At 66.5% G+C, this 113,975-nt stretch carries 103 protein-coding genes and 1 tRNA gene (2 of these 104 only partly in view); 68 read left to right on the forward strand and 36 right to left on the reverse strand.

Annotation, left to right across the window (positions count from 1 at the left end; translation table 11 throughout):
* The 5 genes from QW887_RS14140 to QW887_RS14160 form a co-directional block, all read left to right on the forward strand.
* A protein-coding gene (locus QW887_RS14140) for a hypothetical protein (RefSeq protein ID WP_316166336.1) crosses the window boundary here: on the forward strand, nt 1-213 show its end. 1,929 nt of this gene lie to the left of the window's left edge; only the last 213 of its 2,142 coding nucleotides appear in the window; its start codon lies beyond the left edge, outside the window; the stop codon is at nt 211-213.
* Between the two features lie 282 nt (nt 214-495).
* Nucleotides 496-2,931: a DNA topoisomerase (ATP-hydrolyzing) subunit B gene (gyrB, locus tag QW887_RS14145; RefSeq protein ID WP_315751813.1), complete on the forward strand. Its 2,436-nt coding sequence runs from the start codon at nt 496-498 to the stop codon at nt 2,929-2,931.
* Between the two features lie 173 nt (nt 2,932-3,104).
* On the forward strand, nt 3,105-4,400 hold the full coding sequence (murA, locus tag QW887_RS14150) for a UDP-N-acetylglucosamine 1-carboxyvinyltransferase (protein WP_315715017.1): 1,296 nt from the start codon (nt 3,105-3,107) through the stop codon (nt 4,398-4,400).
* Between the two features lie 145 nt (nt 4,401-4,545).
* Nucleotides 4,546-5,025: a DUF2867 domain-containing protein gene (locus QW887_RS14155; protein WP_316166337.1), complete on the forward strand. Its 480-nt coding sequence runs from the start codon at nt 4,546-4,548 to the stop codon at nt 5,023-5,025.
* Between the two features lie 769 nt (nt 5,026-5,794).
* Nucleotides 5,795-7,180 carry an MATE family efflux transporter gene (locus QW887_RS14160; protein ID WP_316166338.1) on the forward strand — a complete coding sequence of 462 codons (1,386 nt, stop codon included), beginning with the start codon at nt 5,795-5,797 and terminating at the stop codon, nt 7,178-7,180.
* A 5-nt stretch (nt 7,181-7,185) separates the two neighbouring features.
* Here QW887_RS14160 and QW887_RS14165 read toward each other — a convergent pair whose 3' ends face one another.
* Nucleotides 7,186-8,328, reverse strand: coding sequence for an FUSC family protein (locus QW887_RS14165; RefSeq protein ID WP_316166340.1), 1,143 nt, complete (start codon nt 8,326-8,328; stop codon nt 7,186-7,188).
* 121 nt (nt 8,329-8,449) lie between these two features.
* Here QW887_RS14165 and QW887_RS14170 point away from each other — a divergent pair, with 121 nt between their 5' ends.
* Nucleotides 8,450-9,820, forward strand: coding sequence for an MmgE/PrpD family protein (locus QW887_RS14170; RefSeq protein WP_315825638.1), 1,371 nt, complete (start codon nt 8,450-8,452; stop codon nt 9,818-9,820).
* Nucleotides 9,821-9,828: 8 nt separating this feature from the next.
* Here the strand turns inward: QW887_RS14170 and QW887_RS14175 are convergent, their stop codons facing one another.
* A complete protein-coding gene (locus QW887_RS14175; RefSeq protein ID WP_316166342.1) occupies nt 9,829-11,235 on the reverse strand; it encodes a serine hydrolase in 1,407 nt (468 codons plus the stop codon).
* Between the two features lie 141 nt (nt 11,236-11,376).
* The gene (locus QW887_RS14180; RefSeq protein WP_316194636.1) at nt 11,377-12,429 is read right to left on the reverse strand and encodes a helix-turn-helix domain-containing protein; all 1,053 of its coding nucleotides are present in this window, start codon (nt 12,427-12,429) and stop codon (nt 11,377-11,379) included.
* A gap of 140 nt (nt 12,430-12,569) precedes the next feature.
* Between QW887_RS14180 and QW887_RS14185 the strand changes: the two genes are divergently transcribed.
* From QW887_RS14185 to QW887_RS14195, 3 genes are all read left to right on the forward strand, one after another.
* Nucleotides 12,570-13,487 (forward strand): pirin family protein, encoded by a 918-nt coding sequence (locus QW887_RS14185; RefSeq protein ID WP_315715008.1) that lies wholly within the window; start codon nt 12,570-12,572, stop codon nt 13,485-13,487.
* Nucleotides 13,488-13,529: 42 nt separating this feature from the next.
* Nucleotides 13,530-14,444 carry a phosphoribosylaminoimidazolesuccinocarboxamide synthase gene (locus tag QW887_RS14190; protein WP_315715007.1) on the forward strand — a complete coding sequence of 305 codons (915 nt, stop codon included), beginning with the start codon at nt 13,530-13,532 and terminating at the stop codon, nt 14,442-14,444.
* 953 nt (nt 14,445-15,397) lie between these two features.
* Nucleotides 15,398-16,096: an alpha/beta fold hydrolase gene (locus QW887_RS14195; RefSeq protein WP_316194637.1), complete on the forward strand. Its 699-nt coding sequence runs from the start codon at nt 15,398-15,400 to the stop codon at nt 16,094-16,096.
* On the opposite strand, the gene QW887_RS14200 is transcribed toward QW887_RS14195, so the two are convergent.
* From QW887_RS14200 to QW887_RS14215, 4 genes are all read right to left on the reverse strand, one after another.
* Nucleotides 16,093-16,770, reverse strand: coding sequence for a nitroreductase (locus QW887_RS14200; protein WP_316194638.1), 678 nt, complete (start codon nt 16,768-16,770; stop codon nt 16,093-16,095). The genes QW887_RS14195 and QW887_RS14200 overlap by 4 nt on opposite strands.
* 121 nt (nt 16,771-16,891) lie before the next feature.
* Nucleotides 16,892-17,560, reverse strand: coding sequence for an HAD hydrolase-like protein (locus QW887_RS14205; protein WP_316194684.1), 669 nt, complete (start codon nt 17,558-17,560; stop codon nt 16,892-16,894).
* 4 nt (nt 17,561-17,564) lie between these two features.
* Nucleotides 17,565-18,194 carry a glutathione S-transferase gene (locus QW887_RS14210; RefSeq protein ID WP_316194639.1) on the reverse strand — a complete coding sequence of 210 codons (630 nt, stop codon included), beginning with the start codon at nt 18,192-18,194 and terminating at the stop codon, nt 17,565-17,567.
* 58 nt (nt 18,195-18,252) lie between these two features.
* On the reverse strand, nt 18,253-18,936 hold the full coding sequence (locus QW887_RS14215) for a phytanoyl-CoA dioxygenase family protein (protein ID WP_316194640.1): 684 nt from the start codon (nt 18,934-18,936) through the stop codon (nt 18,253-18,255).
* A gap of 299 nt (nt 18,937-19,235) precedes the next feature.
* Here QW887_RS14215 and QW887_RS14220 point away from each other — a divergent pair, with 299 nt between their 5' ends.
* Nucleotides 19,236-19,838 (forward strand): hypothetical protein, encoded by a 603-nt coding sequence (locus QW887_RS14220; protein WP_315716947.1) that lies wholly within the window; start codon nt 19,236-19,238, stop codon nt 19,836-19,838.
* 17 nt (nt 19,839-19,855) lie between these two features.
* On the opposite strand, the gene QW887_RS14225 is transcribed toward QW887_RS14220, so the two are convergent.
* Nucleotides 19,856-21,349, reverse strand: coding sequence for an NAD-dependent succinate-semialdehyde dehydrogenase (locus QW887_RS14225; RefSeq protein WP_316194641.1), 1,494 nt, complete (start codon nt 21,347-21,349; stop codon nt 19,856-19,858).
* A gap of 152 nt (nt 21,350-21,501) precedes the next feature.
* On the reverse strand, nt 21,502-21,822 hold the full coding sequence (locus tag QW887_RS14230; protein WP_011942561.1) for a hypothetical protein: 321 nt from the start codon (nt 21,820-21,822) through the stop codon (nt 21,502-21,504).
* Nucleotides 21,823-22,164: 342 nt separating this feature from the next.
* Between QW887_RS14230 and QW887_RS14235 the strand changes: the two genes are divergently transcribed.
* Nucleotides 22,165-23,358: a serine hydrolase domain-containing protein gene (locus tag QW887_RS14235; RefSeq protein WP_315716945.1), complete on the forward strand. Its 1,194-nt coding sequence runs from the start codon at nt 22,165-22,167 to the stop codon at nt 23,356-23,358.
* A 210-nt stretch (nt 23,359-23,568) separates the two neighbouring features.
* Here the strand turns inward: QW887_RS14235 and QW887_RS14240 are convergent, their stop codons facing one another.
* Nucleotides 23,569-24,570 carry an adenosine kinase gene (locus QW887_RS14240; RefSeq protein WP_315716944.1) on the reverse strand — a complete coding sequence of 334 codons (1,002 nt, stop codon included), beginning with the start codon at nt 24,568-24,570 and terminating at the stop codon, nt 23,569-23,571.
* Nucleotides 24,571-24,640: 70 nt separating this feature from the next.
* Between QW887_RS14240 and murJ the strand changes: the two genes are divergently transcribed.
* The 16 genes from murJ to QW887_RS14320 all read left to right on the forward strand — a co-directional run bounded on the left by murJ (nt 24,641) and on the right by QW887_RS14320 (nt 40,316).
* On the forward strand, nt 24,641-26,200 hold the full coding sequence (murJ, locus tag QW887_RS14245; RefSeq protein WP_316194642.1) for a murein biosynthesis integral membrane protein MurJ: 1,560 nt from the start codon (nt 24,641-24,643) through the stop codon (nt 26,198-26,200).
* Between the two features lie 49 nt (nt 26,201-26,249).
* A complete protein-coding gene (gene trpS / locus QW887_RS14250) occupies nt 26,250-27,302 on the forward strand; it encodes a tryptophan--tRNA ligase (RefSeq protein ID WP_316166346.1) in 1,053 nt (350 codons plus the stop codon).
* Nucleotides 27,303-27,497: 195 nt separating this feature from the next.
* Nucleotides 27,498-27,992 (forward strand): universal stress protein, encoded by a 495-nt coding sequence (locus QW887_RS14255; protein ID WP_315716941.1) that lies wholly within the window; start codon nt 27,498-27,500, stop codon nt 27,990-27,992.
* Between the two features lie 108 nt (nt 27,993-28,100).
* Entirely contained in the window at nt 28,101-28,670 is a 570-nt protein-coding gene (locus QW887_RS14260) for a NifU family protein (protein ID WP_315716940.1), read from the forward strand.
* A gap of 575 nt (nt 28,671-29,245) precedes the next feature.
* Nucleotides 29,246-29,947 (forward strand): tRNA (adenosine(37)-N6)-threonylcarbamoyltransferase complex dimerization subunit type 1 TsaB, encoded by a 702-nt coding sequence (gene tsaB / locus QW887_RS14265; protein WP_316166349.1) that lies wholly within the window; start codon nt 29,246-29,248, stop codon nt 29,945-29,947.
* Nucleotides 29,944-30,426, forward strand: coding sequence for a ribosomal protein S18-alanine N-acetyltransferase (gene rimI, locus QW887_RS14270; RefSeq protein ID WP_316166350.1), 483 nt, complete (start codon nt 29,944-29,946; stop codon nt 30,424-30,426). The genes tsaB and rimI overlap by 4 nt, the downstream gene beginning before the upstream one ends.
* Before the next feature lie 43 nt (nt 30,427-30,469).
* Nucleotides 30,470-30,922, forward strand: a complete 453-nt coding sequence (locus tag QW887_RS14275) for a Fur family transcriptional regulator (protein ID WP_315716937.1) — start codon at nt 30,470-30,472, stop codon at nt 30,920-30,922.
* A complete protein-coding gene (locus tag QW887_RS14280; protein ID WP_316194643.1) occupies nt 30,915-31,634 on the forward strand; it encodes an HAD family hydrolase in 720 nt (239 codons plus the stop codon). The genes QW887_RS14275 and QW887_RS14280 overlap by 8 nt, the downstream gene beginning before the upstream one ends.
* Nucleotides 31,635-31,690: 56 nt before the next feature.
* A complete protein-coding gene (gene miaB / locus QW887_RS14285) occupies nt 31,691-33,088 on the forward strand; it encodes a tRNA (N6-isopentenyl adenosine(37)-C2)-methylthiotransferase MiaB (RefSeq protein ID WP_315751787.1) in 1,398 nt (465 codons plus the stop codon).
* A gap of 64 nt (nt 33,089-33,152) precedes the next feature.
* Nucleotides 33,153-34,130, forward strand: a complete 978-nt coding sequence (locus QW887_RS14290; protein ID WP_315716934.1) for a PhoH family protein — start codon at nt 33,153-33,155, stop codon at nt 34,128-34,130.
* 63 nt (nt 34,131-34,193) lie between these two features.
* Nucleotides 34,194-34,703, forward strand: a complete 510-nt coding sequence (gene ybeY / locus QW887_RS14295; protein ID WP_315825647.1) for an rRNA maturation RNase YbeY — start codon at nt 34,194-34,196, stop codon at nt 34,701-34,703.
* Nucleotides 34,704-34,705: 2 nt separating this feature from the next.
* The gene (locus QW887_RS14300; protein ID WP_316173542.1) at nt 34,706-35,875 is read left to right on the forward strand and encodes a hemolysin family protein; all 1,170 of its coding nucleotides are present in this window, start codon (nt 34,706-34,708) and stop codon (nt 35,873-35,875) included.
* Nucleotides 35,872-37,482 carry an apolipoprotein N-acyltransferase gene (lnt, locus tag QW887_RS14305; protein WP_316191496.1) on the forward strand — a complete coding sequence of 537 codons (1,611 nt, stop codon included), beginning with the start codon at nt 35,872-35,874 and terminating at the stop codon, nt 37,480-37,482. Before QW887_RS14300 ends, lnt begins: the two co-directional genes overlap by 4 nt.
* 232 nt (nt 37,483-37,714) lie before the next feature.
* Nucleotides 37,715-38,131, forward strand: coding sequence for a helix-turn-helix domain-containing protein (locus tag QW887_RS14310; RefSeq protein WP_006615449.1), 417 nt, complete (start codon nt 37,715-37,717; stop codon nt 38,129-38,131).
* Between the two features lie 323 nt (nt 38,132-38,454).
* A complete protein-coding gene (locus tag QW887_RS14315) occupies nt 38,455-39,585 on the forward strand; it encodes a M20 family metallopeptidase (protein WP_316173539.1) in 1,131 nt (376 codons plus the stop codon).
* On the forward strand, nt 39,582-40,316 hold the full coding sequence (locus QW887_RS14320) for a tRNA (guanine(46)-N(7))-methyltransferase TrmB (protein ID WP_315716929.1): 735 nt from the start codon (nt 39,582-39,584) through the stop codon (nt 40,314-40,316). The genes QW887_RS14315 and QW887_RS14320 overlap by 4 nt, the downstream gene beginning before the upstream one ends.
* 21 nt (nt 40,317-40,337) lie before the next feature.
* Here QW887_RS14320 and QW887_RS14325 read toward each other — a convergent pair whose 3' ends face one another.
* Nucleotides 40,338-41,414, reverse strand: a complete 1,077-nt coding sequence (locus QW887_RS14325; protein WP_315716928.1) for a DUF2336 domain-containing protein — start codon at nt 41,412-41,414, stop codon at nt 40,338-40,340.
* A 425-nt stretch (nt 41,415-41,839) separates the two neighbouring features.
* Here QW887_RS14325 and rimP point away from each other — a divergent pair, with 425 nt between their 5' ends.
* The 11 genes from rimP to QW887_RS14380 all read left to right on the forward strand — a co-directional run bounded on the left by rimP (nt 41,840) and on the right by QW887_RS14380 (nt 54,820).
* Entirely contained in the window at nt 41,840-42,607 is a 768-nt protein-coding gene (gene rimP / locus QW887_RS14330; protein WP_315716927.1) for a ribosome maturation factor RimP, read from the forward strand.
* Nucleotides 42,608-42,621: 14 nt separating this feature from the next.
* The gene (gene nusA, locus QW887_RS14335; protein ID WP_316194644.1) at nt 42,622-44,244 is read left to right on the forward strand and encodes a transcription termination factor NusA; all 1,623 of its coding nucleotides are present in this window, start codon (nt 42,622-42,624) and stop codon (nt 44,242-44,244) included.
* Between the two features lie 80 nt (nt 44,245-44,324).
* Complete coding sequence (locus QW887_RS14340; RefSeq protein WP_316194645.1) at nt 44,325-45,038, forward strand: RNA-binding protein; 714 nt, start codon at nt 44,325-44,327, stop codon at nt 45,036-45,038.
* A gap of 94 nt (nt 45,039-45,132) precedes the next feature.
* Nucleotides 45,133-47,892, forward strand: coding sequence for a translation initiation factor IF-2 (gene infB, locus QW887_RS14345; protein WP_315751780.1), 2,760 nt, complete (start codon nt 45,133-45,135; stop codon nt 47,890-47,892).
* Nucleotides 47,893-48,052: 160 nt separating this feature from the next.
* Nucleotides 48,053-48,469 (forward strand): 30S ribosome-binding factor RbfA, encoded by a 417-nt coding sequence (gene rbfA, locus QW887_RS14350; RefSeq protein ID WP_315716923.1) that lies wholly within the window; start codon nt 48,053-48,055, stop codon nt 48,467-48,469.
* The gene (truB, locus tag QW887_RS14355) at nt 48,469-49,575 is read left to right on the forward strand and encodes a tRNA pseudouridine(55) synthase TruB (protein ID WP_316194646.1); all 1,107 of its coding nucleotides are present in this window, start codon (nt 48,469-48,471) and stop codon (nt 49,573-49,575) included. The genes rbfA and truB overlap by 1 nt, the downstream gene beginning before the upstream one ends.
* A 2-nt stretch (nt 49,576-49,577) precedes the next feature.
* Nucleotides 49,578-49,847 (forward strand): 30S ribosomal protein S15, encoded by a 270-nt coding sequence (gene rpsO / locus QW887_RS14360; protein WP_009025947.1) that lies wholly within the window; start codon nt 49,578-49,580, stop codon nt 49,845-49,847.
* A gap of 362 nt (nt 49,848-50,209) precedes the next feature.
* Nucleotides 50,210-52,366 carry a polyribonucleotide nucleotidyltransferase gene (pnp, locus tag QW887_RS14365; RefSeq protein ID WP_315716921.1) on the forward strand — a complete coding sequence of 719 codons (2,157 nt, stop codon included), beginning with the start codon at nt 50,210-50,212 and terminating at the stop codon, nt 52,364-52,366.
* 140 nt (nt 52,367-52,506) lie between these two features.
* A complete protein-coding gene (locus QW887_RS14370; protein WP_315716920.1) occupies nt 52,507-52,977 on the forward strand; it encodes a GNAT family N-acetyltransferase in 471 nt (156 codons plus the stop codon).
* 261 nt (nt 52,978-53,238) lie between these two features.
* The gene (locus QW887_RS14375) at nt 53,239-53,928 is read left to right on the forward strand and encodes a hypothetical protein (RefSeq protein ID WP_315825653.1); all 690 of its coding nucleotides are present in this window, start codon (nt 53,239-53,241) and stop codon (nt 53,926-53,928) included.
* 76 nt (nt 53,929-54,004) lie between these two features.
* Nucleotides 54,005-54,820 carry a hypothetical protein gene (locus tag QW887_RS14380; protein WP_316159330.1) on the forward strand — a complete coding sequence of 272 codons (816 nt, stop codon included), beginning with the start codon at nt 54,005-54,007 and terminating at the stop codon, nt 54,818-54,820.
* 18 nt (nt 54,821-54,838) lie between these two features.
* Here QW887_RS14380 and QW887_RS14385 read toward each other — a convergent pair whose 3' ends face one another.
* The 4 genes from QW887_RS14385 to fabA all read right to left on the reverse strand — a co-directional run bounded on the left by QW887_RS14385 (nt 54,839) and on the right by fabA (nt 59,818).
* Nucleotides 54,839-56,824, reverse strand: coding sequence for an autotransporter outer membrane beta-barrel domain-containing protein (locus tag QW887_RS14385; RefSeq protein ID WP_315716917.1), 1,986 nt, complete (start codon nt 56,822-56,824; stop codon nt 54,839-54,841).
* A 224-nt stretch (nt 56,825-57,048) separates the two neighbouring features.
* A complete protein-coding gene (gene fabI / locus QW887_RS14390) occupies nt 57,049-57,849 on the reverse strand; it encodes an enoyl-ACP reductase FabI (protein WP_315716916.1) in 801 nt (266 codons plus the stop codon).
* Between the two features lie 147 nt (nt 57,850-57,996).
* Entirely contained in the window at nt 57,997-59,220 is a 1,224-nt protein-coding gene (gene fabB / locus QW887_RS14395; RefSeq protein ID WP_315716915.1) for a beta-ketoacyl-ACP synthase I, read from the reverse strand.
* Nucleotides 59,221-59,296: 76 nt separating this feature from the next.
* The gene (gene fabA / locus QW887_RS14400; RefSeq protein ID WP_315716914.1) at nt 59,297-59,818 is read right to left on the reverse strand and encodes a 3-hydroxyacyl-[acyl-carrier-protein] dehydratase FabA; all 522 of its coding nucleotides are present in this window, start codon (nt 59,816-59,818) and stop codon (nt 59,297-59,299) included.
* A 456-nt stretch (nt 59,819-60,274) separates the two neighbouring features.
* Between fabA and irrA the strand changes: the two genes are divergently transcribed.
* Nucleotides 60,275-60,745, forward strand: coding sequence for an iron response transcriptional regulator IrrA (irrA, locus tag QW887_RS14405; RefSeq protein ID WP_315716966.1), 471 nt, complete (start codon nt 60,275-60,277; stop codon nt 60,743-60,745).
* A 107-nt stretch (nt 60,746-60,852) separates the two neighbouring features.
* Here the strand turns inward: irrA and QW887_RS14410 are convergent, their stop codons facing one another.
* Complete coding sequence (locus QW887_RS14410; RefSeq protein WP_409977910.1) at nt 60,853-61,338, reverse strand: SH3 domain-containing protein; 486 nt, start codon at nt 61,336-61,338, stop codon at nt 60,853-60,855.
* Between the two features lie 413 nt (nt 61,339-61,751).
* On the opposite strand from QW887_RS14410, the gene QW887_RS14415 reads away from it, so the two are divergent.
* A complete protein-coding gene (locus QW887_RS14415; RefSeq protein WP_315716913.1) occupies nt 61,752-62,753 on the forward strand; it encodes a D-glycerate dehydrogenase in 1,002 nt (333 codons plus the stop codon).
* Between the two features lie 111 nt (nt 62,754-62,864).
* Here QW887_RS14415 and QW887_RS14420 read toward each other — a convergent pair whose 3' ends face one another.
* Nucleotides 62,865-63,809 (reverse strand): LysR family transcriptional regulator, encoded by a 945-nt coding sequence (locus QW887_RS14420; protein WP_316173523.1) that lies wholly within the window; start codon nt 63,807-63,809, stop codon nt 62,865-62,867.
* Between the two features lie 122 nt (nt 63,810-63,931).
* Between QW887_RS14420 and QW887_RS14425 the strand changes: the two genes are divergently transcribed.
* The gene (locus QW887_RS14425) at nt 63,932-64,936 is read left to right on the forward strand and encodes an aldo/keto reductase (RefSeq protein WP_315716911.1); all 1,005 of its coding nucleotides are present in this window, start codon (nt 63,932-63,934) and stop codon (nt 64,934-64,936) included.
* A 219-nt stretch (nt 64,937-65,155) separates the two neighbouring features.
* Here QW887_RS14425 and QW887_RS14430 read toward each other — a convergent pair whose 3' ends face one another.
* Nucleotides 65,156-65,959, reverse strand: coding sequence for a molybdopterin-synthase adenylyltransferase MoeB (locus QW887_RS14430; protein ID WP_315716910.1), 804 nt, complete (start codon nt 65,957-65,959; stop codon nt 65,156-65,158).
* Nucleotides 65,960-66,110: 151 nt separating this feature from the next.
* On the opposite strand from QW887_RS14430, the gene QW887_RS14435 reads away from it, so the two are divergent.
* Together QW887_RS14435 and QW887_RS14440 are read left to right on the forward strand one after the other, a co-directional pair.
* Nucleotides 66,111-67,469, forward strand: coding sequence for a peptidoglycan-binding protein (locus QW887_RS14435; RefSeq protein WP_316173522.1), 1,359 nt, complete (start codon nt 66,111-66,113; stop codon nt 67,467-67,469).
* A gap of 451 nt (nt 67,470-67,920) precedes the next feature.
* A complete protein-coding gene (locus tag QW887_RS14440; RefSeq protein ID WP_316173521.1) occupies nt 67,921-68,724 on the forward strand; it encodes a ParA family protein in 804 nt (267 codons plus the stop codon).
* A 122-nt stretch (nt 68,725-68,846) separates the two neighbouring features.
* Here the strand turns inward: QW887_RS14440 and QW887_RS14445 are convergent, their stop codons facing one another.
* Both QW887_RS14445 and mutM read right to left on the reverse strand, forming a co-directional pair.
* Nucleotides 68,847-69,329 carry a cyclic nucleotide-binding domain-containing protein gene (locus QW887_RS14445; RefSeq protein WP_315716907.1) on the reverse strand — a complete coding sequence of 161 codons (483 nt, stop codon included), beginning with the start codon at nt 69,327-69,329 and terminating at the stop codon, nt 68,847-68,849.
* Between the two features lie 78 nt (nt 69,330-69,407).
* Nucleotides 69,408-70,289 carry a bifunctional DNA-formamidopyrimidine glycosylase/DNA-(apurinic or apyrimidinic site) lyase gene (gene mutM / locus QW887_RS14450; protein WP_316170033.1) on the reverse strand — a complete coding sequence of 294 codons (882 nt, stop codon included), beginning with the start codon at nt 70,287-70,289 and terminating at the stop codon, nt 69,408-69,410.
* Nucleotides 70,290-70,394: 105 nt separating this feature from the next.
* Here mutM and ubiE point away from each other — a divergent pair, with 105 nt between their 5' ends.
* From ubiE to QW887_RS14510, 12 genes are all read left to right on the forward strand, one after another.
* Nucleotides 70,395-71,156 (forward strand): bifunctional demethylmenaquinone methyltransferase/2-methoxy-6-polyprenyl-1,4-benzoquinol methylase UbiE, encoded by a 762-nt coding sequence (gene ubiE, locus QW887_RS14455; protein WP_315716905.1) that lies wholly within the window; start codon nt 70,395-70,397, stop codon nt 71,154-71,156.
* On the forward strand, nt 71,153-72,727 hold the full coding sequence (gene ubiB / locus QW887_RS14460; protein WP_316170032.1) for a 2-polyprenylphenol 6-hydroxylase: 1,575 nt from the start codon (nt 71,153-71,155) through the stop codon (nt 72,725-72,727). Before ubiE ends, ubiB begins: the two co-directional genes overlap by 4 nt.
* Before the next feature lie 180 nt (nt 72,728-72,907).
* The gene (gene coaBC / locus QW887_RS14465) at nt 72,908-74,335 is read left to right on the forward strand and encodes a bifunctional phosphopantothenoylcysteine decarboxylase/phosphopantothenate--cysteine ligase CoaBC (RefSeq protein ID WP_316194647.1); all 1,428 of its coding nucleotides are present in this window, start codon (nt 72,908-72,910) and stop codon (nt 74,333-74,335) included.
* Nucleotides 74,332-74,790, forward strand: coding sequence for a dUTP diphosphatase (gene dut / locus QW887_RS14470; RefSeq protein WP_316194648.1), 459 nt, complete (start codon nt 74,332-74,334; stop codon nt 74,788-74,790). Before coaBC ends, dut begins: the two co-directional genes overlap by 4 nt.
* Nucleotides 74,791-74,979: 189 nt before the next feature.
* Nucleotides 74,980-77,487 carry a sensor histidine kinase gene (locus QW887_RS14475; protein WP_316194649.1) on the forward strand — a complete coding sequence of 836 codons (2,508 nt, stop codon included), beginning with the start codon at nt 74,980-74,982 and terminating at the stop codon, nt 77,485-77,487.
* Entirely contained in the window at nt 77,484-79,037 is a 1,554-nt protein-coding gene (gene tsaE, locus QW887_RS14480) for a tRNA (adenosine(37)-N6)-threonylcarbamoyltransferase complex ATPase subunit type 1 TsaE (protein ID WP_316194650.1), read from the forward strand. The genes QW887_RS14475 and tsaE overlap by 4 nt, the downstream gene beginning before the upstream one ends.
* A gap of 184 nt (nt 79,038-79,221) precedes the next feature.
* Nucleotides 79,222-79,527: a PilZ domain-containing protein gene (locus QW887_RS14485; RefSeq protein ID WP_315751762.1), complete on the forward strand. Its 306-nt coding sequence runs from the start codon at nt 79,222-79,224 to the stop codon at nt 79,525-79,527.
* Between the two features lie 150 nt (nt 79,528-79,677).
* Nucleotides 79,678-80,400: a nucleotidyltransferase family protein gene (locus tag QW887_RS14490; protein ID WP_315751761.1), complete on the forward strand. Its 723-nt coding sequence runs from the start codon at nt 79,678-79,680 to the stop codon at nt 80,398-80,400.
* A gap of 968 nt (nt 80,401-81,368) precedes the next feature.
* Complete coding sequence (gene addB, locus QW887_RS14495) at nt 81,369-84,515, forward strand: double-strand break repair protein AddB (RefSeq protein ID WP_316194651.1); 3,147 nt, start codon at nt 81,369-81,371, stop codon at nt 84,513-84,515.
* Nucleotides 84,509-87,982 carry a double-strand break repair helicase AddA gene (gene addA / locus QW887_RS14500; RefSeq protein WP_316194652.1) on the forward strand — a complete coding sequence of 1,158 codons (3,474 nt, stop codon included), beginning with the start codon at nt 84,509-84,511 and terminating at the stop codon, nt 87,980-87,982. Before addB ends, addA begins: the two co-directional genes overlap by 7 nt.
* Before the next feature lie 99 nt (nt 87,983-88,081).
* A complete protein-coding gene (gene trxA / locus QW887_RS14505) occupies nt 88,082-88,402 on the forward strand; it encodes a thioredoxin (protein ID WP_015663255.1) in 321 nt (106 codons plus the stop codon).
* A 142-nt stretch (nt 88,403-88,544) separates the two neighbouring features.
* On the forward strand, nt 88,545-89,555 hold the full coding sequence (locus QW887_RS14510; protein ID WP_316194685.1) for an ATP-dependent DNA ligase: 1,011 nt from the start codon (nt 88,545-88,547) through the stop codon (nt 89,553-89,555).
* A gap of 2 nt (nt 89,556-89,557) precedes the next feature.
* On the opposite strand, the gene QW887_RS14515 is transcribed toward QW887_RS14510, so the two are convergent.
* The 12 genes from QW887_RS14515 to aroA all read right to left on the reverse strand — a co-directional run bounded on the left by QW887_RS14515 (nt 89,558) and on the right by aroA (nt 101,548).
* Entirely contained in the window at nt 89,558-90,298 is a 741-nt protein-coding gene (locus QW887_RS14515) for a metallophosphoesterase family protein (protein ID WP_316194653.1), read from the reverse strand.
* A gap of 12 nt (nt 90,299-90,310) precedes the next feature.
* Nucleotides 90,311-91,654: a folylpolyglutamate synthase/dihydrofolate synthase family protein gene (locus QW887_RS14520; protein ID WP_315716894.1), complete on the reverse strand. Its 1,344-nt coding sequence runs from the start codon at nt 91,652-91,654 to the stop codon at nt 90,311-90,313.
* Nucleotides 91,651-92,589, reverse strand: coding sequence for an acetyl-CoA carboxylase, carboxyltransferase subunit beta (gene accD, locus QW887_RS14525; RefSeq protein ID WP_315716893.1), 939 nt, complete (start codon nt 92,587-92,589; stop codon nt 91,651-91,653). The genes QW887_RS14520 and accD overlap by 4 nt, the downstream gene beginning before the upstream one ends.
* 94 nt (nt 92,590-92,683) lie before the next feature.
* Nucleotides 92,684-93,520 carry a tryptophan synthase subunit alpha gene (trpA, locus tag QW887_RS14530; RefSeq protein WP_315716892.1) on the reverse strand — a complete coding sequence of 279 codons (837 nt, stop codon included), beginning with the start codon at nt 93,518-93,520 and terminating at the stop codon, nt 92,684-92,686.
* The gene (gene trpB, locus QW887_RS14535) at nt 93,517-94,740 is read right to left on the reverse strand and encodes a tryptophan synthase subunit beta (protein ID WP_315716891.1); all 1,224 of its coding nucleotides are present in this window, start codon (nt 94,738-94,740) and stop codon (nt 93,517-93,519) included. Before trpB ends, trpA begins: the two co-directional genes overlap by 4 nt.
* Complete coding sequence (locus QW887_RS14540) at nt 94,737-95,396, reverse strand: phosphoribosylanthranilate isomerase (RefSeq protein ID WP_316170024.1); 660 nt, start codon at nt 95,394-95,396, stop codon at nt 94,737-94,739. The genes trpB and QW887_RS14540 overlap by 4 nt, the downstream gene beginning before the upstream one ends.
* A gap of 77 nt (nt 95,397-95,473) precedes the next feature.
* On the reverse strand, nt 95,474-95,866 hold the full coding sequence (locus QW887_RS14545; RefSeq protein WP_315716889.1) for a lipopolysaccharide assembly protein LapA domain-containing protein: 393 nt from the start codon (nt 95,864-95,866) through the stop codon (nt 95,474-95,476).
* A 77-nt stretch (nt 95,867-95,943) separates the two neighbouring features.
* A complete protein-coding gene (locus tag QW887_RS14550; protein WP_315716888.1) occupies nt 95,944-96,261 on the reverse strand; it encodes an integration host factor subunit beta in 318 nt (105 codons plus the stop codon).
* 169 nt (nt 96,262-96,430) lie between these two features.
* Entirely contained in the window at nt 96,431-97,411 is a 981-nt protein-coding gene (sppA, locus tag QW887_RS14555; protein WP_315825664.1) for a signal peptide peptidase SppA, read from the reverse strand.
* A gap of 206 nt (nt 97,412-97,617) precedes the next feature.
* Nucleotides 97,618-99,327: a 30S ribosomal protein S1 gene (gene rpsA, locus QW887_RS14560; RefSeq protein WP_315716886.1), complete on the reverse strand. Its 1,710-nt coding sequence runs from the start codon at nt 99,325-99,327 to the stop codon at nt 97,618-97,620.
* Nucleotides 99,328-99,575: 248 nt separating this feature from the next.
* Nucleotides 99,576-100,214, reverse strand: a complete 639-nt coding sequence (gene cmk / locus QW887_RS14565; protein ID WP_315716885.1) for a (d)CMP kinase — start codon at nt 100,212-100,214, stop codon at nt 99,576-99,578.
* Nucleotides 100,211-101,548 (reverse strand): 3-phosphoshikimate 1-carboxyvinyltransferase, encoded by a 1,338-nt coding sequence (aroA, locus tag QW887_RS14570; protein WP_315716884.1) that lies wholly within the window; start codon nt 101,546-101,548, stop codon nt 100,211-100,213. Before aroA ends, cmk begins: the two co-directional genes overlap by 4 nt.
* 151 nt (nt 101,549-101,699) lie before the next feature.
* Here aroA and QW887_RS14575 point away from each other — a divergent pair, with 151 nt between their 5' ends.
* From QW887_RS14575 to QW887_RS14585, 3 genes are all read left to right on the forward strand, one after another.
* Nucleotides 101,700-102,104, forward strand: coding sequence for a TIGR02300 family protein (locus tag QW887_RS14575; protein ID WP_315716883.1), 405 nt, complete (start codon nt 101,700-101,702; stop codon nt 102,102-102,104).
* An 81-nt stretch (nt 102,105-102,185) separates the two neighbouring features.
* A tRNA-Ala gene (locus QW887_RS14580) sits at nt 102,186-102,261 on the forward strand.
* Nucleotides 102,262-102,676: 415 nt separating this feature from the next.
* On the forward strand, nt 102,677-102,913 hold the full coding sequence (locus tag QW887_RS14585) for a GIY-YIG nuclease family protein (protein ID WP_315716882.1): 237 nt from the start codon (nt 102,677-102,679) through the stop codon (nt 102,911-102,913).
* Between the two features lie 7 nt (nt 102,914-102,920).
* On the opposite strand, the gene QW887_RS14590 is transcribed toward QW887_RS14585, so the two are convergent.
* Nucleotides 102,921-103,382 (reverse strand): MarR family transcriptional regulator, encoded by a 462-nt coding sequence (locus QW887_RS14590; RefSeq protein WP_315716963.1) that lies wholly within the window; start codon nt 103,380-103,382, stop codon nt 102,921-102,923.
* A gap of 169 nt (nt 103,383-103,551) precedes the next feature.
* Between QW887_RS14590 and QW887_RS14595 the strand changes: the two genes are divergently transcribed.
* The 10 genes from QW887_RS14595 to QW887_RS14640 all read left to right on the forward strand — a co-directional run bounded on the left by QW887_RS14595 (nt 103,552) and on the right by QW887_RS14640 (nt 112,543).
* On the forward strand, nt 103,552-103,977 hold the full coding sequence (locus QW887_RS14595) for an organic hydroperoxide resistance protein (RefSeq protein WP_009026309.1): 426 nt from the start codon (nt 103,552-103,554) through the stop codon (nt 103,975-103,977).
* A gap of 121 nt (nt 103,978-104,098) precedes the next feature.
* Nucleotides 104,099-105,301 carry a CaiB/BaiF CoA-transferase family protein gene (locus QW887_RS14600; RefSeq protein WP_315825665.1) on the forward strand — a complete coding sequence of 401 codons (1,203 nt, stop codon included), beginning with the start codon at nt 104,099-104,101 and terminating at the stop codon, nt 105,299-105,301.
* 202 nt (nt 105,302-105,503) lie between these two features.
* A complete protein-coding gene (ugpB, locus tag QW887_RS14605) occupies nt 105,504-106,823 on the forward strand; it encodes a sn-glycerol-3-phosphate ABC transporter substrate-binding protein UgpB (protein ID WP_315716880.1) in 1,320 nt (439 codons plus the stop codon).
* A 50-nt stretch (nt 106,824-106,873) separates the two neighbouring features.
* Nucleotides 106,874-107,755: a sn-glycerol-3-phosphate ABC transporter permease UgpA gene (gene ugpA, locus QW887_RS14610; RefSeq protein WP_315716879.1), complete on the forward strand. Its 882-nt coding sequence runs from the start codon at nt 106,874-106,876 to the stop codon at nt 107,753-107,755.
* On the forward strand, nt 107,755-108,603 hold the full coding sequence (gene ugpE / locus QW887_RS14615) for a sn-glycerol-3-phosphate ABC transporter permease UgpE (protein ID WP_315825666.1): 849 nt from the start codon (nt 107,755-107,757) through the stop codon (nt 108,601-108,603). Before ugpA ends, ugpE begins: the two co-directional genes overlap by 1 nt.
* A gap of 129 nt (nt 108,604-108,732) precedes the next feature.
* Nucleotides 108,733-109,812, forward strand: coding sequence for a sn-glycerol-3-phosphate import ATP-binding protein UgpC (locus tag QW887_RS14620; RefSeq protein ID WP_315825667.1), 1,080 nt, complete (start codon nt 108,733-108,735; stop codon nt 109,810-109,812).
* A gap of 134 nt (nt 109,813-109,946) precedes the next feature.
* Nucleotides 109,947-110,372, forward strand: coding sequence for an Hsp20 family protein (locus tag QW887_RS14625; RefSeq protein WP_006613108.1), 426 nt, complete (start codon nt 109,947-109,949; stop codon nt 110,370-110,372).
* Nucleotides 110,373-110,429: 57 nt separating this feature from the next.
* Entirely contained in the window at nt 110,430-110,693 is a 264-nt protein-coding gene (locus QW887_RS14630) for a DUF1150 family protein (RefSeq protein ID WP_009026315.1), read from the forward strand.
* A gap of 161 nt (nt 110,694-110,854) precedes the next feature.
* On the forward strand, nt 110,855-111,358 hold the full coding sequence (locus tag QW887_RS14635) for a GNAT family N-acetyltransferase (protein ID WP_315825668.1): 504 nt from the start codon (nt 110,855-110,857) through the stop codon (nt 111,356-111,358).
* Between the two features lie 312 nt (nt 111,359-111,670).
* Complete coding sequence (locus QW887_RS14640; RefSeq protein WP_315729361.1) at nt 111,671-112,543, forward strand: hypothetical protein; 873 nt, start codon at nt 111,671-111,673, stop codon at nt 112,541-112,543.
* On the opposite strand, the gene ptsN is transcribed toward QW887_RS14640, so the two are convergent.
* The 3 genes from ptsN to rpoN all read right to left on the reverse strand — a co-directional run.
* On the reverse strand, nt 112,504-112,965 hold the full coding sequence (ptsN, locus tag QW887_RS14645) for a PTS IIA-like nitrogen regulatory protein PtsN (RefSeq protein ID WP_315716874.1): 462 nt from the start codon (nt 112,963-112,965) through the stop codon (nt 112,504-112,506). The genes QW887_RS14640 and ptsN overlap by 40 nt on opposite strands.
* 327 nt (nt 112,966-113,292) lie before the next feature.
* Nucleotides 113,293-113,895 (reverse strand): ribosome hibernation-promoting factor, HPF/YfiA family, encoded by a 603-nt coding sequence (gene hpf, locus QW887_RS14650; protein WP_315741249.1) that lies wholly within the window; start codon nt 113,893-113,895, stop codon nt 113,293-113,295.
* A gap of 72 nt (nt 113,896-113,967) precedes the next feature.
* Nucleotides 113,968-113,975 carry the 3' portion of an RNA polymerase factor sigma-54 gene (gene rpoN / locus QW887_RS14655; protein WP_315825669.1) on the reverse strand. The gene runs 1,630 nt beyond the window's last position, so only the last 8 of its 1,638 coding nucleotides appear in the window; its start codon lies beyond the right edge, outside the window — the gene reads right to left on this strand; its stop codon occupies nt 113,968-113,970.

Genomic DNA, 113,975 nt, shown 5'->3' on the forward strand with positions numbered 1-113,975 from the left:
ATCAACGGGCAGACGATCGGGATCGCGGCCGGCACCGGCAGCCCGCAATCGCCCAACGGCCCGCTGCTCGACCTGCCGCCAGGCAAGCACCGCTACGAGCTGAAGATCGCCCGCCGGCCCGCCGTGATCGACACGCTGGAGCTCGCCGCCGGCGATGCCTGGGGCCTCATGGTTGGCCCGGGTGGCACCGCCCTGCCGCTCCCGCTCTACTGAGGCGGCACCTGCCGCGTCACGCGTGACTCGTGCCCTGAATCGCACGCGAAAGCGCCCCGCCGCACGCCTCAAAACCAGCCACGGGAATGGCCTGAATCCGGCTTTCGGAGGGGACGAAAACGACCCTCGCCAGGCCTTGAAAAACCGTTAAAAAGCGCTATCTCTTCAATGTCTTACGACGGGCCACTTTGCGCTAGGCGCGTGGCTCCTTTCGTGAGAGAAAGAGCGCTCTCGGCATGCGATCTGCAATGCCGATTCGACCACCCCTTCCGAAGGCCCCACATGACCGAACCCGCCCGGCAAACCATCGCCGACAACGAGCCTGCAACCGCGAACGAATACGGCGCAGAATCGATCCGGGTGTTGAAGGGCCTGGATGCCGTGCGCAAGCGCCCGGGCATGTATATCGGCGATACCGATGACGGCTCCGGCCTGCATCACATGGTCTACGAAGTCGTCGACAACGCGATCGACGAGGCGCTGGCTGGTCACGCCACTGCGGTCGAGGTGGTGCTCAATCCGGACAATTCGGTCACCGTGCGCGACGACGGCCGCGGCATTCCCGTGGACATTCACAAGGGCGAAGGTGTGTCCGCCGCCGAGGTCATCATGACCCAGCTGCACGCCGGCGGAAAGTTCGACCAGAACTCCTACAAGGTGTCCGGCGGACTGCACGGCGTCGGCGTCTCGGTCGTCAACGCGCTGTCGAGCAAGCTGCAGCTTCGGGTCTGGCGCGACGACAAGGAGCATCTCATCGAGTTCGCCCATGGCGACGCGATTGCGCCGCTGAAAGTGGTTGGCGAGGCCAAGGGCAAGCGCGGCACCGAGGTGACGTTCCTGGCCTCGACGGAGACCTTCAAGAACGTCGAATACGACTACGCGACGCTCGAGCATCGCCTGCGCGAGCTCGCCTTCCTCAATTCCGGCGTCAACATCGTGCTCTCCGACATGCGCCACGCGGTCGAGAAGCGCGAGGAGATGCATTACGACGGCGGCGTCGAGGAGTTCGTCAAATATCTCGACCGCAACAAGAAGGCGATCGTTCCGGCGCCGATCATGGTGCGCTCGGAGGTCAACGGCATCACGGTGGAAGCTGCGCTGTGGTGGAACGACAGCTATCATGAGAACGTGCTGTGCTTCACCAACAACATCCCGCAGCGTGACGGCGGCACCCATCTCGCCGGCTTCCGCGGCGCGCTGACGCGCCAGGTCAACGGTTACGCCGAGGCCAATGCGAAGAAGGAGAAGATCGCGCTGACCGGCGACGACTGTCGCGAGGGTCTCACCGCCGTTCTTTCCGTGAAGGTGCCGGATCCGAAATTCTCGTCGCAGACCAAGGACAAGCTGGTGTCCTCGGAAGTGCGTCCCGTGGTCGAGAACGTTCTGAACGAGGCGCTCGCGGCCTGGTTCGAGGAGCATCCGGGCGAGGCCAAGACCATCGTCGGCAAGGTGATCCAGGCCGCGGCGGCACGCGAGGCCGCGCGCAAGGCGCGCGAGCTGACCCGCAAGAGCCCGCTCAGCGTCTCCTCGCTGCCCGGCAAGCTCGCCGACTGCCAGGAGAAGGATCCGGCCAAGTCCGAGCTCTTCATCGTCGAGGGTGACTCGGCCGGCGGCAGCGCCAAGCAGGGCCGCAACCGCGAGTTCCAGGCGGTGCTGCCGCTGCGCGGCAAGATCCTCAACGTCGAGCGCGTGCGCCCCGACAAGATGCTGTCGAGCGAGCAGATCGGCACCCTGATCACCGCGCTCGGCACCGGCATCAGCGACGAGTTCTCGATCGACAAGCTGCGCTATCACAAGATCATCGTGATGACGGACGCCGACGTCGACGGCGCCCACATCCGCACTCTGCTGCTGACCTTCTTCTACCGGCAGATGCGCGAGATCATCGATCGCGGCCACCTCTACATCGCCCAGCCGCCGCTCTACAAAGTCACGCGCGGCAAGTCCGAGCAGTATTTGAAGGACGAGCGCGCGCTCGAGGACTATTTGATCGGCACCGGCCTCGACGATTGCGTGTTCAAGACGGCGGAAGGCGAGGAGCGCAAGGGGCGTGACCTCCTGGCGCTGGTCGAGGAAGCGCGTCTCGTCCGCAACATCCTGCGCAACCTGCACACGCGCTACGACCGCAAGGTCGTCGAGCAGGCCGCGATCGCCGGCGTGCTGCGCCCGGACATCACCCGCGACATCCCGACGGCGGACGCCGCGGCCGCCTACATCGCAAAACGGCTCGACGTGCTGGCCGACGAGGTCGAGCGCGGCTGGATCGGCCACTTCGTCGAGGGCCAGGGCTTCACCTTCGAGCGCACCGTGCGGGGCGTCAAGGACGTCGCCGTCATCGACGACGCATTGCTCGCGTCCGTCGATGCCCGCAAGCTGGACGAATATGCGGCCCGCCTGCAAGAGGCCTATGCGAAGCCCGGCGCCTTGCGCCGTGGCGACGTCCAGACCGTGATCCATGGCCCGGTCGATTTGTTCGAGGCGGTCACCGATGCCGGCCGCAAGGGCATCAACATGCAGCGTTACAAAGGCCTCGGCGAGATGAACCCGCAACAGCTCTGGGAGACCACGCTCGACACCGAGGCCCGTACGCTGCTCCAGGTGAAGGTCAAGGAGGTCGACGAGGCCGACGACATCTTCACCAAGCTGATGGGTGACGTGGTCGAGCCGCGCCGCGAGTTCATCCAGGACAACTCGCTGTCGGCCAACGTGGACGTGTAGTCGCGACGTCCAGCCCGAGGATACTCCGCACTGGCGCGATAGACGACCAGGCGCACCCTGAGTCTGCGGAGCAGTGGCCTGCCCGTCCCTTCCGTGTTAATTCCGTTGAAGATCGATGTTCCGCTTTCGCCGGTCCCCGGGCGAATCACCATCTCAGAACGGACTTTTCGCGCATGGCGCCCATTCAATACATCGTCGAGGGGGGTCACCGGCTCAAGGGCGCGATCGAGCCGTCCGGCAACAAGAACGCCGCGCTGCCGATCATCGCCGCCGCGCTGCTGACCGAGCATCCGGTCACGCTCGACAACGTGCCGCGCATCCGCGACACCGAGACGCTGGTCGAGCTGGTGCGCTCGGTCGGCGCCTCCGCCGAATGGCGCGGCCGGAACAGGCTCACGATCCATGCCAAGGAGATCCGCGCCGCGGACCTCGATCCGGACCTCTGCGCGCGCATCCGCGCGTCGATCCTGCTGGCAGGGCCCCTGCTCGCCCGCTGCGGCGAAGTGGCGCTGCCGCCGCCAGGCGGCGACGTCATCGGCCGCCGCCGCCTCGACACGCATTTCCTCGCCTTCGAGCAGCTCGGCGCCACCGTCACCGCAACCGACAAGATCGAGCTGCGCGCCTCCGGCCTCAAGGGCGCCGACGTCTTCCTGGACGAGCCCAGTGTCACCGCGACCGAGAACGCGCTGGTGGCCGCGGTGGCCGCCCACGGCACGACTTACTTGCGCAACGCCGCCTCCGAGCCGCACGTGCAGGACCTCGCGCATTTCCTGGTGGCGCTCGGGGCCAACATCGAGGGCATCGGCACCAACACGATGGTGATCCATGGCGCCAGCACGCTGGGCCAGGCGAGCTACTCGATCCAGCCCGATCACATCGAGGTCGGCTCGCTGATCGGCCTTGCCGCCGTGACTCGCTCTCCCTTACGCATCGTGCGCGCCGGCACCGAGCATCTCCGCTCGATCCGCATGGGCTTCGAGCGGCTCGGCATCGTCTGCGAGGTTGCCGGCGACGATCTCATCGTGCCCTCGGAGCAGACGCTGCGGATCAAGGACGATTTCGGCGGCCACGTGCCGAAGCTGGAGGACCAGCCCTGGCCGGCCTTTCCCGCCGACCTGATGTCGATCGCGCTCGTCACCGCCACGCAATGCGAGGGCGTGATCCTGATGTTCGAGAAGATGTTCGAGTCGCGGATGTTCTTCGTCGACAAGCTGATCTCGATGGGCGCGCGCATCGTGCTGTGCGACCCGCACCGCGCCATCGTCGCCGGCCCGAGCCGCCTGCGCGGCGCCCGCGTCGTGTCGCCCGACATCCGCGCCGGCATGGCCATGCTGCTGGCCGCGCTGTGCGCCGAGGGGACCTCGTATATCGACAACGCCGACCAGATCGAACGCGGCTACGAACGCATCGACGAGCGGCTGAATGCGCTGGGCGCCAAGATCACGCGCGTGCCGGAACGCGGACGGTAGCGCTATTCACGCCCATCTCCCCTCCGTCATTGCGAGCGAAGCGAAGCAATCCAGAGTCCTTGCCCGCCGCTGGATTGCTTCGCTCCGCTCGCAATAACGCGCTGATGGACCGAGGACCAAACACGACACGCGAGGCTCAGGGCACATGACAATCAGCGAGATCACTCCAGATGTCGACCGTGACCGATGGCTCGCCGGTGCTGACTTCGCCGATGCCTTCCGCATCACGATCGACGGCGCGGTCCTCGATGCCCGCACCGCGGCCGAACGCATGCTCGGCCATACGCCTTGGTGGATGGCCGCTCTCCTGAAACTCCGCAATGGGCTGGTCCGGCCGTTCGGCTTGAAGACCTCGGGCGCGGACGCACGCCGTCCGAGCCCCATGATCGGGATTTTCCCGGTGATCAACGAAACGCCAAAGCAACTCGTGCTCGGCTTCGACGACAAGCATCTGGATTTTCGTGTCCTGGTCGACGTGGTCTCTCATCGCGCGACCACGCAAGTAACAGCGAGCACCCTGGTGCAGACCCACAACGCTCTCGGCCGCGTCTATCTCGCCGTGATAAAGCCGTTTCACCGCCTCGTCGTGAAGGCGATGCTCCGGCAGGTCGCAACGGCCGCCTGATTCCGCGCAAGTCTTCGACCCGCTGCCGCGCCGGCTCTCCGTCCCCAGATTGAATACTCCGCAAGCAATGACGGAGAACGCATCGGACCGCGCGGCAGCCCAGCCGAGCCACCACGTTGCGTTTTGCCGGTTTTCAGAATTTTTCGCTTGCTTCTATTTCGAAAATCAGAAACAATGCACCCGTCCCGTCCTCATGAGAGGGGCGCTTCGCGATCGTCACGGACCGTTGAGGGTGGGATGCGATGGATGCGGCGGCTCACAGCGCGCACTCAGGTTCTCTTGAGGCTGGCGCGTGGACGAAGGGGCTGTCGCATACGGCGAAATCGTATGGTCCTGGCCTCCCGATGCTGAGGTCAAGCCGGCGGGCGATCCGCAGGTGACGGGGGCAAACAAGCCCGGTCCCCGGGGAGAGTACGTATAAGCCGTTCCAACCATGGCGCAGGGAAGGCCGGATGTGCGGCCCACCTGTGGTGACTGCCGCCTGCTACTTCTTTTGCAGGCGGGCCATGGGTGTGGTCAAGCACCCGGCCTTCCCTGCCCCTCTTCCTGTTCGAGGGGAGCAAATCGAGCCTCACCCGGGCACGCCGTGTCGCGGGAACGTGTGTGGCCGTCCGATCCGATCTGGTTCGGCACGAGAGCAGTCCGCGATGGCCGACGTCGCGAACCCAAGCTCCAACGGTGATGTTGCCGCGACGCTCGCATCTCGCACGGCCCATGACGACGACGGCGTGATGTGCACGACACTGCGGGGACTGCTATAGCCTCGATCATGACCTCCACAACCGGAACCGACCACGCGCCGCCGCCGGCGGCGCCGACACCTTCTCTCGCGCTCGAACTCTGGGAGACGGTCCGCCTGGCCGCGCCGATGGCGCTGACGCAGCTGTCGCAGATCGCGATGATGTCGACCGATCTCGCCTTCATCGGCCGGCTCGGCGGCGATGCCGTTGCAGCGGCGGCGTTAGCGGGCACCGTCTACTTCGTCGGCTCGACCTTCGGCATGGGTCTGATGTCCGCGGTGGCGCCGCTCGCCGCGCAGGCGTTCGGCGCGGCCGATGCCGGGCTGGTCCGGCGCGCGCTGCTTGTCGGGCTGTGGGCCGGGCTGTTCATCGCGTTGCCGATCATGCTGATCGCGCTGAACGGCGAGATCATCCTGCTCGCACTCGGACAGGCGCCGGACGTGGCGCATCTCGCGCAGGACTATCTCGCCGGTCTCGCCTGGGGGATCGCACCGATGCTGTGGTTCCTGGCGCTGCGCAGCTTCATGGGCGCCGTCAACCGCCCCGAGCCGGTGCTTTGGATCACCTTGGCCGCGATCCCGCTCAACGCGCTGCTGGTCTATCCGCTGCTCTACGGCCACTGGGGTTTTCCGCAGCTCGGCCTGACCGGCGTCGGCCTCGCCACCTCGACCGTCAACCTCGGAACGTTTCTTGCCGGTCTGTGGTTCGCCGCGTTGCGCCCGCCGTTCCGCGACTATCATGTCCTGGCTCGGCTCGGGCGCATCGACTGGCGGCTGATGCGGCAGCTCCTGATCATCGGCGCGCCGATCTCGCTGTCGTTCCTGCTCGAATATGGCCTGTTCTCGGCGGCGGCGATCCTGATGGGGCTGATCAGCACGGCCGCTCTCGCCGCGCATCAGATCGCGCTGCAGATCACGGCGATCCTGTTCATGGTGCCGTTCGGCATCAGCATGGCTGCGACCGTACGCGTCGGCCACGCCGTTGGACGTAACGATGCGGCCGGTGTCCGTCGCGCCGGACTGATGGCAATGTCGCTCGGCCTAGGTCTCGCAATGCTGTTCACGCTCGGCATCGTCATTGCCCGCTATGACATCGTGCAGCTGTTCCTCGGCGCCGGCCTCGCCGATGCGGAAGCGACGGCGGCGCTCGCCGCGATGCTGCTTCTGATCGGCACGACCTTCTTCATCACCGATGCGCTGCAAACCATCGCGGTCGGCGCGCTGCGCGGCATCAAGGACACGCGCATCCCGCTGCTGCTCGCCGTGCTCGGCTACTGGCTGATCGGCTTTCCCGCCTCCTATGCACTCGCCTTCCACACCGCGCTCGGCGCGACCGGGATCTGGATCGGCCTGTCGATCGGCACCGCCATCTATGCAGCCCTGCTGGTGCTGCGCTTCCTGCGGTTGTCGCGATGAGGAGATCAGGCGCCCGCTGTATCCGGCGTCTCGTCGCGCTCCGGTGGATGCGGTTTCCCGGTCGAAGCGCCCGCCCATTCGGCAACGACGCGCTCGAGGTCGATCAGGTTCTGACGCATCTGCTCCAGCGAGAAGCCGAGCGCGAAGAAGCGCTCGGCGGCGTCACCCGGCAGGCCCCGCGTGAGACGGTCGCTGCGGACGGCGGCGACCTCTTCCGCATAGGCCTTCACCGCGACGTGGATCGGCCAGATCGCCGGCGGGCCGGAACCGTTGCGGATGGCCGCGGCACAGCCGCGCAGATAGCTCGCGATGGCATCGCTGACGCGCGCCACCGGTCCCGACAAGCGCGCCTGCAGCTCGGATGGCAGCGGCACTACGCTGGCACGGCCGATCATCACGACGTCGTGGCGCAGGCGCAGGATCGTCCGCAGCAGCGGGCCGGTATCGGCGCCGGAGGACAGCCGCGCCGAGCGCTCCCGCTCGGCCTCCGCTCCTGTCGCATTCAATTCGGTGAGCGCGGTACCGATGCCGTCCTGGATCCGATGCAACGCGTCGTTGTCGCGGCCGCGCGACAGGCCGGCCAGCAGCTCGGTGAAGGCGGCTGCGATCAGCTCGAGCAGACGCCCCGCCGCGCTACGCATCTGCACATGCGCGCGCGACGGCAGCACGATGAACGAAACGGCGAGGCCGGTCAGCGCGCCGACCGCGACCTCGAACACACGGTCGATCGCCGATCCCAGCGGATCGAGATGGCCCATCGTGGGCACCAGCAGCACGATCACGGCCGTCACCGTCGCCGCGTTGAGACTTGGATTGATCGCGGCGATGAAGGCGAGCGGCGTCACCGCCAGGATCAGCATGCCGAGCAGTTGCAGTTCGCCCGAATGCGGGATGAAGACCGTGATGGCGCCGCCATAGATCGCACCGCCGATGGTACCGAACATGTAGTCGCGCGTTGCCTTCAGCGAGCGCCCGACGCTGCCTTGCGTCACGATCAGCGAGGTCAGCACCGCCCACAGCGGCAGCTTCAGGTGGAAGGCCGTGGCGATCGCGAAGGCAAGCGTCGCCGCCACCGTGCCGCGGACCGCCAGCGACATCGGCGCCTTGCGGGCGCGCAACCGGCCGAACAGCCGTTTCAAGGACACCATCAGTCGCTCACCTCGAAAAGCACCAGCGCGATCGCGGCATGGCAGCTCCCCACCGGGCCGAACCGGCTTGAAAGGCGGAATCGGCTTGCCTACGGTCATTGCAACGATGCGAGGAAACACGATGGCCCAGGAAACCGCAACGCTCGCCGCCTATGTCGCGGAGCTGAAATATGACGATATCCCGCCCGAGGTGCTCGACCGCGCCAAGGTGCTGACGCTCGACTTCCTCGGCAGCGCCATCCGGGCCCGGCGCGAGGCGGAATCGACGCCGTCGGTGGTGAAGATGCTGGCGGCGCTGAAGCTCGATGCAGCGGGCGAGGCGACCGTATTCGGCGACGACAGAACCTGGACGCCGGCGGTGGCGGCGCTGCTCAACGGAACGATGGGCCATTCGCTCGATTTCGACGATACCCACGCCGATTCCTCGCTGCACCCGAGCGCGCCGGTGGTGCCGGCCGCCTTCGCCGTCGGCGAGATGGTCGGCGCCTCGGGCCGCGAGGTGCTGACCGCGATCGTCGCCGGTTACGAGGTGTGCTGCCGGCTCGGCAACGCGCTCGATCCGACCTCGCATTATGCCCGCGGCTTCCACCCGACCGCGACCGCCGGCACCTATGGCGCGGCGGCCGCGGCCGGCAAGCTGTTCGGCCTGTCGGAGCAGCAGTTGATCTACGCCTTCGGCGTGTCCGGCAGCCAGGCCGCGGGCTCGCTGCAGTTTCTCGTCAACGGCGCCTGGAACAAGCGCTATCAGGTCGGGGCGTCGGCGATGAACGGCGTGATCGCGGCGACGCTCGCCAAGAACGACTTCGTCGGCGCGATCGAATCCGTCGAGGGCAAGCACGGCCTCCTCGTCGGCTACACCGACACGCCGCATCACGACAAGGCGGTCGCAGGGCTCGGCTCCACCTACGAGACAATGAAGATCGGCGTGAAGCCGTATCCGAGCTGCCGCTATACCCATGCTGCGATCGACGCCATCATCGCCCTGCGCCGCGAGCACAATCTGACGCCGGACCAGGTCAAGCGCGTCGAGATCGGCCTGCATCGCAACGGCATCACCCTGACGGGCGATGCCGCCACCAAGCGCCATCCGACCTCGATCGTCGGCGGCCAGTTCTCGATGTTCTTCACCGGCGCGCTCGCGCTCGACCAGGGCCGCTTCGGCTGGGACGACTACACGCGCCTTGGCGACGCCGCGATCAATGCGCTGGCCGACAAGTTCGACGTCGTGCAGGACGACAAATTGGAGATCGGCCGCAGCCATCCGTTCGGCGCGCGCGTCACCATCACCACCGCGGATGGCGTGCACGAGCGGCTGCACGACGATCCCTCCGGCGAGCCGACCTCGTTCCCGACAGCACAGGCGATGAGCGACAAGTTTCTGACGCTGGCGCGGCCAGTGCTGAGCAGCCGGGCACAGAGCTTCGCCGACGCGATCCTGTCGCTGGAGCGATTCGAACGTGTCGAGCAGGCCACCGCTTTGGGAAGAGCGTAACGCATGCGTCATTCTCCCTGCGTCGCCGCGATCACGTCGCTCACGAGCTGCGCCACGCCATCGGCCTCCGGCGGCCAGTTCACGGTGCGGCCGAAACGCGTGATGACGAGACGCTCCGACGGGACGACGATGACATATTGGCCGAGCGTGCCCTTGGCGAAGAACGCGTCGCGCGGCCAGCCATGGGAGGTGCGGTAGTTGGCGCCAAAGCTGTCGCCACTGTTGGTCCAGAAGCCGGCGCCGAGGCCGACGAACGCGCCGGGCGTCGGCGCGCTGGCATACGCGACCCAGCCGGCGGGCAGGATGCGGCGGCCAGCCACGACGCCGTCGTCGAGATACAGCTGGCCGAGTCGCGCCCAGTCGCGCGCCGAGGCCAGCATCTGGCTCGATCCCTCCGGTGTGCCGGCGGCATCGAATTCGAGGGTGACGCTGGTCATGCCGAGCGGATCGAACAGCTCGCGATGCGCAAAACGCAGCACATCCGCAGCGCTGCCGCCGACGGCGTCGCGGATGAGATGAGAGAGGATGACGGTGTTGCCGTCGTGATAATTGCTGACCGCGCCCGGCGTGGTTTCGAGCGGCATGGTTTCGGCGAAGGCGGCGCGGTCCGTTTCGACGAATTTCATGCGGTTGACAGGCTCGAGCACAGAGAACAGCGAGGCCTGCAGCGAGCTGCCGAGCGCGAGGCCTGCGGTGTGGCGCAAGAGGTGATCGACGGTGATGGCGTGGCGCGGATCTTTGTCGTCCCGCCACGCCGCGATGGGCGCGGGCGTATGCAGCGCGAGCTTGCCCTGGCGGACGAGAATGCCGATCAAGGTCGCGGTCATCGACTTGGTCGCAGAGAAGCCGAGCAGCGGCGTGTCGAGCGTGAAGCCCTGGGCGTAGCGCTCGGCGATCACCTTGCCGTCCTTCATCACCAGGACAGCATGGGTATGCCGGAACGGCGGCGAGTCCGGCTCGGCAAAGGCGCGATCCAGCGCTGCCGCGAGGGCCGGAGTGACCGGCGCGACGACGCGTGGCGGAGCGATGTCGGGCAGCAAAGCGGGGGTTGGCGCAGCGGGCCGGATGGCCGGCCAATCCGCCGCTTCGCCATGGTCCATGTGGCAGCCGAGCCCGTCGCGATACACGGCCCGGCTCTGCCCGATCCCGAGCAGCGTCACGGTGACGTCCTTGGCGGCGCGATCGACGCGGACGTCCATCGCCCAGCTCAGCAGGCCGGCGCCGGGCATCGCGGCCCGGGTCTCGGAGAGCGTGCGGTCCGGGTCGAGACCGGAGACGAAGGTCTCCGAGCACAGGAGGCTGGCGATGAAGCCGGTTGCCACCTTCGGCACATCGCGGGCGCGGGCGCCGCCGACCGCCAGGGCGGTCAGCGCGGTGGTGGCAACGAGGGCAAGCAGCAGGCGGCGTCTGGTCATGAGGAGCTCCGGCAGTTGGATCTGCCGGACCAGACTGCGGCTGCGGCCCGGACGCTCGCCGATTTCGGAAATCATCCCAGCCGAGAATCGCCGGGATCTCGCCGATTCTGGAATTCCTCTGCAGTTTCAAGGCTGAACAGATCACGCCGCCGACAGCCTCATGCGCCGGTATTCGGTCGGCGTCACCCCGGTCACCGCCTTGAAGGCGCGGTTGAAGGGCCCAAGCGACTGGAACCCAGCGTCCATCGCGATGGTGATCACGGGCACCTCGGCCTGGGCGGGATCGGCGAGCGCGGCCTTGGCCTCCTCGATGCGGTGGGCGTTGAGGAAGGTGTTGAAGTTGCGGTAGCCGAGCTCGCCATTGATCAGCCGCCGCAGCCGGTATTCAGGAATGGAGAGCTTCGTCGCCAGCATGCCGATCGTGACGTTCTCCTGACGATAGACTCGCTCGTCCGCCATCAGCCGCATCAGCGAATCGACCAGCCTGCGGTCGGCGGCTTTCGGAGCCACCGCTTCGAGCGCCGCAGCCGGTGGCGCCTCCGGCGCGAGCACATCGCCGGCACCGACCTTGAGCAGCATCAGCGCAACGGCCCCGACCACGACCAAGAACATCGCCGCATTGACCACATTGGCAAGCTCGGACGGGCCGCTGCCGGCGGACGCCATCTGCAGCAGCGCATTGACGCCACCGTAGGACAGCGCCGCGATCACGACGAAGGCGCGGATGCGCCGCCGTCCCTCGACGAGATCCGCCGCCCAGGAACGGATGGTCTGCGCCAAGGTCAGGCCGAGGAAGCCGAGAGCCAGCACATTATTGGCGACGATCACGAGCCGTCCATGTCCGGCAGGCCCCAGCACGAGACAGCTCAGCAGGCTGAAGCCGAACACCGCGAGCCAGATCAGGCCGTGCAGCCAACGCAACGCAAAGCCGTCGTCGAACAGCGCGCGGCAGAACAGCCAGAGCACGACGATATCGGCGGTCGCCACCGCAATCAGCGGCGCGGAAGCGAGCGATGGCGCGGCCGTGCCGCCGATGTTGAAGGTCGCGGCATGCGCGGCCGAGCCCAGCGCCAGCGCGATCGCGAGCCGGCCGCGCCATTGCCTGCCGAGATCGCGTCCCAGCGCGACGGCGAGCTCGGCCAGCAGCGCGATGGCGGCGGCGCGAAGCGCGAGATCGAGGCTTTCGAGCGTCATCGTCACGGGTCCGTTGTCAGCGCCGGAACTCTAGGCCGGAGCTTCGCTTCGTTCAAATCAAGCAAACGCGGCGACCTCCTGCCCTGCCGTCGCCTCGGCAAAGCTGCTAAGCTCGCGCGACCACATTGCAGGAGCGCCCCATGAGCTGGCAGCCATCGATCGATCCCGAGTTCGGCGATCCCACATCCTGCGACGCGCTGGAGCACGTCATCGTGCCGCGCACCCGCGATCTCGGCGACGGTTTTGCGGTGCGCCGCGCGCTGCCGCACGGCCGACGCCAGATGGTCGGCCCGTTCATCTTCTTCGATCATTTCGGCCCGGTGCAGTTCATGTCCGGCAAGGGCATGGACGTGCGGCCGCATCCGCATATCGGGCTTGCCACCGTCACCTATCTGTTCGACGGCGCCATCATGCATCGCGACAGCGAGGGCAACGTGCGGGAGATCCAGCCCGGCGCGATGAACCTGATGACGGCGGGCCGCGGCATCGCCCATTCCGAGCGCACGCCCGACCTGCAGCGGCAGAACGGGCAGAAGATGCTGGGCCTGCAGAGCTGGATCGCTCTGCCGGTCGAATCGGAAGAGATCGCGCCGAGCTTCCAGCACTACGCGGCGGACGCGCTGCCGACGGTCAGCGACACCGGCTTCTCCGCGCGCGTCATTGCCGGCAAGGCGTTCGGCGCGGCCTCGCCGGTGACGATGGTCTCGCCCTGGTTCTATGTCGAGGTCACGGCGCAGGCCGGCACGGTGGTGCCGCTCGATCCCGATCACGAGGAGCGCGCCATCTACATCGTCGATGGCGAGGTCGAGATCGCGCGCGAGCGGCACGAGGGCCCGCGGCTCCTGATCTTCCGCCCGGGCGACGCCATCAGCGTGCGCACGGTGAAGCCGACCCGGATGATGTTCCTTGGCGGCGACGCCCTGGAAGGGCCGCGGCACGTGTGGTGGAATTTCGTCTCCTCCAGCAAGGAGCGCATCGAGCAGGCCAAGCAGGACTGGAAAACCGGCCGCTTCGCCGCCGTTCCGCAGGAGCACGAGTTCATTCCGCTGCCGGAATAGGCTATTGCGGTCGCAACGCTCCCGTTTCGAAGGCTCTGCACGATGACCACGCTTCTCGCCAGCAATCTGCCGCTCCCGAAGATCGGCCGCGGCAAGGTCCGCGACATCTATGCCGTCGGCGACGACCGCGTGCTGCTGCTGACCACCGACCGCATCTCGGCCTTCGACGTCGTGATGAACGAAACCATCCCGATGAAGGGCGCGGTGCTGACGCAGATCTCGGCCTACTGGTTCAACGCGCTCGAAGGCGTGGTGCATCACCACATGATCTCGGCCGACACCGACACGATCATCGCGGAGGTGCCAGCGCTGGCGCCGCATCGCGACGAGATTCTTGGGCGCGCGATGCTGTGCAAGCGCACCACCGTGTTCCCGATCGAATGCGTCATCCGCGGCTATCTCTCCGGCTCGGCCTGGAAGGAATATGCGGCCCATGGCACGCTGGCCGGCGAGCAGCTTCCCGCCGGCCTCGTCGAGAGCCAGAAGCTCGACCCCGCGATCTTCAGCCCCGCGACCAAGGCCGAGACCGGCCATGACGAGAACATCACCATTGCGCGAATGCGCGAGGTGGTCGGCGACGACACCGCGTACACGCTGGAGAGCATGACGCGCGCGGTCTACACGCTGGGTGAAAAGCTGGCGCGCGAGCAGGGCATCATCATCGCCGACACCAAGTTCGAGTTCGGCCGCGACAAGGACGGTCACATCATCCTGATCGACGAGGTGATGACGCCCGACTCGTCGCGCTTCTGGGCGGTCGACGCCTATCAGCCGGGCCAGCCGCAGCCGAGCTTCGACAAGCAGCCGCTGCGCGACTATCTCGATGCCGAGCGCCGTGCCGGCCGCTGGAACGGCGACGCCCCCCCGCCGCCCTTGCCGCAGAGCGTGGTGGATGCGACCAGCCAGCGCTATCTGGAGGCGTTCCGGCGGGTGACGGGCAGCGAGCTGAAGATCTGAGCACTGCACGTCTCTCGCCGCGATGACGGAGCCGAAGGCAGTGTTTTCTTCGGAGTGGGAGTCGAACTGGTACCGTATCGGCGGTGCGCTCCCTCGCCCCGCTTGCGGGGAGAGGGCTGGGGTGAGGGGGGCTCTCCATGCACACCAGACTCGCGGAGAGCCCCCCTCACCCGGATTGCATCTTCGATGCAATCCGACCTCTCCCCGCAAGCGGGGCGAGGTGAGAACTGATCGTTCTGCGAGGCGCGTGCTCACATCAGCCAAGGCATCGTTGATCATCGGAGAGTTACTGACGAGACGCGCTGCGTCGATCTCGCGGCCATGCTTGCCCGAGCTATGCTGATCGATCTCGCCCTCTTAAAATGCGAGAGCGCAGGGAAGGCCGGGAGCTGGCCGCCCCCATGGCCCGCGTGCGAAAAAAAATGCACGCGGCGGTCACCACAGGTTCAGCCGAGACATCCCGGCCCTCCCTGCGCGATGGGTTTAACGGCTGCTCCGTACTCTCCCCGGGGACCGGCTTGTTTGCCCCCGTCGCCCGCCACGACGCACGCACGTCATCGCGAGCTTGGCGCCAGCATCGGGGCGCCAGGACCATACGGCTTGACCGTCCGCGCGCTGCCGTTCGTCAGCGCAAGAGCGCCTGACAGGCACGCGGCAACCGCTCCCCGCCTCTACGTATCGTGACGACGCGTACGCCCCTCTGCATGAGGACGGGATGCGCGGATAAGAACATGATTTCGGAAATAACGCAAGTCCAAAATTGATTGGTGACAGAGTAGCCCGACGGCCGGGGCCGTAAGGAGGGCAAAGGCGCAGCTATGCTGTCTCTCCGAACGTGATCGCGGTGGCGCCGTGCCCACCAAGTCGCTGATCGAGGGTGGGCACGCTGCCGCCCCACCGTACCGGCCGACCCATCCCGCGATGGTCACGATTAGGATGTGCTACAACATCATATGACGCCGACTACGACCATCGCCATCATCCTGCTGCCAGGAATGGACGGAACCGGAGAGCTCCTGAAGCCGCTTGCCGAGCGCCTGTCCGCGAACCGGCCGACGCAGATCATCGCCTACCCTCTCGATCGACCGCTCGATTACGACCAGCTCGCGACCTTCGTCAGTGAGCGGTTGCCGAGAGATCCCTTCGTCATTCTCGGCGAGTCGTTCTCCGGACCGATCGCCATCGAGATTGCAGCGACTGACGCGCGAGTCGCAGGGCTCATCCTTGCATCGAGCTTCGCGCGCCATCCGTTACCGGCCTGGCTTTCGCACGTCGCGTCGCTGCTCGATCTAAGATGGCTTCCATCAAACCTCTTCGCCGCGATGATCATGGGACGGATGGCGAAACCGGAGCTCAGGCTGCAGCTGAAGGACGTCTTGAGATCGCTTCCTGCGGCAGTTCTTCAAGCACGTGCCAGGGACGCCCTTCGAGTCGACAAGCGCGACAGGCTGGCCGAGACCACGTGTCCGGCGCTTTGTGTGCATGGCAGCTCGGATTGGCTCGTCGGCCGGAGGCAAATCGCTGAGATCCTTGCGGCACGACCCGACTGTGAGCGATGCGAGCTGGACGCACCGCACATGCTGCTGGCAACCCATGCCGAGGCCGCGGCGGCGGTGATCGACGATTTCTGCCGGCGCTTGGAGTGCAACTAGTCCTCGAACCCCACGAACACCGTCGCCTCCCTCACCGGCTTCCGCTCCGACACCACGGCATTGGCGGGGAAATCGTGATCGGGCCAGCCCAGCGCGATGCTCTTCATGATGACCTGGTCGTCGGCGATGCCGGCGTGCTCGCGGACCACGGGCGATTGCATGATGCCCTGGCTGTTGATGACGGCGCCGAGGCCGCGCGACCAGGCGGCGTTGACCAGCGCATTGGTGACGGCGCCGCAGTCGAACGGCGTGTCGTCGCTGCCGTCGAGCGCACGATCATAGGTCACGATGATGCAGACCGGTGCGTCGAACTGGCGGAAGCCGCGCAGCACCCAGTCCTGTCGCTTGTCCTTGTCGTCGCGCGCGATGCCCATGGCGGAGAACAACTGCTTGGCGACCTGCACCTGGCGCTCGCGATGCGCGCCCGCGAAGGGCTGGCCGATACGGAATTCACGCGACTGCGGGACGCCGGCGACCATCCGCTCGGTATTGCCGGCGCGGATGCGGTTCAGCGGCTCGCCGGTGATGACGTAGAAATTCCAGGGCTGGCTGTTCATCGACGACGGCGCGCGCATCGCAAGCCCGATGATCTCCTCGATCAGCGCCCGCGGCACCGGATCGGGCTTGTAGCCGCGGATGCTGCGGCGGCCGAGGATGACGTCGTCGAACTGCATGTGTGTGATAGTCCCGTGATGACAGCTGATCTGCCGGGAATATTCGCGGCTTTCCGGTTCCGGTGCAAGGTTGACGCGTGAACCGATCGGGGTGTCGCGAACACAGGAGGTTGTGATCGAGCTAGACCTTCAGCATCGACAGCACGGCGCGCGCGAGATCGGCCGGACATTCCACGAGGCGGTCGGCGCCGGCCATCTCGAGTTCGTCGCGGCTGCCATAGCCCCAGAGCACGCCGAGGCTGCGCATCCTGACGGCATGGGCGCCGGCAATGTCGTGGCGGCGGTCACCGACCATGATCGCGTCGGAGGGTGCGATATTCCGCTCGGTGAGAATATGCGCGAGCAGCTCCGGCTTGTGGTCCAGCAGACCTGACGGCACCGAGCCGTGGATGGCGTCGAACAGCGACGCGAGATCGAGATGCTCGAGGATGCGGCGCGCAAACACCTCCCGTTTGGATGTCGCGAGATAGAGCCGCACCCCCGCGCCATGCATCTCGTGCAGCGCGTCCCGGATGCCGGCATAGAGTTCACTGCCGAACAGTCCGCTCTCGCCGTAATGCTGGCGATAGGCGGTCACCGCTTCGTCGACCCGATCGTCGTCATACGCCTGCAGCAGCGCCCGCAACATGTCCTGCAGCGGCGGCCCGATGACACTGCGGATATCGAGCGTGTCGTCCGGTGCATGCCCGAGCGCGCGCAACGCCGCTAGGGCGCTCGCGGCGATGCCGGGCTGGGAGTCGATGAGAGTGCCGTCGAGGTCGAGCAGGACGGAGTGACGACCGAGGCTCATCATATCAAGCCTTCGCACTGGGACGGCTCGAAACTACACCATACCACCGCGCGAGATGGTGGAGGTGATCCGGTGGATCGAGCTTGGCGCGGACCGCGAAATCCACCGTCACCATGGCGCTGATGTCGACAATGGTGAAGTCGGGTCCGCAGACGAAGGCGTGGTCGGCGAGCCGCGCGTCGAGCCAGGCGAAGTAGTGCGCGACGCGCAGACGTCCCCGCTCCGCGAGCGCGGCAATCTGCTCGAGCGGCAACGGGCCGGGCAGAGCGCGGCTCTCCAACCCTGGCGCACTGTTCCGGAACGCTTCCTGGATGGCGTAGATGCCATCCCATTCGATCCGCCGCACCCAGCATTCGATGACGGCGCGCTCCTCCGCGCTGCGCCCCATCAGGGCCGGCTCGGGATGCAGCTCCTCGAGGTAGCGGCAGATCGCGATGATGTCGGTGATCGCAGCGCCGCTGTCGAGCTCCAGGACCGGCACCGTGCATTGCGGGTTCAGCGCGCGAAATTCCGGCCGGAACTGCTCGCCGGCGCGCAGGTCGAGCTGAACGGTGGGAATCGTGAGGCCCTTCTCGCTGAGGAAGATGCGCACGCGGCGCGGGCTTGGCGCGGTCGCGGAATCGTACAGCCTCATGAGCGTCCTCTCTGCGGGATGTGGGCTGGAAGCTTGGCAGCTTCGGCGGATGGCGCAGCTACTCCGCGCCGAAGATTTCGTCCTGGTCCATGCGCACCGCGCGCAAGGCGCGGGTCCGTCGCCACGCGTCCAGCTGCACCGAGGTGGCGTAGGTGATCAGCAGCGAGCGACGGCGGGCGCCGCTGCGGTTGCGGGTCGCGCCGTGCAGCAGGTTGACGTCGAACAGCAGGATGTCGCCGGCTTCGCCTGCCGTGACGAACGGGGCGGCCTGCGCATCATCCGTGTCGCGGCGATGCGTGCCCGGCGCCACCTGCGTCGCGCCGTTGTCGGGGCCGAACGGATCGAGGAAGGCGAGCGCCGAGACGGCGTCGGTACGGAACCGGTCGACGCCGTCGCGATGCAACGGCTGCTGGCCGCCATCGGCGAGCGGCTCGCGGCCCTCGACTTGGCCGAGGAAGAACGGCGCCTTGAGAATGTGAGACACGGCCGCGAGCATCACCGGCAGCCGGCAGGCGCGCTGCACCGTGGCATCGAGATCGACCATCGCGTGGCGCCAGTCGCGGCCGCGCGGCACCGGCCATTGCTCGGATGGCAGCGTGCCCGCCTCGAACGCATCGCGCAGCGGCGGAAGCCAGTCCGCCGGAATCGCGCCGCGCAGCAGCAGATAACCGTCCGCCTCGAGGCGGCGCGCATCCGCGTCCGGAAGCTGGCCGACACCGACGCGCGTGAAGGCTGCGGTCATGGTGAGCTCGCACATTGAGAGGTCGTGGTTCGCCGCGTCATGGTCGACGATCCGGCGCGTCTGGGCAAGCGGCTCGCTTACGCCCGTGCAGCCCGGTGGCGCTTCGCGCCGTCGCATTCATCCGGTGGTGATGTCCATCGCCGCAGAAGACGCTGAGACGATGGGCCGCACTGCGGAACGGGCGGCTCGCAGCCGCAGTTCACCGTTCGTTAACCCTCTCGACCTACGCCTCGTTAGCAACACTCTGCAACGATCCGACATACGGGGTAAACGAGCAGTCGAGCTCCTTGGAAACACACATGGTCGCCATCCAAAGCACCAACCAGATCTCGCCCGCCAACGAGCGGGTCTATCGCCAGAGCAACCTGCTGGGCGAGTGGAAGGGCAGTTGGACGGCCAACGGCCAGGCCGTGAGCTTCAAGGTCGTCAACATCAGAGGCGCCGCCGCGACGGTGGAGTACACCCATAACGGCCGCACCGAACGCGGCATCGGCCAGGTCAACGGCTCGACCATCGACTTCGGCGCGGTCACGCTCGGCACCAAGAACGGCAAGAACGCCGTGCTGCTGTTTTCGGCCGGCGGCGGCAAGGCCACCGCGATGCTGGAGAAACAGGCGCCTCCCGCCGACGAGAGCAATCTGGTCGGCAGCTGGGCCGGCTACTCCGGCGAAAACGGCCAGAGCGCGAGCTTTCGCGTGCTGTCCGTCAGCGGCAAGGAGGCCCAGGTCAGCGTGACGACCAACGGCGTCACGCGCCAGGGCACGGGGATCGTCTACAACAACGTCATCATGTTCGGTCAGTCGCAGATCTCGACGACCGACGGCAAGAGCGGCAAGGTCATCTTCCAGGTCGGCAACAAGTCCTACCTGGTGCCGGTGGACAAGCTGCCGAAGACGGCCTGAGCCCAGGCGTCCAGAGCTCAGACGCCCGCCATCATCACGTACTTGATCTCGAGATATTCCTCGATGCCGTGATGCGAGCCTTCGCGCCCGAGGCCGCTCTCCTTCACGCCGCCGAACGGCGCGACCTCGGTGGTGATCAGACCGGTGTTGACGCCGACCATGCCTGATTCCAGCGCCTCCGCGACGCGCCAGACCCGGCCGAGATCGCGGGCATAGAAGTAGGAGGCGAGGCCGAACGGCGAGGCGTTGCACATCGCGATGACATCGGCCTCGTCCTTGAAGCGAATGACGGGCGCGAGCGGGCCGAACGTCTCCTCATGCGCGACCAGCGCGTCGGCCTTGACGTCCCGAAGTACGGTCGGCTCGAAGAAGGTGCGGCCGAGCGCATGGCGCTTGCCGCCGGTCACGACCTTCGCCCCGCCTTTGACCGCATCGGCGATGTGGCGTTCGACCTTCTCAACCGCCTCTTCGTTGATCAGCGGCCCCTGGGTCACGCCGGCCTCGGTGCCCTCGCCAATCTTCATCGCCGCGACCTTGGCGGCGAGCTTCGCGACGAAGGCGTCGTAGATGCCATCCTGCGCATAGAGGCGATTGGCGCAGACGCAGGTCTGGCCCATGTTGCGATATTTCGAGACCATGGCGCCTTCGACAGCCGCATCGACATCGGCATCGTCGAACACCACGAACGGCGCGTTGCCACCGAGCTCGAGCCCGAGCTTCTTCACCGTGCCGGCCGACTGGCGATAGAGAATCTTGCCGACCTCGGTCGAGCCGGTGAAGCCTATGAAGCGCACCGACGGATGCTCGCACAGCACTTTGCCGATCGGCGGCGCGTCGCCGGTGACGATGTTGAGCGCGCCCGCAGGAATCCCGGCGCGTTCGGCCAGCACGGCGAGCGCCAGCGCCGACAGCGGCGTCTCGTTGGCCGGCTTCAGCACCACGGTGCAGCCGGCGGCGAGCGCGGGCGACACCTTGCGGGTGATCATCGAGTTCGGGAAATTCCATGGCGTGATGGCGCCGCAGACGCCGATCGGCTGCTTCAGCGCCAGCAGGCGCGCATCCGGCTTCTGGGTCGGGATGGTCTCGCCATAGACGCGACGCGCCTCCTCGGCGAAGAACTCGATATAGGCGGCGCCGATATCGACCTCACCGAGCGCCTCCGTCAGCGGCTTGCCCTGCTCGGAGGTGAGGATCAGCGCGAGGTCCTCGCGGTTGGCCGTGATCAGCTCGAACCATTTGCGCAAGGTATTGGAGCGCTGCTTGGCGGTCAGCCGGGCCCAGGACGGGAACGCGCGCGCGGCGGCCTCGACGGCTTGCGTGGTCTCCGCCGCACCGAGCTGCGCGACCTTGGCGAGCTCGGCGCCGGTGGCCGGATTGTTGACCGGGAGCACCGGCGTACCGACCCACGCACCATCGATGTAGCACTGCTCGCGCAACAGCGACGGATCCTTCAGGCGGTCACGCAGGCTCGGGGCGGCAGTGGAGGCACGGGCGGCGGCGGGCGGTGTCATCGGGCTACTCCTCGAAAGCGAGCGATCGTCCCCGAATATAGCCACGCCCCGGTGGCAGCGCACGGCGCGTGCGCCTCCTCAACGGTACATTCGATCCGGCGATCCGTGCCTGTACGGCACCAAATGCTGAATGCTGACGAGCCGACCCGGGATCAGGCCGCGCCGCTCATATAGGTCTCGCGCCGGCCGATCATGCGCTCCGCCGCCGCCTTGGCGTCGGCCTTGGTCGAGGTCGCGCAGGTGCGGTATTCCAGGTCCGGCAAGGCGGCGGGATCACGGCGGCCGAACCATGATTTCTGCCCCACGGGCAGCAGCGCCAGGGCCTGCGCCACATTGTCGACCGCGCCGAACGCATACAGCGCCCCGGTCGCCGCGATGCGCACTTCGTAGATGCCGGGCGTGATCGGCGCCTCGATATTGTCGCCGCGCCCCGGGCGGGGATACCGCTTCCACTCGCTCCACGTTGAAATCATATCGCCCCCAACGGCGGACATTGCCGCCAAAGCCATGCCATCGGCTCGAAAAAGCCGGTTCTTGAACCCTTTAATGCAAAAATGGTTGCAACTCACAACAGTCGCAAGGCCGTGGTGGGAACATGGCCCCCATGTGTCGGACTCGCGACTGAGTGGAACTAATCATGATTCTGGCGAGAAATTGAAGCGCTGTGGCCTCCGCAGCGCTGTTGTCCCCCGCCTGCTTCGTTCGCGCCGCATCATCACGAGATCGCGACCGGCCGTAAGACCGGCGGTCCTTGCTGCCCAGGCCGGCCCGAGAAACAATCGCCTACCGTCATCAAGAACGGAACGGAGGAGACCATGCAGAACAAGACCGACATCGACGGCGTGCTGCGGCAGAAGGCGGAGGCGGGAGAGATTCCCGGCGTCGTCGCTATCGCCGCTGACAGCAACGGCATCATCTACGAAGGCGCCTTCGGCAAGCGCGACCTCGGCCGCGACGACCCGATGACCACCGACAGCGTGTTCTGGATCGCCTCGATGACCAAGGCCATCACCTGCGCGGCCGGGATGCAGCTGGTCGAGCAGGGCCGGCTGTCACTGGATGCGCCGATCGGCACGGTGCTGCCGGACCTCGCCGCGCCCAAGGTGCTCGACGGTTTCGACGCCAATGGCGAGCCGATCCTGCGGCCGGCGAAGACCGCGATCACGCTGCGCCATCTGATGACCCACACCGCCGGCTTCTGCTACGACATGTGGAACGGCGATATGGCCACCTATGTGCAGAAGGCCGGAACGCCCGGCATCATCACCTGCAAGAACGACGCTCTCAAATTGCCGCTCGCCTCCGATCCCGGCACGCGCTGGGAATACGGCATCAACATCGATTTCGTCGGCAAGGCGGTCGAGGCCGCCAGCGGCCAGAAGCTCGACGCGTACTTGCGCGACCATCTGTTCGCACCGCTCGGCATGGACGATACCGGCTTCAAGCTCGGCCCGTCGCAGCGCGCGCGTCTGGTCGGCATGCATGCCCGCGGCGAGGACGGCAGCCTGGCGCCGATCCCGTTCGAGCTCGAGCAGGAGCCGGAATTCCACATGGGCGGCGGCGGGCTCTACGGCACGGCCGGCGACTACATCCGCTTCACCCGGATGATCCTCAACAATGGCCGCGGCAACGGCAACCAGGTGCTCAAGCCCGAGACGGTCGCGGCGATGCGCGACAACCATATCGGCGAGCTCGAGATGACGAAGATGGCCGCGGCGGTGCCCGGCGTGACCAACGACGTCGATCTCTATCCCGACATCGTCAAGAAATGGGGCTTGAGCTTCATGATCACGACGGCGCAGACCCCGGAGGGCCGCAGTGCCGGCAGCCTCGCCTGGGCCGGCCTCGCCAACACCTACTACTGGATCGATCCTGCGCGCGACGTCACCGGCGTGATCCTGATGCAGCTCCTGCCGTTCGCCGACCGGCTGTGCCTGGAGACCTTTGCCGGCTTCGAACGCGGGGTCTATGCCGGGCTCGATGCCGCGGGCGGACAGAAGGCGGCGTGATCAGATTGATAGCTCGGTCCCGCTCCGAGCGGACTCGTTGTTAGTTCGACGTCATGTCCGGGCTCGGCCAGGGCATCCTCGTCTTTCACGACGACAACTCAAGAAGCGTGCATGGCCGGGTCAATCCCGGCCATGACGGTGCAGAGATATCACGGTGCAGAGAGTGGTGTCGGAAGCGCAAGAGAACGGCTGCGTGACCACAGCTTCGACCTACACCTTCAGTCCGTTCTGAGCCGCCAAGTCCTTCAGCGACACCTGCGGCCTCGCGCCGATATGCTGGATCACTTCGGCCGCGGCGAGGCCGCCGAGGCGGCCGGCCATCTCATAGCCGGTCTTGCGCACCAGCCCGAACAGGAAGCCGGCGGCGAACAGATCGCCCGCGCCGGTGGTATCGACCAGGCTCTCGATCGGATGCGCCGGCACCGAGATCACGCCGTCATTCGACACCACGACGCAGCCTTGTTCGCTGCGGGTGACGATGCCGAGCGTGGCGTCCTCACGCAGCTGCTTCAGCGCGCCGTCGAAATCCGAGGTCTGGTACAGCGAATGCAGCTCGGCCTCGTTGGCGAAGACGAGATCGACGGTGCCGCCGCGCATCAGGTCGAGAAACTCCTCGCGATAGCGATCGACGCAGAACGAATCCGACAAGGTCAGCGCGACCTCACGTCCGGCGTCATGCGCGATCGCCGCCGCCTTCACGAACGCATCCTTGGCGTCCTTCGGGTCCCACAGATAACCTTCGAGATAGATGATGCGCGCCGCCGCAATCTGCGCGGGATCGATGTCCGCGGCGGTGAGATTTTGCGCGGCGCCGAGATAGGTGTTCATGGTGCGCTCGCCGTCCGGCGTCACCAGGATGTAACAGCAGCCGGTCGCCGGGCCGTCGGCAGCGGGCACGGTGTCGAAGGTGACGCCGGCGGCGCGGATATCATGCCGGTACATCCGGCCGATCTGGTCGTCCTTGACCTTGCCCACGTAAGCGGCACGCGCGCCCAGGCTGGCGAGGCCGGCGATGGTGTTGGCCCCCGAACCGCCGGACATCTCGGTGGCCGGACCCATATCGGCATAGATCGCGGCCGCGCGGGCCTCGTCGATCAGCGCCATGCTGCCCTTGGTCATGCCGTGCCGGGTGAGAAAGGCTTCATCGGCATGCACCAGCACGTCGAAGATCGCGTTGCCGATCCCGAGAACATCGTATTTCGCGTCAGTCATCCACTGGCCCCGTTTACGGCGTTTTGCAAACGCTGCGGCCTATCACAAGCGGCGCTGCTATAGAAGCCTGATGATCCGCTCATTCGTGACTGTGTTGTCAGGAACACTGGCCTCGCGCCTGCTCGGCTTCGTCCGGGATGCGCTGATGGCCGCGCTGCTCGGCGCCGGTCCGGTCGCGGACGCATTTCTCGCGGCGTTTCAGCTCGTCAACGTCATCAGGCGACTGCTGACGGAGGGCGCGCTCAATGCAGCCCTGGTGCCGGCCTGGCTGCGAATATACCAGCAGGCTGGTACGACGCATGCGACAGCTTTTGCCGGCCGCGTGCTCGGCACCGTCAGCGCCGGCCTGCTCGCCGCCACCTTGGTGCTGGCGCTGCTGATGCCGTTCGTGATGACCGTGCTCGCGCCGGGCTTCGCCGGTGAAGAGACGCTCACCCTGGCCGTCAACGATGCCAGGCTGATGCTGCCCTATCTCGCCTTTGCCGGCCCCTCGACGGTGCTGCTCGCACTGTCCAGCGCGCAACGACGCTTTGCGCTCGCGGCCTTCGCCCCGCTGCTGTTCAACGTGGCATTGATCAGCGTGACCATCGTGCTGCTGATGCAACATCCGGCCCCTGGAAGCGCCGCGCTGCTGCTCGCCGCCACGATCGGCGTCGCCGGGCTGCTGCAGCTCGCGATGCTCGCGCGGCGAGGCCGCGACGGCCCCCTCGCCTCGCCGGTGCGCGTCACCTTCCATGCCGAAATGCGCGGCTTCTTTGCCAAGGCGCTGCCCGGCATGGTCGCCAGCGCCGGCCCGCAATTGCTCGCGGTCGGCGGCGCGGTCATCGCCTCCACCTCGCCTTCCGCGGTGTCGTGGCTGTATTTCGCCAACCGCCTGATCGAGCTGCCGCTCGGGCTCGTCGGCGTTGCCATGGGCACGGTGCTGGTACCGGAGTTGACGCGCGCGCTGCACGAAGGCAACGAGGAGGCTCTGGCAGAGGTGCAATCGCGCGGCCTCGAGCTGACGATCGGGCTCGCGCTGCCTGCGACGCTCGGACTCATGATCCTGAACGAGCCGATCATTCGTTTGCTGTTCGAACATGGCGCATTCAGTTCGGACGATGCCGCCGCGACGGCGCAGGTGCTGACCTGGCTCGCGGCCGCGTTGCCGGCGCAGGTGCTGACCAAGGCGCTGCAGCCCGCCTTCTTCGCGCGCGAGGACACGCAGACGCCGTTGCGCGCGACGTTGATCGGATGCGGTGTCGCGATCGCGCTGGCGTTCCTGCTCGCACAATTGTTTGCGGCAAGTGGCATCGCGGCAGGGCTCGCGCTCGGTGCCTGGGCCAATGCGGCGGTCCTGATCCGACGTGGCGCCACGCGCTTCGGTTTCGCGCTTCCCCCTGCCTCGCGGCGCCGGCTGCCGCGCATCACGTTGGCTGCGATGGCCATGGGCGCGGTCCTCTGGACCGTCGCCGGACGCTTCGCCGGCACGTGGAGCAGCGGCCATCTCGGCGCGGCCGCGTTGCTCGCCGCCCTGATCAGCGGCGCCATCATCCTCTACGGCGTGCTTCTGTTGTCCCTGGGCGCCGTAAGCTGGCGCGAAACCGTCCGGGCGATCCGGCAAAAGCCCGCCGGCGACTTGCACCTTTGAGGCGCACGTGCCAAACGACCCCCCAAAATCATCATCCGGAACAGTGACCATGGCCTTCGTGGAACGGGTTTTCTCGGGCGTCCAGCCGACCGGCAACCTGCATCTCGGCAACTATCTCGGCGCGATCGTCAACTTCGTGAAGATGCAGGAGACGCACAACTGCATCTATTGCGTCGTCGACATGCACGCGATCACCATGCCGATCGACGTCTGGGGCGGCCCCGCCGAGCTCGCGCGCAACACCCGCGAGGTCACCGCCGCCTTCATCGCCGCCGGCATCGATCCGAAGAAGCACATCGTGTTCAACCAGAGCCAGGTCTCAGGGCACGCCGAGCTCGCCTGGATCTTCAACTGCGTTGCGCGCATCGGCTGGCTGAACCGCATGACGCAGTTCAAGGAGAAGGCCGGCAAGGACCGTGAGAACGCATCGGTCGGTCTGTACGACTATCCGGTGCTGATGGCCGCCGACATCCTGCTGTACCGAGCCACCCATGTTCCGGTCGGCGAGGACCAGAAGCAGCATCTCGAGCTCTCCCGCGACATCGCGCAGAAGTTCAACAATGACTACGGCGACTCGATCCGCAGCCACGGCTTCGGCGACGGCCTGTTCTTCCCGCTTCCGGAACCCCTCATCACCGGTCCCGCGACGCGCGTGATGTCGCTGCGCGACGGTACCAAGAAGATGTCGAAGTCCGATGCCTCGGACTATTCGCGCATCAACCTGACCGACGATGCCGATACGATCGCGCAGAAGGTCCGCAAGGCCAAGACCGATCCGGAGCCGCTGCCGACCGAGGAAAAGGGGCTGGACGCACGTCCCGAGGCGGACAACCTCGTCGGCATCTACGCCGCGCTGTCGGACCGCAGCAAGGCCGATGTGCTCAGGGATTTCGGCGGCGGCCAGTTCTCCAGCTTCAAGAACGCGCTGGTCGAGCTGTGCGTCACCAAGCTCGGGCCGATCGCCGCGGAGATGAAGCGCCTGACCGCCGATCCCGGCTACGTCGAGTCCGTGCTGGTCGACGGCGCCGACCGCGCCCAGGCCATCGCCGCAGAGACCATGAAGACGGCCAAGGACATCGTCGGCTTCATCCGCAAGCCCTGACCAGAGCAGCACGGCGCGCGCTCCGGAGTCGGCCTTGCGGCCGTAGCCCGGATGAGCGAAGCGACATCCTCGCTACGAGAAGCCGCACCACCGCTGTCGCTGCGGGCGCGATGGAACCCGCAGCCCTCTCCCCAACGGAGATGGGCTGTGGCAGCATCGCGGCCGGATCGACTCGCAGCAGCAGGCGGGAACGCGATGGCGGCGCAGCGGCAGAGCTACCAGACCGGCCATGCGCCGAAATGCCTGGTCGTGGTCGACGACAGCGAGGAGTGGGACCGCGCGGTCCGCTATGCCGGCCGCTGGGCCGTCCGTTCCGGCGGCCGTATCGTCATGCTGCACGTCATCGAGACGGAGGACCAGAACCAGCAATGGCTGGGGGTCGCCGATCTGATGCGGGCCGAGGCGCAGGAGCAGGCCCATGCCGAGCTCGACCAGGCCGCGGCGCTGCTGTCGGCGATCGGCGTGACCGCGCCGGAACGGGTGATCCGCGAAGGTGAGCCGACGGCGCAGATCCTGGAGACGATCGAGCACGACAGCGACATCGCGCTGCTGGTGCTCGCCGCCCATTCCGGCCCCGAGGGCCCCGGCCCGCTGGTCACCCATGTCACGAAGACGAGCGGAGCCTTCCCGATCCCGCTGGTGATCGTGCCGGGCGACCTCGGTGACGCCGATCTCGACGCTCTTTCATAGGCTTAGATCGGAAACGCCGGCCGTGCCCCCTTGATCGTGCGCGCGTTCGCGCCATCTGCTATGAGGACACCACAGGCCGGCCTTGAACCGGCGCTGCCGGAGAAAACCATGTTCATCCAGACCGAAGCCACCCCCAATCCCGCCACCTTGAAGTTCATCCCGGGCCGCGTCGTGTTGCCCGCGGGCACGATGGAGTTCGGCAGCCGCGACGCCGCCGCGCGCTCCCCGCTGGCCGAGCGCCTGTTCGCCGTCGACGGCGTCAGCGGCGTGTTCTACGGCGCCGATTTCATCACCGTCACCAAGAGCGACGGTGAGTGGCAGCACCTCAAGCCGGCGATCCTCGGCGCGATCATGGAGCACTACATGTCGGGCGCGCCGCTGCTCGCCGACGGCAGCGCCGCCAATGACGAATCCGCCGACGAGGACGACGAGTTCTACGACGAGGCCGACACCGAGACGGTCGGCATGATCAAGGACCTGATCGAGAGCCGCGTCCGCCCGGCCGTAGCCAATGACGGCGGCGACATCACCTTCCGCGGCTTCAAGGACGGCATCGTCTATCTCAACATGAAGGGCGCCTGCTCGGGCTGCCCGTCATCGACTGCGACCCTGCAGCACGGCATCCAGAACCTGCTGAAGCACTTCGTGCCCGAGGTGGTTGAAGTCCGGCCGATGTAGGAAGGCAATGGCGAATGGGGTTGGCGAACAGATCTGCGCGCCAATCAGCATTTGCCTCCGCTCACGCTGCGCCGCCGAGGGTGGCGGCCACGGCCGCCCCCGCCGCATGCTCGACGGTATCTCGCTGGTCACCGCGCTCGGCGCGCCGACCGGCTTCGCCGACGCCGCCCAGACTCGCGCCAATCGGCACTTTCGCCGGACCTGCTCGTCGCCCCCCTCTGGCGCTCGAACTGACCGAGCGGAATTGGGCGTTTGAGGCTGGCCCGGATGAGGCGGTGATCCCCATGCCGTCGGTGCCGAACCCGAGCACCGGCTTGCGAGCGATTGATCGCCTCGACCCGGCCTCATCGCGCCGGGCATCGCCTTTGCCACCGGGATGGCGCGGCGGCCTGAGCGTCGAACCGGACGATCAATCCAACAGCCCGGAAAGATTTGCTTGAATGAGCGCCAATTCAGTAGTTTGCGGTCGTGCGCCGTGATGCGTTTTTCCCGATCAGGATGTAAGAAAGCGGCAACCGACTTTATCAAAGCCCCAAAAAGGTATTCGGCGCTCCTTTCAATGTGAATCTGACCGGATGTTGATCCTCGCCATCGATACTGCCCTCGACCATTGCGCGGCTGCCGTTCTGGACACTGATTCGGCCGCGATGCGCGCCGAGGAAACGCTGCCGATGAAGCGCGGCCACGCCGAGGCGCTGATGCCGCTGATCGCGCGCGTGATGCGCCAGTCGGGCGTCGGCTTCCACGAGCTCGACCGCATCGCGGTGACGACGGGTCCTGGTAGTTTCACCGGGCTGCGCGTCGGCCTCTCCGCCGCGCGCGGCATTGCCTTGGCGGCGCACAAGCCGGTCGTCGGCGTGACCACGCTGTCCGCCTACGCGGCGCCGATCGTCAGCGAGGACCGCGCCAACCCGGTGATCTCGGCGATCGATGCCCGGCACGACCATGTCTACTACCAAGTCGTGAGCGGCAGCGGCGAGGAACTGGTCGCGCCCCAGGTCGCTGCGACAGACGACGTCCTGCCGGCCGCGCGGCTCGGCGCCCCGCACCTCGTCGGCAACGCCGCGGCGCTGCTGGCCGAGCGGTGGCCCAAGGAAGCCGCCGCGCCAGTTGCGGTCGACTCGCAAGACGGACCCGACATCGGCTGGGTCGCCTGGCTTGGCGCGGCCGCCGACCCGGCGCACGCGCCGGCGCGACCGTTCTATCTGCGCGCGCCCGACGTCAAGCCGCCCGCCGGGGCGGCGCGTCAACCGGCGCAGACGGCCGTCTCGTCATGAACATGTTCTTCCGCTGGCTCGGCAGCCCCAAACCGTTGATCGAAGCGGCCGCGCCGCGCGACGCCGCCAGGCTCGCCCAGATCCACGCCGCCTCGTTTCACCGCGGCTGGGGCGAAGGCGAGTTCGAGGCGATGCTGGCCGAGCGCAACACCATGATCCATCGGCTGCGGCTCGGGCGGAAGCTCATCGGCTTCATCGTCTCGCGAATCGGCGCGGACGAAGCGGAAATATTGTCAGTTGCACTTGACCCAAATCAGCGCGGCCGCGGATTTTCTCGTGATCTGTTGCTGCAGCATCTCGGGCACCTCGCGGGGCGCGGGGTCCGGACGGTCTTTCTCGAAGTGGAGGAAAACAACCAGCCGGCCCGCCGACTCTATGAACGCGCCGGATTTGCGACCGTGGGCCGTCGGGAACGCTATTACCTTCAGCCCGGCGGGGAACAGTTGAATGCGCTTCTGATGCGCCGGGACTTGTCGTAACCTGCGCTTGGTGGCAGAAAGCGCATCCTTGAGGCGAGACACGATGACCTCCTTGAAAACCACGCCAGCGCTCAATTCCACCGGAATCGAGGCCCGCTGTGCCGCCACCGGCATGCGCATGACCGAGCAGCGCCGGGTCATTGCCCGCGTGCTCGCGGAAGCCTGCGACCATCCCGACGTCGAGGAGTTGTACCGGCGCTGCGTCGCCGTCGACGACAAGATCTCGATCTCCACGGTCTATCGCACCGTGAAGCTGTTCGAGGATGCCGGCATCATCGAACGCCATGATTTCCGCGAGGGTCGCGCCCGCTACGAGCAGATGCGCGACAGCCATCATGATCATCTGATCAATCTGCGCGACGGCAAGGTGATCGAGTTCACCTCCGAGGAGATCGAGAAGCTGCAGGCCGAGATCGCCCGCAAGCTCGGCTACAAGCTGGTCGATCACCGGCTGGAGCTGTATTGCGTGCCGCTCGACGAAGAGACGAATGGCTGACGCGGCGACGGCTTCGAACCTCGATCTCGTCATTTTCGATTGCGATGGCGTGCTGGTCGACAGCGAGGTGATCTCCTGTCAGACGCACGCCGACGTGCTCAGCCTGTGCGGCTATCCGATCACGACCGAGCAGGTGTTCGCGCGGTTCCTGGGCCGCTCCCTGAAACAGGCGAAGCTCGAGGTCGAGGCCGAGCTCGGCCGTTCCCTGCCCGACGATTTCAACCCGAAACTGCAGGATCGCCTGTTCCGCGCCTTCGAGCAGGACCTCGCGGCCATCGACGGGATCGCGGAGACGCTCGACACCATCGACGTGCCGGTGTGCGTCGCCTCCTCCGGCTCGCATCAGCGCATGCGCGTCAGCCTTGGCGCCACCCAGCTCTACGATCGCCTCGCCCCGCACATCTTCTCATCCTCCCAAGTCGAGAACGGCAAGCCCGCGCCCGATCTGTTCCTGTTCGCGGCAGCGCAGATGAAGGCGCGTCCCGCGGCCTGCGTGGTGGTCGAGGACAGCACGGCCGGTATCCGGGGCGGTGTCGCCGCCGGCATGACAGTGCTCGGGTTTCACGGCGGCAGCCACTGCCGGCCCGGGCACGCCGACGACCTGCGCGCGGCCGGCGCCACCGTGGTTTTCGACGACATGCGGCAGTTGCCGGCGATTCTGAGCCGGCTGGCCGAGAAAAAGCCCGCGATCGCTGGATTTTCGGCCCCCTAGCCTATATCTGAGCGCGGCGCCGAATTGGGCGCGCCTCCGACTGCATGCAAGGGTTCATGACGCCGCCGCGCAAGCTGCACATCAAGTCCTATGGCTGCCAGATGAACGTCTACGATGCCCAGCGCATGGTGGACACGCTGGGGCCTGAGGGCTTCGTCGAGACCGCCGAGGCCGGTGACGCCGATCTCGTGATCCTCAACACCTGCCACATCCGCGAGAAGGCCTCCGAGAAGGTCTATTCGGAGCTCGGGCGGCTGCGGGTCGCGAAGGAGGACGCCGCGCGGGCCGGCCGGACGATGCAGATCGCGGTGGCCGGCTGCGTGGCGCAAGCGGAAGGCGAGGAGATCATCGCCCGCGCCCCCACCGTCGACGTCGTGGTCGGCCCGCAGAGCTACCACCATCTGCCGCAGCTCCTGGCCCAGGCCCGCCGCGGCGAGCGGGCGATCGAGACCGAATTCCCGGCCCAGGACAAGTTCGGCTTCCTGGCGAAGCCCAGCCGCGAGGCGATCCGCGCCCGCGGCGTCTCGGCCTTCGTGACCGTGCAGGAAGGCTGCGACAAGTTCTGCACCTTCTGCGTGGTGCCGTATACGCGCGGCAGCGAGATGTCGCGTGCGGTGACACGCATCGTCGACGACGTGACGCAGCTCGTCGACAATGGCGTTCGCGAGATCACCCTGATCGGCCAGAACGTCAACGCCTATCACGGCGAAGGCCCTGACGGCCGGCCCTGGACGCTGGGGCGGCTGCTCCATGGGATCGCCGAGATTCCGGGCGTGGCGCGGATCCGCTACTCGACCAGCCATCCCAACGACGTCGACGACAGCCTGATCGCGGCGCATCGCGATCTCGAAGCGGTGATGCCGTTCGTGCATCTGCCGGTTCAGTCGGGATCTGACCGCATCCTGAACGCCATGAACCGCAAACACACGGCGACTGACTATCGCAAAGTCGTCGACCGTTTTCGCGCCGCCCGTCACGACATTGCATTCTCTTCGGATTTCATCGTCGGGTTCCCGGGCGAGACCGAGGAAGATTTTCGCGCCACCCTCGCCCTGATCGACCAAATCGGCTACGCTGCGGCGTATTCGTTCAAGTATTCGCCGCGCCCGGGAACTCCGGCAGCGGACATGCCGGAGATGGTGTCAGCGACCGAGATGGACGAGCGATTGGAGCGCCTCCAGAGCTTGATCGACAGCCAGCAAGCAGCCTTCAACAAGGCCGCGATCGGCCAGGTCGTCGACGTGTTGTTCGAGCGGCCAGCGCGCAAGCCCGGGCAACTGGTCGGACGGACCGCGTATCTGCAGCCGGCCCACGTCATGGCGTCCGACGACATCATCGGCCAGGTTCTGCCGGTGCGGATCGACAGTCTCGAACGCTACAGCCTGCTCGGCGAGCTCGTCACGGCGGCGCCGGCAGTGATCTCCCCCACGCCCCTCGTGTCCATCGGAGGCTGAGCACTTGCCCAAGAGCGCATCGGATCCGTCTTCCCTCGCTCCCAGCCGCAAGTACGACCGCGACATGTCCATGCCCCCCGAGACCCAGGTCGTCATCGATTTCGACGACAACCGTGCCGCCTCCGCCCTGGTCGGGCCTTACGGCCAGAATCTGGCCCTGGTCGAACGACGGCTCGGCGTCGTCGTCGATTCCCGCGGCAACCACATCACCATCGGCGGAACACGCGACGGCTGCGATGCCGCGCGGCGCGTGCTCGAATCGCTCTATGCGCAGGCCGTGAAGGGCCACGATCTGGCGCAGGGCGACGTCGAGGGCGCGATCCGCGCCGTGGTGGCGCAGGGCTCGCTGTTCGAGTTCGACGCCAAGAACGCCAAGAACGCGTTCGAGAGCATCAACCTGCGCAAGCGCCCGGTGCGCGCCCGCACCGCCGCGCAGGATTCCTACATCCGCGCGCTGAAGCGGCACGAGCTCGTGTTCGGCATCGGCCCGGCCGGCACCGGCAAGACCTGGCTTGCGGTCGCGCATGCGGCGCAGCTGTTCGAGCGGAAGGAAGTCGACCGCATCATCCTCTCACGCCCGGCGGTCGAAGCCGGCGAGCGGCTCGGCTTCCTGCCTGGTGACCTCCGCGAGAAGGTCGATCCCTATCTGCGCCCAATCTACGACGCGCTGTACGATCTGATGGATGCGCGCATCGTCGAGCGCGCGCTGCAGGCCGGCGAGATCGAGATCGCGCCGCTCGCCTTCATGCGCGGGCGCACCTTGACCAACGCCGCGATCATCCTCGACGAGGCGCAGAACACCACATCGATGCAGATGAAGATGTTCCTCACGCGTCTCGGCGAGAACAGCCGCATGATCATCACCGGCGATCCCTCGCAGGTCGATTTGCCGAACGGCCAGACCTCCGGACTCGCCGAAGCCGCGCGCCTGCTCGACGGTGTCGAGGGGATCGCGCAGGTCCGGTTCACCGGCGAGGATGTCATCCGCCACGAATTGGTGGCGCGCATCGTCGCCGCCTATGAGGGGCCGAAAGCCCGCTGACGCGAGAGCAAGCACGCCGATGGTCGCGTCGTTCCAGCGCCATCCGCACAGATATCGACCAGGATGCCACAAAGTCCCATTCCAACGACCGAGGTGATCGTCGCAGCCGATTGCTGGCAGGACCAGCCTGACGCCGAGGACGTCATACAACGCGCCATTCTCGCCGCGGCCGAGATGGTCGATGCCGATGTCGGCGACGCCGAGATCGCCGTCATGCTGACGGACGACCAGGGCATCCGCACCCTGAACAGCAATTGGCGCGGCATCGACAAGCCCACCAACGTGCTATCGTTTCCGGCGCTGCAGCCGACCGGACCGCGCGGCGAGGATGATGCCCCGCGCATGCTCGGCGACATCGCCATCGCCTATGAGACGATGCGGCGCGAGGCCGACGACGAACAGAAGCCGTTCGAGCATCATCTCAGCCATCTCGCCGTGCACGGCTTCCTGCATCTGATCGGCTACGATCACGAGACCGATGACGAGGCCGAGGAGATGGAGGCGCTGGAGACCGAGATCCTGGCCCATCTCGGCATCCCCGATCCCTATGCCGATCGGGAACGGATGAACTGACCATGGCCGATTCCGAGCCCATCCACGACAATCCGCGCCAGACGCGCAATCTGCCGGCCGTGGTGCCGCCGGCCGAGCTCGGCCGCTCGCCGGGCGAGAACTGGCTGTTTCGCGCGCTGCGCAACCTGTTTGGCTGGAAAGGCGGCGGCTCGGTTCGCGACGACCTGCAGGTCGTGCTCGATGCCTCGACGCCCGATGACATCGGCTTCTCCGCGGTCGAGCGCACGCTCCTGCGCAACATCCTCGATTTGCACGAGCGGCGCATCGCCGACGTGATGGTGCATCGTGCAGACATCGTCGCCGTCCGGCGCGACATCACGCTCGGCGAACTGATGAGCCTGTTCGAGAGCGCGTCGCATTCGCGCCTCGTCGTCTACAACGACACGCTCGACGACCCCGAAGGCATGGTGCACATCCGCGACCTGCTTGCCTTCACCACGGCGCAGGCCCGGGTCTCCGACGAGGTGAAGGCGCGGCGCAAGAAGCCGCTGCCCGCCGGCCTCGATCTCAAGGCCGTCGATCTGTCGATGCCGCTGTTCGAGGCCAACATCATCCGCAAGCTGCTCTACGTGCCGCCGTCGATGCGCGCGATCGACCTGCTGGCGCAGATGCAGGCCTCGCGCATCCATCTGGCGCTGGTCGTCGACGAATATGGCGGCACCGACGGGCTGGTCTCCATCGAGGACATCGTCGAGCAGATCGTCGGCGAGATCGACGACGAGCACGACAGCGACGAGCCGCCGGCGATCGTGCGGCAGGCCGACAACGCCTTCATCGCGGACGCCCGCGCCAGCCTCGACGACGTACGCCGGGTGATCGGCGAGGAGTTCGTGACGGGAGAGGCGGGCGAAGGGGTGGAGACGCTCGGCGGCTATCTCGTCAACCATGTCGGCCGGCTGCCGGTGCGCGGCGAGCTGATCTCCGGCCCCGGCAATTTCGAGGTCGAGGTGCTCGATGCCGATCCGCGCCGGGTCAAGCGCCTGCGCATCGCGCCGCGCAAGGAACGCCCGACTCCCCGCCCGCAGCGCGAAAGCCGGCGTCGAGACGTTGCGCCGGAAGCGACCCCGGCCGACACGGACGTCCCGGCCGAGCCGCCGCCGACAGAGGCCGGCCCTGCGCCGGTCCACGACGATAGCAGCCCGCCACGGGGCGATGGAGCCAGCTCACAGTGATCCGCCCATCGACGATTCGCGGCCTCGCCATTGGCGTTGTCCTGGCCTGGGGCTGGAAGCGTGCGGCGATCGCGCTCGCCGCCGGCGCGCTCTCCTCGCTCGCGATGGCCCCGTTCAACGCCTGGCCGGTGCTTGCGATCACCTTCCCGGTTCTGGTCTGGCTGATCGATGGCGCCGCGGCGGGACGGCGGCGCGGCATCCCGGCTGCCGCCTTCACCGGCTTCTGCTTCGGCATGGGCTATTTCGTCCCCGGCCTTTACTGGATCGGCAACGCGTTCCTGGTCGATGCCGACACCTTCGCCTGGCTGATGCCGTTCGCCGTGCTGGGCCTGCCGGCCTATCTCGCGCTGTTTCCGGCCCTAGGCTTCGCCCTGGCCCGGTTGATCTGGACGCGTGATGCAACCCGCATCCTGGCGCTCGCCGTCTGCCTGACCGCGAGCGAATGGCTGCGCGGCCACGCGCTGACTGGCTTTCCCTGGGACACGTTCGGCTATGCCCTGTCGCAGCCGCTCGCGCTGGCGCAGACGGCCTCGCTGATCGGGATCTGGGGCATGACGTTCCTGGCGATCGCGATCTTTGCCAGCCCCGCGGTGCTGATCGACGGCAAGACATGGCGTGAGCGCTGGCGGGCGCCGGCCGCGGCCGCCGCCCTGCTCGTGATGATGGGCGTGTTCGGCGTCATCCGGATCGGCCTGCATCCGACAGCCTTCGTCGCCGACCTCAAGCTGCGGATCATGCAGCCGAACCTGCAGCAGGACGTCAAGTTCAACTATGGCGCCAAGGCCGATGTCATGCGCCGCTATCTGGCGCTGTCGGACCGCGCCTCCGGCCCGAACGCCACCGGCGTCCGGGACACCAACGTCCTGATCTGGCCGGAATCGGCGTTCCCGTTCTTCCTGACCCGCGAGGCGGACGCGATGGGCCAGATCGCCGACCTGCTGTCGCCGGGCACGGTGCTGATCACCGGTTCGGTCCGCGCCCCCGACGCGCCTCGCAACACCCCCATCACCCGGGCCTACAATTCGATCTACGTGATCGATCACGACGGCACCGTGCTGTCGGTCTACGACAAGCTCCATCTGGTCCCGTTCGGCGAGTTCCTGCCGTTCCAGAATCTGCTGGAGCGGATCGGGCTCGAGCAACTCACGCGGGTGCAGGGCGGCTTCATCCCCGGCACGGCGCGACGCAACCTGGACGTGCCACACGCTCCGCGTGTTCTTCCCTTGATCTGCTACGAGGCGATCTTTCCGAGTGACAGCGTGCCGACCGAAGAACGACCGGGCTGGATCGTCAACTTGACGAACGATGGCTGGTTCGGCATTTCGACTGGGCCTCATCAGCATCTGCAGCAAGCGCAGTGGCGCGCGATCGAGCAAGGACTTCCATTAGTTCGATCTGCGAACACCGGCATCTCCGCAGTGATCGATCCCGTCGGCCGTATCGTTAAGCAATTGCCTCTCGGCGCAGAGGGCGTGCTGGATTCCGCGCTGCCTGTTGCGTTGCAGCCGACAGCCTATGCAAGGCTCGGCGACATTCCGGTTGCGATCCTGTTAGTGATCGCCCTGAGCACCGTCGTTCGCAGACGTGTTGCTCAAAAGCTTCCCTGACACCCGCAAGATCTCGATTCTTTCCGGGTCCGTAAGATTTTTTTTGACAAGCAAAACCCCAAGTGTTGACAGATAGCTGCTGCAATTCGCATTCTCGCGCGGCAGCATGAGCCGTCCAGTTCGTTGCTCGGCCGTCTTCGTTAGTACGACATGCGAACATAAATTGACGGTGTGAGCGCCTGAGGCATACTGCGACCGCCTCGTTCCGAGGCCCATTCTAAGGAGTTGAGAGATGTCGACGAAAGCGCCCAACCCTGTTGACAAGCATGTCGGCAGCCGGGTGCGGATGCGCCGTATCATGTTGGGCATGAGCCAGGAAAAACTCGGTGAGGCTCTCGGACTCACGTTCCAGCAGATACAGAAGTACGAAAAAGGCACCAATCGAGTCGGCGCCAGCCGGATTCAGCAGATCTCGGAGGTTCTGCAGGTCCCGGTCTCCTTCCTGTTCGAAGGGGTCCCGAGTGGCGGGACCAACGGTGAAGCTTTCGGCGAAGGCGCTTCGCCCGCCTATGTGTCTGATTTCCTGGCAACCTCCGAAGGACTGGCGTTGACCCGCGCATTCACGCGGATCCACGATTCGAAGCTTCGTCGCAGCATCGTCGACCTGGTCGAGCAGATCGCTGATCGCGAAGCTCCGGAAGAAGGCTAGCTGATGCGCCGGCGCTGACATTCCTATCGTGATCACTCTCATAGGAATGTCAGCGCCCTCGGGGGGCCATCAGCGGGGCACGTTTGCGGACGACGCGCTGGGCACGCTGCGTTCCGCCGGACGAATGAGCCGATAGACAGGTTGGATCACGACCAATAGAGCGCGATGGCTCCCCTTCGGGAAAGGCTATCGCGCTCTAAATCTTTTTATGCACATGTGGCCTGGAACTCCGGCATCCCAGCCGCCAACCCGCCCAGCGACGCGCCAAGCGCGTCCACCGCCTGCTACCACTTCGTAACCATCGAGAACGATTTACAAAGCTCATGACCACCAGCAGCAGCCCGTTCGATAGTCGCACAATTCTCGAAGGCATCCGCCAATGGGTCGAGCTCGAGACCCCGACCGAGGCGCCTGATCAGGTCAACAAGCTGGCTTCCCTTGTCGCGGATGGCTATCGCGGGCTCGATGCCACGATCGAACGGATCGCCGGACGCGACGGCTGCGGCGACCACCTCGTCGCACGGTCGGCGTGGGGACAGGACGAGCCGGGCATCCTGGTCCTGAGCCATCTCGACACGGTGCATCCGATCGGGTTCATCGCGCGGCTGCCGTTCTCAGTCGACGGCGACGTTGCGTACGGTCCGGGGATCTACGACATGAAGGGCGGCGCGTATCTCGCCTTTCACGCCTTTCGTCAGCTCTGCGCAGAGGGTCAAAAATCGCCCCTCGGCATTACTCATTTGTTCGTCTCGGATGAAGAGATCGGCAGCCCGACCTCGCGCGCGCTGATCGAGGAGGAAGGCCGCAAGGCCAAATACGTCCTCGTCACCGAGCCGGCGCGCGACGGCGGCAAGATCGTGACCGGACGCAAGGGCGTGGCGCGGTTCGACGTGGCAATCCGCGGCGTGCCCGCGCACGCCGGCGCGCGTCCACAGGATGGACGCAGTGCGATCCGCGAACTCGCCAACGTCATCCATGCGCTCGAAGCGCTCAACGACCCCGCCCGCGGCATCACCGTGAATGTCGGCGTCGTGCGCGGCGGCACCCGTCCCAACGTGATCGCTGAGGAAGCTTATGCCGAGGTCGATGCACGGCTGCCGACGCCTGCCGATGCCGCGGAGATCCTGCCCAAGATCCTGGGGCTGACCTCGCGCAGCGATGGCGTCACGGTCGAAGTGAGCGGCGAGGTGAACCGGCCGCCTTACGTCAAGGGCAACGCCGGCGCCGCCCTGTTCGAGCATGCGAAATCCCTGGCCGACGAGATCGGCTTCGAGCTGGTCGACACCTATACCGGGGGCGGTTCCGACGGCAATTTCACCGCACCGTTCACGGCGACGCTCGATGGGCTCGGCGTCGATGGCAAGGGCGCGCATACGCATTACGAGCAGATGTACATTTCCTCGATCGAGCCGCGGACAAGGCTGCTCTACCGTCTCTATCAAACCCTGCGATGAGCCCCGCGATCAACATGCCCGTCGACGACGATCACACCGGCACCGAGGCCCTGCACGGCCAGGGCTCGTTCTTCGGCCGGCGCAAGGGCCACAAGCTGCGGGCGCATCAGGCCGGCCTGGTCGACAACCTGCTGCCGCACCTCGCGCTCGATCTCGCCGCGCCCGCGGAAGCCGTGCTGCCCACGCTGTACGATCCGCCGGTCGACGCGCTGCGGCTGGAGATCGGGTTTGGCGGCGGCGAGCATCTTGCCGCCGAAGCGAAGGCGTTTCCGACCACCGGCTTCATCGGCTGCGAGCCCTATGTCAACGGCATGGCCAAGATCCTGTCGGCCATCGAGGCCGACAACATCGGCAATATCAGGCTGGTGGCGGGCGACGCCGCCGAGCTGTTGGCCTGGCTGCCGCCGCAGTCGCTGCAGCGCATCGACCTGATCCATCCCGATCCCTGGCCGAAGCGGCGGCACTGGAAGCGGCGTTTCGTGCAGGATGCGACGATCGCAGCGATGGCGCGCGTCCTGAAGCCCGGCGGCGAGTTCCGCTTCGTCAGCGACATCGCCGACTATTGCGCCTGGACGCTGTGGCATCTGCTGCGTTCGCCGGAGTTCGCCTGGACGGCCGAGCGCGCCGACGACTGGCGTCTGCCCTGGCTGGGCTACACCATGACGCGCTACGGGCGGAAGGCCACGCGCGAAGGCCGCGTCGCCAACTATCTGATCTTCAGCCGGCGCTGACCGCTGCGCCGGCGAGGTCACTCAGTGTCGTGTCTTCCAGAACGCGACGACGCGTTCGGCGGTCGATGGCAGCAGGCGCGCGTAGTTGACCCTGATCGCATCGATATCGCGCGGCGCCGGCACGCGTTTCGGTCCGAGGCGCAGCAGGATCAGTGCGTGCACGGTGCGCCAATCGAGCCCGATCATGCGCCCCAGGATCAGCAGCGGATCGTGACGATCGCCCGACACCAGCCGGTCGAGCGTCGCGATCTTCAATCCCGTCATTGCGGCGAGCGCCGCGATGACCTCCTCGTATTTGTGCTCGGATGCGAAGCCGAACAACGCCGACTGGTCCAAGGCACCGGCTTCATACAGCGACAGGATGGTCCGCTGCGCCGGCACGAAATCGCGCGTGCTATGCGCTGTACGCTCCGCATCGGCGAGTTCGGCGAGAGCCTGCCTGATCCTCGCCTGCTTGTCCGGCGGCACGACATCGAACAGCCGCCGCCTGATGACATCGAGCGAGCCGGCCAGCAGTTGTTTCAGATGATCGTCGGAAACATCTGCGCGCCGGCCGACCGTGAGCGTCAGCACGCCGTCTGAACTCGCGCGGTGGATCAGCGCGGCATAGCCGCGCGGGGAAAATGCTGCGCCGTCATTGGCAGCGGTCCGCCGCACCACGTCGCGATCACCTCGGCGCACCAGCACATCGGTCGTATCGGCCGATAGGCACGTCCGCTCTGCCATCGCGAGCAAATGACCCTGGCTCTTGTCGCGCGCAATAGCGATGAGCACGGGATCGTCGAGCACGAGCGAACGGCGCAACAGCGGACCCGCCACCGCAACCTCGTCGTCGCGCGCCAGCCGGCTGACGACGGCACGGGGCGCCTTGAGGAGCCGCGACAACCGCTCCGCCAGATCGATCCGCGTCGGCAGATCCGCGAACGGGACCAGATCGATCAGGAGACCGTCGAACAGATTGATATGCTCGGGACGCAGCTTCGTCGCATCCTCGAAGAACAGGTCGGCGATGCGGCGCGTGGCCTCGAGGCCGCGTTCAGCATTGCCCTGCCTGACGATCCCGCCGAGGCCGGGGATCAGCGCGGTTGCCGGGGTCATGGACGTCTACTCGATACGCAACACGCCACGTTTCCGTGCGCTCCACTCCGTGCGGCACGACGACGGGGGCGAAAAGCACGAACTCAGCTCATTTTTAAGCGATCTTGGTGAATGAAGGGTTAGACCCTGCGGCATTCGGCCGTTCCCGGTCAGGGAAAACGATCCGATCCGCAGTCCGGGCGCGGAGCAAATTCCCAGTTCCAGGCGCCGTTTGAGGCGACACGACCCTTGCCGTCAGGCGGCAAAGCGGCTATATGAGCGCCATCAAACATCATCTCATATACGATCGCGTAGTGAGGGTGGGCCCTTCCGGACCCGCTCTTTTTTGTTACCTGGATCGCTCCGCCACGGGCGGGATCGGTCCGGTGAGCGCGATCGAACAGGCCCGACGGCCCAACCAAGCAAGACACGCGATCGACGCCTCGATGACGGAACCTACGTTCGCAACCGCTGACACCGACCTCCTGACCGAGCCCCGTCTCGTCGTCGAGCCGGGCGTCGCGGCGCGCGTGGCGGCGGTGGCCGACCCGGTGCTGCAGGGAATGGGGTACCGCCTGGTGCGGATCCGCATTTCGGGCGAAGGTGGTTGCACGGTCCAGGTGATGGCCGAGCGTCCCGACGGCACGATGCAGATCGAGGATTGCGAGGCGGTGTCGCGGGCGCTGTCGCCGGTGCTGGACATCGCCGATCCGATCGACCGCGCCTACCGCCTCGAGATCTCCTCGCCGGGCATCGACCGGCCGCTGGTCCGCCGCTCCGATTTCGAACGTCACATCGGTCATCTCGTCAAGATCGAGATGGCGGTGGCGCATCAGAACCGCAAACGCTTCCGCGGCATCATCGCCGGCGTCGAAGGCGACGGCGTGCGCATCACCCGCGATGACGTGGCCAAGGACCAGGAGCCGGATGTCGTGCTGCCGATGGCCGACATCGGCGACGCCAAGATGGTGCTGACCGACGAGCTAATCGCCGAATCCATGCGCCGCGGCAAGGCGGCCGAGCGCGAGAAGAAGCGCGAGCTTGGAATCGTCCCACCGCTGGCGCCGCACGCCAAGCCGGCGGCCCAGGCGAAGCCCAAGCCGAAGCCGAAAGCAAAAGACGACAAGCCGGCCAAGAAGCCGCTGCCGACCAATACCAAGAAACATCGCCTCGCCGCCGATCGCGCGCGCAGAGGCGAGATCGATCCTGATTAGAGGAGATTTGAGCCATGGCCGTCAGCGCCAACCGGTTGGAACTGCTGCAGATCGCCGACGCCGTCGCGCGCGAGAAGTCGATCGACCGCGGCATCGTGATCGCGGCGATGGAAGACGCGATCGCCAAGGCCGCCCGCGCCCGCTACGGCAGCGAGACCGACGTTCATGCCGAGATCGATCCGAAGAAGGGTGAGCTGCGGCTGTCGCGCCACATGCTGGTGGTCGAGAAGGTCGAGAACCCCTCGAACCAGATCTCGCTGGATGATGCGCGCCGCGCCAACCCGGGCGCGCAGATCGGCGACACCATCGCCGACACCCTGCCACCGCTGGAATATGGCCGCATCGCCGCGCAGTCGGCCAAGCAGGTCATCGTGCAGAAGGTGCGCGAGGCCGAGCGCGACCGGCAGTACCAGGAGTTCAAGGACCGCATCGGCGACATCGTCAATGGCGTCGTCAAGCGCGTCGAATATGGCAGCGTGATCCTCGACCTCGGCCGCGGCGAGGCGATCATCCGCCGCGACGAGATGCTGCCGCGCGAGGTGTTCCGCAACGGCGACCGCGTCCGCGCGTACGTCTTCGACGTCCGCCGCGAGACCCGCGGCCCGCAGATCTTCCTGTCGCGCACCCATCCGCAGTTCATGGCCAAGCTGTTCGCGCAGGAGGTGCCGGAGATTTATGACGGCATCGTCGAGATCAAGGCGGTCGCTCGCGACCCCGGCTCGCGCGCCAAGATCGGCGTTGTCTCCCGCGACTCCTCGGTCGACCCTGTCGGCGCCTGCGTCGGCATGCGCGGCTCGCGCGTGCAGGCGGTGGTGAACGAGCTGCAGGGCGAGAAGATCGACATCATTCCGTGGTCGCCCGACATCGCGACCTTCGTGGTCAACGCGCTGGCGCCGGCCGAAGTCGCCAAGGTCGTCATCGACGAGGACCGCGAGCGCATCGAGGTCGTGGTGCCCGACACCAACAACCAGCTCTCGCTGGCGATCGGCCGCCGCGGCCAGAACGTCCGCCTCGCCTCGCAGCTGACCGGCTGGGACATCGACATCCTGACCGAGCAGGAGGAATCCGAGCGCCGCCAGGCCGACTTCGAGAATTCCACCCGCGTGTTCATGGAATCGCTGAACGTCGACGAGGTCGTCGGCCAGCTGCTGGCGTCCGAAGGCTTCACCTCGGTCGAGGAGCTCGCCTTGGTCGACCTCAAGGATCTCGCCGGCATCGAAGGCTTCGACGAGGAGACCGCGACCGAGCTGCAGACCCGCGCCCGCGAATTCCTCGAGCAGCAGGAAGCCGAGCTCGAGGCCAGGCGCAAGGAGCTCGGCGTCGAGGACGCGGTGAAGGACGTGCCCGGCGTCACCACCAAGATGCTGGTCAAGTTCGGCGAGAACGACATCAAGACGGTCGAGGACCTCGCGGGCTGCGCGACCGACGATCTGGTCGGCTGGACCGAGCGCAAGGAGGGTGGCGAAGCCACCAAATTCCCCGGCATTCTCGACGGTCTCGATATCGCCCGCGACGATGCCGAGGCCATGGTCATGCAGGCCCGCGTCAAGGCCGGCTGGGTCAGTGAGGCTGACCTCGCCAAGGCCGAAGCCGAACCCGAGAATGAGGACGAAACGACCGAAGGACAGCCCGCCTGACCCGCTTGGCTCGCCCCATGGACACCACGATGACCCCCACCCTGACCCAGCTCGCTTGAGATGAGGAGCCGCATCACCGCATGCTCGCTTTGGCCGACCCCGAGCTCGACAATGGACCGCGGACCGAGAAGTCCGCGACCATGCGCATGTGCGCGGTCAGCCGCGAAGTGCGGCCGATCGGCGAGCTGATCCGCTTCGTCGTCGGCCCGTCGGGCGAGGTCGTGCCCGACATCAAGCGCAAGCTGCCCGGACGGGGCTTGTGGATCACCGCCTCGCGCCAGGCGGTTGCGGAGGCGGTGCGGCGTCACCATTTCAGCCGGGGCTTCAAGACCAACGTCCGCGTCCCGCCAACCCTTGCCGAAGACCTGGAAGCCTTGCTGGCCCGCAGCGCGATCGAAGCGCTGGGGATTGCCGCCAAGGCCGGTCAGGTCGTTTCCGGTTTCTCCAAGGTGGAAGCGGCGCTGTCGCAGCGGCCATCACGGCCGACATTGGCAGCCCTCGTCCATGCCGCGGACGGCGCAGCCGACGGGATCCGCAAGCTCGACGCGCTGGTGCGGCCGAACGACGGGGGTCAGGACCAAGCCCCGACAATTCCGATCATCTGCTGTCTCACTTCGGCAGAATTGGATTTGGCACTTGGGCGCTCAAATGTGATACATGCTGCCGTGCTCGCAGGCCCGGCGAGCAGGACATTCCTGTCGCGCAGCCAGACACTGGTCCGATACCGGTCGGCCGACGCTGACAAGATTGCCGGAACCGCGGCCACGAAATCTGCTTCGACTTCGAAGACATAGCACTTTGAAGCCATAGCTACGAAGACATCGCGACGATTGCACGAATGAGACGGTGCGGTAGCCCGCACGCTGGTAACGAGATTAGGACGACTGAATGGCCGACAACAACACTCCGGGCGACAAGAAACTGAGTGTCCCGAGCAAGACCTTGACGCTGAAGCCGCGCGTTGAGACCGGCACGGTACGCCAGAGCTTCCCACATGGCCGGAGCAAGCAGGTGGTGGTCGAGAAGCGCGGCAAGCGCCGCGTCGGCGATGGGGGGCCCGATGCTCCGCATGCACCGGAGCCGACCGTCGCCAAGGCGCCGCCGCCCCCGCCAACGCCGCGCTCATCCGGACCGCGCCCATCCGGCTCGTCGCAGCGCGGCGGGTCCGGCGTCGTGCTCCGCACCCTGACCGAGGACGAGCGCTCGGCGCGCGCCAGCGCGCTGGCTGATGCCCGCGTGCGCGACATCGAGGAACGCCGCCAGGCCGAAGAGGAAGCCCGCCGCCGCGCCGAGCGCGAAGCCGCCGAACGCGCCGAGCGCGAGGCTGCCGAGGCGCGCCGCAAGGCCGAGGAAGAGCGGCACCGTCACGAAGAGGAAGCCAAGCGCAAGGCCGAGCTCGAAGCCAAGAAGCGGTTCGGTGAAGGCGAGGCGCCCCGTCCGGCGACATCCGCGCCCCAGCCCGCCGCAGCCGCACCGGCCCGCTCGACGCCCGCCCCCGGCAGGCCCGTCGGCGCACCGGGCAGCCGGCCGCAGCAGATTGGTGGTCCGAGCTCGCGGCCCGGTGGCGCTCAGCCGGCGGGCGCACGCCCGGCCGGCGCCCGTCCTGCCGCCGGCGGTCCGCTCGGCCGCGCGCCGGCGGCGGTTGCCGCCGGTCCGGACGAGGATGAGGGTCCGCGCCAGATCCGCAGGGGTCCCGGCGGAGCCGCACGTCCCGCGCCGCCGCCGAAGACCACGCACAAGCCGGGCCCGCAGAAGCAGCGCGGCCGCCTGACGGTGGTCACGGCGCTCACGGCCGACGATGTGCGCGAGCGCTCGATCGCGTCGTTCCGCCGCCGCACGCAGCGCCTGAAGGGCCATGCCGCCAACGAGCAGAAGGAGAAGCTCGTCCGCGAGGTGACGATTCCGGAAGCCATCACCATCCAGGAGCTGGCGAACCGCATGTCGGAGCGCGCGGTCGACGTGATCCGTCTGCTGATGCGCCAGGGCGCGATGCACAAGATCACCGACGTGATCGATGCCGACACCGCGCAGCTGATCGCGGAAGAACTCGGCCACACCGTCAAGCGCGTCGCCGCCTCGGACGTGGAGGAGGGCCTGTTCGACGTCGTCGACGATTCGACCGACACCGAGCCGCGCTCGCCGGTCGTCACCGTCATGGGCCACGTCGACCACGGCAAGACCTCGCTGCTCGACGCGCTGCGCCACGCCAATGTGGTCTCGGGTGAAGCCGGCGGCATCACCCAGCACATCGGCGCCTATCAGGTGACCGCGCCGGATTCCGGCAAGAAGATCACCTTCATCGACACGCCCGGCCACGCCGCGTTCACCGCGATGCGCGCCCGCGGAGCCAAGGTCACCGACATCGTCGTGCTGGTGGTCGCGGCCGATGACGGCGTCATGCCGCAGACGATCGAGGCGATCAATCACGCCAAGGCGGCGAAGGTGCCGATGATCGTGGCGATCAACAAGATCGACAAGCCCGACGCCCGTCCCGAGCGCGTCCGCACCGAGCTGCTCCAGCACGAGGTGCAGGTCGAATCGCTGGGCGGCGAGGTCGTCGACGTCGAGGTGTCCGCCAAGAACAAGACCAATCTCGATCGTCTGCTCGAGATGATCGCGTTGCAGGCCGACATCCTCGACCTCAAGACCAATTCGGATCGCCCGGCCGAAGGCACCGTGATCGAAGCCAAGCTCGATCGCGGCCGCGGCCCGGTCGCCACCGTGCTGGTTCAGCGCGGCACCTTGCGGGTCGGCGATATCATCGTCGCCGGCGCCGAGATGGGCCGCGTCCGCGCGCTGATCTCGGACCAGGGCGAGACGCTGCAGGAGGCAGGCCCGTCGGTGCCGGTCGAGGTGCTCGGCTTCAACGGTCCGCCGGAAGCTGGCGATCGCCTCGCCGTCGTCGAGAACGAAGCCCGTGCCCGCCAGGTCACCAGCTACCGCGCGCATCAGAAGCGCGAGAACGCGGCAGCCTCGATCTCCGGCATGCGCGGTTCGCTCGAACAGATGATGTCGCAATTGAAGACTGTGGGCCGCAAGGAATTCCCGCTGATCATCAAGGCCGACGTGCAGGGCTCGCTGGAAGCCATTCTCGGCTCGCTGGAGAAGCTCGGCACCGAGGAGGTCGCCGCCCGCATCCTGCATGCCGGCGTCGGCGGCATCAGCGAGTCCGACGTCACGCTGGCCGAAGGCTTCAACGCCGCGATCATCGGCTTCTCGGTGCGAGCCAACAAGGAAGCGGCCGCACTCGCCAAGCGCAACGGCATCGAGATCCGCTACTACAACATCATCTACGACCTCGTGGATGACGTGAAGAAGGCGATGAGCGGCCTCCTGGCCCCCACGCTTCGGGAAACCATGCTCGGCAATGCGCAGATCCTGGAGGTGTTCAACATCTCCAAGGTCGGCAAGGTCGCCGGCTGCCGCGTCACCGACGGCACTGTCGAACGCGGCGCCAATGTCCGCCTGATCCGCGACAACGTCGTGGTTCACGAGGGCAAGCTGTCGACCCTGAAGCGCTTCAAGGACGAAGTGAAGGAAGTGCAGGCCGGCCAGGAATGCGGCATGGCCTTCGAGAGCTACGGCGACATGCGTGTCGGCGACGTCATCGAGTGTTATCGCGTGGAGACCATCCAGCGCTCGCTGTAAGTCCGAATCCTACAGAGCGCTGCAATTCGAGCGAGCAGCGATTCCGTGCACCTGCGGAATCGCCGCGCCTCTTGAACTTAACGAAGCGTCGTTGAACTCAATCAGAATGATCCTCTCGCCCGTGCTCACGCCGGGCGACGATCCATTGGATTTTTGAAAAATGCCTCGCCATCACCAGAGGGGAAGCGCCGCTTCCGGCGGCTCGCAGCGTCAGTTGCGCGTGGCCGAGACCGTGCGTCACGCTGTCGCCGACATTCTCAGCCACGGTGACGTGCACGACCCGGACCTGGAGGGACACATCATTACGGTGCCCGAAGTCCGCATGTCGCCCGATCTGAAGCTCGCCACGATCTACATCATGCCGCTCGGCGGACAGGATACGGACGTGGTGCTCACGGCGCTGGAGCGCAACAAGAAGTTCCTGCGCGGCGACATCGCGCGGCGCGTTAACCTGAAATTTGCACCTGACATCCGCTTCCGCGTCGACGAGCGATTCGACGAAGCGGAACGGATCGAGAAATTACTGCGAACACCCGCGGTGCAGAGAGACCTCAATTCGGATTCGGAAGAGAGCTGATGACCATTCCCCCCGAAACCGGCACTGTCGACGCGCCGAGCGCCGAACCGACCGCGGCCAAGACGATCCATTCTGCCGACGGACGCCCGCCGCGCGACAACAACGATCCGCGCAACAAGCCGCGCCAAGGGAACGGTCAGGGCAGCCAGCCGCGCCGCGATCGTCGCGACGTCCATGGCTGGGTCGTGCTCGACAAGCCGATCGGCATGACCTCGACCCAGGCCGTGGCGGTGGTGAAGCGCCTGTTCCAGGCCAAGCGCGCCGGCCATGCCGGCACGCTCGATCCGCTCGCCTCCGGTGGCCTGCCGATCGCGCTGGGCGAAGCCACCAAGACGGTTCCCTTCGTGATGGACGGCCGCAAGCGCTACCGCTTCACCGTGACCTGGGGAGAGGAGCGCGATACCGACGACACCGAAGGACGGGTCGTCGAGACCAGCGACAGCCGACCGGATGCCGCGGCGATCCAGGCGCTGCTGCCGCAATTTACCGGCCGGATCGAGCAGACGCCGCCGCGCTATTCCGCGATCAAGATCCAGGGCGAGCGCGCCTATGATCTCGCCCGCGACGGCGAGGTCGTCGAGCTCCAGCCGCGCCCGGTCGAGATCCATGAACTGACCCTCGTCGACCAGCCCGACCCCGACCATTCGGTATTCGAGGCGGAATGCGGCAAGGGAACCTATGTCCGGGCGCTGGCCCGCGACATGGGCCGCCTCCTCGGCTGTTACGGCCATATCAGCGCGCTCCGGCGGACCCTGGTGGGTCCGTTTACCGAGAACGACATGATTCCGCTGGAACAGTTGGAGGCTTTGTGCAATAGAGCCGCGTCCGGTGAGGGAAGCCTCGCCGACGCACTCCTGCCCGTTGAGACCGCGCTGGACGACATCCCGGCACTGGCCGTCACTCGGGCTGATGCGGCAAGGCTCCACAGGGGCCAGGCCGTTTTGTTGCGCGGACGGGATGCGCCCAATAGTAGCGGCACAGTCTATGTCACGGTCGCAGGCCGCCTTCTGGCGCTTGCCGAAATTGGCAATGGCGAACTCATCCCCAAGCGCGTGTTCAACCTGACCGGACTGACTGCCAGCTCCGGTCGCAACGAAAGAGACTGACGATGTCGGTGACCGCAGAGCGCAAGGCGGAAATCATCAAGGCGAACGCCACCAAGGCCGGTGATACCGGTTCTCCCGAGGTGCAGGTTGCGATCCTGTCGGAACGCATCAACAACCTGACCAGCCATTTCAAGACCCACGGCAAGGACAACCACTCCCGCCGCGGCCTCCTGAAGCTGGTGTCGACCCGCCGTTCGCTGCTGGACTATCTGAAGAAGAACGACGAGGCGCGCTACAAGGCGCTGCTCGAGAAGCACAACATCCGTCGTTGAGCTTCGCGTTGGAATGAGCGCGCGCAGTCCAGCGCGCGTTGATGGCATGATGCCGAGGACGCCGCTTCGATCGCGGCGTTCGCGAGTCCGGGATCATGCGGTCTGGCTGGATCTGGAAAGAGGCAGATACGCTCTTCGCCTGATCCTGCCCGGACCATGCAGTACGCCTCAGCAGCAATCCGGCCGCTGGGCGTAACGGGCAAGGTGCCCGTTATTTACGAGAAGGATGGACGCCATCCGAAATAAGAAAACCATGGCAGGATCGCAGGGCGCTGATCGTTTTCCAGCGCCCTGCAATCTTGCGCATGGTTTTTTTGTTTCCGGGGGGTCTGCCTTCGATCATCTCATGAAAGAAGATACCCATGTTTACCAAGCATTCCGTCGAGATCGACTGGGGTGGGCGTCCGCTCAGGCTGGAAACCGGCAAGATCGCCCGTCAGGCTGACGGCGCCGTCGTCGCCACCTATGGCGAGACCGTCGTGCTCGCGACCGTCGTCGCCGCCAAGGCGCCGCGCGAAGGCGTCGACTTCCTGCCCCTGACCGTCGACTATCAGGAAAAGACCTACGCCGCGGGCCGCATTCCCGGCGGCTATTTCAAGCGCGAGGGCCGTCCGACCGAGAAAGAGACGCTGGTCTCCCGCCTGATCGACCGCCCGATCCGCCCGCTGTTCGTCGATGCCTGGCGCAACGAGACCCAGGTGATCGTGACCGTGCTGTCGCACGACATGGAGAACGATCCGGACATCGTGGCGCTGGTCGGCGCGTCGGCCGCGCTGACCTTGTCGGGCGTTCCGTTCAAGGGCCCGATCGGCGCGGCCCGCGTCGGCTTCGCCAATGACGAATACATCCTCAATCCGACCCTCGACGAGATGGCCGACACCCAGCTCGACCTGGTCGTCGCCGGCACCTCGGACGCCGTGCTGATGGTGGAATCGGAGGCCAAGGAGCTCAACGAGGACATCATGCTCGGTGCGGTGATGTTCGGTCACCGTCACTTCCAGCCGGTGATCAACGCGATCATCGAGCTCGCCGAGAAGGCCGCCAAGGAGCCGCGCGACGTCGCGATCATCGACAACGGCGCGATCGAGAAGGAGATGCTTGGGATCGCCGAGCAGGACCTGCGCAACGCCTACGCGATTCCGATCAAGCAGCAACGCTATGCTGCCGTCGGCGCCGTCAAGGAAAAGGTGATGGCCTACTTCTTCCCCGAGGGGCAGGAGCCGAAATACGACAAGCTCCGGATCGCCGCCGTGTTCAAGGAGCTCGAGGCCAAGATCGTCCGCTGGAACATCCTGGACACCGGCAAGCGTATCGACGGCCGTGACGCCAAGACGGTGCGCAACATCGTCTGCGAGGTCGGCGTGCTGCCCCGCGCCCACGGTTCGGCGCTGTTCACCCGCGGCGAAACCCAGGCGCTGGTCGTAACCACGCTCGGCACCGGCGAGGACGAACAGTACATCGACGCGCTGTCGGGGACGTACAAAGAGACGTTCCTGCTGCACTACAACTTCCCGCCCTACTCCGTCGGTGAGACCGGCCGTCTCGGCGGCACCAAGCGCCGTGAGATCGGCCACGGCAAGCTCGCCTGGCGCGCCATCCACCCGGTGCTGCCGCCGCATCACGAGTTCCCCTACACCACGCGCGTGGTGTCGGAGGTGACCGAGTCCAACGGTTCGTCGTCGATGGCCACCGTCTGCGGCTCCTCGCTGGCGCTGATGGATGCAGGCGTGCCGCTGAAGCGGCCGACCGCGGGCATCGCGATGGGTCTGATCCTGGAAGGCAGCCGCTTCGCCGTGCTGTCCGACATTCTCGGCGACGAGGACCATCTCGGCGACATGGACTTCAAGGTTGCGGGCACCGAGAGCGGCATCACCTCGCTGCAGATGGACATCAAGATCGAGGGCATCACCGAGGAGATCATGCGGGTTGCGCTGGGCCAGGCTCGCGAAGGCCGCATCCACATCCTGGGTGAGATGTCCAAGGCGCTGACCGCCGCGCGCGCCGAGCTCGGCGAATACGCGCCGCGCATCGAGACCTTCAAGATCCCGACCGACAAGATCCGCGAAGTGATCGGCACCGGCGGCAAGGTGATCCGCGAGATCGTCGAGAAGACCGGCGCCAAGGTCAACATCGAGGACGACGGCACCGTGAAGGTCGCCTCCAACGACGGCGAGGCGATGAAGGCCGCCATCAAGTGGATCAAGTCGATCGCCTCCGATCCGGAGGTCGGCCAGATCTATGACGGCACCGTCGTCAAGGTGATGGAGTTCGGCGCTTTCGTGAACTTCTTCGGCACCCGCGACGGCCTCGTGCACATCTCGCAGCTCGCCGACAAGCGCGTGCAGAAGACCACCGACGTCGTCAAGGAAGGCGACAAGGTCAAGGTCAAGCTGCTCGGCTTCGACGACCGCGGCAAGACCCGGCTGTCGATGAAGGCGGTCGACCAGACCACCGGCGAGGATCTCGAGGCCAAGCAGAAGGACGCGCCCGCCGAGGCGCGCGAAGCCGCTGGCGAGTAAAGCCGGCGTCCCCTTCGAATGAAATACAAAGGGCGGCTTTCGGGCCGCCCTTTTTTGTTGTCCTATTGGTCGCGCACCCTCGCGCGTCCCAGGTCACGGCTGCGGATGCAGAGGCCGTCACCCCGCTTAAGGTCACCCACATGCACCATCCTATCATCCGCCCTGCCCGTCCGGACGAATACGACGCCGTCGCCAGGCTCTGGATGGAGAGCTGGTGTTCGACGGGCCTGGAAGCGCAGAGCGAGAGGCTGCTCGCGGTCCTCAGGGAGCGCGTGCCGCGTGAAGTCGCCGGCGGTTGGAGCCTGTATGTCGCCGACGACCGCGGCGGCCTCGCGGCGATGCTCGCGATCAACGTCCCCACGCTCTATCTCGACCAGCTGATGATCGCCCCGTCCCATCAGGGCCGCTCGCTCGGCCGCCGGCTGCTCGCCTTCACCCGCGAGCTGCTCCCCGACGAAGTGTGGCTGCGCTGCGCGAAGGGCAACGACAAGGCGTGGCGCTGGTACGAGCGCGAGGGCTTCGTGCTGGAAAAGGAGGAAGCTGACCCGCTGCACGGCCGGATCATGAAATATTATCGCTGGAAGCGTGACGGTCAGGCGGCGGCCTCCTGATCGCAGAGCGTGCAAGCGCAAATCTTGCGCGTGGCGACCGGAAACCGTTGCGTGCCCCTTCGCAGGCGAACTAAGTTCGAGTTCCCGACGACCTCGCATTCTCGAACCGTCCCCATGTCCGTGCCGCTCCTGCCGATCCGTCGTCTTGCGCTCGTCGTCCTCGCCGCTGCCTTCGCAACCGGGGCTTGGGCCCAGGCTCCGTCAGCAACGGCGCCCAAGGCCGCCCCCGCGGCCAAGAAACCCTCCGGAAAGACAAAGGCGATGGCGAAACCAGGCGCCATCGAAAGCGGTCCGTGCCGTCTTGGCGTCATTTCCGCACTCGGCGACCAGCTCGCCGTCAGCAAGTTCGGCCTCACCGTGTTTGAAATCGAAGAGGACGAAGTCACGTTGCCGGGATGGGGACTGGACGACCTCGCCATGGCGCGCGTGCGCGCGGCCACCGGCGGCGACCCGGCCGTGCACAGGATCGGCTATCCGAAAGGCGCGTTCGAGCCCTACTACCATCCGACGTCGCGCTTCCTGCCCGATCCGAAGGAGAGCCTGGCCTCGATCGTTCGCAACGTCACCACGAATGCCAACTGCGCACGCTACCTCGTCGTCACCAGGTTCGAGACGACCATTCCCAACACCACCCTGAGGCTCAGAGGCATCGGCGCCTACAATCAGGGGGTCGGATCGATCCTCAGGCACTCGCATCTGTTTGCGAACGTCAACATCACGCTCATCGACGGCCAATCCTACGAGAAGATCAGCTCGTTCTCGGCGGATACCGGCGCCAGGCTGGCCGAGACCATGAGGCTCACCGAGGATCCTCTCAATAAGCTCAACAATGCCGACTTCCCCGAGCCTCTCGCGGCTGCGGCCTCCAGCACCGCCCTGCGCGAGCGGCTGCGTACTCTGGTCGCGGCGAAGCTCGATCGCGACCTGCCGAGCTATCTGAAGATCGAATGATGCCGTCGCCCGCGTTCACACGGTTCGAACGAGCTTCATTGGCCCAATCCTCTCCCTTATGCGACGAGCTCTCCCAGTGACAATCTCTCGCCGACTGGCGCCGCTGTTCATGGCCGTGATCTGGTCATGCACCAATGCCCTGGCGCAATCGGCGCCGGCGCCGCTGAATGCCAAAACAGCGCCAAAGACCGCGGGCACCGCTGCCAAGGCAGCCAAGCCGACGACGGCCCTTCGCGAGGGCGGACCGTGCGAGGTCGGGGTGATCGCCGCGCTCGGCGATGTCTTCACGGTGCAGAAGAACGGCATGACCCGCCTGGGCAACGAGTACGCCGAAGTGCCGGTGTCCTGGGGTTTCGACGACATCGTCTACGCGCGCGTGAAGGCAGCCGCGGGTGATAGCGGGATCCGCCGCATCAGCGTCCCCAAGGGCGCATTCGATCCATTCTATCAGTCGCCACCGGTCAAGGCCGAGAACGGAAAGCTCACGCCCATCGTCAGGAAGGTGGCCGGCACGGCAGGGTGCGCTCGCTACCTCGTGATCACCCGCCGGACCGACAGCGAACCCTCGACAAACGACGAGGTTACCGGCGTCGGTGTCATCAACCGGGGCGAGGGATTCGGCCGGATCAGCCACGTCTTCACCATGATCGATATCCAGCTCTATGACGGCGCGACGTTCGAGACGCGCGAGCCTGCCACGAGCTCCAGATCGCTGCTCTCACGGCTGACGTCCGGCGTCGGACCGCCGTCTCACGCCGGGGACGTCGACAACTCCGCATTCCCCGCTTCGCCGCCGGAGGCTGCGAACAACAATGTGCTGCGCGACATGGCGCGTTCGATGCTCAAATTCCGGCTCGACCAGCGCTTGCCGGCCTATTTCGGGCGCGAATAGAACGACGAGCTCGGCGCGTCACAGCCTGATCTTCAGCACCGCGTGGCCCGACTGCTGGACGAGACCGGACGATGTCGCGTTGATGCCATAGCGGATGCTGAGGTCGAGCCGGTCGTTGCCGGCGGCCACAAGACCAAGGCCCGCCGAATAGATCCATGGCGACAGGCCGAGGCCGTGGGTGACGAAGCTCTCGCCGCCGCCCGAGAACGTCGCGCGGATCTGCAATGGCTGATTCAGCGTGTTGTAGCCGACGCCGATATCGCTGGTCAGACGAATCTGCCTGGTGGGCGCGTAGACCGCTTTCAGCTGCGCCGTCGTCACGAGCTCCTGATAAATCTGAGGATCGACGTTGAGGCTGAAACCGCCGGCACCGTTCTCGCCGTAGGAATTGCTGCGAACCGTGCCGTAGTCCAGGCGCAGTGCTGGAACGAGCGCGAATCGGTCCTGCAGCGGAATGCGCGTCTTGATGCCTGCGCCGGCATGGCCGCTGTAGGAACGATAGCTGCCGCCGGCGGATGCGCCCATGAAGCTCAGCGACCTGTTTTCGCCGTTATCGGTCGATCCGCCATCGAGCTGATAGTCGAAGAGGACATCACGGGTGATCGCGTAGGCTCCATAGAGCCCGAGCTGATAGGAGGCGAGACCGAGACGGTTCGGCACGGCGGCGTCGCTTCCGGTGATCGTGTGATGAGAATAACCGAGAACGCCGCCAATGATGGCGCGGGACGAGACTGCGACGTCGGCGCCGAACGCCAGACCGCCGCCGGAGGCGTCATAGCCGGGAACGCCATCGCGCCCCGTCTGCTGCGCGGTGCTGCCGAGGGGCTGCATCCAGACATTGCGACCAGCGGCCCAGCCGATGCTGCCGACATCGTCGAGCCTGTTGGTCATCGTCTGCCGGAACGCCTGCTGGCTGACATGGGTCGCCTGCGAGGCCGCCCCGGTCAACACCGGCAACGTCTGCTTCACGGCGGCGCTGAGAGATGGACCGCTGAGATTATCAAGCGCGGCAAAGCCCGAGACCATCGATCCGGTCCAGCCGGCCGACGTCATCGACAGCCGGTACAGTACGTCAGCCGCTTCCAAGCCGACGCGGCCGCCTGCAGACCGCAGCGTATCCGCATAAGGCCGGATCAGCGACATCGTCGCCAGTCCTCCGGTCAGGTTTCCGGTGAGGTCGTAGGTCGACACCAGCATCTGCGCGCCTGCGGCGTTGCCGCTCGCCGTGCCATAGAGGCTGGTCAGGGTGCCGCGCGAGAGGGTGTTGAACAGCACGCTGCCCTCGGGAGTCACCGAGCCGAGCAGCGTGAAGCCGGCCGCGGCGCTGCCGGGCGGCGCGACGCCCGCACCCCAGAAATAGCCGTTCTGATAGCTCGTGATGACGAAACGGCCCGGCGCCTGCGTGCCGAACAATGTGGGACTGACGATCCGCCAAGGCGTGCCGGCGGTCCACGCCCATTGCGGCACTGAGTTGGCCGGCACCGGTGCCGACGGCGGCGGCGTGAAGGTCGCGGGATCATAGGGGAGCATGTAGGCCCAATGCGTCACCAGCAGGCTGTCGCCGGTGATCATCTGCATTTCCATGCTGGTCACGCCGTTGACGTTGCGCATATAGCCGAGTCCGACGGTCGCAGTGCCGCCGCCGGTCGGCGTGAACAGCATGGTGATCTGGCCGCTGGTGGTGACGAAGCCCTGGATGGTCGAGGTGTCCGTCAGCAGCGCCAGCCCGATCCTGAGCTGCGCGACGCTGGTGCCGGTGAAGGCGCCGTTGCTCGCGGTGCCCAAGGTCCACAACGTCTGGTCACCGATCGGGACCGGATTGGAGAAGCCCGTCTTCGGCGACATGTAGGCGAGCAGCTGCGCCGTCGGCACATACCAGCTGGTGTTGGAGATCGTGGAGTCCCAGACGCTCGATTGCGCCTGCGCCGGCCCGACGCCCCCTGCCACAAGCGCAATGCCGGTCATCGCGCAGAGAGCGATGACACGGGCCTTCGAACGCAGCATCAATCGCCCCCACGACTTGTCTTGCTGCCGGCGCGAGCGGCTAGCTGACGGCCGCGGCCGATGCACCGGTCATGATGCATCGCAGCGTCGTCGCAACAACCAACACGAGTTGCGCCAATGCTTCCTGATTAGCCGTTCAGGAACATTGTCTTCAACTGGGAAAATTTGGGTCGATCGGGGGACGGAGTCTCGCGTTCCCCTGATACCGCCGATGCGCGCGGAGGTCAGTCCGCCTTGAGATCCTCGGGGCGCGGCATCGAGATCACGTTGTAGCCGGAATCGACGTAGTGGATCTCGCCGGTGACGCCGCCGGACAGCTCCGACAGCAGATAGAGCGCCGAGCCGCCAAGCTCCTCCAGGGTCACGCCGCGACCGAGCGGCGAGTGCTTCTGCTGAAAGGCGAACATGAAGCGGGCATCGCCGATGCCCGAGCCCGCCAGCGTGCGCACCGGGCCGGCCGAGATCGCGTTGACACGGATGCTGCGGCGGCCGTAGTCGGCGGCGAGATAGCGCACCGAGGCTTCCAACGCGGCCTTGGCGACACCCATCACGTTGTAGTTCGGCATCACGCGGTTGGAGCCGTCGAAGGTCAAGGTGATCATGCTGCCGCCGCTTTCCGGCATCAGCTCGGCGGCGCGCTTGGCGATCTCGGTGAAGGAGAAGCAGGAGATCAGCATCGTGCGCGCAAAATTCTCGCGCGAGGTGTCGGCGTAGCGGCCCTTGAGCTCGTTCTTGTCGGAGAAGGCGACCGCATGGACGACGAAGTCGAGCCCGCCCCAGGCCTCGCGCAATGCGGTGAACACGCCGTCGACGCTGGCGATGTCCTCGACGTCGCAAGGCAACACGTGCTTGACGCCGAGCTCATCGGCGAGCGGACGGACGCGCTTGCCGAGCGCGTCGCCCTGATAGGTGAAGGCCATCTCGGCACCATGCGCCGCCAGCGTCTTGGCGATGCCCCAGGCGATCGAATGGTCGTTGGCGATGCCCATGACCAGGCCGCGCTTGCCTGCCATCAGTCCCTGCATGATGTCTCTCCTTCGTCATGCCGGGATCGACCCAGCCAGGATGATCGTTCCGTCTTCGAGACGCCAATGGCCGGACATCGGTGCGAAGAATGAGCTTCGCGCTGCTGCCCGGCCATGATGCCGACGAAACCAGTGCTGTTGGAAATCTTAGGCGTCGAGCTGCTTGAACACCAGCGTCGCGTTGGTGCCGCCGAAGCCGAACGAGTTCGACAGCACGGTGCCGAGCTTGGCGTTGTCGATGCGCTTGCGCACGATCGGCATGTCGGCGAAGGCGGGATCGAGCTCGGTGATGTTGGCGCTCTCGCAGATGAAGCCGTTCTTCATCATCAGCAGCGAATAGATCGCTTCCTGGACGCCGGTGGCGCCGAGCGAGTGGCCGGTCAGCGCCTTGGTCGCCGAGATTGGCGGACATTTCTCGCCGCGGCCGAACACCTTGCGGATCGCCTCGATCTCCGGCGGATCGCCGGCCGGCGTCGAAGTCGCATGCGGATTGATGTAGTCGATCTTCGTCTTCACGGTCGACAGCGCGAGCTGCATGCAGCGCTCGGCGCCTTCGCCCGACGGCGCCACCATGTCGTAGCCGTCCGAGGTCGCGCCGTAGCCCACGATCTCGCCGTAGATCTTGGCGCCGCGCGCCTTGGCGTGCTCGAGCTCTTCCAGCACGAGGACGCCGGCGCCGCCGGCGATCACGAAGCCGTCGCGCGTGACGTCATAGGGCCGCGACGCGGTCGCAGGCGTGTCGTTGTGCTTCGACGACATCGCACCCATCGCGTCGAACAGCACCGACAGCGTCCAGTCGAGCTCTTCGCAGCCGCCGGCGAACATCACGTCCTGCTTGCCGTACTGGATCATCTCGTAGGAATTGCCGATGCAATGATTGGAGGTCGCACAGGCCGAGGAGATCGAGTAGTTGACGCCCTTGATCTTGAACCAGGTCGCCAACGTCGCCGAGGCCGTCGACGACATTGCCTTCGGCACGGCGAACGGACCGACGCGCTTCGGGCCCTTGGTGCGGGTGATGTCGGCCGCTTCCACCAGCGTGCGCGTCGATGGCCCGCCTGAGCCCATGATGATGCCGGTTCTGACGTTGGAGACGTCGGTCGGCTCCAACCCGGAATCGAGGATGGCCTGCTCCATGGCGACATGATTCCACGCCGCCCCCTCGCCGAGGAAGCGCATGGCGCGGCGGTCGACCACGTCGGCGGGATTCAGCGTCGGCGCACCTTGCACCTGCGAACGAAAACCAAGCTCGGCATATTTCTCGGCGCGGGAGATACCGGACTTCGCCTCGTACAGGCTGGCGAGCACCTCCTGGGTGTTGTTGCCGATCGATGAGACGATGCCCATGCCCGTGATGACAACCCGCCTCATGATGTCCGCCTCACCTTGCTCGTGTGTTGTGTTGCAGCCGTGCCTGCTGCACTGTCTGTGGTCGCAGCCTGCCGGTTCAAGTCGGCGCGGCGCCCTGCTTGAACAGGCCGACCTTCAGGTCCTTGGCGCGATAGATAATCTCGCCATCCATCGAAAGCCACCCGTCGGCAATACCGAGCACCAGCTTTGAGCGCATCACGCGCTTGATGTCGACGTTGTACACAACCTTGCGGGCGGTCGGCAGCACCTGGCCGGAAAACTTGAGATCGCCGAGGCCCAGCGCACGGCCGCGCCCCGCGCCGCCGGTCCAGCCGAGGTAGAAGCCGACCATCTGCCACATCGCATCGAGGCCGAGACAGCCCGGCATCACCGGATCATTCTTGAAATGGCAGCCGAAGAACCAGAGATCCGGCTTCACGTCGAGCTCGGCGCGGACGACGCCCTTGCCGAACTCGCCGCCGGTCTCGGAGATCTCGACGATCCGATCGAACATCAGCATCGGCGGCAGCGGCAGTTGTGCATTGCCGGGGCCGAACAGCTCCCCGCGGCCGCAGGCCAGCAGGTCCTCGTATTCATATGCGCTGCGCCGATCCAGCATGCTTGGTGGCCTTTCTCAACGATCCCCGGTGGAATTTGTGCCGCGCGACATGGACCCTTCCCGCGCGCCGCCCCCTTCCGCGCCGCGCTGGCCGGTCATCGCGTCGGCACGAAGGCTGGGCCATCGCACTTGGCGAACATGACCGCTGTCAGCGGCGGGCCTAACGACGCCTGGATTCGCGCACATGGCCATCACGGCCGCCGGCGCTCACCATGGCAGGGCAAATCGGGTCCGGGCGCTCTCTAACATAGAGGATTGCGGCGTCAATGCGCGTATCCAGGTAAATCGACGCAGCACCAGGGCCGGCGCCCGAACCGGGCGGCAAATGCAGTTTAGGAGCGTTCTAGATACGTTAGTTGCGATAAGCTTGCATCTGAATGGGTTTCTTCCTATATCGGTTGTGGATGAGAGCGAGATTGTGCGGTGCTTGAAGTGGATGTCAGCAACAACGCCTCGATGAGTGGTCATGACCGCGGCAACCCGGATCTCGGGAACGGCCGGCAGCCAGCACTCAATGGCTGCCCATGGCACGACGTCAACGAGATGCTGCAGGCGGCCGGGCTGCGCCCGACCCGCCAGCGCATGGCCCTCGGCTGGCTGCTGTTCGGCAAGGGCGCGCGGCATCTGACCGCCGAAATGCTCTACGAGGAAGCGACGCTGGCCAAGGTTCCGGTCTCGCTCGCCACGGTCTATAATACGCTGAACCAGCTGACCGACGCCGGCCTGCTGCGCCAGGTCAGCGTTGACGGCACGAAGACGTATTTTGACACCAACGTCACCGCCCACCATCACTTCTATCTCGAGAACAACCACGAGCTGGTCGACATCCCGGACCAGCATCTGGCGCTGTCGAAGCTGCCGGAGGCGCCCGAAGGTTACGAGATCGCCCGGATCGACATGGTCGTCCGGCTGCGCAAGAAGCGCTGAGCCTCCGGAAGGTCTTCATCGAAGCACCATGCCCGCACCCGCTGCGGGCATTTTTGTGTCGGGAGCGCGTCAGGATGGAGGTCAGCGCATTGCGCTGACCTGGGCCTTCAATTGACCTGCTCGTCGGCGTAGACGCCCCACAGCCGCTGCTGCTGGATCCAGCCTTCGAAACCATTGCCGAGCACGCGGCACCAGCCATTGCCGCATTTCTTCACCTGCGCGACAACGCCTGCCTGCAGCCGCGCTGTGACCGCGCTGGTCGCGTCGGCGCTCTCGTAGATCGGGGCGAGATCGTCCTTGTTCTTCATCGTGACCACCGCCGTGCGGCGCCCCGACAGCAACGAGTGATAGACCCACCCCTCCGAGCCTTCGGAATCGCGCACGCGGCGCCAGTTCTCATATTCCGCAGTGATCTCGACCGGCAGGCCGGAGCGCGTATAGACCCAGGCCACGTCGTTGTCCTTGGTCGGACCGGCACGAACGTTCACATGATCCGACTTCAGGCTGACATAGCGCGGCACCGGCAGGCCGCTGGTGGTGAGAACGGAGTCCTTCGCCGCAACGCCGCCCCTGCCGACGGCAACGTCGAACAGACAGACCAGCAGCACCACGACAGCACCGAAACGCCACAACGTCAATTTACTCAACTCACTCTCCCTCGAAAGGATCGACCCGCGCTCCGATCAAAGCGGATTGCGTTGCGATCCTTCGCCCGATCCCCATCGAACCGCCCGGCTGCCCCCCTTCGTGCTCGGAGAGGGCTTGCCGAAAGCGCCAGTCCCGACCTGCCGTTGGCTTCTTGTCTTGGCCGGGCCTTCTGCTAGACAGGACCGAACACAAGCGGCCAGGAAGCGCCTGAGAATCGCTCGCGAAGCCCTGTCAGGGACGGATCGGCCCACCTGCGAGATCCGACACGACCAGTCCAGGGAAGCGCCGCTCTCAGGCGACGACGGTAGTTTCGGCGAACCCGGTTAATGAGGTCTGAAGGATCTCATGAGAGCAGCACATGTCAGGTAGGAAAAAGCCCCTCGTCGTGGTGACACGCAAGCTGCCGGACTCGGTCGAGACGCGCATGCGCGAGCTGTTCGACGCCAGGCTCAATCTCGACGACGAGCCGTTGAGCCAGGAACAACTCGCCGACGCCGTGCGCACCGCCGAGGTGCTGGTTCCGACCGTCACCGACCACATCAGCGCCGACATTCTCAATCAGCCCGATTGCAAGCTGCGCATGATCGCCAACTTCGGCAACGGCGTCGACAACATCGACGTCGCGGCGGCGGTGGCGCGCGGCATCACCGTCACCAACACGCCGAAGGTCCTCACCGAGGACACCGCCGACATGACCATGGCGCTGATCCTCGCCGTGCCGCGGCGGCTGATCGAGGGCGCCTCGATCCTCACCGAGGGCAAGAACTGGGCGGGCTGGTCGCCGACCTGGATGCTCGGCCACCGCATCGGCGGCAAGCGCTTGGGCATCATCGGCATGGGCCGGATCGGCCAGGCCGTGGCGCGGCGTGCCCGCGCCTTCGGCCTGCAGATCCACTATCACAACCGCCGCCCGGTCGCTCCCGTGATCGCCGACGAGCTCGGCGCTACCTACTGGGAGAGCCTCGACCAGATGCTGGCGCGGATGGACATCATCTCGGTCAACTGCCCGCACACGCCGGCGACGTTCCATCTGCTGTCGGCGCGCCGGCTGAAGCTGATCCGCAAGGACGCCTACATCGTCAACACCGCACGCGGCGAGGTGATCGACGAGGAGACGCTGACGCGGCTGATCGAGGCCGGCGACATCGCCGGCGCCGGTCTCGACGTGTTCGAGCACGAGCCCGCGGTGAATCCGCGCCTGGTCCGGCTCGCCAAGGCCGGCAAGGTGACGCTGCTGCCGCACATGGGCTCGGCCACCATCGAAGGCCGCGTCGAAATGGGCGAGAAGGTCATCATCAACATCAAGACCTTCCTCGACAACCACCGCCCGCCGGACCGCGTGCTGCCGAGCATGTTGTAGGCCCGTCACTCGACCCCACAATCAGTGTCGTCGCTGCGAACGCAGGGACCCGTACCGCGTAATGTCCGCGTGGGACATCGCTGGTCGTCATCGTCTCGTTCACGCTGGTGGTTATGGGTCTCCGCTCGAGGCCGGGACGGCAGCTGGGTGCGGGGCGCCCGCGCGCTTCCGCCACTCCCCGACGAACGCGACGAACGCCGCCAGCGCCGGCGGCGGTTGCCGGCGGCTCGGGTAATATAGATACGGTCCGGGGAACGGCGGGCACCAGTCGTCCAGCACGCTGACGAGGCGGCCTGCCGCCAACGCATCGCGCACATGTCCCTCGAATGTCGCCCAATAGCCGACCCCGTCGCAGGCGGCACGGAAGGCCAGACCGAGCTGGACCGCGATCAGCCGGGCCGGCGGCGCGATCCTGATCACCTGCCCGTCCTTCTCGAACTCCCAATCCAGCATCGCACCGGACGAGAAGCGCGTGCGAATGCAGCCTTGCTGCAGCAGGTCGCGCGGATGCGCGGGACGGCCATGCTGCGCCACATAGTGCGGTGAGGCGACGATGGCGTAGCGCTGCGTTTCGCCGAGCGGCACGGCGATCATGTCCTGCGCCAGGTGCTCGCCATAGCGCACGCCGGCATCGAACCCGGCCTGCACGATGTCGACGAAGCCGCTGTCGGCGACGATCTCGAGCTCGATCAGCGGATAGGCCTGAAGGAACGGCGCGACCATCGGCGCCAGCACCAGATCGACCGCGGGCGGCGGCGCATTGATGCGCAGGCGCCCCGCCGCGACCTGCTGCTGGCCGCGCACCTGATGGATCGCCGCTTCGATCTCGGACAGCGCCGGCTCGAGCCGTGCCAGCAGCGCCTCGCCGGCCTGCGTCAGGCCGACGCTTCGCGTGGTCCGGTTGAGCAGCCGGACGCCGAGCCGCTGCTCCAGCTCCTTGAGCCGCTGGCTGAGGCTGGATGCCGCGAGGCCCTGCTCGCGCGCAGCCCGGCGGAAATTGCCGCTGCGAGCCACGGCAGCGAAGGCTTGAAGATCACGGAGGTCCGGCTCGCTCATTGTTCGATATGTTGAACAGTCCATTCGAAATTGTCCAGCTTATCGAACCGAGGAAATGCGCCGATATCCGCGTTGTCCGGGCGGGCCAGCAGGCCGCCTGCGCCAGCAAGAGGAGATTGATCATGCAAACCCGCCAACTCGGCTCGACCGGCCCCGACGTTTCGGTCATCGGACTAGGCTGCATGGGCATGTCGGACTTCTACGGCCCCACCGACCGGTCCGAGAGCATCGCCACCATCCACGCCGCGCTCGACGCCGGCATCACGCTGCTCGACACCGGCGACTTCTACGGGATGGGCCACAACGAGATGCTGATCCGCGAGGCGCTGGCCTCGGCCGGTCCGCGCAACGTGCAGATCTCCGTGAAGTTCGGCGCCCTGCGCGGCCCCGACAAGAGCTGGCTCGGCTATGACAGCCGGCCCGAAGCTGTCAGAACCTTCCTGTCCTATTCGCTGCAGCGGCTCGGCGTCGACGCCATCGACATCTACCGCCCGGCGCGGCTCGATCCCAAGGTGCCGATCGAGGACACGATCGGCGCGATGGCCGAGCTGAAACAGGCCGGCTACATCAGGCATATCGGGTTGTCGGAGGTCGGTTCAGAGACGATTCGCCGGGCGCACAAGGTGCACCCGATCTCGGATCTGCAAATCGAATATTCGCTGATCTCGCGCGGCATCGAGAGCGACATCCTGCAAACCTGCCGCGAGCTCGGCATCGGCATCACCGCCTATGGCGTGCTGTCGCGCGGGCTGATCAGCGGGCACTGGTCGATGGACCGCGCCAACGCTGCCGACTTCCGTGGCCATTCGCCGCGCTTCAGTGGCGACAATCTCGATCGCAATCTCAGCCTGGTCGACACGCTGCGCAGCCTGGCAGGCGAGGTCGGCGCCACGCCGGCGCAAGTCGCGATCGCCTGGGTGGCCGCGCAGGGCAACGACATCGTCCCGCTGGTCGGCGCCCGCCGCCGCGACCGTCTCGACGAGGCGCTCGGCGCGCTCTGCGTCAAGCTCACCGAGGTCCAACTCGCCGCGCTGGACAAGGCCTTCCCGATTGGTGTCGCCGCCGGAGAGCGCTATCCGGAGGCGCAGTTGGTGCATATGGACAGCGAGCGCGGTCAGCCGGGCTGAGCGTCATGCGAGTCCAGGTCGCGCAACAAACTCGGTGTCGTCCCCGCGAACGCGGGGACCCATACCGCGTGATGTCTGGAACAGGCAGATGACCCGTTCCGTGCGCCTCATTGCATACACGGAGTATGGTCCCGGATCGGCGCCCGACGACGCGTTGCGTCGCCGGGCTTGTCCGGGACGACAGTGAATTTGTGGCGCGCCTCTCGACTCAAGCGGCCGTCACTTCCGATGCGCGCTCAAGTCCGCAATGACAGGTCCATCACCGTTCAGCGGATTGGCGGGATCGCGCCCATAGCGCAGGGTCTCGAACCGCATCGTGCGCGCGTCCAGCATCAAGAGCCGTCCCACCAGCCCCTCGCCGAAGCCGACGATCTCGCGGATCGCCTCCAGCGCCATCATCGAGCCGAGCATGCCGGCGAGCGCACCCATGACGCCGGCTTCGGCGCAGGCGGGCACCGTGCCGGGCGGCGGCGGCTCGGGGAACAGGCAGCGATAGGTCGGATTAAACTGGCCCTTCTCATTCCGCTCATGCGCCCGGATCGTCGTCAGCGACGCATCGAAGGTGCCGAGCGCGCCGGTGATCAGCGGCCGCGCGGCCAGAAAGCAGGCATCGGAGACGAGATAGCGGGTGTCGAAATTGTCGGAGCCGTCGAGCACGAGATCATAAGCGCCGATCAGATCGAGCGCGTTGTCGGCATTGAGCCAGGTCCGATGCGCCATGACGCTCACATGCGGATTGAGCGCGTTGATGCGCTCGGCGGCGCTCTCGACTTTGGGTCTGCCGATGTCGGGGGTCGCATGGATGACCTGACGCTGCAGATTCGACAGCGACACGACGTCGTCGTCGACCACGCCGATCGTGCCGACGCCGGCCGCGGCGAGATACATCAGCGCCGGTGCGCCGAGGCCGCCTGCGCCGACCACCAGCACCGACGCCCGCTTCAGCGCCGCCTGGCCGGGACCGCCGACGTCGCGCAGCACGATGTGACGGGCATAGCGCTCCAGTTCTTCGTCGCTCAGCATCGTTACACCGTCCTTCCGCTGCCGCACCGCTGTCAGCCCATTGTCGGCCCGTAGCGAAGACGCCGGATCTCCGCACTGAACCCTCGCCGGATTGTGACCGACCAAGCAGATGTGCTTATTTAACGGCGCGGCAAGAGCATCGGGATTTGTCATGAGACGGCTGGCCACGGCAACCTTCATCTGCGGGATCGCCGCATGCGCGTCGGCGCAGGCACAGACGCCGCAGGGCGCGTTGCCGGGCGCCAAGCCCAAGCCCGTCGCGACCCAGCCGGTGCGCCCGGGCGTGCAGGCTCCCGCCGACACCGCCAATGCGATGAGCCAGGCCGAGCGCCTCGCGTTGCAATCCGATCTCGCCTGGGTCGGCCAGTACAATGGCGCCATCACCGGCGACGTCAGCGAGCGCATGGTCAACGCGATCAAGGAATACCAGAAGCTGGTCGGCGGCAAGCCGACCGGCGTGCTGAACCCGCAGGAGCGCGCCGTGCTCGCCGACACCGCACGCCGCAAGCAGGAGGGCGTCGGCTGGAAGCTCGTGACCGAGCCGGTCAGCGGCGCACGGCTCGGTATTCCCGCAAAGCTGGTGCCGCAACAGACCAGCGACGGCACCGGCTCGAAATGGACCTCGCCCACCGGCACCGTGCAGGTCGTGCTGTCACGCCGCAAGGAGGCGAACCCGACCACCGCGGCGCTCGCCGACCGCGAGAAGAAGGAGCCCGGCCGCACCGTCGACTACAGCGTGGTGAAGCCCGACTTCTTCGTGCTCTCGGGCCTGCAGAACCTGAAGAAGTTCTACATCCGCGGCACCTTTCGGGGCGACGAGGTGCGTATCCTGACCATCCTCTACGATCAGGCCACCGAGAACACGGTCGAGCCGGTCGTGATCGCGATGTCGAGCGCTTTCACCGCGTTTCCGTCGACATTGGCCGCGCAGCCCGCGCCACGGCGCCGCGTCGATTACGGCACCGGCATCATCGCTACCCAGGACGGCGCCATCATCGCCGATCGCGAGGTGACCGATGCCTGCGTGGCGATCACCATTCCCGGTTTCGGCCATGCCGAGCGCGTGGCCGAGGACAAGGAGCGCGGCCTGGCGCTGCTGCGCATCTACGGCGCGCGCGGCCTGAAGCCGCTGGCGCTGTCGGGCGGCAGTGCGAAATCGTCGGTCGACATCGTCGGCATCGCCGATCCGCAGAGCCAGGGCGGCGGTGCCGCGATCAGCACCGTCAAGGCGCAGCTCGCCGGCAATGGCGCCGGCGACGCCTCGCTGGCGCCGGCGCCCGGGCTCGGCTTTTCCGGAGCGGCGGCGCTCGACGGCGACGGCAAGTTCGCCGGCGTCACCTTGCTCAAGCCCGGCGTCCTCGCCGGCACGGCGCTGATCCCATCGACGCAGGTCGTGATGGTCAGCGCCGATGCGACGCGCGCCTTTCTCGCCACGCATGGCGTCAAGCCCGACGGAACCTCGCTCGACGCCAAGGCGGCGACGGTGCGCGTGATCTGCGTGCGGAAGTAGCGCCTGCGCCAAACCGGTCCGGCATCGCGATCATGCCGCCGCGCCCCGCGGCGCGGCGGCGTTTACGCAATGTTAAGCATGTCGTTTTAGAAAAAATTAAGGGCCCAACGGCGGCCGGCGGGGGTCGGACGTGCAGCATCGCGACTGCATGGGATGATGCTCGGCGACGCCGATCGCTCGCCCGCGGCTCGCTGCCACTCAACTTCCTAGCACCTTGCTATCAACTCGGAACGGCTCCCGCCGTAGTCAACCGGTCTGTGCAGGCACAGGCCGAGCGTGAAATAGTTCGAACAGTTTTGTCGGCGTGCTGATTCGGACCACCGCGATCGCTCTTCATGAGTTGGATCGGGCCGGGACTGTCCTGAGCGAGAATAGCTCTGCACCGCGATCGCGATGCGCTCAGCTTTGGCGTTCTCATAAGTTCCGTCAACATCCGAAGGACTGTCTCCCGATGTACACGATCGTTTTGGCCACGCAGAAGGGCGGCAGCGGCAAGAGCACGCTGGCGATTGGTCTGGCCGTGGCCGCGCAGCAGGCCGGCCACAAGGTGCGCGTGATCGAGACCGACCGTCAGGGCACGCTGACCAAATGGCAGGCGCGCCGCGCCGCGGGCGAGCCGATCGTCGAAGCCGTCTACGATGCCAAGACGATCGAGCCTCGCCTCGAAGCGCTGGCCCGCGACGGCGTCACCCTCTGCGTGATCGACACCGGGGCCGGCATCACGGCATCCACGACGGCCGCGATCCGCCACTGCGATCTGTGCCTCATTCCGGCGCGTCCGAGCGTCGCCGACATCGAAGCGACGGCACCGACCTTGAGCGTCGTGCGCGCCTGGCGCAAGCCGTTTGCCTTCGTGCTCAACCAGGCCCCGATCCGCGGCGGCCATCGCGTCACCGATGCGACGACTGCGCTCGACGCCGACGCACCGCGCGACATCGCAGAGGTGCTGGCGCAGCCCTTCATCATGATGCGCAACGACCACCAGGACGCGCTCGCCGCCGGTCTCGGCGTCAGCGAGTTCGATGCGGCCGGCAAGTCGGCGCAGGAGATTCGCAGCCTGTGGCGCTGGACAGCGGGCAAGCTCGCCGGCGACCACGTCATGCACGACGCTGGCGAGCTGAAGGACGCGAGCGAGCACGCCGAGGTCGAATTCCCGATCATGCTGACGCCGCCCGCCGAGGAAGCGAAGCTGCCGGTGACGCGGGCCTACCCGACCTGGGCCGACAATGGCATCAACTGGAAGGCGGGGCTGTAAAGGCGGGCTGTGGTCGTCATCGGATACGAGCTACCGCAAATGCGGTGCGCTCCCTCGCCCCGCAAGCGGGGCGAGGGAAACATCACCGACCGCGGGATCGAGTCCACCGAATCCAACCGGGCCTAGCGCTCTCCAGCCTCGCGCATCTCCAGCTGCTTGATCCGCGCATCGGCGCGACGCAGGCGGCGGCATAGCTCGCGATTGATGTTCTGCAACACGATCACATAGGCGTGGATGTCAGCCTTGTAGAAGGCATACAGCTTTTGCGCCGTCAGCTCGTACAATACGGTCGGCGCTTCCGCGACGACGGTGGCCGATCTGTTCTGCATGTCGAGCAGGGTCATCTCGCCGAAGAAATCGCCGGGCTCGAGACGCGACATATGGATCGCAACGCCCGTCTCCAGGCGCTCGCTCACCTCCAGCGTGCCGCTGTGCACGACGAACATCGAACGACCCGCCTCGCCTTCGGCGACGACCACGGCGCCGCTCTCGAACTCACGCGCGACCAGCATCGAGACCAGCAGATCGAGGCTCGCATCGGGCAGGCCGCCGAAGAACGGCGTCGCGAGCAGGAATGCTTTCAGATCGGGCGAGCTGACAGCCATGGCGGCAGTATACCCCCGCCCCCGTCCGTCACAAGCAGACTGGGGCAAGCCGGCCATGCCGGCTCGTCGGCCGCTGCATCACTTCTGGCACTTCGGGCACCAGAACGTCGACCGCCCGTTCTGCACGAAGCGCTTCACCACGCCCTCGCAGCCATCCGTCCGGCACGGCTCGCCCTCGCGGTCATAGACCTGGAACGAATGCTGGAAATAGCCGAGTTCGCCCGAAGTCTGGCGGTGATCGCGCAGCGACGATCCGCCGGCGCGGATGGCCTCGTTGAGCACGGTGTGAATCGCTTCCACCAGACGCCTGGCGTGATCCGTGGGCTCGCCCTTCTTCGTTGCCAGCGTTGCCGCCAGCCGTCGCGGCGACAGATGGGCGCGGAACAGCGCCTCGCAGACATAGATGTTGCCGAGCCCGGCGACGACGCGCTGGTCGAGCAGCGCCGCCTTGAGGCTGGTCTTCTTGCCGGCACAGGCGCGCGCCAGCATGGCGGCATCGAATTCGTTGCCGAGCGGCTCGGGCCCGAGATCCTTCAGATGCGGCTCGGTCTCGATCTCGCCGCGGCCGATGATCTTCATGAAGCCGAAGCGGCGCGGATCGTTGAACACGATGTCGGCGCCAGACGACATGTGAAACACGACATGGTCGTGCACGCTGTCCTTGCCGCGCGGATAGTGAAACTCGCCCGGCGTCTCCTCGTGCTCCGGCTTGATCACCCGGAACGAGCCGGACATGCCCAGATGCATCAGCAGCACGTCGCCGGAGCCGAGGTCGGCCAGCAGATATTTGGCGCGCCGGCCGAGTCCCCTGACGGTCTGGCCCTGCAGGCGCTTCGCAAAATCGGGCTGGAACGGAAACCTGAGATCGCCGCGCCGGGCCTCGGCCTTGACGATGACGGCGCCTTCCATGACGGGCTGCAGCCCGCGCCGGACGGTCTCGACTTCGGGCAGCTCAGGCATGCCGGCTCATTTCACCTTTTGCATCCGCGACCATTCACCTTGTCCGGCTGACGTGATAGCGCCTTGGCCGCATCAGCGCTATGGTGCCGTATCGGAGTAAGGGTGATGGATCAGCCGGACCAAACCACTCATTTCGGCTTCAGGGACGTGCCTCTGGGCGAGAAGCAGACGCTGGTGAACGACGTGTTTCACAGCGTGGCACAGCGCTACGACCTGATGAACGACCTGATGTCGGGCGGACTGCACCGCGTCTGGAAGGACATCATGATCAACACGCTGAACCCGCCGAAGAGCGATGCGCCGTTCGCGCTGCTCGACGTGGCCGGCGGCACCGGCGACATCTCCTTCCGCGCCGCCCGGAAGGCCGGCGCCGGCTTCCATGCCACCGTGTGCGACATCAACAGCGACATGCTCGAGGTCGGGCGCCAGCGGGCGCTGAAGCAATATCTCGACGACAAGGTCTCGTTCGTCGAGGGCAATGCCGAAAAGCTCGCTTTTCCCGACCGCTCCTTCGACGCCTATACGATCGCCTTCGGCATCCGCAACGTGCCGCAGATCGAGCTCGCGCTCGCCGAGGCCTTCCGCGTGCTCAAGCATGGCGGCCGATTCCTGTGCCTGGAATTCTCCACCGTCGAGATGCCCGGGCTCGACAAGCTCTACGACCTGTTCTCCTTCAACGTGATCCCGCAGCTCGGCCGCGCCGTCACCGGCGATGCCGAGTCCTACCGCTACCTCGTCGAATCGATCCGCCAGTTTCCGCGCCCCAGCGCCTTCGCCGAGATGATCTCGGCGGCCGGCTTCTCCCGCGTGTCCTGGCAGACCCTCTCCGGCGGCATCGTCGCGCTTCATTCCGGCTGGCGCTTGTGATCTCCGCACTCACCCACATTACGCGGCTCGCCCGGGCCGCCTTCGTGTTCGCGCGCGAGGGCGTGTTCGGCGCCGTCGATCCGAGCCTGGCGCCGCCGCCGGGCCAGCTCGCGCTGAAGCTGGCGCGCCTCGTCGAGCGCCCCGGCGCCAAGTCCGGGCCAAGATTGTCGCGGGCGCTGGAGCGGATGGGCCCGGCCTATCTCAAGCTCGGCCAGTTCCTGGCGACGCGGCCCGACGTCGTCGGCGTCATCATGGCGCGCGACCTCGAATCGCTGCAGGACCGGCTGCCGCCATTCCCGCAGGCCGAGGCCGAGGCGGTCATCGCCACCGCGCTCGAGCGCCCGATCAGCCAGCTGTTCACGCATCTCGGTCCTCCGGTCGCCGCCGCCTCGATCGCGCAGGTGCATCGCGGCGAGGTCGAGCGCGACGGCATTCGTCGTCCAGTCGCGGTGAAGGTGCTTCGGCCGAACGTCGCCTCGCGCTTCCGCCGCGACCTCTCCGACTTCTTCTTCGTCGCCGAAAAGGCCGAGGCGCATTCGTCGGAGGCGCGGCGGCTGCGGCTGGTCGAGGTCATCAACACGATGTCGCGCTCGGTCGCGATGGAGATGGACCTTCGCCTGGAGGCCGCTGCGCTCTCCGAGATGGCGGAGAACATCAAGGACGATCCGGACTTCCGCGTACCCACGGTCGACTGGGATCGCACCGCCAACACCGTGCTGACGATGGAGTGGATCGACGGCATCGCGCTGAACGATCACGCCCGGCTCGCGGAGGCCAATGTCGATCTGCCCGACGTCGGCCGCAAGGTGATCCAGAGCTTTCTGCGCCACGCGCTGCGCGACGGCTTCTTCCACGCCGACATGCACCCGGGCAACCTGTTCCTGGATCAGCAGGGACGGCTGGTCGCGGTGGATTTCGGCATCATGGGCCGGCTCGGCATGAAGGAGCGGCGCTTCCTCGCCGAGATCCTGCTCGGCTTCATCACCCGCGACTATCGCCGCGTCGCCGAAGTGCATTTCGAGGCCGGCTACGTGCCGCCGCATCATTCGGTGGAGAATTTCGCCCAGGCCATCCGCGCCATCGGCGAGCCGATCCACAACCGCACCGCCGAAGAAATCTCGATGGCCAAGCTGCTGACCCTGCTGCTCGAGGTCACCGGCCTGTTCGACATGCGCACCCGGCCGGAGCTGATCCTGCTGCAGAAGACCATGGTGGTGGTCGAGGGCGTCGCGCGCGGCTTCGATCCCAAGCTCGACATCTGGAAGGTCGCCGATCCCGTGGTGCGCGAATGGATCGAGCGTAATCTCGGCCCGCTCGGCCGCATCGAAGGCGCCGTGTCCGGCGTCGGCGACCTGGTCCGGCTCAGCGCGACCCTGCCCGTGCTCGCCGCCCGCGCCGCCGCCGTGCTGGAGCACATGGAGACCATGAGCCGCGACGGCTTGCGCCTGTCGCCGGAAACCATCGCCGCCATGGGCCGCACCGAAGGCAAGAAGAGCCGCTGGCGCGCCATAGCTCTGTGGGTCATCGCACTGACCTTCATCGGCATTCTGTTCGCGGTGCTTAGGCTGTAGACTCGCAGCGGGGGCGAAGGCGCAGGGCTGCCGCCGTGCCCACCGCCTTTCCTCGTATTCTGCCGCCCCGCTTGGCGCCGCTGCCGCCCACGGCGGCCGCTTTGCCCACCCTCCTCTGATTGCACTGCTGTCATTTTCTGCTAGCATTGCCTTCACAACGACAATGCTGGGGAGGCGGTCATGGCGAGCCTGACCATCCGCAAGCTGGACGACTCTCTCAAGACTTATCTGCGACTGCGCTCGGCGCAGAACGGGCGCTCCGTCGAAGAGGAAGTCCGGGTCATCCTGCGCGCGCTGATCGAGCCTGCCGATCCATCCGAGCCGCCGATGGCGCCGCCAGCTCCAGCCAACCTCTCCGCCCCGCTCGTCCCCCAGCCCGGCCGGGCGCGCGAGGCTCGCGTCACCCTGATCATCGGCGGCGGCATCGCCGCCTACAAATCGCTCGACCTGATCCGGCGGCTGAAGGAGCGCCACATCCACGTCCGCTGCGTGCTGACCAAGGCGGCGACGCAATTCGTGACCGAGCTCGCCGCGTCGGCGCTGTCGGGAGATCGTGTCTTCACCGATCTGTTCGACGCGCGCAGCGAGTTCGACGTCGGCCACATCCGGCTCGCACGCGACTGCGATCTCATCGTGGTCGCACCGGCGACCGCCGACCTGATGTCGAAGATGGCGCACGGCGCCGCCGACGACCTCGCCAGCGCCATCCTGCTCGCGGCGAGCCGGCCGATCCTGCTGGCGCCGGCGATGAACCCGATGATGTGGAGCAATCCGGCGACGCGCCGCAACGCCGCGACCCTGCAGCGCGACGGCGTCCAGATGATCGGGCCGAACGCCGGCGAGATGGCGGAGAAGGGCGAGGCCGGTGTCGGCCGCATGGCCGAGCCGACCGAGATTGCGGACGCCGTCGTCGCCATGCTCAAGCCGCCTGTGCCGCGCCCGCTCGCCGGCCGCCGCGTGCTGATCACCGCGGGCCCGACCCACGAGCCGATCGACCCGGTGCGCTACATCGCCAACCGCTCCTCCGGCAAGCAGGGCTTTGCGATCGCCGCCGCCGCGCAGGCCGCCGGCGCCGACGTGCGGCTGATCGCAGGACCGGTGGAGCTTGCCGACCCCAAGGGCGTCAGCGTCACCCACGTCGAATCGGCGCGGCAGATGCTGGAGGCCGTCGAGGCCGAGCTGCCCGCCGACGTCGCGATCTTCGCCGCGGCGGTGGCCGACTGGCGCGTCGCCAATGAGGGCGGCCAGAAGCTGAAGAAGACGGACAAGGCGATCCCGCCGCTGACGCTGGTCGAGAACCCCGACATCCTCGCCACGATCTCGAAGCTGAAGGAGAAGCGGCCTGGTCTCGTCATCGGCTTCGCCGCCGAGACCGAGCACCTGATCGACAACGCGAAGGCAAAGTTCGCCCGCAAGGGCTGCGACTGGATCGTCGCCAACGACGTCTCGCCCGCGACCGGTGTGATGGGCGGCGACCGCAACACCGTACATCTCTTGACGAAGGACGCCGATGGCGTCCATGTCGCGTCCTGGCCGATCATGACCAAGGACGAGGTCGCGACTGCGCTCGTCGCCGAGATCGCCAGAACCATGGGACCCGTTGCGTGACACAGACGATCGCGATCGACGTGCAGATCCTGCCGCATGGCGAGGGCCTGCCGCTGCCGGCCTATCAGACCGCACATGCCGCGGGGCTCGATCTGCTCGCCGCGGTTCCGACCGATGCTCCGCTCGTCCTTGCGTCGGGCGGCCATGCGATGGTGCCGACGGGACTGTCGATCGCGCTGCCCGACGGCTACGAGGCCCAGGTGCGGCCGCGTTCGGGGCTCGCTGCGCGGCACGGCGTCACAGTGCTGAACTCACCGGGCACAGTGGACGCGGACTACCGCGGCGAGATCTGCGTGCTGCTGATCAACCACGGCAAGGAACCGTTTACGATCCGCCGCGGCGAGCGCATCGCGCAGATGGTGATCGCCGCCGTCGCGCGCGCCGAGCTCAGCCTCGCGACAACCTTGACGACGACCGCGCGCGGCAGCGGCGGCTTCGGCTCGACGGGCCGTTGAACTACGGGCTTGCCACTGTTCCGACTCGAAAGAGTCGATCGGCGGACGCATTTTCCTCAGGCGCAACCATCGTTCACGGTCTGGACTCTTACCGCTGGAGTCCCGAAGCGGTTAAGGTTGATTGATTCGTGAGACGGCGCGGGCGACGCGATCGGCGCCGCCCGAAACTTCGTGCGGTTTGGGGCAAATATGTCGGGCGTGATCGTGGTGATGCGTCAGACGCTGCTGTCGTGCACGTCACTCGCGCGCAAGGGCCTGATGGGTCTCGCTGCGACTGCGCTTGCGCCGGCGACACCGGGCTTCGCAGGCGATGGCGTGCCGGCGGATGCGATCACGACGCTGTTCGAGCTGAGCCGTCCTGATGTCGCCGAGGTCACGGCGATGCTGGCGCTGCTCGGCTTCTCCGTCGTCGCCGCGGTCGCGCTGGTGCGCACGCGTCTGGCGGCCGGCCGGAAGGAAGCGCGGCTGCGCGCCGACGTCGCCGGGCTGCAATTGCAGGCCGATCGCTACCGTGCGCTGCTGTTCGCCGAGCCGCAGATCCTGATCGCCTGGCCGGCCGGCGGCCACCGTCCGCAGATCTCCGGCGACACCTCGATGCTGGTGCCGCAGGATCAGCCGCAGCGCATTCTCGCCTTTGGAACCTGGCTGCCGCCGGAGCCCGCGCTGCAGCTCGACCGCGCCGTCGACGCGCTGCGCGAGGCGGGCGAAGGCTTCATGCTCAATCTCACCACCTCGCACGGCCATGCGATCGAGGCGATGGGCCGCGCCATCGGCGGCCAGGCCATCGTGCGCATCCGCGAATTGTCCGGCCTGCGCCGCGAGCTCGCCGAGACGCAGCTCCGCTTCAAGGCGCTCGGCGAGGAGACGGAGTCGCTGCGCGCGCTGGCAGCGGCGCTGCCGTGGCCGATCTGGGCACGGCAGGCCAATGGCGCTCTCGCTTACGTCAACGCCGCCTATGCCCGTGCCGCCGATGCCCGCGACGTGCCGGACGCGATCGGCCGCAACATCGAGCTGCTCGACTCGGCCGACCGTATCGACCTGCAGCGCGCGCTCGCCACCAACGGCCGTTTCGAGGGCCGGCTGCCGATCGTGACCGGCGGCGAGCGCCGCATGTACGACGTGCGCGCCTTCATGCTGGGAAACGGCAGCGCTGGCGTCGCCATCGACGCCAGCGAGGCGGCGGCCCTGGACGCGGCCGTGGTGCGGATGCGGGAAGCACACCGGCGCACGCTCGATCAGTTGTCCTCGGGCGTAGCCGTGTTCGACGGCCAGCGCCGGCTCGCCTTCTACAACGACTCCTATCGCCGGCTGTGGCGTCTCGATCCCGCCTTCCTGGACAGCCAGCCGGATGACTCGTCGGTGCTCGACCGTCTTCGCGCCGCGCGCAAGTTGCCCGAGCAGGCCGACTTCCGGGCCTGGAAGGCCAAGCTTCACGAGGCCTATCGCGCCGTCGAAGCCGCCAAGGACACCTGGTTCCTGCCCGACGGCCGCGCGCTGTCGGTCGTCACCACGCCGAACCCGGAAGGCGGCGTCACCTATCTGTTCGACGACGTCACCGAGAGCTTCGCGCTTGCCCGCCGCTTCGACGGCTTGATCCGGGTCCAGCGCGAGACCCTCGACAGCCTTGCCGAAGGCGTCGCGGTGTTCGGCTCGAACGGCCGGGTCGAGCTGTTCAATCCGGCTTTCGCCAAGATGTGGCGGCTGTCGCCGGATCAGTTGCGCGAGCATCCGCACATCGACACCGTGGAATCCTGGTGCCATCAGCTCTATGACGATGCGGTCGCCTGGCGCACCATCCGCGAGGCGATCACGTCGATCGAGAACCGGCTCGACGTTGCGCTGAAGCTCGAGCGCAAGGACGGCAGCGTGCTCGACTGCATGAGCCGCCCGCTGCCCGACGGCGCGACCATGCTGACCTTCCAGGACATCACCGACACCGAGAATGTCGAGCGAGCCCTGCGCGAGAGCAACGAGGCGCTCGAAGCCGCCGGCCAGATGAAGATCGACTTCGTCCACCACGTGTCCTACGAGCTGCGCGCGCCGCTGACGACGATCATCGGCTTCGCGCATTTCCTGTCCGATCCGTCGACCGGGCCGCTGACCCCGAAGCAGGCCGAGTATCTCGACTACGTCACCAAATCCACCAACGCGCTGCTGGCGCTGACCAACAACATTCTCGACCTCGCCACCATCGATGCCGGCGCCATGAAGCTCGAGCTCGGGCCGGTCGACGCCGCCAAGGCGATCGAGGCCGCCGCCGAGGGCGTGCAGGACCGGCTTGCCACGGATCGCATCCGATTGACGATCGCGGTGGACCCCGACGTCGGCTCCTTCGTCGGCGACGAGCGCCGCGTCGTGCAGGTGCTCTACAATCTGCTCGCCAATGCCGTCGGCTTCTCGCCGCCGGATTCGAGCGTCGTCGTCAGCGCCCGCCGCACCGACCACAGCGTCATCTTCGCGGTCACCGATTCCGGCCCCGGCATTCCGCCCGAGGTGAAGGACAAGGTGTTCGAATGGTTCGAGAGCCATTCGCAGGGCTCGCGCCATCGCGGCGCCGGCCTCGGACTGTCGCTGGTGCGCTCCTTCGTCGAGCTGCATGGCGGCAGGGTGCGGATGGATTCGGTGGTCGGCAAGGGCACCACGGTCACCTGTGACTTCCCGACCGACCACGTCGCGCAACGCAACGCCGCGGAATGACGGACCAGCTGACATTCACCACCACGCTGGCGGACGAGACCGCCACCGCCGCCCTGATGGCCGATCTCGCGCTGCTGATCGGCCCGGGTGCACTGATCACGCTCACGGGCGATCTCGGCGCCGGCAAGACGGCGGCGGCGCGGGCGATGATCCGCTATCTCGCCGGCGACGACGAGCTGGAGGTGCCGAGTCCGACCTTCACTCTGGCGCAGAGCTACGACCTGCCGAGCTTCCCGCTGGTGCATGCCGATCTCTATCGCATCAGCGACGCATCGGAGCTCGAGGAGATCGGCCTGTCGCCGCTGCCGGAGGCGACCGTCGTGCTGATCGAATGGCCGGAGCGCGCCGGCGGCACTCTCCCGCTGGATCGCGTCGACATCGCGCTGCGCCACGATCCATCGCAGGGCGACACCGCCCGCAGCGCCGAGATCACCGGCAGCGGCAAGGCGGCCGCGGTGGTTGCACGGCTGAAAGCCTTGCGCGAATTCCTCGCCGAGGCCGGGCACGCCAAATCGCGCCGCGAGCGCATGGCCGGCGATGCCTCGACCCGCTCCTATGCGCGGCTCCACAAGGGCGAGCGCGTCTCCATCCTGATGAACTCGCCGAAGCGGCCCGACGGCCCGGCGATCTACAACGGCAAGCCCTATAGCGGCGCCGTGCATCTCGCCGAGGACGTCCGCCCATTCGTCGCGATCGCCGCCGCCTTGCGCGGGCGCGGCATCTCGGCGCCGAAGATCAACGACGCCGATCTCGGCCACGGCTTTCTCATCACCGAGGATCTCGGACGCGAGGGCGTGATCGAGGGCGACCCGCCACGACCGGTCGTGGAGCGCTACGAGGCCGCGACCGATCTGTTGGCCGCGCTGCACGCGCAGGACGTCCCCTCGGTGCTGCCGCTGGCGCCGCAGGTGACCTACGAGGTCCCGACCTTCGACGTCGAAGCCATGCTGATCGAGATCGGCCTGATGCTCGAATGGTACCTGCCCGACCGTGGCGTGGAGCTGTCGCAGGTGCTGCGCGCCGAATTCCTGGAAATATGGCGCGAGTTGCTGGAGGCGCCGCTCGCGGCCAAGCCGACATCTAAGCCGACATCTAAGCCGACCTGGGTGATCCGCGACTACCACTCGCCCAACCTGCTCTGGCTGCCCGCGCGCGAAGGCATCGCCCGCGTGGGCGTGATCGACTTCCAGGACGCGGTGATGGGACCGCCGGCCTACGACGTGGTCTCCCTGGCGCAGGACGCCCGGATCGACGTGTCGGCAGAGCTCGAGCGGGCGCTCCGAGAGCGCTACATCGCCGCACGCCAAGCGGCGTCGACGGACTTCGACGCCGACGAATTCGGCGCGCACTACGCGATCATGTCCGTCCAGCGCAACACCCGCCTGCTGGGTACCTTCGCCCGCCTCAACCGCCGCGACGGCAAGCCGCACTACCTCAAGCACCAGCCTCGCATCTGGGACTATCTCCACCGGTCGCTGGCGCACGCGGCGCTCGACCCAGTCCGCGACTGGTACGCGGCCAACGTGCCGCCACCGGCAGGGGTGGCTTAAGGCAGCGTCTCGCAGCACCACCGGTGCGCTCCCCCTCCCCCTTGCGGGGAGGGGAGCCGATCGCCGCCGTGGAGAGAGAACGCGCCAAAACCGCGCACCTCCGTGGCTTTACCGGTTCTTAGCCATCCCCCTTTACCTTGCGCCCGTGGCGCCGGTTGCGCGCCGCGCGTGAATGGAGGTTGCGATGGCAGAGCGGATGAAGGGCGAACGCGTCGTCTTCGAGCGCGGCATCCCGGCTTTCATGATGGGCATCGACGGCACCTGGCGGCGCAACTGCACCATCGAGGACGTCTCGGAGACCGGGGCGAAGCTGACGGTCGAAGGCTCGGTCGAAGGCCTTCACCTGAAGGAGTTCTTCCTGCTGTTGTCGTCGACCGGCCTGGCCTACCGGCGCTGCGAGCTGGCCTGGGTCAATGGCGACCAGATCGGCGTCACCTTCCTGAAGCAAGGCAAGAAGAAGACCAACAAGCGCGCCTCGGCCGAAGCCTGACCGAGCCACGACTGCGGCATCTTGCATCACGACGGCCGGGCAGCCGTCGCATATTCGTCATCGGCCCGGGCTATCGCAACCGGCCGAGACGATAGATGTTTTTGCGTGGTATGATTCGCACATGCCACCGTTGATCGAGATGCCCTGAAGATGCCCGTCAAGCCGCACAAAGCCATGGTCCTCGCCGCCGGTCTCGGATTGCGCATGCGCCCACTGACGGAGACGATGCCCAAACCGCTGGTGCGCGTCGCCGGTCGCCCGCTGCTCGACCATGTGCTCGACCGCCTCGCCGAAGCCGGCGTCACCGAAGCCGTCGTCAATGTCCACTATCTCGCCGACCAGATCATCGCGCACACGGCCGCGCGCAGCACGCCCCGCGTGATCATCTCCGACGAGCGCGACCAGGTGCTCGGCACCGGCGGCGGCGTCGTCAAGGCGCTGCCGCTGCTCGGCCACGAGCCGTTCTTCCACGTCAACTCCGACACGATGTGGATCGAGGGCGTGCGCCAGAACCTGTCTCGGCTCGCCGACGCGTTCGATCCCGAACGCATGGACATCATGCTGCTGATGGCGCCGACCGCGACCTCGATCGGCTACGCGGGTCAAGGCGACTACGCGATGCTCGCCGACGGTACCTTGCGCAAGCGGCGGGAGCATCAGGTGGTGCCGTTCGTCTACGCGGGCGCCGCGATCATCTCGCCATCGATCTTCGACGGCGCGCCGAAGGGCGAGTTCTCGCTGACGAAGATGTTCGACAAGGCGAACGAGCAGGACCGCCTGTTCGGCCTCCGCCTCGAAGGCGTCTGGATGCATGTCGGCACGCCGGCCGCGGTTGCGGAAGCGGAAGAGGCTCTGATGGAGAGTGCGGCGTAGCGGACTGCCCGACGGGCGAATCAGGTCGGCGCGTTGCGCGATTTGCTCCACCTCGTTGGCGCCGACCCTGCGCTGGGATCACTCAAATCATCTGCGTCGAGAAACGATTTTCGTCCGCACATTCAACCCGATCCCGCTCGTCGCGTCCGACGCGCACAAGATTCTTCTTTCGCTTTTACAGAATTCATGTTCTCTCATGCGCATCCCGCCTCGTTGCGAGGGGCGTATCGCGGTCGTCACGGACGTTGAGCGCGGGATGCGATGGCCTGTCAGGATTGCAGCGTGCTTTCGGGTGCGCGGACGAACGGTTCGGGCAGGACGGCGAAATCGTAAGGTCCCGGCATCCCGACGCTGATGCCAAGCTCGCGCCGCTGCTGACGCCGCGCGCGGGCGACGGTGGCTACAAGCCGGCACACCGAGGAGAGGACGTATAAGCCGTAACACCGTCGCGCAGGGAAGGCCGGGTCGTTTCGGCTGAACCTGTGGTTCCTGCCCCGTGCACTCTTTCACGCACGGGGGCCACGGGCCTCAGCCGAGGCCCGGCCTTCCCCGCGCCCTTGCTTCGGATGAGGGCGAGAGCTTCGCATGACTCGGGCGCGATGGCGTCGCGAGGGCATAGGGGTTTGTCTCCGGCGCGAGATCTGTACCCACAATGGAGGACGATGCTGCGTGTCCCCGTCATTGCGAGCGCAGCGAAGCAATCCAGGATCCCTCCGCAGAGACAGTCTGGATTGCTTCGCTGCGCTCGCAATGACGATGGGGTGGGCAGCTTGGCTTTCCAGACTCAGTCGTCCCGCGAAAGCGGGCGATGACGGCGGGGGTGAATGGGTCCAGCTGAGCTCATCCGCACGGCGCGCTCTGAGCCCGCGACAATGGTCACGCACCTATCAACACCCGTCCACACCCCGGATATGACCTCCGCCCGATCGCTCCCTATATAGACAGCACAGCAACCCGAATCGCAGGCCATGCGCGTCTTCACCGTTCCCATCTCGGCGCCGTTCCTGCGCAGCGTGATCGCCGCGCTGGTCGACGGCCGGCTGGTCGACGGCTTCGAGGCACGCAGCGATCCCGCCCGGCTCGCGACCGCGACGCTGTATCTGCCGACGCGGCGCTCCCTGCGGGTGGCGCGCGAGATGTTCCTCGACGAGCTGAAGACCGATGCCGCGGTGCTGCCGCGCCTGGTCGCGCTCGGCGACATCGACGAGGACGAGCTCGCCTTCGCGGAGGACCGCGACGCGTTCCTCGGGCCGGCGCCGCTGGAGATTCCGGAACGGCTCGACGACCTGCAGCGCCGGCTCACGCTGGCGCGGCTGGTCGCGGCCTGGGCCAAGACGCCGGTGTCGGCGCCGCTCGTGATCGGCGGGCCCGCCTCGACGCTTGCGCTGGCCGGCGACCTCGCGCGGCTGATCGACGACATGGTGACGCGCGGCGTGTCGTGGGATGCGCTCGATGCGCTGGTGCCGGATCAGCTCGACAAATACTGGCAGTATTCGCTCGAGTTCCTGCGCATCGCGCGGACCGCGTGGCCGGCCTATCTGCAGGAGATCGAGCGCATCGAGCCGGCGGCGCGGCGCGATCTGCTGATCGCGGCCGAAGCGGCGCGGCTGTCGGCGCATCCCGATGGTCCCGTCATTGCCGCAGGCTCCACCGGCTCGATGCCGGCGACGGCAAAATTCCTGCTCGCCGTCGCCAAGCTGCCGCATGGCGCGGTGGTGCTGCCTGGGCTCGACACCGATCTCGACGAAGCCGCGTGGAATTCGATCGGCGGTGCCAAGGACCGCGCCGGCCGCGTGTTGACGCCGCCCGCGGTCAATCATCCGCAATATGCCATGCACCTGCTGCTCAAGCGCTTCGGCCTGGAGCGGCGCGACGTGATCCGCCTCGCACCACCCGGCCGTGGCGGCCGCGAGGTGCTGATCTCAGAAGCGATGCGGCCGTCGGAAGCCACCGCCGTCTGGCACGAGCGCCTGCGCCAGTTCGACATCGCCGCCAACATTGCCGAAGCGATGGACAATCTCGCCGTCGTCGCCGCGCCCAATCCGGAAATGGAGGCGCTGGCGATTGCCATCGCGATGCGCGAGGCGCGCCATCTCGGCAATTCCGCTGCGCTGGTGACGCCGGACCGCGCGCTGGCGCGCCGCGTGATGGCGGCGCTGACGCGCTGGCACCTGACGTTCGACGATTCCGGCGGTGACGCGCTGTTGGAGACGCCGGCCGGCATCTTCGCGCGCCTCGCCGCCGAAGCAGCCGCGCGCGGACTGGAGCCGCCGACTTTGCTGGCGCTGCTCAAGCATCCGCTGTGCCGGCTCGGGCGCGCCGCGAATGGCTGGAAGAGTGCCATCGAGACGCTGGAGCTCGCGGTGCTGCGCGGCACGCGGCCACAAGCCGGAAGCAGCGGGCTCGCGCGCGACTTCGCGCGCTTCCGCGACGAGCACACCAAGCTGCACCAGGGCGAAGCATCATCGCTGCACAAGGCCGAGCCGCGCGCGCGTCTCAGTCCCGAGCAGCTCGACCGCGCCGGCGCGCTGATCGCGCAATTGCAGACGGCCCTGGCGCCGCTGGAAAACCTCGCCTCGCCGCGCCCGCAGGATTTCGCCGAGCTCGCCGCGCGGCATCGTGAGGTGTTGATCGCGCTCTCGACAGACGATGTCGGTGTCAGCACCGCGTTCACCGATCGCGACGGCGCGGCGCTGGCGCGCTGCTTCGACGACCTGCTCGCGTCCGGCGAGCGCTGCGGCCTGATGGCGCCGCTGTCGGACTATCCGGATCTGTTCCATACCGCCTTCTCCGATCGCGCGGTGCGCCGGCCCGAGCGCCACGGCGCGCAGCTGCAGATCTACGGTCCGCTCGAAGCGCGACTGATGCAGGCCGACCGCATGATCGTCGGCGGCCTGATCGAGGGCATATGGCCGCCGGCGCCGCGCATCGATCCCTGGCTCAGCCGCCCGATGCGGCATCAGCTCGGCCTCGACCTGCCCGAGCGCCGCATCGGACTATCAGCACACGATTTCGCACAACTGCTCGGCGCGCCCGAGGTGATCCTGACGCACGCCGCAAAATCGGGCGGCGCGCCGGCCGTGGCCTCGCGCTTCCTGCACCGTCTCGAAGCCGTCGCTGGCGCCGAGCGCTGGAAGGCGGCGACCGCGCGCGGCGAGACTTACGTCCGCTATGCCGAGGTGCTCGACCAGCCCGCCGCGGTGAAGCCGGTCGAACAGCCGGCGCCGAAGCCGCCGCTGGCAGCGCGGCCGCTGCGCATGTCGGTGACCGCCATCGAGGACTGGCTGCGCGATCCCTACACCATCTTCGCGCGCTACATCCTGCGGCTCGATCCGCTCGATCCCGTCGACATGCCGCTGTCGGCCGCCGATCGCGGCTCGGCGATTCACGAAGCGATCGGCGAATTCACGCAGACCTATGCCGATGCCCTGCCGCTGCATCCGGCGCATGCGCTGCGCGTGATCGGCGAGAAGCACTTTGCGCCGCTGATGGAGCGGCCCGAGGCGCGGGCGCTGTGGTGGCCGCGTTTCCAGCGCATCGCCGGCTGGTTCGCGGCGTGGGAGACCGCGCGACGCGAGCAGATCGGCGCCATCACCGCGGAGATCCGCGGCGAGATCGGCATTCCCTTGGATCAGGGCCGCACCTTCATGCTGTCGGCGCGCGCCGACCGCATCGAACAGCGTGCCGAGGGCACCTACGCCATTCTCGACTACAAGACTGGCCAGCCGCCGACGGCCAAGCAGGTGCGCATGGGGCTGTCGCCGCAGCTCACACTCGAAGCCGCGATCCTGCGCGAGGGCGGCTTCGACGGCATTCCCGCCGGCAGCCTGATCAGCCAGCTCGTCTATGTCCGCTTGTCCGGCAACAACCCGCCGGGCGAAGAGCGCATTCTCGAGCTGAAGATCAACAAGAGCGACCCGCCGCAACATCCGGACCAGGCCGCGCAGGAGGCGCGCGAAAAGCTCGAGGCATTGATCCGCAGCTTCGAGGACGTCAATCAAGGCTACACCTCGCTGAACCTGTCGATGTGGGCGAACCGCTACGGTAGCTATGACGATCTCGCCCGTATCAAGGAATGGTCGGCGGCCGGCGGCCTGGGGGTGGAGGAATGGTGAAGGCGCCCCGCCCCATTCCGCAGGCCGTGCGCGAGGCGCAGACGCGCGCATCGAACCCGGCTGCCTCCGCGTTCGTGTCGGCCAATGCCGGCTCGGGCAAGACGCATGTGCTGGTCCAGCGCGTGATCCGGCTGCTGCTCGACGGCGTGCCGCCGGAGAAGATCCTCTGCATCACCTTCACCAAGGCCGCGGCCGCCAATATGGCCGAGCGCGTGTTCTCGACGCTCGGCCATTGGGTGACGCTCGACGACGACGCGCTTGACAGCGCGATCCAGTCCACCGGCATTCCCAATCCCGACAAGAAGCTGCGGGCCTCGGCGCGAAAACTGTTCGCCAGCGCGCTGGAGACGCCGGGCGGACTGAAGGTGCAGACCATTCACGCGCTGTGCACGCGGCTGCTGCAGCAGTTCCCGTTCGAAGCCAACGTGCCGGCGCGGTTCTCGGTGCTCGACGAGCGCGACCAGACCGAGATGATGGAGCGCGCCAATCTCAAGGTGCTGCTCGACGCCGCCCGCGCGCCCGACAGCGCGGTCGGCCGCGCGCTGCAGGTGGCGATGGCCAATGCGGCGGATTCGACCTTCAAGGACGTCGTCCGCGAGGCCTGTCTGAGCCGCGATCACTTCATGGCCTGGACCGATGGCGCCGGCCGCGTCGAGGTTGCCGCGCAGCATCTCGGCGAGGTGCTCGGCATCAGCGCCGGCGAGACGCTGGAAGTCATCGAGCGCGACATCGTCGACGGCCCCAATCTGCCACTGAGGGATTGGACCGATATCGCCGCGCGGCTCGACGGCGGCGCCAAGACCGACCAGAAGCAGGCCGAGCAGTTGCGCGCGGCGCTGGCGTTCTCGGGCGCCGATCAGGTCGATGAATATCTCCGCGTATTCCTGACCGAGGACAAGGAGCCGCGGAAGTCCCTGCTCACCAAGAAGTTCGCCGACGCCAATCCCGGCATCGCCGGTCTATTTGAATCGGAGGCGCGCCGGCTCGATCGCCTGATCGAAAAGCGCCGCGCGGCGGTCGTGCGCGACCGCACCGAGGCGCTGTTGCAGATCGCGACCGCCGCCGCCGCGAACTATCGCCGCGAAAAAGAAGAGCGCGGCCTGCTCGACTACGACGACCTGATCGACAAGACGCTGGCGATGCTGAACCGCGTCTCCGCCGGCTGGGTGCACTACAAGCTCGACCGCGGCGTCGATCACGTGCTGATCGACGAGGCGCAGGACACGAGCCCACGGCAATGGGACATCGTCGCCCACATCATCGAAGAGTTCACCGCCGGCGCCGGCGCGCGCGACGGACTCACGCGCACGATCTTCGCGGTCGGCGACGAGAAGCAGTCGATCTTCTCGTTCCAGGGCGCCGACCCGCACGAGTTCGATGCGCGCAGGCGCCAGTTGCAGAAGCGCTTCACCGATGCCGGGCTGCTGTTCGATCCGGTGTCGTTCACCTATTCGTTCCGCTCGGGCCCGACGGTGCTGCACGCGGTCGACCACGTGTTCCGCGAGCGCGACGTCTACAGCAGCATTCACTCGCCCGACATCGGCCACCCCATCCACAACGCGCTGACCGATGCCGGACCGAGCATGGTCGAGCTCTGGAGCCTGTGCGAACGCGACGACCGCAAGGAGATCGAGGGCTGGCGCGCGCCGTTCGACGGCGTCTCCGTCACCAGCCCCGAGGTGAAGCTTTCCAGGCGCATCCAGGCAGAGATCAAGCGGCTGATCCAGACGGGCACGATGACCGGCCATGACGGCGCGCGGCGGCGGCTGAGCTATGGCGACATGCTGATCCTGGTGCGCCGGCGCGGCAACGCCTTCGATGCTGTCATTCAGGCGCTCAAGCACGCCGGCATCCCCGTCGCCGGCGCCGACCGGCTGAAGCTGACCGAGCACATCGCGATCATCGACCTGATGAACCTCGCCGACGCGCTGCTGCTGCCGCAGGACGATCTGGCGCTGGCGACCGCGCTGAAGAGCCCGCTGTTCGGGCTCGACGACGACGATCTGTTCAAGCTGGCGTGGCAGCGTCGCGGCTCGCTACGCGACGCACTCACGGCGCACGCCGCTGACGACGCGCGGCTGCAGGCGGTCGTACGGCGCTTGCAACAATGCGAGCGCCGCGCCGCGGAGGACACGCCATTCGCCTTCTATGCCTGGCTGCTCGGCGGCGATGGCGGCCGGCGCCGCATCCTGGCGCGGCTCGGCCACGAGGCCAATGATGCGCTCGACGAGTTCCTCGAGCTCGCGCTGTCCTACGAGCGCAAGGCGCCGGCCTCGCTGCAGGGCTTCGTCGCCTGGCTGCGCGCCGCCGACACCGAGGTGAAGCGCGACATGGAGATCTCGCGCGACGAGATCAGGGTGATGACCGTGCATGGCGCCAAGGGCCTCGAGGCGTCCGTCGTCTTCCTGGTCGACACCACCTCGTCGCCGGCGGATTCGCAGCGGCTGCGGCTGATCCACGTGCCGCATGGCGAGCAGGAGATCGTGGTCTGGGCCGGGCGCAAGGCCGACGATCCGCAGCCCGTCGCGGCGGCACGCGTGGCGATGCTCAAGGAGACCGAGGACGAGTATCGCCGGCTGCTCTATGTCGCGATGACCCGCGCCGCGGATCGGCTGATCATCGGCGGCTGCATGCCGGGCAACATGAACAACGTCCGCGGCGGCAGCTGGTACGATCTGATGGCGCGCGGATTGGACGCCGCCGGCCTGCAGGTCGAGGTGATCGAAACCGAGGACGGGCCGGTCAAGCGCTATGCGCGGGCCGAGGACATCGCGGAAACCGCTGCTGACAAAACGCGGCCCATGGTTGAGACGGCCGTCGAACTGCCGGCGTGGCTGCGCACGGCGGCGGTGGAGGCGCCCGGCGAGGTCGCTGTGCTCCGGCCGTCCGATCCATCCGCCGACGAGCGGCCGGTGCGCACGGGCGAATCGCTGGCGGCGCGCAGCCTCGCGATGCAGCGCGGCACGCTGGTGCATCGCCTGCTGCAGTCGCTGCCCGACGTGGCGCCGGAGCGGCGGCGCGATGCCGCGCTGCGATATTTGATTCGCAACGCCGCCGACTGGCCGGAGGACGAGCGCGTGGGGCTTGCGGAACGCGTGCTCGCCGTGGTCGAAGACCCGCGCTTTGCCGCGGTGTTCGCGGCCGGGAGCCGGGCGGAAGTCTCGATCGTGGGCCGCCTCGCACTGGCCGGCCAGCCTCCGGCACTGGTCTCCGGCCAGATCGACCGACTGGTGGTCACCGGGACCGAGGTGCTGATCGTCGACTTCAAGACCAACCAGCAGCCGCCCTCGGGACTCGCCGATGTGCCCCCGGCCTATGTCCGGCAGCTCGCGCTGTACCGCGCAGTGCTTGGCCAATTTTACCCCGGCCGCGTCGTCCGCGCCGCGCTGCTCTGGACCGAAGCCGCTGAATTCATGGAGCTTCCCGCCTCCGCGCTGGACGCCATGCTGCCATCCCAGCACGTCTGAGTGAGCCCGCTTGACCCGGGATCACGCCATTCCTACTTTGACGTCCACGCTGAGGCGGCCCGTCCGTGCCGCTCCCTCCAACCGAACGAGGTAATTTCCATGGCCGTTGGCAAGGTTTCCGACGCCGATTTCGAAAGCGAAGTGCTCAAGGCCGACGGCCCGGTCGTGGTCGACTTCTGGGCCGAGTGGTGCGGCCCGTGCCGCATGATTGCGCCGGCCCTCGACGAGATCTCGAGCGCGATGGGCGACAAGGTCAAGATCGTCAAGCTGAACGTCGACGAGAGCCCGAAGACGGCCTCGAAGTACGGCGTGATGTCGATCCCCACCCTGATGGTGTTCAAGGGCGGCGAGATGGCCTCGCGCCAGGTCGGCGCCGCGCCGAAGGCGAAGCTGCAGCAGTGGATCTCGTCGGCGGTGTGACGCTTGCGGAACAATGATTTTTGTCGAACGGCCGGCGGAATCGCCGGCCGTTTGCGTTGAGGGGTGTGATTCAGCGTTTTCGGATGTCGCCATGCCCGCCCGCGCCCATCGCTCGCCCTCCCGCAAATCCGGCCTGCTGGCCATGGAGGCGCGCTCGGTGGATGCGATCCCGCGCGGCGAGGACTGGCAATACGAACCAAAATGGGACGGCTTCCGTTGTCTGCTGACGCGCGACGGCGCAACGGTGACGATGCAGTCGAAGGCCGGCGAGGACCTCGCGCGCTACTTCCCCGAGGTCGTCGCCGCGGCGCGCGAGCTCGAGGCGACGAGCTTCACGCTCGACGGCGAGCTGGTGGTGCCGCAAGCGAAGACGTTCTCGTTCGACGCGCTGCTGCAGCGGATTCATCCCGCCGCCAGCCGGGTGAAGAAGCTCTCAACCGAGACGCCGGCGCTGTTCCTGGCCTTCGACCTGCTGGCGAGTGGCAAGAAGGAGCTAGTGACGCACACGCTGCACGAGCGGCGGCCGGCGCTGGAAGCGTTCGCGAAAGCGAACTTCACGAATCATCCGACGTTCCGGCTGTCGCCGGCGACGACGCGCTTCGCGACCGCGCAGGACTGGCTGGCGCATTCCGGCGGCGGCTCGGACGGGGTGATCGCCAAGCGGACCGACCTGCCCTACCAGGCCGGCAACCGCGACGGCATGCAGAAGATCAAGCGCTATCGCTCAGCCGATTGCGTCATCGGCGGCTTCCGCTACGCCACCAACAGCGGCGCGAACGGACGCAGGCTGGTCGGCTCGCTGCTACTCGGGCTCTACGACGATGACGGTCTGCTGCATCACGTCGGCTTCACCTCCGCGCTCAAGAAGGACGAGAAGCCCGCACTGACCGACAGGCTCGAGCCACTGATCTCGCCGCCCGGCTTCACCGGCAATGCGCCGGGCGGGCCGAGCCGCTGGTCGACCGAGCGCTCGCCGGAATGGTGTCCGCTGAAGCCGAAGCTGGTGATCGAGGTCTGCTACGACCATTTCTCCGGCGAGCGCTTTCGCCACGGCACCTCGATCCTGCGCTGGCGCCCGGACAAATCGCCGAAGCAATGCACCTTCGAGCAGCTCGAGCAGAAGGTCGCCGATCCCTTGAAGCTGCTCGCGTGAGGTCAGCGGATCCAGCCGGTCGCGAGAACCGAGGCGAATTCGACATCACCATTGGCGCGGGCCAGCGCGGCCATCGCCTGATGATCATAGGGCACGTGGCGGAACGTCACGCTCCAGCCTGCGGGCTTAAGTTCAAGGATCGCATAGCGGGCGTCGGGCGTGCCGGCTTCCATCACATGCGGATGCGGTACGTTGTAGGAATAGCCAGGGCTGCCCACGCTACCGGGATTGACGATCAGCCGCCCGTCGCGAAGCCGCACGGCGCGCGCGGTGTGGGTATGGCCACAGAGGATCAGTGACTGCGGGATGCCCTCGGCCGTTGTCTCGATTGCATCGAGCGGAGCGCATGTGACCGCGCCATCCGGCGCGACGCTCTCGAGCCAGTAGACGTTATCGTCCTCAGGCGTGGCGTGACAAAGGAAGACCTCGTCGCGATAGATGGCCGTCGGCGGGATCGTGCCGAGCCAGTCGAGATGCTTGGCTACGAGCTGCGCGTAGGCCGGCCGCTCCCAGGCGCCCATCCTCTCCGGCGGCCGATCGATCAGCCAGCGGTCGTGATTGCCGCGCACATGGACGGCATCGAGCGGCATCAGCAAGTCCATCGTCTTGCGCGCATCGAGCGGGCCGCTCGCCATATCGCCGAGATTGACAATGTCATCGACGCCTTGCGCGCGGATGTCGGCCAGCACGGCTTCGAGCGCGAGGTGGTTGCCGTGGACGTCTGCGATCGCGGCAAAGCGCATGCGCTATTCCCCTCAGGTCGGCGGCGTGCCGTTGAGGTCGAGCACGTGGCCCGCGAGATAGAGCGATCCCGTGATCAGGATACGCGGCGGGACCTCATAGGCAAGCCGCGCGATGCCGGCGAGCGCCGACGCGACGCCATCGGCGATCTCGACGCGCATGCCGAGCGTGCGCGCGGCGGCGGCCAGATCAGCCGGTGCCATCGCCTTGCTCTCGTTCGGAATCGGCACGACGATGATGTGGCGCGTCAGGCCGGCGAAGTTGGCCAGGAAAGCAGCGGCATCCTTGTTGCCCATCATGCCGACGATGACGACGAGCTGCCGCGACACGCGCTCCTCGAGGTCGCCGATCGCGGCCGCGACGACGCGGCCGCCTTCGGCGTTGTGGCCGCCGTCGAGCCAGATCTCCGCGCCTTGCGGCGCGATCGCGGTGAGCGCGCCGTTCGACAGCCGCTGCATGCGCGCCGGCCATTCGGCGCCGACGATGCCGTCCTCGAACGCCTTGGTGGTGAGCTTGAAATGATCGACCGCCCGCAAGGTCGCGATCGCCAGGCCCGCATTGTCGAACTGATGCCGGCCGAACAGTTTGGGTGCCGGAAGATCGAGGAGACCGCGATCGTCCTGATAGACCAGCCGGTTGCGCTCGACATTGACGTGCCAGCTCTCACCGGCCGCAAACAGCGGCGCGCGCTGGCGCCTGGCCTCGCGCTCGATCACGGCCATGGCATCGGGCTCCTGCGCCGCCGAGATCACCGGGCAGCCGCGCTTGATGATGGCGGCCTTCTCGGCCGCGATCAGCGCGCGGGTGTCGCCGAGGAACTCCATGTGGTCCATGCTGATCGGCGTCAGCACGGAGGCCGCGACCTGCTCGACAACATTGGTGGAATCGAGCCGGCCACCGAGACCGACTTCGAGCAGCACGACATCGGCTGGATGCCTTGCGAACAGCACGAAGGCCGCGACGGTCTTGACCTCGAAGAAGGTGATCGGCGCGCCGGCGTTGACCCGCTCGCACTCCAAGAGCGCGGAGATCAGCTCATCGTCCTCGACCAGGACGCCACCGCCGACCTGGCCGAGCCGATAGCTCTCGTTGATGCGCACCAGCCAGGGCGAGGTGAAGACGTGGACGCGCAGCCCCGCGGCCTCGAGCATCGCGCGCAAATATGCGACCGTGGAGCCCTTGCCGTTGGTGCCCGCGACATGGATGACGGGCGGCAGCTTGCGCTCGGGATGACCGAGCTGCGCCAGCAGCCGGTGCATGCGCTCCAGCCCGAGCGAGATCCGGCTCGAATGCAACACAGAAAGCCGCGTGATCAGCTCGTCGAGCGACGGTCTTGGCTGGGCGGCAGAATCGTTCACGCGCTCGTTGCGACCGCCGGCGCTTCCGCGGTTTCGGCGGGCTTGGCAGGCGGCGGCAGCTGCGGCGCGGGCTTGGCGTGTTCAACGGCCGGCGCCTTGGTCAGCAATCGGCACAGCCGCGCCAGCGTCGGGCGCAGGTCATGACGGTGCACGACCATGTCGACCATGCCGTGGTCGAGCAGGTATTCAGCGCGCTGGAAACCTTCGGGCAGCTTCTCGCGAATGGTCTGCTCGATCACCCGGGCGCCGGCGAACCCGATCAGCGCGCCGGGCTCGGCGATGTGGACGTCGCCCAGCATCGCGTAGGACGCGGTGACGCCGCCGGTGGTCGGATTGGTCTGCACGACGATGTAGGGCAGCTTGGCCTCGCGCAGCATCTGCACGGCCACGGTCGTGCGCGGCATCTGCATCAGGGACAGGATGCCTTCCTGCATGCGCGCGCCACCGGAGGCCGCGAATACGATGAACGGCGACTTCTTCTCGACCGCGAGTTCGAGCCCGCGGACGATGGCTTCACCCGCGGCCATGCCGAGCGAACCGCCCATGAAATCGAAATCCTGCACGGCGATGACGACGCCCATGCCTTCCAGCTTGCCGAAGCCGACCTTCACCGCATCGTTCATGCCGGTCCGCGCCCGCGCATCCTTGATGCGGTCGGCATAGCGGCGCTCGTCACGGAATTTCAGCGGGTCGGGCGTGACCTCGGGCAGCGCGACGTCGAACCAGGTCTCGTTGTCGAACATCGACTTCAGTCGCGCCACGGCGCCCATGCGCATGTGGTAATTGGAGCCCGGAATGACGAACTGGTTGGCCTCGACGTCCTTGTAGAACACGAGCTGTCCGGAATCCGGACACTTGATCCAGAGGTTCTCCGGCGTCTCACGGCGCAGGATGTTGCGGATCTTCGGCCGGACCACATTGGTAAGCCAGTTCATGTGTCGCTCCGTGTTGCGGTCGCCCGGATATATGGCGGGACGGCGGGGTCACGGCAAGACGGCCGCGACGTCCGATCGAATAGTGGTTGACGGCCTATTCCGCGGCCTGTTGCGCCCCGTGCACGCCCCTTGCCAGCGCAGCGGCCAGGTCGGCAACGGCGCTCACGGTCTTGGCCGTCGCGCGTCCCTCGGCATCGAGGCTGGCGCGGAGCGCGTCGACCAGGGCGGTGCCGACCACGGCACCGTCGGCATTGGCGGCGATGGCGCGGGCGGTCTCCGGTGTCCGGATGCCGAAGCCGACGCAGACAGGCAGCGCCGTATGCCGCTTGATCCGGGCCACGGCGGCACCGACGGCGGACGAATCCGCCGCCGCCGCGCCGGTGATGCCGGTGATCGAGACGTAGTAGACGAAGCCCGAGGTGTTCGCGAGCACCGCCGGCAGCCGCTTGTCATCGGTCGTCGGCGTCGCCAGCCGGATGAAATTCAGCCCCGCCTTCAGCGCGGGAATGCACAGCTCGCTGTCTTCCTCCGGTGGCAGGTCGACGATGATCAGGCCGTCGACGCCGGCGCTCTTCGCATCATCGAGGAACTTGTCGACGCCGTAGATGTAGATCGGGTTGTAGTAGCCCATCAGCACGATCGGCGTCGCCGCGTCGCCCTCGCGGAAGCTGCGCACGAGCTGCAGCGTCTTCCTCAAGGTCATGCCGGCCTTGAGCGCGCGCAGACCCGCCGCCTGGATCGACGGACCATCGGCCATCGGATCGGTGAACGGCATGCCGATCTCGATGATGTCAGCGCCAGCCTGCGGCAGCGACTTGACGATCGCGAGCGAGGTTTCAGGATCAGGGTCGCCTGACATCACGAAGGTGACGAACGCCGAGCGGCCTTCTTGCTTCAATTGCGCGAAGCGCGCATCCATCCGGCTGGTCACGATGCCTTGGCCCTTCCTCGCAAGATGTCGCCCACCTGCGGCACGTCCTTGTCGCCGCGGCCGGACATGTTGACCACCATCAGATGGTCCTTCGACTTCTTCGGCGCGAGCTCCATCACCTTGGCGATCGCGTGCGCGGGCTCCAGCGCCGGAATGATGCCCTCGAGCCGCGACAGCAGCTGGAACGCCGCCAGCGCTTCCTCATCGGTCGCCGACAAATAGTTCACGCGACCGACCTCGTGCAGCCAGGAATGCTCCGGCCCGATGCCGGGATAATCGAGACCGGCCGAGATCGAATGCGCCTCCTCGATCTGCCCGTCCTCGTCCATGAGCAGATAGGTGCGGTTGCCGTGCAGCACGCCGGGGCGGCCGCCGGCGATCGAGGCGGCGTGCAGATGCGTCAGGCCATGGCCCGCCGCTTCCACGCCATAGATCTCGACCGAGGGATCATCGAGGAACGGATGGAACAGGCCCATCGCATTGGAGCCGCCGCCGATGCACGCGATCAGCGAGTCCGGCAGCCGGCCCTCGGCCTCCTGCATCTGCGTGCGGGTCTCGTTGCCGATCACCGACTGGAAGTCGCGCACCATCATCGGATAGGGGTGCGGACCGGCGACCGTGCCGATGCAGTAGAACGTGTTGTGGACGTTGGTGACCCAGTCACGCAGCGCCTCGTTCATCGCATCCTTCAGGGTCTTGGCGCCGGACTGCACCGGCACCACCTTGGCGCCGAGCATCTCCATGCGGATCACGTTGGGCTGCTGCCGCTCGACGTCGACCGCGCCCATGTAGACGACGCAATCGAGCCCGAAACGCGCGCACAGCGTCGCGGTCGCCACGCCGTGCTGGCCGGCGCCGGTCTCGGCGATGATGCGCTTCTTGCCCATGCGGCGCGCGACCATGATCTGGCCAAGCACGTTGTTGACCTTGTGCGAGCCGGTGTGGTTGAGCTCCTCGCGCTTGAAGTAGATCTTGGCGCCGCCGAGATGCTCGGTCAGGCGCTCCGCGTAGTACAGCGGCGAGGGCCGGCCGACATAGTTCTTCAGGTAGCCGTTCATCTCGGCATGGAACGCCGGATCGGCCTTGGCCTCCGCATAGGCCTTTTCCAGATCGAGGATCAGCGGCATCAGGGTTTCGGCGACGAAGCGGCCGCCGAAGATGCCGAAATGACCGCGGTCGTCCGGACCGCTGCGGTAGGAATTGGGAATGGCTGTCGTCATTGAACGCTCAACTCTTCAGCGGCCCGCGCCGCGCGAATGAAATCCCGGATCATGTCGCAATCCTTCACACCCGGCGCCCGTTCGACGCCAGATGACACGTCGACGCCGCCCGCGCGGGTGATCCGCACGGCCTCCGCGACGTTGTCGGCGCTCAGACCGCCGGAGACCATGAACGGGCGATCGAGCTTCACGCCCTGTAGCAGACGCCAATCGAAGGTGGCACCGAGGCCGCCGGGACGGGTCGCATCCTTGGGCGCCCGCGCATCGAACAGGATGCGGTCGCACACGTCGGCATAGCCCGCCAACGGCGCGAGATCGGCGTCGGTCGCGACCGGAATGGCCTTCATGATGGGTAGGCCGAAGCGCTGCTTGAGGTCGCGGACGCGCGCGATGCTTTCGCGGCCATGCAGCTGCAGGAGATCAGGCCGTAGCGTCTCGACGATGTTTTCGATCATCGCGTCGTCGGCATCGACGGTCAGCGCCACCTTGAGCGCGCGCCCCCTGACGTCACGACCCAGCTCACGCGCGGCCGTCAGGCCGACATGGCGTGGGGACGGCGGAAAGAACACGAAGCCCACCATGTCGGCGCCCGCGTCGAGCGCCGCAGCGAGGGTGTCGGGCGTGGTCAGGCCGCAGATTTTGACGAGCAGGGACATCAATGAACAACGCACGTCCGGGCGGAAAGGATCACCAGAAGCCGGCGGCTTCCAGGGCCGCCGAGCTTTCGCGCCTTCTACAACGCGACGCCCTGCTTGTCTCGCCCATAAGGGGCGAAAAGCCGCGCCGGCGCAGCTGGAACCAGAGATTGCGCAGAGCCCTGTTTTGCACGCGCCGCGGCGCTCAACTGCGCCACCTGCGCGCGGGCCGCTTCGGCATCGGCCTGATGGCGGCGCGCGGCCCGCCGCCAGCGGCGCTGGCCGATCCAGGTGGCACAGCCACCCGCGATCACGCCCAGGATCGCGACGGCGATGATCAAGGCGAACAGCGGGACCGACGCCGAGAGCGCCGGATCGGTCGCGTTGAAGGGATCAAACGATACGGTAACGAAATGCCGATTGGCGACCGCGAAGATGACGAACAGCACCAGCAGCGGAAGGACGACCACGACAGTGAAGAATTTTCGCATGCGCTCGCTCGTGTCAGTCAGGCCGGATTCGCCTCGAGATCAGCCGCAGACGATTAGCACGGCCGGCGCGAGATGCTTCAATCGTCGGCGTCGTCAGCCGCGGCGCCGGCGGGATTGTCCCGGTTCAGCCGCTCGCGCATTTCCTTGCCCGTTTTGAAGAACGGGACACTTTTCTGGTCCACCGGGACATGAGCTCCGGTCCGTGGGTTGCGCCCGGCGCGGGCCGGCCGATGCTTGACCGAGAAGGCGCCGAAGCCGCGCAACTCGACGCGGTCACCGCGGGCGAGCGCCGCGACGATCTCATCGAGGATCGCATTGACGATGTTCTCGACATCCCGCTGGTAGAGATGCGGGTTGTGCTCGGCGATACGCTGAACAAGCTCGGATTTGATCATCGAGAAAATGTACCCGGGGAGACAGGTCCCATTTCCGTGAAAATATGCTGGACTGTCAAGACGCTAAATCATTCATCGCGGCCGTGAATCGGGGTGCGAGGCCCGGTACGGGGTCTCGCCACGGCACACGCGAAGCGGGAAGATTGCCCTGGGAATGGTCTTTGCGGGTTCAATTGCCCGGCGCGGGCGTCCAGAGCGCGAGCATGCCGTCGAGACCGATCCGGTCCACCGCCTGGACCACGCCGGTGCGCTCGATCTGGCGGGCGATTCCGGAGAGGCCGACGGCGTCGAGCGCGATCGAGGTGGCCGTTCGCAGGAAGGTGAGATCGCCGAACCGCGGCGTGAGCTTGTAGTCGCGCACCGGAAGGTCCTTCTTGACGTTCTTGTTGGCGACGAGCCAAGCGACCGCGGTCTTCTCGTCGCCGAGCTCGTCGATCAGCTTCAGCTCGATCGCCTGCCTGCCGGTGAAGACGCGGCCATCGGCCACCTTCTCCAACTGCTCATCGTTCATGGCGCGGCGGTCCTTCACCAGTCCGCGGAACCAGGCATAGGAATCCTTGACCAGGGCGTCGAGCGCCGCACGCGCTTCCGGGCTGGTCGGCTCGTAGCCGTTGGGGGCGGCCTTCAGCGGCGAGGATTTGACCTCCTCGATCTTCACGCCGACCGTCTTCAACAGCTCGCCGACATTGGGATATTGAAACAGCACGCCGATCGAGCCGACCAGCGAACTCTGCTGCGCGACGATGTGGTCGGCAGCGATCGCGCCGATGTAGCCGCCGGACGCCGCGAGGCCTTCCACGACGACGACCAGCGGCTTCTTCGCCTTCAGCCGGACCAGCGAATCGTAGAGCTGCTCGGAGCCGGCGGTGGTGCCGCCCGGCGAATTGATGTGAACGATGACGGCTTCGGCCGAGGAGTTTTCGAGCCGCTCCAGCGCCTCGACGCGCTCATGGTCGCTGCGGATCAGGCCCTCGATATTGACGCGGGCGATCGAGCCGGAGGTCGAGAGCACGGTGCGGCCGCGCGGCGACATGGCGAGACCGATGGCGGACAGAGCCGCAATCGCAATCAGCACCGCGACGACGCGCCAGAACGTCAGCTTGCGGCGCAGCCTGCGGCGATCGACGATCACATCCGAATCAAGCGACATGGACAGCTCCTGGAAGTCTCGGCGCGTTTTGCATCCGCAGCCTGAATATCTCGTTATCCGATTACATCAATCGCGGCGCAATTTGAAGAAAGGAAGGCTTGCGGCGAGGCCGTATCCGCGCGGCCGGCACGCGCATCCATGCCTCGCTGGAACAAAAAAGCCCCGGCTTGCGCCGGGGCTTTGATCTGATCGCAGGACGCGAAGGCTTACTTCGAGTCGCGGTTCTTGAGCGCGGTGCCGAGAATGTCGCCCAGCGTGGCGCCCGAATCGGACGAGCCGTACTGCGCGATGGCTTCCTTCTCTTCCGCGACTTCCAGCGCCTTGATCGACACCTGCACCTTGCGGGCCTTCTTGTCGAACTGGATCACGCGGGCATCGACCTTCTCACCGACGGCGAACCGCTCGGTGCGCTGGTCGTTGCGATCGCGCGCCAGCTCGGAGCGCTTGATGAAGGTGGTGAAGTCGGTGCCGGTGATCTTGACGTCGATGCCGCCGTCCTTGACGTCGAGCACCTCGCAAGTGACGACCGCGCCCTTCTTGACATCGCCCGGCTCGGCGAAGGGATCGCCTTCGAGCTGCTTGATGCCGAGCGAGATGCGCTCCTTCTCCACGTCGACGTCGAGCACCACGGCCTTGACCATGTCGCCCTTCTTGTAGTTGTCGATGACCTGCTCGCCCGGCAGCTTCCAGTCGAGATCCGACAGATGGACCATGCCGTCGACGTCGCCTTCGAGACCCAGGAACAAGCCGAACTCGGTCTTGTTCTTGACCTCGCCCTCGACCACCGAACCCGTCGGATGCTTCTCGACGAAGACCTCCCACGGATTGCGCATGGTCTGCTTGAGGCCGAGCGAGATGCGGCGCTTGACGCTGTCGACCTCGAGCACCTGCACTTCGACCTCCTGCGAGGTCGACACGATCTTGCCGGGGTGCATGTTCTTCTTGGTCCACGACATCTCGGAGACGTGGATCAGGCCTTCGATGCCCGGCTCGAGCTCGACGAACGCGCCGTAGTCGGTGATGTTGGTGACGCGACCGTGGAAGCGGGCCTGCAGCGGGTACTTGGCCTCGATGCCCTGCCACGGATCGTCCAAGAGCTGCTTCATGCCCAGCGAGATGCGGTGCGTCTCGTGGTTGATCTTGATGATCTTGACCTTGACCGTCTGACCGATGCTGAGCACCTCGGTCGGATGGTTGACACGGCGCCACGCGATGTCGGTGACGTGCAGCAGGCCGTCGATGCCGCCGAGGTCGACGAACGCACCGTAATCGGTGATGTTCTTGACGACGCCGTCGATGACCTGACCCTCTTCGAGGTTCTGCACCAGCTCCTGGCGCTGCTCGGCGCGGGTCTCTTCCAGCACAGTGCGGCGCGACACCACGATGTTGCCGCGGCGACGGTCCATCTTGAGGATCTGGAACGGCTGCGAGTTGTTCATCAGCGGCGCGACGTCGCGGATCGGACGGATGTCGACCTGCGAGCGCGGCAGGAAGGCCACGGCGCCGTCGAGGTCGACGGTGAAGCCGCCCTTGACCTGGTTGAAGATGACGCCGTTGACCTTTTCGTTGTTCTGGAACGCCTTCTCGAGCTTGCCCCAGCTCTCTTCGCGGCGCGCCTTGTCGCGCGACAGCACCGCTTCGCCGAGCGCGTTCTCGATGCGATCGAGGAACACTTCGACCTCGTCGCCGACTTTCAATTCACTGTCACGGCCGGGCCCGGCGAATTCGCGCAGCGCCACGCGGCCTTCGGTCTTCAGGCCGACGTCGATGACGGCCATGTCCTTCTCGATCGCAACAACCTTGCCCTTGACGACAGAGCTTTCCTGCAGGTTGCCCTTCGTGAAGGACTCGTCCAGCATCGCGGCGAAATCATCGCGGCTGGGATTGTAGGAAGAAGCAGAGGTACTCGAAGCCATTTGTTCTCCAGATGCGGACATTCTCGCCAGCTTGGGTTGATCGGCGCATCGAATGGACAGTGCCTGGAGGTCCACAAATCCCCAGACGTCCGCGCGCCGCGCTATAAGCGCAAACAACGCGGGCCGGCAGTGCCTGCACATGCGATACGTATGAAGTGCGTCCGGATGATCGGACTCGATTGAACCGCAATCGAGCTATCGACGGTCAAGGGCGGGAGCGGGCATTCCTCCAATGACGCCGGCGGAAATCAAACCCGCCGGCGGCCCGCTCGAACGGCCTCGACGATATCGATGGCGGCCCGGACGCCGCCTTCTATATCCAAATGGGAGTTGTCAAGCAAGTAAGCATCCGGGGCTTGTTTTAAAGGCGCGACGGCCCGGTTCTGGTCACGCTCGTCGCGCGCCAGGATGTCGGCCAGAATGGCCGCCTCATCGGCCGGTTCCCCACGTGAAAGCGCCTCGAGGGTGCGACGATGCGCCCGGATGCGGGGATCGGCGACGACGTAGATCTTCACCTCGGCGTCCGGGCAGATCACGGTTCCGATGTCGCGGCCGTCGAGCACGGCACCCGGCGGCCGGCTTGCGAACTGACGCTGGAAAGCCACCAGCGCTTCGCGCACTTTCGGCAACGCCGATACCACCGAGGCCGCAGACCCGACCTGGTGCGACCTCAGCGCCGGATTGTCGAAGCTCGAGGGATCCAGGCTCATGGCGACGTCCGCCGCCCGCGCCTCGTCCTTGAGGTCGATGCCGGCGGTCAGTAGCGCATGCGCGACCGCCCGGTAGATCACGCCCGTATCCAGGTGCCTGAGGCCGTAATGCGCCGCGAGACGCTTGGCCAGGGTGCCCTTGCCCGAGGCCGCCGGGCCGTCGATGGCGATGATCATGCGAAATCCGCGCCCGCCTTGCACATCAGCGGGATGAAATCGGGGAAGCTGGTGGCGATGAAGGCGGTGTCGTCGACCCTGACCGGCTTGTCGGACGCGAGACCCATCACCAGGGCGGACATCGCGATGCGGTGGTCCATGTGGGTCGCGACGATGCCGCCGCCCGGCACGTGACCGCGGCCCTCGACGATCAGATCATCGCCGGTGATCTCGACCTTGACGCCGTTGACACGCAGCATCGCCGCGGTGGCCTCCAGCCGGTCGGATTCCTTGACGCGCAGCTCATGCAGGCCGCGCATGATGGTCGTGCCCTCGGCATAGGCGGCGGCGACGGCCAAGACGAGATATTCGTCGATCATCGACGGCGCCCGCTCGGGCGGCACCACGACGCCGCGCAGCTTCGAGGCGCGCACGCGCAGGCGGGCCATCGGCTCGCCGGCATCGCCGCGGACATCGTCCTCCTCGATCGAGGCGCCCATCTCGCGCAAGGTCGTGAACAGGCCGGTGCGCAGCGGGTTGGTCATCACGTCCGACAGCACGAGGTCCGAGCCGTCGACGATCAGCGCGGCGACCAGCGGGAACGCGGCCGAGGACGGGTCGGCGGGAACGATCACTGGCGCACCACGCAGCTCCGGCTGGCCGGTCAGTGCGATGCGGCGGCCATGAGACCCTTCCGGCGTGGTCACGATCTCCGCGCCGAAATGCTTCAGCATCAGCTCGGTGTGGTCGCGGCTGGCCTCCTGCTCGATCACGGTGGTCACACCGGGCGCGGCGAGGCCCGCGAGCAGCACCGCCGACTTGATCTGGGCCGAAGCCACCGGCGTGCGGTACTCGATCGGCACCGGGTTGCCGGCGCCCTGCAGGGTTAACGGAAGCTTGCCGCCCTCGGCGATCGCGGTCACCTTGGCGCCCATCAGCACCAGCGGGTCGAGGATGCGCCGCATCGGACGGCTGCGCAGCGAGGCATCACCGTCGAAAACGGCCGTGATCGGGCAACCGGCCACGGCGCCCATCACCAGCCTGCAGCCGGTGCCGGAGTTGCCGAAATCGAGCGGCGCGCTCGGCTGGGCGAAGCCGCCCACCCCGACGCCACGGACGGTCCACGCGAAATCGCCGGTGCGTTCGACCTTGGCACCCAGGGATCGCATCGATTTGGCGGTGTTGAGGACGTCCTCGCCCTCGAGCAGGCCGGAAATCCGGGTCTCGCCGACCGACAGTGCCCCCAGGATCAGCGCCCGGTGCGAGATCGACTTGTCGCCAGGCACGCGAATCGTGCCCGAGAGGGGCCCTGAGGCGCGTGATTCCAGGGGAGTCGGGGCGATTGACGTGCTCACGGCAGGATCCTCGTGTTTCGGACGCGGCAGGTATCACAGCCCCCGCCCTCCGTCACGAGCGGTGATTTTCCCGTTGACAGCGCTATTGACAGCGGCGCGGCAACTAGCCAAGTGAGACACCGCTTTTCAGACATTGCCAGGACGCCTGCACGTGGCCAAATCCGAGCTCGGAACCAAACGCATTTGCCCGACGACGGGCAAAAAGTTCTACGACCTCAACAAGAACCCGGTGATTTCGCCCTACACCGGCGAGGTCGTGCCGATTGCGCCGATCGCGCCCACCCGCGCCATGCGCGGCGAGGCTGCGCGCGCTGCTGCGGCGGCCGACGTGGTCGAGCCCGCGGAGGCCGAGGAGCTGGTGCCGCTCGAGGAGGCCGACGCCGAGGAGAACTCCGGCAAGGTCAAGGCCGTCGTTCCCGAATCGGAGGACGACATCGAGATCGACGAGACGCTCGACGATGACGAGGATGATGACTCGACCTTCATCGCCGACGAGGAAGAAGGCGACGAGGACGTGACCGACATCATCGGTGATGTCGGCGGCGACGAAGAATAATCGTCGAAGACACTTGAGATCAGCCGCGAACTGTGGTTCACGGTGCTCCCCGGCGGTCACCCAGACCGCCGGCTCGGTTCAGGGGCCATAGCTCAGCTGGGAGAGCGCTTGCATGGCATGCAAGAGGTCGGCGGTTCGATCCCGCCTGGCTCCACCAGCCTTCGCTCGCTTCGCGAGCTTCGGCTCGGCAAGCCACCCCAATCTGCCAGTTGCGCGAAGTGAGCGAAGGCTGTCGCGCCGTAGTCTGGACGCCGAAGCCCCCTTGGGCGGAGGCGGGAAGACGAAGGCGGACTTGGGCTCCGGGCGATAATGCTCTCTCCCCATCGCTTCGCGAGCTTCGGCTCGGCAAGCCACCCCAAACTCTCAGTTGCGCGAAGCGAGTGAAGGCTGTCGCGCCGTAGCCTGGACGCCGTAGCCCTCTTGGGCGGAGGCGGGAAGGCGAAGGCGGACTAGGCTCCGGGCCATGATGCCCCTTCATCAGTCGACTGAGCAGTTCAGCCCATCCAAGCTCTGGACGCCACGCAGCACGACCTGCCACATTCGCGCCCGTGAAGGGTCGAGGGCGGCCTGCGATGAAGTTCGTTTACATCCTGGAAAGTCTCAACGGCGAGCATTTCTACGCAGGCATCACCGACGACGTTCCGGCCCGCGTCACGAAGCACAATGCCGGTGAAGTCCCGCACACATCGAAGTTTCGGCCTTGGCGGCTCAAGACCTACGTTGCCTTCAGCGATGTGAAGCAGGCATTTGCCTTCGAGAAATTTCTCAAGTCGGGTTCAGGCCGGGCTTTCGCGAAGAAGCGCCTTTAGAGCCCCCTCACCCCTCCACAGCCGCATCGAGCCGCTCCCGCAGGCGCACCAGCTTGCCGTGCAGGTCGGCCAGCTCGGCGATCGAGCAGCCCGTCGCATCCAGGATCGCGGGCGGCACGATCGACCTTGCCTTGTCGCGCAGGCCCGCGCCCTGGGCGGTGAGGGTGACGATCACCTGACGCTCGTCCTCGGCCGACCGGGTCCGCTTGATCAGGTGCGTAGCCTCCATCCGCTTCAGCAGCGGCGTCAGCGTGCCAGAGTCGAGGAACAGCCGCGCGCCGATGTCCTTCACCGTCAAGCCGTCCTGCTCCCACAGCACCAGCATGACCAGATATTGCGGATAGGTCAGGCCAAGGCGGTCGAGCAGGGGCTTGTAGACGCGGTTGAAGGCGTGCGCGGTCGAATAGACTGCGAAGCAGAGCTGGTTGCCGAGCTGGAGCGGCAGGTCTGCCGCGGACTTCTTTCGCATCGAGGTCACCACAGGTCGATCCTATCGGCATCTTGAGCCCGCACGCCTCGGATCGACAACGGGCCCGGCGCACCGATCACGAATTTTCTACCGAACAATTATATTGTACACAATCTAATTGTGTGCAATATGGCCGCGCTGAATTCGTCCATCCAACCAGGAGACACCCATGTCCGTGAACGTGCTCTACAAGACCAGCGCCAAGGCCACCGGCGGCCGCGACGGCGAAGCCGCTACCCTCGACGGCTCGCTCAAGGTCAAGCTTTCCACCCCGAAGGAGCTCGGCGGCGGCGGCGGTGCCGGCAACAATCCGGAGCAGTTGTTTGCGGCCGGCTACGCAGCCTGCTTCATCGGCGCGATGAAGTTCGTCGGCTCGCAGGGCGGCCCCAAGGTTCCCGCCGACACGTCGGTGACCTCGACGGTCGGCATCGGCCCGCGCTCCGAAGGCGGCTTCGGCATCACCGTCGAGCTCGCAGTGTCGCTGCCCGGACTCGCCAAGGCCGACGCCGAAGCGCTGGTCGCCAAGGCGCACGAGGTGTGCCCCTATTCCAACGCCACGCGCGGCAATGTCGACGTCAAGCTGAGCGTCGTCTGAGCTTCAATTCCGTCATGCGGCAGGACGGCCTCCGTTGTCCTGCCGCATGGCAGCCCCCGTTTGCGCCGCCGCCGCAGCAATGCTTAATGATCGCGAGCTGAAACCAACCTCGCGACATCCGATGACACCCCAATTTGCTCCCGGCGCCATGGCCGGCCTGCGCGTGATCGATCTGACGCGCGTGCTCGGCGGCCCCTATTGCACGCAGATCCTGGCCGATCACGGCGCCGACGTGATCAAGGTCGAGCCGCCGGCCGGCGACGAGGTGCGCGACTGGGGTCCGCCCTTCCACGATGAGGACGCCGCCTATTTCGTCGGGATCAACCGCAACAAGCGCTCGATCGGCCTCGACCTCGCCTCCGAGGGCGGCCGCGCCGTGCTGATGCGGATGCTCGAGACGGCCGACGTGCTGATCGAGAACTTCAAGCCTGGCACCTTGGAGAAGTGGGGCATCGGCAGCGACACGCTGCGCGAGACATTCCCCAAGCTGGTGCACTGCCGCATCTGCGGCTTCGGCGCGGATGGCCCGCGCGGTGGCAATCCCGGCTACGACGCGATCATCCAGGCGATGACCGGCATGATCGCGGCGACCGGTTCGCCGCAGAGCGGACCGATGCGGATCGGCGTGCCGCTGGTCGACATCACCACCGGACTCTATGCCGCGATCGGCATCCTGATGGCGCTGTCGGAACGGCAGCGCTCGGGCATCGGTCAGTTCCTCGAGGTTACGCTGTATGAGACCGGCCTCGCGATCATGCATCCGCATACCGCAAACTACTTCATGCATGGCAAGCCGCCGTCGCTGACCGGCAACGAGCACCCGAACCTCGTTCCGTATGCGATCTTCGCGACCAAGACCGACGATATCTTCATCGGCGTCGGCAATGACGGCACCTTCCGCAAGCTCGCCAAGGAGATCGGCCGCCCCGAACTCGGCACCGATCCGCGCTTCGCCCGCAACAAGGATCGCGTCGCCAACCGCGAGGCGCTGCGCGCCGAGCTTGCCGCCGTGTTCAGCCAGTTCGAGGCGGAGCCGCTGTGCGACCGGCTGCTCGCGGCCGGTCTGCCGGCAGGACCCGTGCAGAAGATCGACCAGGCGCTGACCAATCCGCACACGATCTACCGCGGCGATGTCATCGAGAAGGACTGGTACAAGGGCGTCGCGTCGCCGATCCGGCTCGAACGCACCAAGCCGAGCCTGCGCTCCACCCCGCCGAAGTTCAGTCAGCACGCGCAGGAGGTGCTGACCGAGTTCGGTTACACGCCGAGCGAGATCGAGGCGCTGCTGTCCCAGGGCACGGTGTGCGCCGAGCGCAAGCGCTGAGGCGCCATCAGCCTGTCGTCTCTCACCGCCAGCGCCGGCCGGGGCACCGCCCCGGCGCGGCGCCGTCTCCCGCAAGTCGCTGCGTTCCGCCGCGATGAACGCGCTTTCCGCTGACGATCCAACCGGTTATACATTCACGAAACTGTCATCTCGCGCTGCTACGGCCGCGACGCCGATGACGTTTCACGGGAGGTATTCTTTAATGTCACTTCGCCAATTCTGGACGGCCGCGACTGCGGCAGTCACGCTGGTCCTGAGCGCCGCAGCACCTGCGCATGCCGTGACCGAAATCCAGTGGTGGCATGCGATGACCGGCGCCAACAACGACGTCATCGTCAAGCTCGCCAACGATTTCAACGCCTCGCAATCCGACTACAAGGTCGTCCCGACCTACAAGGGCAACTACGCCGACACGATGAATGCCGGCATCGCCGCCTTCCGCGCCGGCAATGCGCCCCACATCATGCAGGTGTTCGAGGTCGGCACCGCCACCATGATGGCCGCCACCGGCGCCGTGAAGCCGGTCTACAAGCTGATGCAGGACGCCGGCGAGACGTTCGACCCGAAGAGCTATCTGCCTGCGATCACGGGCTACTACTCGACCTCCAAGGGTGAGATGCTGTCGTTCCCCTTCAACTCGTCCTCCACGGTGATGTGGGTCAATCTCGACGAGCTGAAGAAGGTCAACGCCGAGATCCCGAAGACCTGGCCCGAACTGTTCGAGACCGCCAAGAAGCTGAAGGCGGCCGGCCATGCGACCTGCGGCTTCTCGGGCTCGTGGGTCACCTGGGTCAATCTCGAGCAGCTCTCCGCCTGGCACAACGTGCCGCTGGCCAGCAAGGCGAACGGTCTCGACGGCTTCGACACCGTGCTGGAGTTCAACGGTCCGCTGCAGGTCAAGCATCTCGAAAACCTGGTCGAGCTGCAGAAGGACAAGACCTACGACTATGCCGGCCGCACCAACACCGGCGAGGGCCGCTTCACCTCGGGCGAATGCCCGATCTACCTGACCTCGTCGGCGTTCTTCGGCAACGTCAAGGCCCAGGCCAAGTTCGCCTTCACCGCCGCGCCGATGCCGTATTATCCGGACGCCAAGGGCGCGCCGCAGAACTCGATCATCGGCGGCGCCTCGCTCTGGGTGATGGGCGGCAAGAGCGCGGACGAATACAAGGGCGTGGCGAAGTTCCTGACCTTCCTCTCGGACACCGATCGTCAGGTCTACATCCACAAGGCCTCGGGCTATCTGCCGATCACCAAAGCGGCCTATGCGAAGGCCAAGGCCGAGGGCTTCTACAAGGATCAGCCCTATCTGGAGACGCCGCTGCTCGAACTGACCAACAAGGAACCGACGGAGAATTCCCGCGGCCTGCGTCTGGGCAACATGGTGCAACTGCGTGACGTCTGGTCGGAGGAAATCGAGCAGGCTCTGGCCGGCAAGAAGACCGCCAAGCAGGCGCTGGACGCTGCCGTCGAGCGCGGCAACCAGATGCTGCGCCAGTTCGAAAAGACGGCCGTGAAGTGAGGCCATGAGCCGGCAGGCCGCCCCGCGGCCTGCCGGCTCGCCGACCGACCATGCAGAAGAACGCCATCTTTCAGTCAAAACTGCTGCCGTTCGTGCTGGTCGCTCCCCAGCTCGCGATCGTGCTGATCTTCTTCTATTGGCCCGCGATCCAGGCCGTCATCCAGTCGTTCCTGCTGCAGGACGCATTCGGCCTGTCCACGAGCTTCGTCTGGTTCGAGAACTACGCCGACCTGCTCAGCCAGCCGGACTATTTCCAGGCCATTCTCCGCACCTTCGGCTTCTCCTTCGCCATCGCGCTCTCGTCGCTGTCGGTCGCACTGCTGCTCGCGGTCATGGCGGATAAGCCGCTGCGCGGCGTCACGCTGTACCGGACGCTGCTGATCTGGCCCTATGCCGTGGCGCCGCCGGTGGTGGGCGTGCTCTGGATCTTCATGCTCCACCCGTCGCTCGGCGTGATCTCGCGCTATCTGCGCGCTGTTGGCATCGACTGGAATCCGCTGCTCGACGGCGACCAGGCGGCGCTGCAGATCATCCTCGCGGCCGCCTGGAAGCAGATCTCCTACAACTTCCTGTTCTTCCTCGCCGGGCTGCAGAGCATCCCCCGGAGCGTGCTCGAGGCCGCCGCGATCGACGGCGCGCGGCCGATGCGGCGGTTCTGGACCGTGACCTTCCCGCTGCTGTCGCCGACCATCTTCTTCCTGCTGGTCATCAACATCGTCTACGCCTTCTTCGAGACCTTCGGCATCATCGACACGATGACCCGCGGCGGTCCTGGCAAATCCACCGAGACGCTGGTCTACAAGGTCTATACCGATGGCCTGCTCGGCGGCAATCTCGGCTCGTCGGCCGCACAATCCGTCGTTCTGATGGTCATCGTCATCGTGCTGACGGCGATCCAGTTCCGCTTCGTCGAGCGCAAGGTGACCTACTGATGGTCGAGCAAGAAGGCATTCGACGCTACGTCGCGCACGCCATCCTGTGGATCGGAATCGCGATCGTCGCGTTCCCGGTCTATCTCGCATTCGTCGCCTCGACGCAGGACAATGCGGTGATCGCCAACGGGCAGATGTCGCTGCTGCCTGGCGGGCACTTCCTGTCGACCTACTATCAGACGATCTTCGTTGGCACGAGCGGCTCGACCCGCGAGCCGGTTGCGACCATGCTTTTGAACTCGCTGGTCATGGCGCTGCTGATCGCCGTCGGCAAGATCGCGATCTCGATCATCTCGGCCTATGCGGTCGTCTACTTCCGCTTCCCGTTCCGCATGGCGATCTTCTGGCTCATCTTCATCACCCTCATGCTGCCGGTCGAGGTGCGCATCTATCCGACCTACAAGATCGTCGCCGACCTCCACATGCTCGACAGTTATGCCGGGCTCGCGCTGCCGCTGATCGCGTCCGCCACCGCCACGCTGCTGTTCCGCCAGTTCTTCATGACGGTGCCGGACGAGCTGCTGGAGGCGTCCCGCATCGACGGCGCCGGGCCGTTCCGCTTCTTCTGGGACACCCTGCTGCCGCTGTCGCGCACCAACATGGCGGCGCTGTTCGTGATCCTGTTCATCCTCGGCTGGAATCAATATCTCTGGCCGCTGCTGATCACGACGCGCGACGACATGCAGACCATCCAGATCGGCATCCGCAAGATGATCACGACGACCGACGCGCTGACGGAGTGGCCGGTCGTCATGGCGACCGCCGTGCTCGCGATGCTGCCGCCGGTGTTCGTCGTCGTCGTCATGCAGCGCCTGTTCGTCAAGGGGCTGGTGGAGACGGAAAAGTGAGAGGGGCGAATAGCAAATGGCGAGTGGCGAATAGGGAGATCCGAACATGAGGATGCATTCGCCCTTCCCTATTCGCCACTCCCTATTCGCCATTCGCCACTCGTCACTTCCTCCTTATCGGTAACCGCCATGGCCAACGTCACCCTCCGCAACGTCCGCAAGGTCTACCAGGGCGGCTTCGAAGCCATCAAAGGCGTCGATATCGATGTCGGCGACGGTCAGTTCTGCGTGCTGGTCGGGCCGTCGGGCTGCGGCAAATCCACCCTGCTGCGGATGGTCGCGGGGCTCGAGACGATCACCTCGGGCGAGATCGACATCGGCGGCCGCATCGTCAATGCGATCGAGCCGGCGGATCGCGACATCGCGATGGTGTTCCAGAACTACGCGCTCTATCCGCACATGACCGTCTACAACAACATGGCCTACGGCCTGCGCAATCGCGGCATGGCGGAAAAGGAGATCAGGACGCGGGTCGAGGACGCCGCACGCATCCTCGAGCTCGGCACCATGCTCGAGCGGAAGCCGCGCCAGCTCTCCGGCGGCCAGCGCCAGCGCGTGGCGATGGGCCGCGCCATCGTGCGCCAGCCCAAGGTGTTCCTGTTCGATGAGCCGCTCTCGAACCTCGACGCCAAGCTGCGCATCGCGATGCGGGTCGAGATCCGCAAGCTGCAGCGCCGGCTCAACACCACCGCGATCTACGTCACCCACGACCAGCTCGAGGCGATGACGCTCGCCGACATCTTGGTGGTGATGAACGGCGGGAAGGTCGAGCAGATCGGCAATCCGCTCGAGATCTATCAGCGTCCCGCCACCACCTTCGTCGCATCCTTCATCGGCGCGCCGCCGATGAACCTGATGCCGACCGATGGCGTGCGCGCCCAGCTGCTCGGCGCCGACGCGGTTCCCCAAGAAGCGGGCCAGCTCGGCATCCGGCCTGAGGATTTCCAGCTCGGCGACACCGTTCCGGCGGGCGGGGTCGGGCTCGACCTCCGGGTCGAGGCGATCGAGCATGTCGGCGCCGAGACCTATGTCTACGGCGCACGCCAGGACGCGGGCAGCGATGACCGGCTCTCCGCGACCGCCAACGACATCATCGTGCGGCTGCCGGGTACCGCCGCGCCGGAGATCGGCGCACGGATTCGCGCCGTGGCGCCGCGGGCCAAGCTGCATCTGTTCTCGGCCGACGGCCGTCGGCGGCTGTCCGTTTAAACCCTTCCACAGACAGGCTGTTCCGGCACATTCGGGGTGCTTGAACGCGCCCCGGATCGTGCCCATATTGCTGCTCAAGGGGTGCCGTCAGGGCCCTGATACATCAAAGTCGCTTCGAGAGGACTTTGTAAACCATGTCTCGTGTTCCTTCGCTCTCCAGTCCGTTCCTGCTGGGCTTCGACGAGATCGAGCGCGTGCTCGACCGCGTCGTCAAAGGTGCCGACGGCTATCCGCCCTACAATATCGAGCGGTTCGAACGCACCAATGGCCAGCCCGAGCGTCTGCGGATCACGCTGGCGGTGGCGGGTTTCACCCGCGACCAACTCGATGTCACCATTGAGGAAAACCAGCTCGTCATCCGCGGGCGGCAACAGGACGACAAGACCAGGCAATACATTCATCGCGGCATCGCCGCGCGCCACTTCCAGCGCACCTTCGTGCTGGCGGAGGGAATGCATGTGCTTGGTGCGGACCTGAAGAACGGGCTGTTGTCGGTCGATCTGGCCAGGCCAGAGCCTGAGCGGATCGTTAAGACAATAGCGATCAATGAACACGAATAATGGTTGATGGAACGAGTAGCGGACTCGACCGCTTGAGTCTCAGAAGGAGTCGAGACCATGACTGAAGGTAATGTTGCGTCGGAATCCCCCGTCTCCCTGGAGTCGCTGGCGACCTTGGGCGAGGGCCACATCGCTTACGTGAAGCAGATCCGCTCCGAGGACGTACCGGGACTGTTTCCGCAGGCGCCGCACATCGCACCGGGACTGAAGCTGTTCGCCTTGCATGCCGCCGACGGCACGCCGATCATGCTCACCGACAGCCGCGAAGCGGCGATTGCGAATGCGTGGAGTCACGAACTCCAGGCCGTGAGCGTCCACTGACGCAAAGGCCGAGCCGCAGCGCTGACAACGGCCGCTTCTCGTGAGACTCAACGCTCATTGGGACGCGATGCTCATGAGGAGCATGCAGCTCATGGACTGACACGAGGGCGGTCCCCGGAAACGGGGACGGCCCTTTTTTCTGCTCGTAACGATGTTCGCGCATGACCTTGACGACACCCATGAGCCCGGCCGGACTGCGTGCAGATCCTGCGCTCGCGGACGCACTGCTCGCGCTCAACAATGCGCATGCCTCCGAGCTGTCGTGGCTCACGCCCGAAACGCTCCTGCAACTGCTCGATCGGGCATGGCTGGCCTGGCGAATTGGCAGGGCCGACGCGCTGATGATCGCGCTCGACCATGCCGCCGTCTACGATAATCCCAATCACCGCTGGTTTCGCGCGCGCTACGATCGGTTCGTCTATGTCGACCGCATCGTGGTGGCGCCGGCCGCCCGCGGCCGGGGCCTGGCGCGGCAGCTCTATGAGGAGCTGATTCGGGAGGCGACCGCGGCGGGCCACGACCGCATCGTCTGCGAGGTCAATCTGGATCCGCCCAATCCGCAGTCGGACGCGTTTCATGCTGCGCTCGGCTTCGCGCCGCTGGCGACGGCCGGCATCCATGGCGGCGCCAAGACGGTGCGCTACATGGCGAGATCATTGCGATAGCCGGCCAAGGACGAAGCGGCTGCTGAAGTGCGTTTGAGAAATTTGTTTCCGTCGATGTCCGGAACGGTCGATTTGACAACCAGATACAATCCGACCCGGTTTAAGGCGAAGGTGTCCAATCCTTAAGTTGTCCCTGTTGCGGCACGCGCTAGTCCGATGTGTGACGAGCATGTGTAGGGATGGCAGATGCATGGATCACGGCTTGATGCAGCCGTCTTTCGAGAGCTTGCGCTCGGGACCCTACCCAACCGGCACGTCTTTCTTGACAGTCCTCCGCCTGGGCCCAGCCCTTACTACGTCATCTGCAACAGCGTGCCGAAAGCGGGGACGTACCTGCTGGTCGAACTCGTCAGAGCGCTGGGCGGTCATGTCGATGTCGGCTATCACACCTACACGTCATCGATCAGCAAGCTGAATCCCGACGGTTCGCTCGACTACGGACGCGCGCTTCCGGCCCCGCTCTGGGCGTCGGCCCTGCGCTCCGGCTATTCCTGCGCCTCGCACACCGAGTATTGTCCGTATCTCGAGCAATACCTCCTGGGCAGACCAGAACACAAGATGCTGTTCATCGTCCGCGACCCCCGCGACATCGTCGTGAGCTGGGTCGACTTCGTCTACCACTCGGCGGCCTACCCGAAGATGCGGAAGTGGAACGCCTATCTGCGGTCGGCCGGATCGGCCGCTCACCCCGATGACGCCTCCCGAATCACATCGACCCTCCTCTCTTTGCCCCGATCGGGCATCAAGAAGTTCATGAGCTGGCTGGACTCGCCAGCCTGCCTGACCGTGAAGTTCGAAGAGCTCTATTCAGAGCTCGCGATCGACGATGTGGCGCGGTCGTCGTTTCCTGTCCTTAACCGCATCTGCGACTACCTGGGACTTCCGCGCAAGACGGCCGCGGAGCTCGATGTGCTCGGCCGCGGCCTGACGTCGTCGGGACGCGGCCGGAAGGTCGGCATCTACAAGGAGCGAATGATGCCGCATCATTTCGACCTGCTCCGCAGCGAGGCATTCCAGGAGCTCGTCGTCGAGTTCGGCTACGAGCCGACGCCGTTGCACACGTGCGAGCGGACGAACGGGCTCGGGGCCGCGCGGAGGCTCGCCAGCAGGCTTTGTCGGTCCTTGCGGGGCGGCGCGATACGACGTCAGGCGGCGGAAGCGGGCGGCAGCGCCAACACCGAATAGATCGCCTGGGCGTCGCGCGAGGCACGGAGCTTCTTGGCGACATCCTGGTCGCGGAGCAGCCGGGCGATCCGCGCCAGGGCCTTCAGATGGTCGGCGCCTGCGCCTTCCGGCGCCAGCAGCAGGAACACCAGATCGACCGGCTGGCCGTCCATGGCCTCAAAATCGATCGGCCGCTCCAGCCGGGCGAACAGGCCGAACAACTTCTCCAGCTTCGGCAGCTTGCCGTGGGGAATCGCGACGCCATACCCGACGGCCGTGGTTCCGAGCTTCTCCCGCTGCAGCAGCACTTCGAACACGTTGCGCTCGTTCTGCCCGGTCAGCGCGGCCGCGCGCGCGGCAAGCTCCTGCAGCGCCTGCTTCTTACTGATGACCTTCAAAGCCGGCACGATCGCCTCGGGTGCGACCAGATCGGTAATCGGCATAGGGCGTTCCGAGGTGATTGAACCGTCAGGGTGCGAAATAGGTCGGGACAGACCGGCGTCAAGAAGCTGAGGCGGCAGGCGGGCTTAACCCGTGTCCGATGGGTGGGCTTCTACCCCAACGCAACGGCCGTGCCAACACCCGCAAGCGCGTTCCCGCAGCCTATCCTTAAAGATCGCCGGAGCGTGGCGGCCTGAAGGCGCCAGCGCCCCAACCGCTTGATCGCATCCCTTCATTGCCGTGGCGTGACGTCGCAACCGGTCCGCCAACCACCTGATCGGGAACCGGTTTTCGCGCCGCCGGGAGATCCCTGGAAGGCGTCCGCGCGGCTACGGTTTCACCGCCGGCGGATCGACCCAGCCGATATTGCCGTCGGCGCGGCGGTAGATGATGTTCACCCGGCCGCTGGAACCGTGCTGAAACACCATGCAGGGCGCGCCCGAAAGATCGAGCTCCATCACGGCTTCGGACACCGACAGGCGCTTCAACGCCGTGGTGTTCTCGGCAATGATCACCGGGCTGTAGCCGGTGATCTCCTCGTCGCCCTCGGCCGGCGCCTCGATCACGTAGCTCGGCGCATCCAGTACCGCGCCGTCGAGATTGGCGAGCGCCGCATTGGCGGCATGGGATTTGCGCCCCGAGCGGTCCTTCAGCCGGCTCTTGTAGCGGCGCAGGCGCTTCTCGATCATCAGGAGCGCCTGGTCGGCGCTGGCATAGGCGTCCGGCGCGTTCGATTCGGCCTCGAGGGTGATGCCCGAATCGAGGTGCAGCGCGCAATCGGTCTTGAACCCGAAACCGTCCTTGGAGAGCGTGACATGGCCGGAATAGTTGCCGTCGAAGTATTTTCGCAAGACTTCGTCGGTGCGCTCGCTGACGCGCCCACGCAGCGCTTCGCTGACGCTGATGCTCTTTCCGGAAATCCGCAGGGTCATGTGTCGCCTCGATTCATGTGAACCAAGTATGACACTAAGCCTATTTGGTTAAGGCGCAATCTTGCGCAGCGGTCAAACTG

Origin of the sequence: Bradyrhizobium sp. SZCCHNRI3052, from assembly GCF_032484895.1 — a bacterium.
GTDB lineage: Bacteria > Pseudomonadota > Alphaproteobacteria > Rhizobiales > Xanthobacteraceae > Bradyrhizobium.

Excerpts from the sequence above, each read along its gene's own strand:
- gyrB (WP_315751813.1), top strand. The coding sequence starts at position 496 with ATGACCGAACCCGCCCGGCAAACCATCGCCGACAACGAGCCTGCAACC.
- murA (WP_315715017.1), top strand. The coding sequence starts at position 3,105 with ATGGCGCCCATTCAATACATCGTCGAGGGGGGTCACCGGCTCAAGGGC.
- QW887_RS14155 (WP_316166337.1), top strand. The coding sequence starts at position 4,546 with ATGACAATCAGCGAGATCACTCCAGATGTCGACCGTGACCGATGGCTC.
- QW887_RS14160 (WP_316166338.1), top strand. The coding sequence starts at position 5,795 with ATGACCTCCACAACCGGAACCGACCACGCGCCGCCGCCGGCGGCGCCG.
- QW887_RS14165 (WP_316166340.1), bottom strand. The coding sequence starts at position 8,328 with ATGGTGTCCTTGAAACGGCTGTTCGGCCGGTTGCGCGCCCGCAAGGCG.
- QW887_RS14170 (WP_315825638.1), top strand. The coding sequence starts at position 8,450 with ATGGCCCAGGAAACCGCAACGCTCGCCGCCTATGTCGCGGAGCTGAAA.
- QW887_RS14175 (WP_316166342.1), bottom strand. The coding sequence starts at position 11,235 with ATGACCAGACGCCGCCTGCTGCTTGCCCTCGTTGCCACCACCGCGCTG.
- QW887_RS14180 (WP_316194636.1), bottom strand. The coding sequence starts at position 12,429 with ATGACGCTCGAAAGCCTCGATCTCGCGCTTCGCGCCGCCGCCATCGCG.
- QW887_RS14185 (WP_315715008.1), top strand. The coding sequence starts at position 12,570 with ATGAGCTGGCAGCCATCGATCGATCCCGAGTTCGGCGATCCCACATCC.
- QW887_RS14190 (WP_315715007.1), top strand. The coding sequence starts at position 13,530 with ATGACCACGCTTCTCGCCAGCAATCTGCCGCTCCCGAAGATCGGCCGC.
- QW887_RS14195 (WP_316194637.1), top strand. The coding sequence starts at position 15,398 with ATGACGCCGACTACGACCATCGCCATCATCCTGCTGCCAGGAATGGAC.
- QW887_RS14200 (WP_316194638.1), bottom strand. The coding sequence starts at position 16,770 with ATGCAGTTCGACGACGTCATCCTCGGCCGCCGCAGCATCCGCGGCTAC.
- QW887_RS14205 (WP_316194684.1), bottom strand. The coding sequence starts at position 17,560 with ATGAGCCTCGGTCGTCACTCCGTCCTGCTCGACCTCGACGGCACTCTC.
- QW887_RS14210 (WP_316194639.1), bottom strand. The coding sequence starts at position 18,194 with ATGAGGCTGTACGATTCCGCGACCGCGCCAAGCCCGCGCCGCGTGCGC.
- QW887_RS14215 (WP_316194640.1), bottom strand. The coding sequence starts at position 18,936 with ATGACCGCAGCCTTCACGCGCGTCGGTGTCGGCCAGCTTCCGGACGCG.
- QW887_RS14220 (WP_315716947.1), top strand. The coding sequence starts at position 19,236 with ATGGTCGCCATCCAAAGCACCAACCAGATCTCGCCCGCCAACGAGCGG.
- QW887_RS14225 (WP_316194641.1), bottom strand. The coding sequence starts at position 21,349 with ATGACACCGCCCGCCGCCGCCCGTGCCTCCACTGCCGCCCCGAGCCTG.
- QW887_RS14230 (WP_011942561.1), bottom strand. The coding sequence starts at position 21,822 with ATGATTTCAACGTGGAGCGAGTGGAAGCGGTATCCCCGCCCGGGGCGC.
- QW887_RS14235 (WP_315716945.1), top strand. The coding sequence starts at position 22,165 with ATGCAGAACAAGACCGACATCGACGGCGTGCTGCGGCAGAAGGCGGAG.
- QW887_RS14240 (WP_315716944.1), bottom strand. The coding sequence starts at position 24,570 with ATGACTGACGCGAAATACGATGTTCTCGGGATCGGCAACGCGATCTTC.
- murJ (WP_316194642.1), top strand. The coding sequence starts at position 24,641 with ATGATCCGCTCATTCGTGACTGTGTTGTCAGGAACACTGGCCTCGCGC.
- trpS (WP_316166346.1), top strand. The coding sequence starts at position 26,250 with ATGGCCTTCGTGGAACGGGTTTTCTCGGGCGTCCAGCCGACCGGCAAC.
- QW887_RS14255 (WP_315716941.1), top strand. The coding sequence starts at position 27,498 with ATGGCGGCGCAGCGGCAGAGCTACCAGACCGGCCATGCGCCGAAATGC.
- QW887_RS14260 (WP_315716940.1), top strand. The coding sequence starts at position 28,101 with ATGTTCATCCAGACCGAAGCCACCCCCAATCCCGCCACCTTGAAGTTC.
- tsaB (WP_316166349.1), top strand. The coding sequence starts at position 29,246 with ATGTTGATCCTCGCCATCGATACTGCCCTCGACCATTGCGCGGCTGCC.
- rimI (WP_316166350.1), top strand. The coding sequence starts at position 29,944 with ATGAACATGTTCTTCCGCTGGCTCGGCAGCCCCAAACCGTTGATCGAA.
- QW887_RS14275 (WP_315716937.1), top strand. The coding sequence starts at position 30,470 with ATGACCTCCTTGAAAACCACGCCAGCGCTCAATTCCACCGGAATCGAG.
- QW887_RS14280 (WP_316194643.1), top strand. The coding sequence starts at position 30,915 with ATGGCTGACGCGGCGACGGCTTCGAACCTCGATCTCGTCATTTTCGAT.
- miaB (WP_315751787.1), top strand. The coding sequence starts at position 31,691 with ATGACGCCGCCGCGCAAGCTGCACATCAAGTCCTATGGCTGCCAGATG.
- QW887_RS14290 (WP_315716934.1), top strand. The coding sequence starts at position 33,153 with ATGTCCATGCCCCCCGAGACCCAGGTCGTCATCGATTTCGACGACAAC.
- ybeY (WP_315825647.1), top strand. The coding sequence starts at position 34,194 with ATGCCACAAAGTCCCATTCCAACGACCGAGGTGATCGTCGCAGCCGAT.
- QW887_RS14300 (WP_316173542.1), top strand. The coding sequence starts at position 34,706 with ATGGCCGATTCCGAGCCCATCCACGACAATCCGCGCCAGACGCGCAAT.
- QW887_RS14310 (WP_006615449.1), top strand. The coding sequence starts at position 37,715 with ATGTCGACGAAAGCGCCCAACCCTGTTGACAAGCATGTCGGCAGCCGG.
- QW887_RS14315 (WP_316173539.1), top strand. The coding sequence starts at position 38,455 with ATGACCACCAGCAGCAGCCCGTTCGATAGTCGCACAATTCTCGAAGGC.
- QW887_RS14320 (WP_315716929.1), top strand. The coding sequence starts at position 39,582 with ATGAGCCCCGCGATCAACATGCCCGTCGACGACGATCACACCGGCACC.
- QW887_RS14325 (WP_315716928.1), bottom strand. The coding sequence starts at position 41,414 with ATGACCCCGGCAACCGCGCTGATCCCCGGCCTCGGCGGGATCGTCAGG.
- rimP (WP_315716927.1), top strand. The coding sequence starts at position 41,840 with ATGACGGAACCTACGTTCGCAACCGCTGACACCGACCTCCTGACCGAG.
- nusA (WP_316194644.1), top strand. The coding sequence starts at position 42,622 with ATGGCCGTCAGCGCCAACCGGTTGGAACTGCTGCAGATCGCCGACGCC.
- QW887_RS14340 (WP_316194645.1), top strand. The coding sequence starts at position 44,325 with ATGCTCGCTTTGGCCGACCCCGAGCTCGACAATGGACCGCGGACCGAG.
- infB (WP_315751780.1), top strand. The coding sequence starts at position 45,133 with ATGGCCGACAACAACACTCCGGGCGACAAGAAACTGAGTGTCCCGAGC.
- rbfA (WP_315716923.1), top strand. The coding sequence starts at position 48,053 with ATGCCTCGCCATCACCAGAGGGGAAGCGCCGCTTCCGGCGGCTCGCAG.
- truB (WP_316194646.1), top strand. The coding sequence starts at position 48,469 with ATGACCATTCCCCCCGAAACCGGCACTGTCGACGCGCCGAGCGCCGAA.
- rpsO (WP_009025947.1), top strand. The coding sequence starts at position 49,578 with ATGTCGGTGACCGCAGAGCGCAAGGCGGAAATCATCAAGGCGAACGCC.
- pnp (WP_315716921.1), top strand. The coding sequence starts at position 50,210 with ATGTTTACCAAGCATTCCGTCGAGATCGACTGGGGTGGGCGTCCGCTC.
- QW887_RS14370 (WP_315716920.1), top strand. The coding sequence starts at position 52,507 with ATGCACCATCCTATCATCCGCCCTGCCCGTCCGGACGAATACGACGCC.
- QW887_RS14375 (WP_315825653.1), top strand. The coding sequence starts at position 53,239 with ATGGCGAAACCAGGCGCCATCGAAAGCGGTCCGTGCCGTCTTGGCGTC.
- QW887_RS14385 (WP_315716917.1), bottom strand. The coding sequence starts at position 56,824 with ATGCTGCGTTCGAAGGCCCGTGTCATCGCTCTCTGCGCGATGACCGGC.
- fabI (WP_315716916.1), bottom strand. The coding sequence starts at position 57,849 with ATGCAGGGACTGATGGCAGGCAAGCGCGGCCTGGTCATGGGCATCGCC.
- fabB (WP_315716915.1), bottom strand. The coding sequence starts at position 59,220 with ATGAGGCGGGTTGTCATCACGGGCATGGGCATCGTCTCATCGATCGGC.
- fabA (WP_315716914.1), bottom strand. The coding sequence starts at position 59,818 with ATGCTGGATCGGCGCAGCGCATATGAATACGAGGACCTGCTGGCCTGC.
- irrA (WP_315716966.1), top strand. The coding sequence starts at position 60,275 with ATGAGTGGTCATGACCGCGGCAACCCGGATCTCGGGAACGGCCGGCAG.
- QW887_RS14415 (WP_315716913.1), top strand. The coding sequence starts at position 61,752 with ATGTCAGGTAGGAAAAAGCCCCTCGTCGTGGTGACACGCAAGCTGCCG.
- QW887_RS14420 (WP_316173523.1), bottom strand. The coding sequence starts at position 63,809 with ATGAGCGAGCCGGACCTCCGTGATCTTCAAGCCTTCGCTGCCGTGGCT.
- QW887_RS14425 (WP_315716911.1), top strand. The coding sequence starts at position 63,932 with ATGCAAACCCGCCAACTCGGCTCGACCGGCCCCGACGTTTCGGTCATC.
- QW887_RS14430 (WP_315716910.1), bottom strand. The coding sequence starts at position 65,959 with ATGCTGAGCGACGAAGAACTGGAGCGCTATGCCCGTCACATCGTGCTG.
- QW887_RS14435 (WP_316173522.1), top strand. The coding sequence starts at position 66,111 with ATGAGACGGCTGGCCACGGCAACCTTCATCTGCGGGATCGCCGCATGC.
- QW887_RS14440 (WP_316173521.1), top strand. The coding sequence starts at position 67,921 with ATGTACACGATCGTTTTGGCCACGCAGAAGGGCGGCAGCGGCAAGAGC.
- QW887_RS14445 (WP_315716907.1), bottom strand. The coding sequence starts at position 69,329 with ATGGCTGTCAGCTCGCCCGATCTGAAAGCATTCCTGCTCGCGACGCCG.
- mutM (WP_316170033.1), bottom strand. The coding sequence starts at position 70,289 with ATGCCTGAGCTGCCCGAAGTCGAGACCGTCCGGCGCGGGCTGCAGCCC.
- ubiE (WP_315716905.1), top strand. The coding sequence starts at position 70,395 with ATGGATCAGCCGGACCAAACCACTCATTTCGGCTTCAGGGACGTGCCT.
- coaBC (WP_316194647.1), top strand. The coding sequence starts at position 72,908 with ATGGCGAGCCTGACCATCCGCAAGCTGGACGACTCTCTCAAGACTTAT.
- QW887_RS14475 (WP_316194649.1), top strand. The coding sequence starts at position 74,980 with ATGTCGGGCGTGATCGTGGTGATGCGTCAGACGCTGCTGTCGTGCACG.
- tsaE (WP_316194650.1), top strand. The coding sequence starts at position 77,484 with ATGACGGACCAGCTGACATTCACCACCACGCTGGCGGACGAGACCGCC.
- QW887_RS14485 (WP_315751762.1), top strand. The coding sequence starts at position 79,222 with ATGGCAGAGCGGATGAAGGGCGAACGCGTCGTCTTCGAGCGCGGCATC.
- QW887_RS14490 (WP_315751761.1), top strand. The coding sequence starts at position 79,678 with ATGCCCGTCAAGCCGCACAAAGCCATGGTCCTCGCCGCCGGTCTCGGA.
- addB (WP_316194651.1), top strand. The coding sequence starts at position 81,369 with ATGCGCGTCTTCACCGTTCCCATCTCGGCGCCGTTCCTGCGCAGCGTG.
- addA (WP_316194652.1), top strand. The coding sequence starts at position 84,509 with ATGGTGAAGGCGCCCCGCCCCATTCCGCAGGCCGTGCGCGAGGCGCAG.
- trxA (WP_015663255.1), top strand. The coding sequence starts at position 88,082 with ATGGCCGTTGGCAAGGTTTCCGACGCCGATTTCGAAAGCGAAGTGCTC.
- QW887_RS14510 (WP_316194685.1), top strand. The coding sequence starts at position 88,545 with ATGGAGGCGCGCTCGGTGGATGCGATCCCGCGCGGCGAGGACTGGCAA.
- QW887_RS14515 (WP_316194653.1), bottom strand. The coding sequence starts at position 90,298 with ATGCGCTTTGCCGCGATCGCAGACGTCCACGGCAACCACCTCGCGCTC.
- accD (WP_315716893.1), bottom strand. The coding sequence starts at position 92,589 with ATGAACTGGCTTACCAATGTGGTCCGGCCGAAGATCCGCAACATCCTG.
- trpB (WP_315716891.1), bottom strand. The coding sequence starts at position 94,740 with ATGACGACAGCCATTCCCAATTCCTACCGCAGCGGTCCGGACGACCGC.
- QW887_RS14540 (WP_316170024.1), bottom strand. The coding sequence starts at position 95,396 with ATGTCCCTGCTCGTCAAAATCTGCGGCCTGACCACGCCCGACACCCTC.
- QW887_RS14545 (WP_315716889.1), bottom strand. The coding sequence starts at position 95,866 with ATGCGAAAATTCTTCACTGTCGTGGTCGTCCTTCCGCTGCTGGTGCTG.
- QW887_RS14550 (WP_315716888.1), bottom strand. The coding sequence starts at position 96,261 with ATGATCAAATCCGAGCTTGTTCAGCGTATCGCCGAGCACAACCCGCAT.
- sppA (WP_315825664.1), bottom strand. The coding sequence starts at position 97,411 with ATGTCGCTTGATTCGGATGTGATCGTCGATCGCCGCAGGCTGCGCCGC.
- rpsA (WP_315716886.1), bottom strand. The coding sequence starts at position 99,327 with ATGGCTTCGAGTACCTCTGCTTCTTCCTACAATCCCAGCCGCGATGAT.
- cmk (WP_315716885.1), bottom strand. The coding sequence starts at position 100,214 with ATGATCATCGCCATCGACGGCCCGGCGGCCTCGGGCAAGGGCACCCTG.
- QW887_RS14585 (WP_315716882.1), top strand. The coding sequence starts at position 102,677 with ATGAAGTTCGTTTACATCCTGGAAAGTCTCAACGGCGAGCATTTCTAC.
- QW887_RS14590 (WP_315716963.1), bottom strand. The coding sequence starts at position 103,382 with ATGCGAAAGAAGTCCGCGGCAGACCTGCCGCTCCAGCTCGGCAACCAG.
- QW887_RS14595 (WP_009026309.1), top strand. The coding sequence starts at position 103,552 with ATGTCCGTGAACGTGCTCTACAAGACCAGCGCCAAGGCCACCGGCGGC.
- QW887_RS14600 (WP_315825665.1), top strand. The coding sequence starts at position 104,099 with ATGACACCCCAATTTGCTCCCGGCGCCATGGCCGGCCTGCGCGTGATC.
- ugpB (WP_315716880.1), top strand. The coding sequence starts at position 105,504 with ATGTCACTTCGCCAATTCTGGACGGCCGCGACTGCGGCAGTCACGCTG.
- ugpA (WP_315716879.1), top strand. The coding sequence starts at position 106,874 with ATGCAGAAGAACGCCATCTTTCAGTCAAAACTGCTGCCGTTCGTGCTG.
- ugpE (WP_315825666.1), top strand. The coding sequence starts at position 107,755 with ATGGTCGAGCAAGAAGGCATTCGACGCTACGTCGCGCACGCCATCCTG.
- QW887_RS14620 (WP_315825667.1), top strand. The coding sequence starts at position 108,733 with ATGGCCAACGTCACCCTCCGCAACGTCCGCAAGGTCTACCAGGGCGGC.
- QW887_RS14625 (WP_006613108.1), top strand. The coding sequence starts at position 109,947 with ATGTCTCGTGTTCCTTCGCTCTCCAGTCCGTTCCTGCTGGGCTTCGAC.
- QW887_RS14630 (WP_009026315.1), top strand. The coding sequence starts at position 110,430 with ATGACTGAAGGTAATGTTGCGTCGGAATCCCCCGTCTCCCTGGAGTCG.
- QW887_RS14635 (WP_315825668.1), top strand. The coding sequence starts at position 110,855 with ATGACCTTGACGACACCCATGAGCCCGGCCGGACTGCGTGCAGATCCT.
- ptsN (WP_315716874.1), bottom strand. The coding sequence starts at position 112,965 with ATGCCGATTACCGATCTGGTCGCACCCGAGGCGATCGTGCCGGCTTTG.
- hpf (WP_315741249.1), bottom strand. The coding sequence starts at position 113,895 with ATGACCCTGCGGATTTCCGGAAAGAGCATCAGCGTCAGCGAAGCGCTG.